Below are 113425 nucleotides of genomic sequence, written 5' to 3'. Positions count from 1 at the left end.
TGCTGCTACCGGTCCGTTGACAAGGGTCCGTCGCCACCGGCTGGTCGCCCCCGGCCTGTTGTCACCGGCTGGTCGCCACCGGCCTGTTGTCACCGGCTGGTCGCCCCCGGCCTGTTGTTCACCGGCCCGTCGCCATCCGTCCGCCGTAGCCGGCCTGCCGTCACCCGCCCGGTCCTACCATCCCGCCGGGTCCCGTCCGTCCACCGCGAAGACGGTTCCGTCCGGGGCGCCGGCGTAGACGTGGCCGTCGACCGCCTCGGGCGCGGGCAGCGTGGCCACCACCTCGTCCGAGTTGGCGCCGAGCCGCAGCTCCGTCTGCCCGACGAGCTTGCCCTTCCCGGCGTCCACGGCGAGGAGCCGTCCGTCGGCGGCGCTGAAGTAGACGTGCTCGCCGTCGGCGGCCGGCACCGAACCCCGGCTCACCGACGTCTGCAGGGACCACACCTGCTTGTCCAGGACCGTGTCGACGGCGACGAGCGATCCGTCGAAGGCCAGGAGGTAGACCCGGTCGCCCTGCACGGTCGCCTGCGCCTCCTGGAGCGCGACGCGCAGCTTCACCCGCAGCGACCCCTTGTCCTGCGGGGAGTAGCGGACCACGGCGTCGACCGTGCCGTAATCGGCGCCCTGGGACAGCAGGACGAGGCTGCCGTCCGTGGTGCCCACGAGGCGCAGCGTGCCGCTGAGCCGCTCGTCCCAGCGCACCTTTCCGGTCGCGGGATCCACGGCCGTGATCCGGGTGTGCCCGTCGTCCGAGGTGGTCGACGCGTACGCCAGCGGATCCTTCGGGAACGCCGTGAAGTACGGCTCGCTCAGCCCCGGAATGCGCCGGCTCCACACCGACTTCCCCGTCGCGGCGTCCACCCCGGTCACCGTGTTGTCGGCCGCGGTCAGCAACAGGGTGCCGCCGACGCTCCGGACACCCGGGTAGTCCGACAGGTCGCGCTGCCAGCGGGTGGCGCCCGACGCCGGGTCGAGCGCCTCCATCCGCTTGCCCGAGTGCGTGATCACCTGAGCCAGCCCGCCCGAGAGCACCGGGGCCTGGCTCGGCCCGTCGTCGTCGGTGAGGACGTGCCGCCACAGCACCCGCCCGTCGGACGCGTCCAACGCCGACACCAGCCCCTTCTGGACGCAGAGCAGCCGCCGCGCGTCGTAGGTGCACCGGGGCATACCGCCCGTGCCCGTACCGGCACCCGCGCCGGTGCTGCCCTTCGCCGGCCGCGCGCTCCAGGGGGTGAAGGCCGGTGACGCGGACTGCGAGCCGCCCGCCGTTCCCCGCGCGTCCCGGCCCGGGCCGTCCTCGCCGGGCAGTTGCGTGGCGAGGACCGCGCCGCCCGAGAGGACGACGACCAGCGCGCCGACCGCGAGGGCCGGCCGCCGGCGCCGGCGGCGCGGCCGCGCCGCCGCCCGGTCCGGTGCCGCCGCGGGCTCCTCCGCACCCTCCGGCTGCCCGGCCGCGCCCGCCGATTCGGCCTCGGCCTCCGCCGGCGGCCGCTGCGACGGTATGAACGCCTGCGTGTCGTACGAGGCCGCCACCGACCGCAGTTCCCGCATCAACTCGTCCGGCGTGGGCCGGTCCTCGGGCTCCTTGGCCAGACAACGCACCACCAGCGGCGCGAGGTTCCCCGGCACGCCGGTCAGATCCGGCTCGTCGTGCACGACCTGGTAGGCGACGACGTACGGGCTGTCGGAGTCGAACGGCCCGCGTCCCGTCGCCGCGTGCACCATCACCGACCCGAGCGCGAAGATGTCGGCGGCCGGCCCCACCTCCCGCGGCCGCCGGAACTGCTCCGGCGCCATGAAGGGCGGCGTACCGATCAACTTGCCGGTCTCGGTGCGCAGTTCGCTGTCCTTCGGCCGGGAGATGCCGAAGTCGATGACTTTCGGCCCGTCCTCGGCCAGCAGGACGTTGCTCGGCTTCAGATCCCGGTGCACGACCCCGACCCGGTGGATGTCCCGCAGCGCCTCCGCGAGCCCGGCCATCAGCCGCCGCAACTCGCCCGAACGCATGGGGCCGTTCTGCTTCACCTGCTCGGCGAGCGTCGAACCGGGAATGAACAGGGTGGCCATCCAAGGCCGTTCGGCCTCCGGATCGGCGTCGACGACGGGCGCGGTGAACGCCCCGCTCACCCGCCGAGCGGCGGCCACCTCCTGCCGGAAACGACCCCTGAACTCGGGATCCCGGGCGAACTGGGCATGGACGACCTTCACCGCGACCTTCATCCCGGAGGTGCTCCGGGCCAGGTGCACCACGCCCATGCCACCGGAGCCCAGACGTTCGTCCAGGCGGTAGTGGCCGGCGTACTCCGGAAGTTCCGCTTCCGCGCCCGCCCCGGTGTTGCGCTGTGGCGTCATGGACCAACCACCCCCGTGCTGTTCAACCGCGCGCGCGACGCACGGAGCCTAGTCGATGACTCGTACGGGACAGAGGCGGCTTGCTAGCCTCCGTGTGCGAATCCTGTACATGTGTTTCATTGCGTGTTTTAGGGGAATCAACGTGACCCCATGGCAGTCATGGGGTTCGACGGGGGAGGTTTTTCCATGTCTGTTGACCGTGTGGAAGTGGAAGAGGTCGCGAGCGGCGGGACGGCGGAGGCCGTCGCGACGGCCACGGCGGCCCTCACGTACTACCCGATCGCCCCGGGCGTCCGACTGAACGTCCGCAGCGGCCCCGGCACGAGCTACCCGGTCGTCAGGGTCCTGGCCGAGGGCACCAAGGTCCCGATCTTCTGCCAGACCCCGGGCACCTCGGTGTCCGGCCCGTACGGCACGACGAACATCTGGGACAACATCGCCGACAGCCAGTTCGTCTCGGACGCGTACGTGCGGACGGGCAGCGACGGCTACGTCGCCGCCCACTGCGCCTGACACGACCCGGCCCTCGGGCCCGGTCCAGGACCCCGGTCCCGGATCGGCATCCGGGCTCGGTTCCGGATCAGAACCCGGAACCGGACCCGGATCAGGACCGGAGTCGAGCACTGATCCGAACCCTGGTCCGAGGTTGCTCCTCGGACCAGGGTTCGGACTGGCTTTCCGTGGGCTTCCGACGGGTCTCGGCCCGGCTTTCGGCGGGCCCCGGACGGGCATTCCGGTCTCGGGCAAGCCTTCGACCGGTTTCGACCGGTCTCGGACGGCCTCGGACGGCCTCGGACCGGCTCTCGACGGTTCTCGGACCGGTCTACGAGCAACCCACCCGGGAGCTCGCCTCCGCCCGGAGCCATAATCGTCCCGTGAGCGACGAAAACGGCACCCCGGACACTTCGGCCGGCTCCCGGGACACCTCGACCGGCGCGGCGGGCACTCCCACCGGTACCCCCGCCGACCGGCCGGGAAGCCCCGCCGGCTCCGGGCCCCGCCCGGAGCCCCTCCGCTTCTTCGGCACCACCTGGGTGGACCACGACCGCGGCCACCGGGGCTACGCGGCCCGCCGCATCGCCGTGGCCGTCGGCTCCCTGGCCGCCGCCATCGTCTCCTGCCTCGTCCTGCGCTTCGCCTACGAGGGCATCGCGATCGCCGACCTGGGCGGCTTCGTGACGCTCCTGGTCGTCGTGATGTTCGCGGTCTGCACCGCACTCGCCTTCCGCCACACCTGGGAAAGCTTCACCAAGCGCCCCGACCCCGACCGCCAGGCCTCCCTGCGCGGTCTGCTCGCCGTCGGTTTCGTCGGCTCGCTGCTCGCGTACTTCTTCCGCACCCTCACCGAGGCACCCGGCGAGAGGCTCCACCGCGAGGAGTACGACACGGCTCGCGAACAGTACGAACGCCGCTCCACCCGCCGCACGGGCAACCCGTCGAAGAAGCGCCGCAGCGGCTGACCCGTCCGCGTGCCGGTGCCGCCGGGCAGCAGGACGTGGGGGAAGGACCGTGCCGCCGCCGACCCGACCCACGGCCCCGGCCCGTATGCCCGACCCACAGACCCGGCCCGCCGCCCCGACCCACAGCCCCGGACTGTTCCCCTTCCCGCCCGCCTCCGGCCACCATGACCCCATGACGTCCTCCTCCGACACTCCCGGTCACACCACCCGAGCCCATTCCTTCAACTCCGCCGCGGCCCAGTACGCGGCCAACCGCCCCTCCTACCCGGCCGCCCTCCTCGACACGATCGAGGAGCTCGCCGGCCGCCCCCTCGCCGGGGCGCGGGTCGCGGACGTCGGGGCGGGCACCGGCATAGCGACCGCCCTCCTGCACGCTCGCGGCGCCGACGTCATCGCCGTCGAGCCCGGGGACGGCATGACCGCGCAGTTCCGCCACGCCCTCCCCGACGTGCCGATCGTCCGGGGCGACGGCAACCACCTACCCCTGGCCACCGCCTCCCTCGACTTCCTCACCTACGCCCAGTCCTGGCACTGGACCGACCCGGCCCACTCGGTTCCGGAGGCTCTGCGCGTCCTGCGTCCGGGCGGCGCGCTGGCGCTGTGGTGGAACACCGGCGCCCTCGACGTGCCCTGGCTCGCGGAGGCGGCCCAGCGCATCGACCGGTACTTCGGGGAGAGCATCCCCGCGAACACCAAGAACGTGGACGCCCACGTCGTCGACCCCACCGGCCGCCTCGGACTGACCCGTCGTGAGGTCCGCTGGAGCCGCCGAGTCCCCGTCGACACGCACCTCGCCAACATCGGCAGCCACTCGCTGTTCCTGGTCCACGGCGAGGAGGCGAGCACAGCCTTCCTCGCCGAGGAGCGCGACCACCTGACGCGGGCCTTCCCCGACGGACTCGTCGAAGAGGTCTACGACGTCGTCCTGCTGCTCGCGACGAGAGCCTGACCGCGCGCGGTGGCCCACCCCGCCAGGGCCGCCGCACACGCGTGATCCACATGCCGCAGACCGCCCAGCTCCAGCCGCACCGCGCGGTCGTGCGGCAGCGCGTCCAACGCGTCCAGCAGCTTCGGCAGCCGCAGGAACGTCGCGTGCCCCCGTACCCGTACGACGAGGCCGGCGTCTCCCTGGTCCTCCGTCTCGACGTGCACATGGCTGATCTCCCACGCCGTCTTCGCCACGGCCAGCGCCAGCCCGACCAACACCCCCTCGAACAGGTTCCCCGCCAGGATCGTCACCGCCGTGACCCCGAGCACGAGGGCCTCCGCCCGGTGTCCGCGCCACAGCTTCCGCGCCTCCCGCCAGGGCACCAGCTTGCAGCCGACGTACACCAGCAGCCCGGCCGGTGCCGCGACCGGAACGGCCCCCAGCACTCCGGGCAGCGCTGCGGCGAACAGCAGCAGCCACACTCCGTGCAGCACCCGCGACGCCTTGGTCCGCGCGCCCGCCCGCTCCCCCTCGGAGACGGCGCCCCCGGCTCCCGCGACGGCGCTCCGCACGATGAAGGTCGTCATCGGCAGCGCACCCAGCACCCCGCACACTGCATTGCCCGCGCCCTGTGTCATCAACTCCCGGTCGTAGTCCGTCCCCCGTCCGTCGGGCAGCCGGTCCACCGCCGCGGCGCCGAACAGCGACTCCGCCGACGCGATCAACGCGAACGCCACTACGGTCCCGATCACCCCCACTTCCGTCAGCCGTCCGAGATCTGCCGCCTCCGGCACCCGCACGGCATTCCACAGCCCCTGCACCTGGACCCGCCGCACCTCCAGGTCGAACACCCACGTCACGCCCGCCGCCGAAGCCACCGCTACCAACGGCGCCGGAACCAGCCGCGCCCCGCGCCGCCAGCGCCCCCACAACAGCAACACGACCATCGTGGCACCCCCCACCGACAACGCCACCGGATCCACCCGCCCGGGCAGCGACACCAACCCGGTGAGCCGGTCGAGCCCGCCCGCCGGCGCGGTCGCGTCCCCGAGGGCGTACACCTGTCCGGCGACCAGCAGCAGTCCGATCCCGGCGAGCATGCCGTGCACGACGGCCACCGACACGGCCCGGAACCACCGCCCCAGCCGCAGCGCGCCGAGCCCCAGCTGCACCAGCCCGGCGGCGAGGACGAGCACGCCGAGCGCCGCCACGCCGTACCGCTGGACGGCCTCGTGGACAAGCACGGTCAGCCCCGCCGCCGGCCCGCTCACCTGGAGGCTGCCGCCGGGCAGTGCCCCGACCACCAGCCCGCCGACGATGCCGGTGATCAGCCCCAGCTCGGCGGGCACGCCGGAGGCCACGGCGATGCCCACACAGAGGGGGAGCGCGACGAGAAACACGACGAAGGAAGCGAACAGGTCGGCCTTACGGACACCACGGAGCAACACGGCGGCACCTCCAGGAGGAAACGGGAGATGCGTGGGCGCGCCGCACCGGGGGAGGGCACGGCGACGAAGCTGCGCGGAACGGGACGAGGGCGAGCCCGACGCCCCGGAAGCGCATGAATTCCATTGTCGGTTGAAACGACCGGCCGACCGGGAGGTTCCTGTGGTGACCTGGTGAACACGGAAGCGAACGAATCGGAACACCCCCTTCCAACACCACCTCACGCGCCTGCATCACCCTCACGCGCCCGCGCCTCTCTCACGCGCCTGCATGCGCCCGCGCCTCTCTCACGCGCCCCCACCACCCCCACGCGACTTGACGCCCCAGCGCGCCACGGAGCATTATTCATCGCATGATGAATTTTGATCCGGATTCCCGCCCACCCGGTGAGGACACGACCCAGGCTCCACCCGCCCCACCCGCCGTGCAGGCCGAGAACCTGACCGTCGTCCGCGGCCCCCGCACGGTCCTGCGCACCCTCGACTTCACCGTCCCCCGCGGCCAGATCACCGGCCTGCTGGGCCCCTCCGGCTGCGGCAAGTCGACCCTCATGCGCTCGATCGTCGGCACCCAGGACAAGGTCACCGGCACCCTCGACGTCCTCGGCCGGCCCGCGGGTCACCCCGCCCTCCGCACCCGCATCGGCTACGTCACCCAGGCCCCCTCCGTCTACAACGACCTGACGATCCGCCAGAACCTCGACTACTTCGCCGCGATCCTCGACCCGGGCCGAGCGGCAGCGGACCGCCGTCACGAGAACGTCACCCGGGCCATCGCCGACGTCGACCTCACCACCCACGCCGACGCCCTCGCCGGCAACCTCTCCGGCGGCCAACGCAACCGCGTCTCACTGGCCGTGGCACTCCTGGGCACCCCGGAACTCCTGGTCCTCGACGAACCGACCGTCGGCCTGGACCCGGTCCTGCGCCGCGACCTGTGGAACCTCTTCCACCACATCGCAGCCACCCGGGGCGCGACCCTGCTGATCTCCTCCCACGTGATGGACGAGGCCGAGCGCTGCCACCGCCTGCTCCTCATGCGCGAGGGCGAGATCCTCGCCGACGCCACCCCCGAGGCCCTGCGCAGCCGCACCGGCGCCGACACGGTCGAGTCGGCCTTCCTGCACCTGGTGGACGCGGCGACAGAGGCAGCCCGCACCGAGCAGGCCGCCGCGAAGGAGACCAGCACGAAGGAGACCAGCAAAAAGGAGACGACCCGATGACCACGACCACAAGCACGACGACGCCCACCACCCCGGCTCCCGCCCCCACCACCAGCGCCCTGAGCCTCTCCCGCACCACCGCCACCGCGGCCAGGGTGCTGCGCCAACTGCGCCACGACCCCCGCACCATCGCGCTGATGGTCCTCATCCCCTGCGTGATGCTGTTCCTGCTCCGCTACGTCTTCGACGGCAGCCCGCGCACCTTCGACAACATCGGCGCGTCCCTCCTGGGCATCTTCCCGCTGATCACGATGTTCCTGGTCACCTCGATCGCCACCCTGCGCGAACGCACCTCGGGCACCCTCGAACGCCTCCTCGCCATGCCCCTCGGCAAAGGCGACCTGATCGCCGGTTACGCCCTCGCCTTCGGAACTATCGCGATCATCCAGTCGGCCCTGGCCACCGGCCTGGCGGTCTGGTTCCTCGACCTGGACGTCACGGGCAGCCCCTGGCTCCTCCTCCTGGTCGCCCTCCTCGACGCCCTCCTCGGCACCGCCCTGGGCCTCTTCGTCTCGGCCTTCGCGGCCTCGGAGTTCCAGGCGGTCCAGTTCATGCCGGCGGTGATCTTCCCCCAACTCCTCCTCTGCGGCCTCTTCGCCCCCCGCGACACCATGCACCCCGCCCTGGAAGCCGTCTCCGACGCCCTCCCCATGTCCTACGCGGTCGACGGCATGAACGAGGTCCTCACCCACACCGACATGACGGCCACCTTCGTACGAGACATCCTCATCGTCGGCGGCTGCGCCCTTCTGGTCCTGTGCCTGGGAGCGGCCACCCTCCGACGCCGCACAGCGTGACCCGCCGGCCCGTCCGGCGCTCGAGGACGAGGCCGTCCAGCCGAAGGGAGGGAAAGGGGGCTGGGGGCACAGCCCCCGGGGACGGGAAGGGCAGGGGCGGCGGGGGCGAGAAAACGACGTCCGCCCACCGGACAGGCAAGCCGGACGAGCACCCCCGGTGCGACGATGAACCCCGGACGACGCAACCCCCGGAGGACCCCGCACCATGACCCAGAAAGTCGCAGTCCTCGGCACCGGCAAGATCGGCGAAGCCCTCCTCAGCGGCATGATCCGAGGCGGCTGGCCCCCCGCCGACCTCCTCGTCACCGCCCGCCGCCCGGAACGGGCCGAAGAACTCCGCACCCGCTACGGAGTCACCCCGGTCACCAACGCCGAGGCCGCCAAGACCGCGGACACCCTGATCCTCACGGTGAAACCGCAGGACATGGGCACCCTCCTCGACGAGCTCGCCCCGCACGTCCCCGCCGACCGCCTGATCATCAGCGGAGCCGCCGGCATCACCACCGCCTCCATCGAGGAGCGCCTCGCCGCCGGCACCCCGGTCGTCCGCGTCATGACGAACACCCCCGCCCTCGTCGACGAGGCGATGTCCGTCATCTCCGCCGGCACCCACGCCACCGCCGCCCACCTCGCCCACACCGAGGAGATCTTCGGCGCCGTAGGCAAGACCCTCCGCGTCCCCGAGTCCCAGCAGGACGCCTGCACCGCCCTCTCCGGCTCCGGCCCGGCGTACTTCTTCTACCTGGTCGAAGCCATGACGGACGCCGGCATCCTGCTCGGCCTGCCCCGCGACAAGGCCCACGACCTCATCGTCCAGTCCGCGATCGGCGCCGCGACGATGCTCCGTGACAGCGGCGAACACCCGGTCAAGCTCCGCGAGAACGTCACGTCCCCCGCCGGCACCACCATCAACGCCATCCGCGAACTCGAGAACCACGGCGTACGGGCCGCCCTGATCGCCGCCCTCGAGGCCGCCCGCGACCGCAGCCGCGAACTGGCCTCGGGCAAGAAGGACTGACGCCGCCGGGGCGGTCAGGCACCGGCCGCCCCCACGAGCTCCTCGGTCGTCACCACCCGCGCGAACCCGCCCCCGTGCAGGGACACCGCCGACGCCTGCGCGATCTCCTCCGCACTCCGCCGCCAGCCGAACGGACCCTCCAGGTCGAACGTGTACGTCGCGTCGTACGCGAACAGCACGTCGTACCCGAGGTTCCCGCCCATCCGCGCCGTCGTCTCCGCGCACATGTTCGTCTGGATCCCGGCCACCACGATCTGCGAGATCCCCGCCGCGGTCAGCCAGGCGCCCAGATCCGGCGTCCCGAGAAACGCCGAGTTCACCGTCTTGGTCAGGAACAGCTCGGCCCCGGAGCCCTTCCCGCGCCGCCCCTCCACGTACTCCTTGAAGTCGTTCCCCTCATACCCCAGCCGCAACGGCGACCCCGGCTTCACCGAGTCGTGCCGCACGAACACGACCGGCCGCCCCGTCCCCTGCCATACGTCGATGAGCGCGGCGATGTTGTCATCGGCCCCGGCATTGTTCCGCGCCCCCCAGAAGTCCAGCTCCTCGAAGCCCTTCTGCACATCGACGACCACCAGCGCTGCGTTCTCCGCGATATCCATGCCGTCGATCCTGCCGCCGGGACCGCCCCCGCCCCAGCAGGTCGGAAGACAGCGATCGATGGTTTACTGCCACACATGAAGCCTGCGTACCGGGTCGCCCTCGTCGCCTTCCCCGGCATCCGCGCCTTCGACGTCTCCGTCATCACCGAGGTCTGGGGCACCGACCGCACCGACCGTGGCGCCCCCACCTTCGACCTGCGCCGAGTCGCCACCGACAGCGCGTCGGTCCCGATGCGCGGCGGCCTGGCCCTCGCCCCCGACCGCACCCTCACCTGGCTCTCCCGAGCCGACCTGATCCTGGTCCCGGGCCTGGACGACCACGTCACCCCCGCACCCGCCCCCGTCCTGGACGCCCTCCGCCGCGCCCACGCCCGCGGCACCACCCTCGCGGCCCTGTGCGGCGGCGCCTTCACCCTCGCCCAGGCCGGCCTCCTCGACGGCCGCCGAGCGATCACCCACTGGGGCCTGATCGACCTCCTCCGCACACACCACCCCCGAGTGAACGTCGTCCCCGACGCCCTCTTCATCGAGGACGACAACATCTGGACCGCCGCCGGCACGGCAGCCGGCATCGACCTCTGCCTCCACCTGGTCCGCCGCTCCCACGGCGCCGAAGCGGCCGCCACCATCGCCCGCTCGATGGTCACCGCCCCCTTCCGCACCGGCACCCAGGCCCAGTTCATCGAACACCCCACCCCCCGCGCCGACCGGGACGCCGACACCCTCGCCGCCGTACGCGACCACGCCCTGCGCCACCTGCACGAACCACTCACCGTCGCGGCCCTGGCGGCGCGGGCCGGCATGTCCTCCCGCAGCTTCGCCCGCCACTTCACGGCCGAGACCGGCGCCACCCCCCTGCGCTGGCTCCTCGACCAGCGCATCGCCGCGGCCCAGAAGCTCCTCGAACGCACCGACCTCCCCATGCCCGAGGTGGCCCGGCGGGCCGGCTTCGGCAGCGAGGTCACGATGCGCCAGCACTTCGCATCGCGCCTCGCCACCAGCCCACGCGCCTACCGGACCGCGTTCAGCACCCGATCGGCGACCGGCTCCGGCGCGGGCGGAAGCAACCCGATCGCGCGATAGGCGCTGTCCACGACAGGCCGCGCCATCGCCCGGGCCTTCGCCGCCCCGTCCCGCAGCACCGCCTCCACATGGACGGGATCCGCGCACAGCTCCCTGTGTCTGGCCTGCACCGGCCGCAGAACCTCGACCACCGCGTCGGCCGTGTCCTTCTTCAACGCGCCGTACGACCCATAGGCGCCGGCCAATGCCTCCGGCTCCCCACCCGTACACGCGGCGAGGATCTCCAGCAGATTGGCGAGCCCCGGCCGCTCCTCCCGGTCGTACACGACCTCCCGCCCGCTGTCGGTGACGGCCCGCATGACCTTCTTGCGCACCACGTCGGGCTCGTCCAGCAGATAGACGATCCCCGGCCCGAAGTCGTCGCTCTTGCCCATCTTCGTCGTCGGTTCCTGGAGGTTCATCACCCGCGCCGCCACCGCCGGATGCGTGGCCTTCGGTACGACGAACGTGTGCCCGTACCGCTGGTTGAACCGCACGGCCAGATCGCGCGTCAGCTCGACATGCTGGGCCTGGTCGTCGCCGACCGGCACCTCGTCGGCCCCGTAGGCGAGGATGTCGGCCGCCATCAGCACGGGATAGGTCAGCAACGACAGCCGCACACTGCCCCCGCGCTCCCGCTCCCGCCCGGACTTCTCCTTGTACTGGATCATCCGCCGCATCTCACCGTCCGTGGCCACGCACTCGAGCAGATACGACAACCGCGCGTGTTCGTCCACATGACTCTGTACGAAGACGGTGCACAGCTGTGGATCCAGTCCCGTCGCCAGCAACAGCGTCGCCGCCTGTCGGCTGAGCCGACGCACCCGCGCCGGATCGTGCTCCACGGTCAGCGCGTGCAGATCGACGACGCAGAACAGGGAGTCCGCCCGGTGCTGGTCGACCTCGGCCCACTGCCGCAGAGCGCCCAGGTAGTTCCCCAGCGTCAGATGCCCGGTCGGCTTGACCCCGCTGAAAACCCGTTTCATCTCTCCACCTCCTGGTCGAGACCGCCACTCCGGCCGGCCGACCCTCGGGAACCCTGGAGGGACAAACGAGAACGGCCGCCGAAGCGGCGGCCGTTGAGTGCATACGTGAGCACGGCCGCCGTCAGGCGGCCCACCACAGCTGGGTGCACGTACGCGTAGTCATGCCCGTCAGAGTACGCCTCAGGGGTGCCCGCGGGGCATGAGTTGACACACCCCGACCCGATACGTAGTGTTCTCCGAGTTGTTCGACGTGAGCGCCGACCCCGGTCGGTCCCCGGACAGCCATTCCGCAAGTACCAACCACTTCTCGACGCGCAGTCGATTCGTCTGCCGTCGTGTTGTTGTCATGTGTATTCGCGAAATGAGGAATCCGCGTTCGAAAGGACGCAGGACCCCGATTGGCTTCGGGGGCCGGGAATCCGCTAAAGTCTCACTCGTCGGAACGGCCCAACAGCCGGGAAGGCAAGCCCCCTCTGACTGGGAATCAGGCCCGAAAGGATCTGATAGAGTCGGAACCGCCGGAAAGGGAAACGCGAGAGCAAGAACCTGGAAAGCACCGAGGAAATCGGGTCGAGAAAAGATCTGATAGAGTCGGAAACGCAAGACCGAAGGGAAGCGCCCGGAGGAAAGCCTGAGAGAGTCTCTCGGGTGAGTACAAAGGAAGCGTCCGTTCCTTGAGAACTCAACAGCGTGCCAAAAATCAACGCCAGATATGTTGATACCCCGTCCCCGGCAGTGATAGCCGAGGATGAGGTTCCTTTGAAATAAAACACAGCGAGGACGCTGTGAACGGCCGGGCTTATTCCGCCTGGCTGTTCCGCTCTCGTGGTGTCGACCGGATTACCGGTAAACATTCACGGAGAGTTTGATCCTGGCTCAGGACGAACGCTGGCGGCGTGCTTAACACATGCAAGTCGAACGATGAACCACTTCGGTGGGGATTAGTGGCGAACGGGTGAGTAACACGTGGGCAATCTGCCCTTCACTCTGGGACAAGCCCTGGAAACGGGGTCTAATACCGGATAATACTTCCACTCGCATGGGTGGGGGTTAAAAGCTCCGGCGGTGAAGGATGAGCCCGCGGCCTATCAGCTTGTTGGTGAGGTAATGGCTCACCAAGGCGACGACGGGTAGCCGGCCTGAGAGGGCGACCGGCCACACTGGGACTGAGACACGGCCCAGACTCCTACGGGAGGCAGCAGTGGGGAATATTGCACAATGGGCGAAAGCCTGATGCAGCGACGCCGCGTGAGGGATGACGGCCTTCGGGTTGTAAACCTCTTTCAGCAGGGAAGAAGCGAAAGTGACGGTACCTGCAGAAGAAGCGCCGGCTAACTACGTGCCAGCAGCCGCGGTAATACGTAGGGCGCAAGCGTTGTCCGGAATTATTGGGCGTAAAGAGCTCGTAGGCGGTCTGTCGCGTCGGATGTGAAAGCCCGGGGCTTAACCCCGGGTCTGCATTCGATACGGGCAGACTAGAGTGTGGTAGGGGAGATCGGAATTCCTGGTGTAGCGGTGAAATGCGCAGATATCAGGAGGAACACCGGTGGCGAAGGCGGATCTCTGGGCCATTACTGACGCTGAGGAGCGAAAGCGTGGGGAGCGAACAGGATTAGATACCCTGGTAGTCCACGCCGTAAACGGTGGGAACTAGGTGTTGGCGACATTCCACGTCGTCGGTGCCGCAGCTAACGCATTAAGTTCCCCGCCTGGGGAGTACGGCCGCAAGGCTAAAACTCAAAGGAATTGACGGGGGCCCGCACAAGCAGCGGAGCATGTGGCTTAATTCGACGCAACGCGAAGAACCTTACCAAGGCTTGACATACACCGGAAACGTCTGGAGACAGGCGCCCCCTTGTGGTCGGTGTACAGGTGGTGCATGGCTGTCGTCAGCTCGTGTCGTGAGATGTTGGGTTAAGTCCCGCAACGAGCGCAACCCTTGTTCTGTGTTGCCAGCATGCCCTTCGGGGTGATGGGGACTCACAGGAGACTGCCGGGGTCAACTCGGAGGAAGGTGGGGACGACGTCAAGTCATCATGCCCCTTATGTCTTGGGCTGCACACGTGCTACAATGGCCGGTACAAAGAGCTGCGAAACCGTGAGGTGGAGCGAATCTCAAAAAGCCGGTCTCAGTTCGGATTGGGGTCTGCAACTCGACCCCATGAAGTCGGAGTTGCTAGTAATCGCAGATCAGCATTGCTGCGGTGAATACGTTCCCGGGCCTTGTACACACCGCCCGTCACGTCACGAAAGTCGGTAACACCCGAAGCCGGTGGCCCAACCCCTTGTGGGAGGGAGCTGTCGAAGGTGGGACTGGCGATTGGGACGAAGTCGTAACAAGGTAGCCGTACCGGAAGGTGCGGCTGGATCACCTCCTTTCTAAGGAGCACTTCTTACCGGGCTTGCCCGGTCAGAGGCCAGTACATCGGCGTACGTCCGATGCTGGTTGCTCATGGGTGGAACGTTGATTATTCGGTCCGGTTCACGGGTCGGAGGCTGCAAGTACTGTCCGCAAGGGCGTGGAAAGCATGATCTCCGGACGGGACCGGGTCGGGCACGCTGTTGGGTATCTGAGGGTGCGAGCGTTTGCTCGTCCTTCTGATGCCGGCCCCAGTGCACTCGGACCTGTTAAGGGTTCGGGGTGATGGGTGGCTGGTCGTTGTTTGAGAACTGCACAGTGGACGCGAGCATCTGTGGCCAAGTTTTTAAGGGCGCACGGTGGATGCCTTGGCACCAGGAACCGATGAAGGACGTGGGAGGCCACGATAGTCCCCGGGGAGTCGTCAACCAGGCTTTGATCCGGGGGTTTCCGAATGGGGAAACCCGGCAGTCGTCATGGGCTGTCACCCGCTGCTGAACACATAGGCAGTGTGGAGGGAACGCGGGGAAGTGAAACATCTCAGTACCCGCAGGAAGAGAAAACAACCGTGATTCCGGGAGTAGTGGCGAGCGAAACCGGATGAGGCCAAACCGTATACGTGTGAGACCCGGCAGGGGTTGCGTGTACGGGGTTGTGGGATCTCTCTTTCACAGTCTGCCGGCTGTGAGACGAGTCAGAAACCGTTGATGTAGGCGAAGGACATGCGAAAGGTCCGGCGTAGAGGGTAAGACCCCCGTAGTCGAAACGTCAACGGCTCGTTTGAGAGACACCCAAGTAGCACGGGGCCCGAGAAATCCCGTGTGAATCTGGCGGGACCACCCGCTAAGCCTAAATATTCCCTGGTGACCGATAGCGGATAGTACCGTGAGGGAATGGTGAAAAGTACCGCGGGAGCGGAGTGAAATAGTACCTGAAACCGTGTGCCTACAAGCCGTGGGAGCGTCGCGCATTGAGTTTACTCAATGCGTCGTGACTGCGTGCCTTTTGAAGAATGAGCCTGCGAGTTTGCGGTGTGTTGCGAGGTTAACCCGAGTGGGGAAGCCGTAGCGAAAGCGAGTCCGAATAGGGCGTTTCAGTAGCACGCTCAAGACCCGAAGCGGAGTGATCTAGCCATGGGCAGGTTGAAGCGGAGGTAAGACTTCGTGGAGGACCGAACCCACCAGGGTTGAAAACCTGGGGGATGACCTGTGGTTAGGGGTGAAAGGCCAATCAAACTCCGTGATAGCTGGTTCTCCCCGAAATGCATTTAGGTGCAGCGTCGTGTGTTTCTTGCCGGAGGTAGAGCACTGGATAGGCGATGGGCCCTACCGGGTTACTGACCTTAGCCAAACTCCGAATGCCGGTAAGTGAGAGCGCGGCAGTGAGACTGTGGGGGATAAGCTCCATGGTCGAGAGGGAAACAGCCCAGAGCATCGACTAAGGCCCCTAAGCGTACGCTAAGTGGGAAAGGATGTGGAGTCGCACAGACAACCAGGAGGTTGGCTTAGAAGCAGCCACCCTTGAAAGAGTGCGTAATAGCTCACTGGTCTAGTGATTCCGCGCCGACAATGTAGCGGGGCTCAAGCGTACCGCCGAAGTCGTGTCATTCATACAATAGGGCCAACGCCTGTATGGATGGGTAGGGGAGCGTCGTGTGCCGGGTGAAGCAGCCGCGGAAGCGAGTTGTGGACGGTTCACGAGTGAGAATGCAGGCATGAGTAGCGATACACACGTGAGAAACGTGTGCGCCGATTGACTAAGGGTTCCTGGGTCAAGCTGATCTGCCCAGGGTAAGTCGGGGCCTAAGGCGAGGCCGACAGGCGTAGTCGATGGATAACCGGTTGATATTCCGGTACCCGCTGTGAAGCGTCAAACATCGAACCAGGCGATGCTAAGTCCGTGAAGCCGTTCCGGACCCTTCGGGGAAAGGAAAGTGGTGGAGCCGACGAACCAGACTTGCAGTAGGTGAGTGATGGGGTGACGCAGGAAGGTAGTCCATCCCGGGCGGTGGTTGTCCCGGGGTAAGGGTGTAGGACGGTGTGTAGGCAAATCCGCACGCCATATAGTCTGAGACCTGATGCCGAGCCGATTGTGGCGAAGTGGATGATCCTATGCTGTCGAGAAAAGCCTCTAGCGAGTTTCATGGCGGCCCGTACCCTAAACCGACTCAGGTGGTCAGGTAGAGAATACCGAGGCGTTCGGGTGAACTATGGTTAAGGAACTCGGCAAAATGCCCCCGTAACTTCGGGAGAAGGGGGGCCACGTCTGGTGAGAGCACTTGCTGCTCGAGCTGGGGGTGGCCGCAGAGACCAGCGAGAAGCGACTGTTTACTAAAAACACAGGTCCGTGCGAAGCCGTAAGGCGATGTATACGGACTGACGCCTGCCCGGTGCTGGAACGTTAAGGGGACCGGTTAGTCACAATTCGTTGTGGCGAAGCTGAGAACTTAAGCGCCAGTAAACGGCGGTGGTAACTATAACCATCCTAAGGTAGCGAAATTCCTTGTCGGGTAAGTTCCGACCTGCACGAATGGCGTAACGACTTCTCGACTGTCTCAACCATAGGCCCGGTGAAATTGCACTACGAGTAAAGATGCTCGTTTCGCGCAGCAGGACGGAAAGACCCCGGGACCTTTACTACAGTTTGATATTGGTGTTCGGTTCGGCTTGTGTAGGATAGGTGGGAGACTTTGAAACGTGGACGCCAGTTCACGGTGAGTCGTCGTTGAAATACCACTCTGGTCGTGCTGGATGTCTAACCTGGGTCCGTGATCCGGATCAGGGACAGTGTCTGATGGGTAGTTTAACTGGGGCGGTTGCCTCCTAAAGAGTAACGGAGGCGCCCAAAGGTTCCCTCAGCCTGGTTGGCAATCAGGTGTTGAGTGTAAGTGCACAAGGGAGCTTGACTGTGAGACCGACGGGTCGAGCAGGGACGAAAGTCGGGACTAGTGATCCGGCGGTGGCTTGTGGAAGCGCCGTCGCTCAACGGATAAAAGGTACCCCGGGGATAACAGGCTGATCTTCCCCAAGAGTCCATATCGACGGGATGGTTTGGCACCTCGATGTCGGCTCGTCGCATCCTGGGGCTGGAGTCGGTCCCAAGGGTTGGGCTGTTCGCCCATTAAAGCGGTACGCGAGCTGGGTTTAGAACGTCGTGAGACAGTTCGGTCCCTATCCGCTGCGCGCGCAGGAATATTGAGAAGGGCTGTCCCTAGTACGAGAGGACCGGGACGGACGAACCTCTGGTGTGCCAGTTGTTCTGCCAAGGGCATGGCTGGTTGGCTACGTTCGGGAGGGATAACCGCTGAAAGCATCTAAGCGGGAAGCCTGCTTCGAGATGAGTATTCCCACCCCCTTGAGGGGTTAAGGCTCCCAGTAGACGACTGGGTTGATAGGCCGGATGTGGAAGCCCAGTAATGGGTGAAGCTGACTGGTACTAATAGGCCGAGGGCTTGTCCTCAGTTGCTCGCGTCCACTGTGTTGGTTCTGAAACCACGAACAGCCCCATGCCATGGTCACGGTGTGGTGCGGCTGGACAGTTTCATAGTGTTTCGGTGGTCATAGCGTGAGGGAAACGCCCGGTTACATTCCGAACCCGGAAGCTAAGCCTTACAGCGCCGATGGTACTGCAGGGGGGACCCTGTGGGAGAGTAGGACACCGCCGAACAAATATTACGGGAAACCCCCGCACCTCACGGTGCGGGGGTTTTCTGCGTTTGGGCTCGTTTAGGGTTTGGTCATGCGCTACGACCTGGTGATTTTCGACAACGACGGTGTCCTGGTGGACAGTGAGCCGATCTCCAATCGGCTGCTCGCCGCCTATCTGACCGAGATCGGGCATCCCACCTCGTACGAGGACTCCATTCGTGACTACATGGGGTCCGCGATGCATCGCATTCACGACCTGGTCCAGGAGCGCACCGGGCAGCTGTTGCCGGCGGAGTTCGACGAGACGTTTCACCGCCGGGTGTTCGCGGCCTTCGAGCGGGAGCTGGAGCCGGTGGCGGGCGCCGAGGACGTCCTCGCGAAGCTGGCCGCGGCCGGGGTGCCGTACTGCGTGGCGTCGTCCGGGAGTCATGAGCGGATTCGGGTGGGGCATCGGAAGACCGGGCTGGACCGGTGGTTCGAGGACGCGCGGATCTTCAGCTCGCAGGATGTAGGGAAGGGGAAGCCGGCGCCGGATCTCTTCCTGCACGCGGCCCGGCGGATGGGGGTGGCGCCGGAGCGGTGTGTGGTCGTCGAGGACAGTCCGCTGGGGGTGCGGGCGGCGGTGGCGGCCGGGATGGACGTGTACGGGTTCACCGCCATGACGCCGGCCGCCAAGCTCGCGGGCGCCACTCAACTCTTCGCCGATCTCGGGCAGTTGCCTGACCTGCTGATCTGACGGACGTTCCGGTGTCGGGCTGACATTTGTCATGCGTAGCTCCGGACGATCGTTTCTACTGGGGGACCCCTCCCGGGGGCGAAGCTATGGGCATGACGACGAACCAGCACAAGAAGCAGAACGCCTTCGCCCCGCTCCTCGTGGACGTGGCGGTGCCGCTCGGGTCGTACTACCTCTTCAAGGGCGCGTTCGGGATGAGCACCTTCGCCGCTCTCGCCTGGAGCAGCCTGGTTCCGGCCGGGCGGACGCTGTGGAGCGCGGTCAGCCGGCGGACGGTCAACGGGCTCGCCGGGCTCATCCTCGTCGTCAACATCGTCGGGCTGGTGCTGAGCCTGGTCTCCGGTGATCCGCGGCTGATGCTGGCCAAGGACAGCGGGGTCAGCAGCACGATCGGGATCGGCATCCTGATCTCCGTGGCGCTGGGGAGGCCGATGATGACGGCCGCGGTCAAGCCGTTCCTGGTGAAGGGCGACACGGTCAGGGAGGCGGCCTGGGCGCGGCTGGAGAGCGGCGCGTCGGTCGCGTCGGCGGACTTCCGCAAGCGGGAGCGGGCCTTCTCGATCGTCTGGGGTGTGGTGCTGCTCGTCGAGTGCGTCGTGCGGGTCGTGGGGGCGTACACGGTGCCGGTGGACACCATGGTGTGGCTCGGTTCCGTGGTCATGGTGGTGGCGATGGGGATCGGTTTCGTGGTCGGCGGGGCGCTCGGTGCGGGGCCGATGGCGGCGATGGTCGCCTTCGAGACGAGGGCCGGGGAGGCCGTGGAGGCCGAGGTCGAGGTGCCCGAGGTGGCCCTCGCCCGGTGAAGTCCGGCAAAGCTGAGGAGAATTCATCTTTGGCTGGATCTACCCACGAGTACGCAGGGGCCCTACGCTCGCCGCCATGACAGAAGTGCTGCGGCGCGGTAGGGCCTCTTTGGCGTTCAGCTTTTTCGCGCAGGGCGCGGCCTTCGCGCTGCTGGTGACCAGGATCCCGGCAATCCAGAACAGGTACGAGGTCTCGGACGCGCTGCTGCCCGTCTTCCTGGCCGCCGTACCCATCCTGGCCGGGGTCGGAAGCGTGTCGACAGAGCAGTTGGTGAAGCGGATACCGCCCAGCCGGGTGCTGCGGTGGTCCCAGCCGGTGGTGCTGCTGGCGCTGCTCGGGGTCGGAGCGGGGCGGGGAATGGCCGAGCTGGGTGTCGCCCTGGCCGTCTTCGGCCTCGCCGTGGGGGCGCTGGACGCCTCGATGAACATGCTCGGGGTAAGTCTTCAGCGGACGTACGGGCGCAGCATCATGCTCAGCTTCCATGCCGTCTACAGCCTGGGCGGGATCGTGGGGGCCTCGCTGGCGTGGGTGGGGGCGCACTGGCATCTCGCGCTGTGGGTGTCGTATCTGCCGGTCGTGGCCGTGCTGTTGCCGGCCGTCCTGGTGGGGAGCCGCTGGTATGTGGACAGGGGCGCGGAGGAGGGCAACGAGGAGGACGGCAAGGCGGCGGACGCCGGGTCGGGAGACGGCGGTACGGGTGTCGTCTTCAAGGTGTTGCTGCCGCTGTGTCTGGTGATGACTTTCGCCTATATCGGGGACTCGACGGTCTCCAACTGGAGCGCGAAGTACCTCCAGGACGTGCTGGGCAGCAGCGAGCAGCTGGCCACCGTTCCGTACAACGTCTACATGGTGACCACGCTGCTCGGTCGGGCCATCGGGGACTTCGGGGTGCGGCGGTTCGGGGCCGCGGCGGTGGTGCGGCTGGGGGCTCTGGTGGCGGCTGCGGGGTTCGCGGTGGTGGCCGTCGCGCCCGGGGCGTGGGTCGGGATGCTCGGGTTCACGCTCGTGGGGCTGGGGTTGTGTGTGCTGGTGCCGCAGACGTTCGCGGCGGCGGGGCGGTTGTTCCCGGGGGCTTCGGACGCGGCGATCGCCCGTCTCAACATCTTCAATTACGTCGGGTTCCTGATCGGTTCGCCGTTGGTGGGGGCGCTGGGGGACGCCTGGACCTATCGGGGAGCGATGGTGGTGCCGATGGTGTTGGTGCTGGTGACGTTGGTGTACGCCCGGTCGTTCGCCGCTCAACCGGACCGATACGGTGGCGGGCATGAGCGGCCGCGCACAGCTGATGTGGGACGAGGCAGTAACGGGCTATGACTTCGGGCCCGAGCATCCGATGGATCCGGTTCGGCTGGATCTGACCCGGAGGCTGGTCGGTGCCCTGGGGCTCGACCGGGAGGTCGACGTCGTCGCGGCGAAGCCCGCCGGGGAGTCCACGTTGCGGCTCGTGCACCGGGAGGACTACGTCCGGGCCGTCAAGGCGGCGTCGGTGGAGCCGGGGTCGGCGGACCAGTCGTACGGGCTGGGGACGATGGACGATCCGGCCTTCGCGGGGATGCACGAGGTGTCCGCTCTCATCGCCGGGCTGTCGGTCGGGGCCGCGGAGGCCGTCTGGCGGGGGGAGGCGCTGCACGCGGTGAACTTCGCGGGTGGGTTGCATCATGCGATGCCGGGTGGGGCGTCGGGGTTCTGTATCTACAACGACGCTTCGCTGGCGATCGCCCGGTTGCTGGAGCTGGGGGCCGAGCGGGTCGCGTATGTGGACGTGGACGTGCATCACGGGGACGGGGTGCAGGCGGCGTTCTGGGACGACCCGCGGGTGCTGACGATCTCCCTGCACGAGCATCCTCGTACCTTGTTCCCGCAGACCGGGTGGCCGGAGGAGACCGGTGGGGAGCGGGCGGAGGGGTCGGCGGTGAACGTGGCGCTGCCGGCCGGGACCGGGGACGCGGGGTGGCTGCGGGCGTTCCACTCGGTGGTGCCGGAGCTGATCGCCGACTTCCGGCCGGATGTGCTCGTGACCCAGCACGGGGCCGATACGCACTTCGAGGACCCGTTGGCTCATCTCGCGGTGTCTCTCGACGCGCAGCGGGCTGTGCAGGTGGCGTGTCACGAGTTGGCGCACGAGTACGCCGGGGGCAGGTGGGTCGCGCTCGGTGGGGGCGGGTACGCGGTGGTGGATGTGGTGCCGCGGTCGTGGACGCATCTGGTGGGGGTGGCGGCGGGGGTGCCGGTGGCGCCGGAGACGGTGATTCCGGAGGGGTGGCGGCAGGAGGTCTTCGCTCGTACTCGGCAGTTGGGGCCGGTGCGGATGACCGACGGGCGGTGGCCGGTGGAGTGGGCCGGGTGGGAGTCGGGGTACGACCCGGCCGATCGGTTGGACCAGGCGGTGTTGGCCACGCGGCGGGCGGTGTTTCCGTTGCGGGGGTTGTTGCCGTAGAGGGTGTGAAGAGTGTGGCGGGTGGGCGTCGTGGGGTTCGCCCCCGCCGCCCTTCCCGTTCCCGTCCTTGCCGGGGGCTCTGCCCCTTCGGCCCCGCCAGGGGCTCTTCCCCTGGACCCCGTATCGGCCTGAACGGCCTCGTCCTCGATCTCCCCCAGAGGGGGTACCCCCGGACGGGCGGAAGGACACTGGCCGGTGTTCGAACTCCCCGGCCAGGGTCGGAGGGGCTTACGCCAACCGTGCGGTGTTGGTGGGGTTCTGCCGCGGGGCGGGGCTTCGTCCGGCAGCATCGCTTGTGTGTTGAGTGCCGGGGCGCTTCGGGCGCATCTGCTTGCCGCGCGGTTGGCCGGGGCGGTGGCCACCTCCCGGGAGGAGAGCCTGCGGAGCTATCGGCTCTTCGCCGCTCGTGATCCACGGGTGCTGATCGGGCTTGATCCCGAGTGGAGTTGGGGGCAGCGGGATCTGATCGCGCTGATGGCAGACAAGTGTGGAGTTTCGGCCGATCCCGGCTGCGTTTCCGGGCATGATGTGATCGATCCCGAGCGCACGCTGGCCGCGCTGGACGCTTTCGCGAAGCGGCTCGCCTCCGTCGCCCAGCGTGGTGCCCCCGTGCTGCTGGGAACCGGGCATCCGCATCGGCTGCTGGGGTTCTACGCCGCCGTTGCGGACGCTTTGTCGGCGGCGGGATGTGATGTTCTCACCCCGGCGCAGGGTCACTGTGTCGACATAACGACCCGGTTCGGTCTACGTACGCACAACCTCGACTACGTACGGGGAGTCGCGGTCGTCCGGGAGGAGGGTGTCGAACGCGCCGGTTGTGCGACCGGAGCGCACAGCCATTCGCCGCTCCCGGTTCGGGTCGCGCTGGCGGCGGCGGCCGAGGGCGGGGGGCCGCTGCCCGAGCTGGTCATCGGGGACCACGGATGGGTCTGCGGGGCAGGTCAGCTGGGGTTCGAGGCCATGGGGCTGGCGGACACCGACGACCCCGCGTTGTTCGTGGGGGAGGCCGAGGGGGTCGTCTCCGTCGTCGTTCCACTTGATGACGCCGTGCGGTCCGCTTACTACAGGCCGCTGACCCGCTACGTACTCAATCGAGCGTGTCTGTCACAGTAGGCCGCTGATGGGTGCACCTCTTCCCCACTCGCATCACCCGCCCCTACATTGGGGAGTGAGCACGCAGCGACGAAGAGTCACCGGAAGGGGAAGCCGGTGGCCGTCGAGTCGAGTGCGGAAGGTTCAGGTGTGTCATGGGTGCAGCTGGCGAGAGGCCTCTGAACGAGGTTCAGTTCCTTACCGTGGCGGAAGTCGCCTCGGTGATGCGAGTGTCGAAGATGACCGTGTACCGACTGGTGCACAGCGGTCATCTGCCCGCGATCCGGGTGGGGCGGTCCTTCCGCGTCCCCGAACAAGCGGTGCACGAGTACCTCCGCGAGAGCTACGTGGGGGTGGAAACCGCCTGACGGCCAGGGCCTGTCCGGCAGGGCAGGCCCGGGGTGGGGCCCGGCCTCAGGGTCGTCTCGGGCCCCTCCCGCCCCTCGATTACGACCTCAGCGCTCAGGCGGGTAGGCTAGGCCCTCGTAGGTCGTATGGGCCCATGGCGCCCAGCACCGAGTGATGAGAAGTGAGCGAGGGTAGTCGTGGGCTCTGTTATCAAGAAGCGGCGCAAGCGGATGGCCAAGAAGAAGCACCGCAAGCTGCTCAAGCGCACGCGCGTTCAGCGTCGCAACAAGAAGTAAGCGCTAGCAGAAGTAAGCGCAAGCACTTACTTCGCGCGACGCGAGCCGCGTAGGCGTGGTGTGGCCCCCCATCGTGTTATCGGTGGGGGGCCACACGCATATCCGGGTGCTCGTACGGTCGGCTGAACGCCGTGCGTATGCCTGGACGTGCACCATGGCTGATCTGGTCGTATGACCGAAGAGATCTCGTCACTTCGTGCATCGGGCGGTCATCACAGCGCAACATCGACCCGCTAGGTTGGCCGCAGACGGGAACTCGGCAGGGCGGCCGGCGGTTCCAGGACGGAAGGAAGGCGCTGATCTTGGGAAAGGTCGTGCTCGTTACCGGAGTGGCCCGTCAGCTGGGGGGCCGGTTCGTACGACGGATCCAGCGTGATCCACAGGTCGACCGGGTGGTCGCCGTGGACGCGGTGCGGCCCGAGCACCATCTCGGCGGCGCCGACTTCATCGAGGCCGACATCCGGCAGCCCACCATCGCGCGAGTGCTCGCCGAGACCGGTGCCGACACCGTCGTCCATCTGGACGTGACGGCGACCGCGCTGGGCAGGGGCAGCCGGACCACGGTCAAGGAGACCAACGTCATCGGGACCATGCAGCTGCTCGGCGCCTGCCAGAAATCGCCGAATGTGAAGCGGCTGGTGGTCAAGTCCTCCACCAACGTCTACGGGTCCGCGCCGCGTGATCCCGCCGTGTTCACCGAGACGACCCCGCCCAAGTCGCTGCCAAGCGGCGGCTTCGCCAAGGACGCCGTCGAGGTCGAGGGGTATGTGCGCGGGTTCGCCCGGCGGCGGCCCGATGTCGCCGTCTGCGTGCTGCGGTTCGCCAACATCCTGGGGCCGACCGCCGAGACGCCGCTCGCCGCGTACTTCTCGCTGCCGGTGCTGCCCACCGTGCTCGGCTACGACCCCCGGCTCCAGTTCGTGCACGAGGACGACGTGATCGAGGTGCTGCGGATCGCCTCGCACGAACCGCGGCGCGGCACGCTCAACAGTGGCACGTTCAACATCGCCGGGGACGGGGCGCTGTTGCTGTCGCAGTGTTCGCGGCGGCTCGGGCGGCCCACCGTGCCCCTGTTGCTGCCCGCTGTCACCTGGGCGGGGTCGCTGGTGCGTACGCTGGGCATGACGGACTTCTCGCCCGAGCAGATCCGGCTGCTCACCCACGGCCGGGTCGTGTCCACGGACCAGATGCGCGAGACGTTGGGGTTCACGCCGCGGTACACCACGGCGGAGACCTTCGCGGACTTCGCGCGCAGTCACGGACCCGGACTCCTGCCGCCCGAGGCCGTTGCCGGGGCCGTCGACCGGATCGCCGCGCTGTCCCTGCCGGGCGGCGCCCACCCCCCGGTCAACCTCCCGACGCAGAGCGCCAACTGAGGAGCGCATCAACGATGGCGGATGCCAAGGTCATTCCGTTCGACGACGACCGGTCCCGGGGGAGCGCCGTAGCGCGGCCGCCCCGGCGCCGGGGTGCGGTCAGCCGGCGCCGGAACGGCGAGCCCGCGCCGGTCCGGGAGATCGGTGAGGTCGGTGAGGTCGGTGAGGTCCAGCCCCTGCCCACCAGGACGGCTGGGCAGGATGATGTTCCTGTGACGGGTGAGGAACGGCTGGACAAGGACGCGGGCGGCCTGGAGCGGCGGATCGCCGGTGGGCTGTCCTTCCTGCGCCGGCGCCTCACGGGCGACTACGAGGTCGACGACTTCGGCTACGACGAGGAGCTGACCGACCAGGTCCTGATGTCCTTGCTGCGGCCGCTGTACGAGAAGTACTTCCGGGTCGAGGTGAAGGGTGTCGAGAACATCCCGGCGGAGGGTGGCGCGCTGATCGTCGCCAACCACTCCGGGACGCTGCCGTTGGACGGCCTGATGATGCAGGTCGCCGTCCACGACCACCACCCGGCGGGCCGGCACCTGCGACTGCTGGCGGCCGACCTCGTCTTCGTGCTGCCGGTCGTCAACGAGCTGGCCCGCAAGCTCGGGCACACCCTCGCCTGCGCGGAGGACGCCGAACGGCTGCTCGGCCAGGGCGAGCTGGTCGGGGTGATGCCGGAGGGCTTCAAGGGCATCGGGAAGCCCTTCAGCGAGCGCTACAAGCTCCAGCGGTTCGGTCGGGGCGGCTTCGTCTCCACGGCACTGCGTCAGGGCGCTCCGATCATCCCCTGCTCGATCGTCGGGGCCGAGGAGATCTACCCGATGATCGGCAACGCGAAGACGTTGGCACGGGTGCTCGGATTCCCGTACTTCCCGCTGACGCCGACCTTCCCGTGGCTGGGACCGTTGGGCGGCATCCCCCTCCCGACGAAGTGGACGATCCAGTTCGGCGAGCCCATCCCGACGGACGGCTACCCGCCGGAGGCGGCGGAGGACCCGATGCTGATGTTCAACCTGACGGACCAGGTACGGGAGCAGATCCAGCACACGCTCTACAAGCTGCTGGTGCAGCGGCGGTCGGTGTTCTTCTGACGGCGCGATGAGCCGGCGGACGGAGTCCGGCGCAGCCGGGTGAAGCCCGCGTAGCGGTGCGAGTCGGCGGACAGGAGGGGCCAAGCTGCTGGTGCAGCGGCGGTCGGTGTTCTTCTGACGGCGCGATGAGCCGGCGGACGGAGTCCGGCGCAGCCGGGTGAAGCCCGCGTAGCGGTGCGAGTCGGCGGGCGGGAGGGGCCAAGCTGCTGGTGCAGCGGCGGTCGGTGTTCTTCCCGGTGGGGTTTCGGGTACGGCTGTGGGGGCGCTCCTCTTTATGAGAGGGGCGCCCCCACAGCCGTACGGGCTGGGTTGTTCGGGTTACTCCGCGTCCTCGCTGTCGATGCCCAGGCCTGGCAGCAGGCCGGGGAGGAGGGGCGGGAGGGTGACGTCCGGCTGGGTGCTGGGGACGAGGGGGGTCGGGGCGGTGGTTCCGGCGTCCTTCGGGGGGTCCAGGAGGCCGCCGGTGTTGCCGCCGAGCAGGCCGTCGTCGGTGGTGCCGGAGGTGGACGACTTGCTGGGGCTTCCGGTGTCGGCGCCGGTCCCGTCGGACGGGGCGTGGCCGGGGCCCGGGGTGCTCGCGTGGCGGCCGGTGTCCGAGGTGCCGGTGGACGCCGGGCCGGTGCCCTCGCGGGTGCCGCCGCCCGGGGCCGGGGGCCGCGGGAGGAGGGACTGGAGCGGGGCGACCTCTTCGTCTATGGCCTCGAAGACCGACGAGACCTGTTGACTGACGTCGCCGAGCTGGACCGGCAAGCGATCACGCAGGGCGCCCCAGACCTCGCGGTGCGAGCGGGAGAACGCGTCGAGGGCCTGGATGGGGCCCAGGGAGTTCGGGTCGCGTTCATACGCCTCGTGAAGGAGCCGGTGGCCTTCCGACGCGTCGTGCTGCATGCCGTTCAGGGCGCGTCGGATCTCACCGAGGGACTCGTGGTCGAGGTCGCCGCTGCGGCCCCGTTCCATGAGCCGACGGGCCTCGCTGAGCCGGGTGGAGGCCTGGTCGAGATAGGTCCGACCGCGCTCGTCGTCGCCGTCGGCCAGATAGTTGAGCTTGAAGTCCTCGATGCCGCGCTTCAGCCCGTAGAGCCCGTCGCCCGGGAGGGCGTCGGAACTCGCGGCCGCGACTCCACCGAAGGCGCCCGCCGCGACGCCGACGCTGAGGCCGCCCGCGGTGAGGCCCTTGGCGAGGCGGGAACGCGGTCGGAACTTGCCCAGGGGACTGGCCCGGTGAGTGCCCCTGGCCCGGTGGGAGCGTTGCTCCGGCACCGAAGGGTCCGCCGTTTCGCCTCCCGCGGTGCCCGCTTGCAGCATGGCCTCCATTGCGGCGACCAACTGGGCCCGCTGGACGACCTTGACCTCGGGATCGAACTCCGGTTTGGGCAGCTCGGCGAGACTCGTGGCGAGGGCCAGAAGATGGCCCTGCCCGGTCTGGTCCGCAGCGGCCGACGCCGGCGGTGATCCTTCGGTCTGCTCGGCCGCCGTGCCCTGGACGGAGCAGTCGGACTGCTCCTCCAAGGCCTGGGCGAAGGCGCTCGCCCGCCGGTGCGCCGATACGTTCGCGATCACTGGCGGCACCTCCTCTCGTCATGACGGTCGACTCCCCTGGGGTCCTGACGGTTGCACGCCCTGAACCGGATCCACACGATCGAGTGATCGGGGTCGGCCAGGACGTGACCACAGGGAGCCTGTATCCCGCACAACGACTGGCGCGGCACTTGGGTTACGGACTGCGGATGATCGGATCGGGAAGACAACGGACTTTCACTGAAGGTGAGTTGGCGTCACGGAGTGTGTGGCGTCGGTCGTGGGCGGGGGGACGGGTTCAGCGGGCGTCTTCCGGCAGCAGGCGGGCGAGGGTCCGGACGGCCCGGTACTGGAGCGTCTTGATGGCGCCCTCGTTCTTGCCCATGACGCGCGCGGTCTCGGCGACGGAGAGCCCCTGCAGGAACCGGAGCGTCACGCACTCCTGCTGCTGGGGATTGAGTCGGCGTACGGCGTCCAGAAGCGCCGCGTTGGAGAGGGACTCCAGGACGGAGTCCTCGGGTGAGCGCTCGACCTCGTTGGCGTCGAGCATCTCGCCGGTCGTCACCTCGAGCCGGAAGCGGCTCGACTTGAAGTGGTCGGCGACGAGGTTGCGGGCGATGGTGACGAGCCAGGCGCCGAAGTCGCGGCCCTGCCAGGTGAACGTCCCGATGCGGCGCAGGGCGCGCAGGAATGTCTCGCTGGTCAGGTCCTCGGCGGTCGCCTTGCCGCCCACCCGGTAGTAGATGTAGCGGTAGACCGTGTCGCTGTACTGGTCGTACAGGCGCCCGAACGCATCGGCCTCGCCGGCCTGGGCGCGTTCGACGAGGTCCATCATGCGGGCGCTGTCACTGTCGGCGGCCGGCCGACGGGCGGTGGCCGCGCCGGCCGAGCGTCCTCGTCTGCCCACCGCGGCGCTGCCGTCGGCCAGTGCGTAGCACGGGCCGAGCGGAGCGGTGGTGGCGAAGGCGGGGACGGCGTACGCGGTGGGGACGACGCCGCGCAAGAGGTCATGGACCGTAGCGACCGTTGCGCGCAGCGTAGCCAGGCCCGAGGTGTCAACCCCGACGTGTGGGTACACGGGACTCCCAGAGGCAGAGCTTGCATCACGTGCAGTACGGAACCATTCACCCGTCGTAGCGACGGAAGGGGTACCGGATTGCGTCTGAGGAGAATAACGCTTCGTGCAGGCCCTGCTACACCGAGTTGCTCAAATCATCGATTACGTCGCTTCTGTGGCCTATTGACGCTCGATCAAGTTGCATAGGCTGAACGATTGTTGATCGAAATAGTTCGAGTTTCGGGTCGGTCCAGGGCGTGTTGTGGCTGTGCGCGGACAACAGGACTGGACGGAGGGATACCGGGGTAAGACCGTCGGATTGGCCGGGTTCGGTGCCCGGTGTGGGGTGTTGTCCGGTAACGCGAAGGAGCGGCCGGGCTGTTGCGCCTCGGCCGCTCGGTCGTGACGGCCGCGCACGCGTCGCGGCCGTCGTCGTCATCGCCCTCGTTGTCGCCCGCGTTATCGCCGTCGTCGGTGCAGCGCGATCGCCGCCGCCGTGCCGCCCGCCACCGCGCCCACGCCCGCCGCGGCCGGGATGCCGACCTTCGCGGCCTTGCGGCCGGTGCGGTAGTCGCGCAGCCGCCAGTCGAGGTTGCGCGCGTGCTTGCGGAGCTTGGCGTCGGGGTTGATGGCGTAGGGGTGGCCGACGAGGGAGAGCATCGGGATGTCGTTGTGGGAGTCGCTGTAGGCGGCGCAGCGGGAGAGGTCCAGGTTCTCCGCCGCCGCCAGCGCGCGGACCGCCTCCGCCTTCGCGGGGCCGTGCAGCGGCTCGCCGACCAGCTTTCCCGTGTAGACGCCCTCGACGGATTCCGCGACCGTGCCCAGCGCGCCGGTCAGGCCGAGGCGGCGGGCGATCACCTGGGCGATCTCCACCGGGGCCGCCGTGACGAGCCACACCTTCTGGCCCGCGTCCAGGTGCGCCTGGGCGAGGGCCCGGGTGCCCGGCCAGATGCGCTCGGCCATGTACTCGTCGTAGATCTCCTCGCCGATCGACATCAGTTCGGAGACCCGGTGGCCCTGCACGATGGAGAGCGCCGAGTCGCGGGCCTCCTGCATGTGTTCGGGGTCCTCGACGCCGGCCAGCCGGAACCATGCCTGCTGCCAGGCGAAGCGGGCCAGGTCGCGGGTCTCGAAGAACTTGCGTTTGTACAGGCCGCGGCCGAAGTGGAAGAGCGCGGCGCCCTGCATCACGGTGTTGTCGAGGTCGAAGAAGGCGGCGGCCATCGCGTCGCCGTGCACCGGGAACTGCGGTTCCCGGTCGGAAGTGTCCAGGGGCGCCAGGGTCTCCTGGGAGTCCAGGGCTTCCTGGGTGGACTTGCGGGCTGCCTCCGCCGAGGCCTCGCCTGCCAACACGCTCCGCGCCGTGGCGGAGCGCCTACGGGGGGTGAGCCATCCTAGAGCGGCCATGGCGTGAGCATAGCCAGTCCGTTCGGTGGTTCCGGAGCCGAGAGGTTCGAAGGGTGTGAACTCTCCGCGACCGCGTCGTTAAAGAAGCGCGAGAATGGCGGTATGACTCCCCTCTTTCGACGTAAGGCCGCCACGGGCGAGCGGTCGGTCACCCTCATTCGTAAGTCCGGTTGTCATCTGTGCGACGACGCCGAGCGCGTGATCGAGAAGGTCTGCGGGGAACTCGGTGTGTCCTGGGAGCAGAAGGACATCGCCGACGACCCGGAGCTGTACGACCAGTACTGGGAGCAGATTCCGGTGGTGCTGGTCGACGGCAGGCAGCACACCTTCTGGCGGGTGGACGAGAGTCGCCTGCGCAAAGAACTGGCCGGGTGAGGAACTGACCGAGCAGTACAAGGCTGTACCGAACGTCGCTTAGGATCGATGGCGGTTTTGTCTCGGGGGCGGGATTCACGAGGAGAGTGGCGGTTTTGCCCCCTGGAATGTTGCGCGTGACCCCGGTCACGTTGGCCGGGCAAATCGGACACCATCTTTGTGCACGCGTTCACAAAGACATAGCCTGCTGTCGACGGGGCGGTCTGGGTACGTGTGACCGCCTACAGCCCCGCTCTACCCGCAGGAGCACCGTGGCAACTGGCCGAACTCACCGACCGGCGACCCGTAGCCGAGGGATTCCCGAGGCCACCGTCGCCCGGCTTCCGCTGTACCTCCGCGCGCTGACCGCACTGTCGGAGCGCTCGGTACCCACGGTCTCCTCCGAGGAGCTCGCGGCCGCGGCCGGGGTCAACTCCGCCAAGCTGCGCAAGGACTTCTCCTACCTGGGTTCCTACGGGACCCGGGGGGTCGGCTACGACGTCGAGTACCTCGTCTACCAGATCTCCCGCGAGCTCGGCCTCACCCAGGACTGGCCCGTCGTGATCGTCGGTATCGGTAACCTCGGCGCGGCTCTCGCCAACTACGGCGGCTTCGCCTCGCGCGGTTTCCGGGTCGCGGCGCTCATCGACGCCGACCCCGCGATGGCCGGGAAGCAGGTCGCCGGGATCTCCGTCCAGCACAGCGACGGCCTGGAGAAGATCATCTCCGACAACGGCGTCTCCATCGGCGTGATCACCACCCCGCCGGGCGTCGCCCAGGCGGTCTGCGACCGGCTCGTGGCCGCCGGCGTCACGTCCATCCTGAACTTCGCGCCGACCGTGCTGACCGTCCCGGACGGCGTCGACGTGCGCAAGGTCGACCTCTCCATCGAGCTCCAGATCCTCGCCTTCCACGAGCAGCGCAAGGCCGGCGAGGAGGCCGCGGCGAACGAGAACGCCGTACCGGCCCCGGCCGGCCGCGCCGACTCCACCGACCAGGGACCCGACGGGGACGTACCCGCCGTGATGCCGGCATGAGTCTCCTCGTCGTCGGGCTGAGTCACCGCAGCGCTCCGGTCAGCGTGCTGGAGCGGGCCTCGCTGTCCACGGACGCCCAGTTCAAGCTGCTCCAGGACACGGTCGCCGCCGAACCGGCCGCCGAGGCCGCGGTCCTCGCCACCTGCAACCGGATCGAGCTGTACGCCGACGTGGACAAGTTCCACGCCGGTGTCGCCGAGCTCTCCACGCTGCTCGCCCAGCACAGCGGGGTCGGGCTCGAGGAGCTCACCCCCTACCTGTACGTGCACTACGAGGACCGTGCCGTCCACCACTTCTTCTCGGTGGCCTGCGGGCTGGACTCCATGGTCGTCGGCGAGGGGCAGATCCTCGGACAGATCAAGGACGCCCTGGCCCGGGCGCAGGAGCTGCACACCGCCGGACGGCTGCTGAACGACCTGTTCCAGCAGGCCCTGCGGGTCGGCAAGCGCGCCCACTCCGAGACCGGCATCGACCGCGCCGGGCAGTCCCTGGTCACCTTCGGCCTGGAGCAGCTGGCCGCGGGCGGGGACGTGACCGCGTGGGCGCGGGGCAAGAAGGCGCTGGTCATCGGCGCCGGTTCGATGTCCTCGCTGGCCGCCGCCACGCTCGCGCGCGCCGGGGTCGCCGAGATCGTCGTCGCCAACCGCACGCCCGACCGGGCCGAGCGGCTCGCCCAGATACTGACCGAGGGCGGCGACACGGACGTGTCGGCCCGCGCGGTACCGATGGAGTCGGTGCCGGCCGAGCTGACACGTGCCGACGTGGCCGTCTCCTGTACCGGGGCGACGGGCCTGGTCCTGACGGCGGAGGCGGTCGCCGATGCCGTCGAGGGCCGCACCGGGGCACCCGTCGCCCTCGGTGAAGAGGCCGCGGCGACGGACGTACGGCCGCTGCCGCCCACCTCGGTCGGCACCGACGAGAACTGCCCCCTCGACCTGGCCGCCGTACAGCAGGCCCCCGTGCAGCAGTCCGGGTTCTCCGTGCTGGGCGAGGCCGCCGTCGCCGGCATGGACGCGGCGACGCTGGAGCAGCACGCCGCCTGGGTCGACAACGCGACCGTCGACCGCAGGCCGACCGCCCGCCGCACCCCCGAGGCCGACGCCGAGCTGATCACCGCGCTCGCCGCGACCGCCGCCACCCTCGGCCGGATCCCCGAGCGCCGCGGACCCGAGCCGGTCGCCGCGCTCGTCCGGCCGGAGCCGGTGCTCTTCCTGCTCGACCTCGCGATGCCGCGGGACGTCGACCCGGCCGCCCACCGGCTGGCCGGCGTGCGGCTGGTGGACATCGAGTCGCTGGCGGAGGCCTCGGCCGACGCGCCGATGGCCGCCGACGTCGACCAGGTGCGGCGGATCGTCGCCGACGAGGTCGCCGCCTTCGGCGCCGCACAGCGGGCCGCGCACATCACGCCGACCGTCGTCGCCCTGCGCACCATGGCCGCCGAGGTCGTGGCCACGGAGATCGCCCGGCTCGACGGGCGGCTGCCCGGCCTGGACGACAAGCACCGCGCCGAGATCACCCAGACCGTGAAGCGGGTCGTCGACAAGCTGCTGCACGCACCGACCGTACGGGTCAAGCAGCTCGCGGCCGAGCCCGGCGGCGCCGGGTACGCGGACGCACTGCGGACCCTGTTCGACCTCGACCCGGAGGCGGTGGCCGCCGTGTCACGGGCCGAGGAAAGCACCGAGAAGAACGCAGAGAGCCGAGGGCCGGCATGAGCGGCATGAGTACGAAGGCACTGAGACTGGGGACGAGGCGAAGCAGACTCGCCATGGCCCAGTCCGGGCAGGTCGCGGACGCCGTGAGCCAGGTGACCGGACGGCCCGTGGAACTCGTCGAGATCACCACCTACGGTGATGTCTCCCGCGAGCACCTCGCGCAGATCGGCGGCACGGGCGTCTTCGTGACCGCACTGCGCGACGCGCTGGCCAAGGGCGAGGTCGACTTCGCGGTTCACTCGCTGAAGGACCTGCCGACCACGCAGCCCGAGGACCTGGTCCTGGCCGCCATACCGGTGCGCGAGGACCCCCGCGACGTGATCGTCGCCCGGGACGCGCTGAAGTTCACCGACCTGCCGCGCGGAGCGCGCATCGGTACGGGTTCGCCGCGCCGGATGGCGCAGCTGAACGCGTACGCGCGCGGCCACGGGCTGGACATCGAGACCGTCCCGATCCGCGGGAACGTCGACACGCGGATCGGGTACGTGCACGACGGCGAGCTGGACGCGGTGGTGCTGGCGGCGGCCGGCCTCAGCCGCATCGGCCGCATCGACGAGGTCACCGACTTCCTGTCGATAGACACGGTTCTGCCCGCTCCCGGCCAGGGAGCACTGGCGATCGAGTGTGCCGCGGACAACGCGTCACTGATCGCCGCGCTAGGTGAGCTCGACGACCCGTTCACCCGGATCGCCGTGACCGCCGAACGGTCCCTGCTCGCCGCCCTGGAGGCCGGCTGCTCCGCCCCTGTGGGCGCGCTTGCCGACCTGCTGGCCGACGGGCAGATTGTCAACGAAATGCGCCTGCGTGGCGTCGTCGGCACCACCGACGGCACGCGCATGGTGCAGCTGTCCACCACCGGTCCCGTGCCCGAGACGCACGACGGGGCAATGGCGCTCGGTCGCGAACTCGCAGCCGAGATGCTCGCCCAGGGCGCGGCCGGTCTGATGGGGGAGCGAGCACTGTGAGCCCCACCGCCCTTCCAGCCGCTGGTCCTGAACACGGGCACGTCACCTTCCTGGGTGCCGGACCCGGGGATCCGGGACTACTGACTCTGCGCGCCGTGGAGGCGCTTGCGCACGCGGACGTCCTCGTCGCCGAGCACGAGGTGCTCGACGTCGTACGGACGCACGCGAGGCCGGGCGTCGCCGTCGTGAACGCGGAAGCGGGTCCATCGGACCCTCTTCCGGGCACGGGCGCGCCCCTCCCGACGATCGTTGACGGCACGTCAACAACCGCTGAGGTACCCGCTGTGCGCGATGCCGCACATCTTGTCATGGAGGCCGCGCGGGGCGGCAGGCGGGTCGTCCGTGCGGTGACCGGGGACCCCGGACTTGATACGTACGCGGCGGCGGAAATGCTCGCGTGCGCGGCGGCCGGTGTTCCCTTCGAGGTCGTACCCGGTGTCGCGGCCGCCGTCGGCGTGCCCGCGTACGCCGGTGTGCCGCTGCGGGACGCGCAGGGCGCCGACGTCCGGTTCGTCGACGCGCGTACGGCTTCGGACCGCTGCTGGACCGAGGTCGGGGCCTCCGACGGCACGGTCGTCGTGTCGACGACCCTCGACTCCGTGGCCTCGGCGGCCGGCGAGCTGGTGTCGGCGGGGCGCAAGCCCGATACGCCGATGACGGTCACGGTGGCCGGTACGACGACGCGGCAGCGGACGTGGACGGCGACCCTGGGCACGATCGCGCAGACGCTGAAGCAGGCGAAGGTGCTGCCCTCGCCCGAGGGCGGCCGACCGGTGATAGTCGTGGTCGGTGAGCGTTCCGCCCCCGCCCAGCGTGACCAGTTGTCGTGGTTCGAGTCCAAGCCGCTGTTCGGCTGGAAGGTGCTCGTGCCGCGTACGAAGGAGCAGGCGGTGTCGCTCTCCGACCGGCTGCGGTCGTACGGGGCCGTGCCGCACGAGGTGCCGACGATCGCCGTCGAACCGCCGCGCACCCCCCAGCAGATGGAGCGGGCGGTCAAGGGCCTGGTGACGGGCCGCTACGAGTGGATCGCCTTCACCTCGGTGAACGCCGTCAAGGCGGTACGCGAGAAGTTCGAGGAGTACGGGCTCGACGCGCGTGCCTTCGCGGGCATCAAGGTCGCGGCGGTGGGCGAGCAGACGGCGAAGGCGCTGGTCGCGTTCGGTGTGAAGCCCGACCTCGTACCGAGCGGCGAGCAGTCGGCCGCCGGGCTCCTCGAGGACTGGCCGCCCTACGACCCGGTCTTCGACCCGATCGACCGGGTGTTCCTGCCGCGCGCCGACATCGCCACCGAGACCCTGGTCGCCGGGCTCATCGAGCTGGGCTGGGAGGTCGACGACGTCACCGCCTACCGGACGGTGCGGGCCTCGCCGCCGCCGGCGGAGACGCGGGAGGCCATCAAGGGCGGCGGGTTCGACGCCGTGCTCTTCACGTCGTCGTCCACCGTGCGGAACCTGGTGGGCATCGCGGGCAAGCCGCACAACGTGACGGTCATCGCCTGCATCGGCCCGGCCACGGCCAAGACGGCCGAGGAGCACGGGCTCCGGGTGGACGTCATGGCACCCGAGCCGTCCGCGCTCAAGCTGGCCGAGGCACTGGCCGACTTCGGACTGCGCCGACGGGCCGCGGCCCAGGAGGCCGGCGACCCGGTCAGCCGGCCGAGCGAGCGGCGTCCGGGTGCGCGGCGTAGGCGGGCTACCTGAGCGCTGAGGTGGAGGGTCCCGGGGCTGCCGCCCCCGGACCCCCGCTTCGGCGCTGCACGTGCCTCGTCCCGGGGCTTCCTCGGACGGGGCACCCCCGGACGGGATGAGACGGTCTGCCCTCACCCGGTCGGCGCCGACGGGAGGGGCAGTCGGGTCGACAGGTCGTCGGCAAATGCTTGCCCGGGCCGGGCGTAGCGTAGAGGCCATGACGAAGTACGGATCCTTTCCCGGTACGCGTCCCCGGCGGCTGCGTACCACCCCCGTCATGCGGCGCATGGTCGCGGAGACCCGGCTGCACCCGGCCGACTTCATCCTGCCCGCGTTCGTGCGGGAGGGCGTGAGCGAGCCGGTGCCGATCCAGGCCATGCCCGGTGTCGTGCAGCACACGCGCGACAGCCTGAAGAAGGCCGCGCTGGAGGCCGTACAGGCCGGGATCTCCGGGATCATGCTCTTCGGCGTGCCGGAGGAGTCCAAGAAGGACGCGCTCGGCACGCCCGGGACCGACCCGGACGGCATCCTCCAGGTCGCCATCCGGGACGTGCGGGCCGAGGTCGGGGACGACCTGCTCGTCATGTCCGACGTGTGCCTGGACGAGACGATCGATCACGGCCACTGCGGGGTGCTGGACGAGCAGGGGCGGGTCGACAACGACGCCACCCTGGAGCGGTACGCCGAGATGGCGCAGGTCCAGGCCGACGCGGGTGCCCATGTCCTGGGGCCCAGCGGGATGATGGACGGCCAGATCGGGGTCATCCGCGATGCGCTCGACCAGATCGGCCGGGAGGACGTCTCGATCCTCGCCTACACCGCCAAGTACTCGTCGGCCTTCTACGGCCCGTTCCGGGAGGCCGTCGGCTCGTCGCTGAAGGGCGACCGCAAGACCTACCAGCAGGACCCGGCGAACCTCCGTGAGTCGCTGCGCGAGCTGGCGCTGGACCTGGAGGAGGGCGCCGACATGGTCATGGTGAAGCCGGCCGGCCCCTACCTCGACGTCCTGGCCCGGGTCGCCGACGCCGTGGACGTGCCGGTCGTCGCCTACCAGATCTCCGGCGAGTACTCGATGGTCGAGGCCGCCGCGGAGAAGGGCTGGGTCGACCGTGACCGGGCGATCTTCGAGACGCTGACCGGCATCAAGCGGGCCGGAGCGCGGAACATCCTCACCTACTGGGCCACCGAAGTGGCCCAGAAGCTGCGGTAGTTCGCCCGTTCTCACCAGGACAGCGCGTCGTCCATGTCCTGCTGCCAGTACGTCACCGTCAGGGAGCTGTCGTAGTAGACGCCCTCGGCGGGCAGGGTCGGCGTCGCGGAGGCGCCGCCGTCGCTGTTCGGGGTGTAGCCCTGGAAGGCGACCGTCAGCTTCTTGGCCGTCTGGCCGCCGTCGCCGCTGCCGTCGGCGGCGGACAGCAGCACGCCCGCGTAGCCCGACTCGCCGGGCGCGAGGGTCGTCACCGCCTGCGGCTGCGTCTCCTTGGCGGCCTGCGGCACCCACTGCATCTCGTCGAAGCGCAGCACCGGGTTGTAGGTCAGGTCGCAGGTCCTGCTGCCGGTGTTGGTCACCGTGAGCAGCATGTGGTTGAGCGGGCGGGCGACGGTCTGCGCGGTGACCCTGGTGTTCGATCCGTTGCACAGGACGCGGCTGTCGGAGGCGGTGTCGGCGGCCTTGTCGCCCGTATCGCCGCCCGTTCCGGCCCCCGTGCCGGCGCCGGTGGTGCCGCCCGACTTGCCGCCCGCCGTGCCACCCGACTTGCCGGACGAGCCGGCCGAGCCCGTCGTGTCCTTCGTCGGGGCCGTGCCGGTGCCCTTGTCCGTGCCGGGTGTGGGCTGCGCCGCCGTGGCCGTCGACGACGCCGGACGCGAGGCGCCCTCGTCCTTGACGCCCGTCCCGTCCTCGCACGCCGTGAGCGCGAGGGCGGCCAGGGCGGTGAGGGCGAGCAGGTGGCTGTTGCGGCGGATACGCATCGTGAGGTCCTCTTCCGGAATGCCGTGTTGAAGCGGCGTGCTTGGATGGCCAAAGCTTGTGCGGGGACCCGTCCCGGCCGCCACGGTCGGCGGACGATCAGGGACGCTGGAATGCCCGCAATGGGTCTGACCTGGGGAAACGGACCATGCCTGGAATGCGGGGATGGGACATGGGGAGTGGAGGAACGGTGTCTGCGACCGAGTTCGCCGAGCTGCTGCGAGATTTGAAGGAGCGGTCCGGGCTGAGCTACGGGATGCTCGCGAAGCGGCTCCACATGAGTACGTCGACGCTGCACCGCTACTGCAACGGGGACGCCGTCCCCACCGACTACGCGCCCGTGGAGCGGCTGGCGCGGCTCTGCAAGGCGTCACCTCAGGAGCTCGTCGAACTGCATCGGCGGTGGGTGCTGGCGGACGCGGTGCGCGGGAGGAAGGGGAGTACGGCCGAGGCGGACGCCGTCGCGGGCGCGGTAGCGGGCGGGGTCGCGGACGCCGCCGTCGGCGATGCCCTCGCGGGGGCGCCGGTCGCGGACGCCGGGGTGGTGGACGCCGCAGTGGTGGACGGCGGGCCCGGGGAAGCGGTTGTCGAGGTAGTGGGGGACGAGCGGACCCGCCCCACCCGCCGCTCCTTGGCCCTCGCCGGGGTCGGTGCCGTGGCCGCCCTCGGCTCGGTCGCCCTGGCGCTCGCCCTGACCCTGCCGTCCGGCGGGTCCGGCGACGGGGACAGCGTCGGTGCGGCGGCCACACCGTCCGTGCAGGGGCGGGGAACGGGGAACACGTCCTCGCCGTCCGCGTCCGCGTCGCCGTCCGTGTCCGCGTCGCCGTCGGCCTCGGCCTCCGCCTCGGGATCCGTCTTCCCGTCGGGCTCAGCCACCGCGGGTTCCTCGCCGGCGCCGGGCGCGGGGGCCGGCGACCGCGTCCCGCTGACGGTCACCACCCGCCCGTACGCCTGGGAGAGCCCCTGCAGCCAGCGCTATCTGATCGAGCGGGGGCCGGGGCAGGTCGGGCCGCCGCCGGTCGAGCAGGACGCGCCCGCGTGGGTGGCCCGGCACGGGGCCGTGTCGGCGGGGGAGCAGTATCTGGAGCTCACCGTGCAGGGGACCGGCGAGGAGACCGTCGTCGTGGACAGCCTGACGGTCCGGACCGTCGGCAAGGCCGCGCCGCTCGCCTGGAACGACTACGCCATGGGCTACCCGGGCGTCGGCTGCGGTGGCGGTGTGCCGACGCGCGCCTTCTCCGTCGCCCTCGACGCGGCGCGGCCGGCGCTGGTGCCCGAGGCGGGGCACAAGAACTTCCCGTTCAAGGTGAGCGAGTCGGACCCGGAGGTCTACTACGTCACCGCCGACGCCTCCGCGTACGACGTGCGCTGGTACCTGGAGCTGTCCTGGTCCAGCGGCGCACGGCACGGCAAGCTGAAGATCGACGACAAGGGGAGGCCGTTCCGCACGAGCGGCGAGAACGGGCGCCCCGACTACGAGTTCCCGCTCGGCGGCTCAGCGTGGGAACGGGCGGGAGCCTCTCCCACGCCGTAGGCGCTGTAACCGGTCGGGGCGCTCGACCCGGTCAAGGGGCCCGGCCCGGTGGGCCCGGTCCTGTCGGGGTGCCGGTCCCTGTCGGGGTGCCGGCGCCCGACGGGCCCTCGTCGCGCAGGCCCTCGCCGTCGTGGCACGCGGTGAGAGTGAGCGCCGCGGCGGCGGTCAGCGCGGCGGCGAGCAGACGGACGCGGCGGCGCGTGGGGGGAGTGGGGCGTGTGGGCATGGGGCAAGCCTGGGTCGTACGGCCTCCGCCCTTCCACATCCACCGCGCAAGTCGGGACGCCGGTCCGGTCCCATAGCCTCTGACCTGCGCAGACAGAGCCCCTCCGGGACGGGATGTGGGACGCCCGACTGCCCAGGGAGAGCCCCTTTGTCCGCAGAGTCCGCAGGGATCGACACCACCAGGGCGCATCCCGCCCGCGTCTACGACGTGTTCCTCGGTGGCCGGGGCAACTACCCGGTGGACCGTGCCGCCGCGGCGGCCGCCCTCGCCGCCAACCCGCGCGGCCACCTCGACGTACGGCACAACCGCGATACGCCAGTTCCTCGACCTCGGCACCGGGCTGCCCACCGGGGAGAACGTGCACCAGATCGCCCAACGTCCGGTCCCCGAGGCGCGGGTGGTGTACGTCGACCATGACCCGGTCGTGCTGCGGGAGCTGGTGGCGGGGCTGCCCGCCGGGAGCAGGGTCGTCCTCACCCACCTGACCGACGAACCGCATCCCGAGCCGACCCGGGCCGTCCAACGGACCTACACGGAGCGCGGGTTCACCTTCGTCTTCCGGTCGAGGGCCGAGGTGGAGCGGTTGTTCGGCGACACTCCGGGCCTCGTCCTGGCCGCGCCCGGGGTGGTGCCCGTGCACCGGTGGAACCCGGGGCCGGCGCCCGCCCCGCCCGCCATCGCGCCGGACGCGTTCGCCGCCCTCGACGACATCGAGAAGATCCGCTGTCGCGGGATCGACGACGTGACGGACGAGGACGTCAACGTGTACGGGGCGACGGGCACGAAGGTGTGAACGCGTGCCGCTGTCCACATGGCAGAAACCCGTGTGTAGGCGGCATGTATCTCCCTAGGGTGCGGGCATGACTGTCGCAGCCGAGTCGCCCAGTGCGCCCGCCCTCGCCTCCGCCTTCGTCCCCGGCCCCGCTTCCGGTCCGGCCTCCGTGCCTTCACTGGCCGCCAGGGTCCGGTCGATCGGCGGCTCGCCCGTGCGGGACATCCTCGCCGTCACCGGCCGCCCCGAGGTGATCAACTTCGCGGGCGGGCTGCCCGCGCCGGAGCTGTTCGACCGCGAGGGCGTGGCCGCCGCGTTCCGGTACGTGCTGGAGGAGGCCCCGGCCCAGGCCCTCCAGTACGCCACGACCGAGGGCGAGCCGAGCCTGCGTGAGGGGCTCGCGGCGCGGACGACGGCCCGTGGTCTGCCCACGACCGCCGACGACCTCCTCGTCACCACGGGTTCCCAGCAGGCCCTGTCCCTGCTGGCGACCGCTCTTCTCGACCCCGGCGACACGGTGCTCGTCGAGGAGCCCTGCTATCTGGCCGCCCTTCAGGTCTTCGGGCTGGCCGGAGCGAGGATCGTGGCCGTGCCCGGGGACGAGGACGGCCTGGACCCCGAGGCGCTCGCCGACCTGGTGGTCCGCGAACGGCCGAAGCTCCTCTACACCGTCCCCACCTTCCAGAACCCCACCGGCCGCACCCTCCCCGCCGAGCGCCGTGCCGCGGTCGCCGCCGTCGCCGCCCGGCACGGTCTGTGGATCGTCGAGGACGACCCCTACGGCGAACTCCGCTACGACGGTGAGCGCGTCCCCTGGATCGCAGCCCACCCCGACGCCCGCGACCGTACGGTCCTGCTCGGCTCCTTCTCCAAGGTCATGGCACCCGGGATCCGGCTGGGGTGGCTGCGCGCGCCGGCCGAGCTGCGCCGGGCCTGCGTCGTCGTCAAGCAGGCCGCCGACCTGCACACCCCGACCGTCAACCAGCTCGCCGCGGCACGGTACCTGACCGCCTTCGACCTGGACGCGCACGTGGCCGGGGTCGCCGCCGTGTACCGGGAGCGCCGGGACGCCATGCTCGCGGGCCTCGCGGACGCCCTCCCGGCAGGGTCGGTGTGGGCCCGTCCCGAGGGCGGGATGTTCCTCTGGGCCCGCCTCCCCGAGTCGTACGACACCACGGACCTCCTCCCGCGGGTCGTGGCCCAGGACGTGGCGTACGTCCCCGGCGCCCCCTTCTACGCCGGTGAACCCGACCGCTCGACCCTGCGCCTGTGCTTCGTGACGCAGGCCCCGGACGAGATCGGGGAGGGGCTGCGCAGGCTGGGGCGGGGGCTCACCGGGTAGCGCGGATCAGTCCCACCAGAAGGTCCAGGTGGGCTCGCCGACGAGCTGCTGGGCGTAGGCCTTCAGGGTGCCCGGGCCCTGGAGGACGTTGTCCGGGCAGAACGCGAAGTGCTCGGCGGCGATCGGCTCCGCCTCCGCGAGGGTGCCGGGCGGGGCCGCGACGGACACGGCCAGGACGTCGAAACCGAGGCCGACGACCCGTATGCCGAAGCGGTCCTCCCAGGAGCGCAGGACGGCGCACAGACGCGCGGTGTCGTTCTCGTGGTTGGCCGGGCCCGACCAGCCGACGGCCGCCGGGACGTCCGCGCTGCGGCGGGCGGGGACCAGGGCGACATGCGGCGACCTGAACCAGGTGGGCCCCTGCTCCGCGAGGGTGTCGGCGATCCGCGCGGCGCGTGCGTCGGGATCCGCCGTCAGGGTGCCGGGCGCGGCGAGACCGGGCCACTCCTCGCCGTCCGCCGCGCACTCCTGCCAGTACTGCGCGAGGACCTCCTCCGCGTCGTGGTCCCCGGGGTAGGACACCTCGGCGGGCATCAACTCCCATTCCGACGGGCCGCCTTGGGAGCCGCCGAGGTCGACCAGGACCGGAAGCAGCCCGGCCCGTCCCGCCGTCCCGCCCAGGGCCGTCCAGTTGCCGGAGGAGGCGGACTGCTCCGCGTGCCACAGCAGCGGCTCGTGCCAGACCCCCTCGTCCGTCGTGTCGATCAGCCGGCCGGGCGGGAGCTGCAGGCCGAGGGAGCGGCCGCTGGGATCGGAGGCCAGCTTGGGGAGCGGGTTGGGAAGAGTCGCCATGCCGGTGACTGTAAGGGCAGGCACTGACACCGGCCCGGGTCGGTGTGTTCCGTCCGGTCCGCGACGGCCGTCAGGCGGAGTGTCTCGCGCGCCGGCGGCGCCAGACGTGCGTCAGCCAGATGCCCAGGCCGACGAGCGGGAGGACGACGACGGCCGGGATGACCACACCCGCGCCTCCGACCAGCAGGAAGGTGATCAGGGCGTCGACGATCGACAGGTCGTCCGCGCCGCCCAACCGCCGCTCCTTGCACTGGTGTTCTCAGGTCGTCGAAGGGTGGGACGCGCGAGGGCGAGAAGTTGGTTCCGGGGCCCGGTCGACCCGATACCGCTCCCACGACTTCTCGCTGCCCCCGTCTCCGCGGCCGGCTGACGTACCCGGACATGGCCGCGGCCCGCCCTCCCCGGAAATCGGAAGGAGGACGGGCCGCGGTACGTCGAGCGTCCCTGGGTGCCGCCGGTCGGTCAGAGCTTGTCCGGCGTCCTGATGCCCAGCAGGGCCATGCCCAGGTGGAGGGTGCGGGCCGTGAGGTCCACCAGGAACAGGCGGTTCTCGACGACCTCCGGCGAGTTGTCGGGGGACAGCACATGGCACTGGTCGTAGAACGTCGTCAGGTGTGAGGCCAGCTGGTACAGGTACGCCGCCAGCTTGTGCGGCTCGTACGCCGCCGCGACCTCGTGCACCGTCTCGCCGAACTGGTCCAGGTGCAGGCCCAACGCGCGCTCCGCCGGGGCCAGTTCCAGCTCCGGGTGAGCGAGCGGGCGGGCCTCGCCGGCCTTGCGCAGGATCGACTGGATCCGGGCGTACGCGTACTGGAGGTAGACGGACGTGTCGCCGTTCAGCGAGACCATCTGGTCCAGGTCGAACTTGTAGTCCCGCACGGCGGACGTCGACAGGTCGGCGTACTTCACCGCGCCGACACCCACGTACCGGCCGTTCTCCACGATCTCCGGCTCGGACAGGCCGACCTTCACGGCCTTCTCCCGGACCACGGTGGTGGCCCGCTCGACGGCCTCGTCGAGGAGGTCGACCAGCTTGACCGTCTCGCCCTCACGGGTCTTGAACGGCTTGCCGTCCTTGCCGAGGACCGTGCCGAACGCCAACTGGTGCGCCTTGACGTCCTCGTTCAGCCAGCCCGCCCTGCGCGCCGTCTCGAAGACCATCTTGAAGTGCAGCGACTGACGGGCGTCCACCACGTACAGCAGCGTGCTCGCCTTGAGGTTGAAGACACGGTCACGGATCGCCGACAGGTCGGTCGCCGCGTAGCCGTAGCCGCCGTCCGACTTCTGGACGATCAGCGGGACCGGGTTGCCGTCCGGGCCCTTGACGTCGTCGAAGAAGACACAGAGGGCGCCCTCGGAGCGGACCGCGACCCCGGACTCCTCCAGGAGACGGCAGGTCTCCGCCAGCATGTCGTTGTAACCCGACTCGCCGACGATGTCCTCGTCCCGGATCTCCATGTCCAGCTTCTCGAAGACCGAGAAGAAGTAGATCTTCGACTCGTCGACGAACTTCTGCCAGGTCGCGAGCGTGTGCGGGTCGCCCGCCTGGAGGTCCACCACCCGGCGCCGGGCCCGGGTCTTGAACTCCTCGTCCGCGTCGAACAGCCTGCGCGCGGCCTTGTAGAGGCGGTCGAGATTCGACATCGCCTCCTCGCCGCTCACCTGGGAATCCTTGTGGTCCAGCTCGTGCGGGTGCTCGTCCAGGTACTGGATGAGCATGCCGAACTGGGTACCCCAGTCGCCGATGTGGTGCCGGCGGACCACGCTCTCGCCGGTGAACTCCAGGATCTGCACCGTCGCGTCGCCGATGACCGCCGACCGCAGATGACCGACGTGCATCTCCTTCGCCACGTTCGGCTGGGCGTAGTCGATGACCGTCGTGCCCGGCGCGGCGGAGTGCGGCACGCCGAGGCGGTCCGCGTCCGCGTACCGGGCGGCGAGGTTCCGGGTGATCGCGCCGTCGGTGACCGTCACGTTCAGGAAGCCGGGGCCCGAGACCTCGATCTCCCCGATCAGGTCACCCGTGACGACGTGCGACACGACCTGCGTCGCCAGCTCGCGCGGGTTCGCCTTCGCCTTCTTGGCCAGCGCCAGGATGCCGTTGGCCTGGAAGTCGGCCCGGTCGCTTCGTCGCAGCAGCGGGTCCGCGCCGGCGGCCTCCGGCAGGGTGGCCGAGAGAGCGGACGTGAGGTGCTGTTCGACGGAGTGACTGAGGGACGTGACCGGGGCCATAGGAGTGGGTGCCGTTCTCCTCGTGGGGATGGATAGACGCAGTCAGTATCCCATGGGGGGTAAAGCCGTTTTCCCGGGCGCGGGGCCGTCTGGGACAATGGAACGCACTTCAAACCCGGAAGCCTTCAGAACAAGAGGACGTGCCGATCGTGGCTCTGAGCACCGAGACCACCGACTGGGTCTCCCGTTTCGCGGATGAGGTCATCGAGGAGTCGGAGCGTCGGGCCCCCGGCAAACCTGTGGTCGTCGCGTCCGGACTCTCCCCCTCCGGACCCATCCACCTGGGCAACCTCCGCGAGGTCATGACCCCGCATCTGGTCGCCGACGAGCTCCGCCGTCGCGGACACCAGGTCCGCCACCTGATCTCCTGGGACGACTACGACCGCTACCGCAAGGTGCCGCAGGGCATCGACGGGATCGACGACTCCTGGGCCGAGCACATCGGCAAGCCGCTGACCTCCGTCCCGGCGCCGCAGGGCTCGACCCACCCGAACTGGGCCGAGCACTTCAAGGCCGCGATGGTCGAGTCGCTGGCCGAGCTCGGCGTGGAGTTCGACGGCATCAGCCAGACGGCGCAGTACACCTCCGGCGTCTACCGCGAGCAGATCCTGCACGCGATCAAGCACCGCGCGGACATCGACGCGATCCTCGACCAGTACCGCACCAAGAAGGCCCCGGCGAAGAAGCAGCAGAAGCCGCTCGACGAGGCCGAGCTCGAGGCGGCGGAGGGATCGGGCGCGGCGAACGAGGACGACGGCTCGTCCGGCTCGGCCGGCTACTTCCCGTACAAGCCCTACTGCGGCAACTGCGAGAAGGACCTCACCACGGTCACCTCGTACGTCGACGACACCACCGAGTTGTCCTACACCTGCGCCGCCTGCGGATTCGCCGAGACCGTCCGGCTGAACGAGTTCAACCGCGGCAAGCTGGTCTGGAAGGTCGACTGGCCGATGCGCTGGGCGTACGAGGGCGTCGTGTTCGAGCCGAGCGGCGTCGACCACTCGTCCCCCGGGTCCAGCTTCCAGGTGGGCGGCCAGATCGTCGGCATCTTCGGAGGCGAGCAGCCCATCGGGCCCATGTACGCCTTCGTCGGCATCAGCGGCATGGCGAAGATGTCGTCCTCGAAGGGCGGTGTCCCCACCGCCGCCGACGCGCTGAAGATCATGGAGCCGCAGCTGCTGCGCTGGCTCTACGCCCGCCGCCGTCCCAACCAGTCGTTCAAGATCGCCTTCGACCAGGAGATCCAGCGGCTCTACGACGAGTGGGACAAGCTGGACGCCAAGGTCGCCGAGGGTTCGGCGCTCCCGGCCGACATCGCCGCGCACTCCCGCGCGGTGGGCACCGCCGCCGGTGAGCTGCCGCGCACCGTCCGGCCGCTGCCGTACCGCACGCTGGCCTCCGTCGCCGACATCACCGCCGGCCACCGGGACCAGGCCCTGCGGATCCTCTCCGACCTCGACCCGGAGAACCCGCTCGGCTCCCTCGACGAGGCCCGGCCCCGGTACGACAAGGCCGAGGCCTGGATCAACACCCATGTCCCCGCCGACCAGCGCACCATCGTCCGCGCCGAAGCCGACGCCGAACTGCTGAAGTCCCTCGACGAGGCCTCCCGGCAGTCCCTGCGGCTCCTGCTCGACGGACTCGCCGGCCACTGGTCGCTGGACGGGCTCACCCACCTCGTCTACGGCGTTCCCAAGGTCCAGGCCGGGTTCGCCGCCGACGCCACCCCCAAGGAACTCCCGCCGGAGATCAAGACCGCCCAGCGGACGTTCTTCGCCCTGCTCTACCACCTGCTGGTGGGGCGTGACACCGGCCCGAGGCTGCCCACCCTGCTGCTCGCCGTGGGCCAGGAGCGGGTGCGGGCCCTGCTCGGGGAGTAGGCGGCGTACGACGAGGAGGGGGCGCCCGGTCCAGTACCGGGCGCCCCCTCCTCGTTCGCGCGGATCACGCGATGTGGTCCTCTTCCAGCTCCGTGTTGAAGCGGTGCTGGAAGCGCTCCGTAAGCGTTTTCAGAGCGCTGGGGCTCATGGTCGTGCCGTAGGTCGCCTGGATGTTGTCGCCGAGGACGCCGGGCGTGGGGAAGCTGCCGTCTATCGACTGACGGAACACCTGGTAGTAGGCCTCCTCGTCCGGCTCGATCACCGGGGTGCCGCCGCCCTCACCGAGCTCGCGGCTGCGGCCCGGACCCACCGGGATGGGGAACGAACCGGTCTCCTCGGGAGAGGGCTCCTGCGCCGGAGGCTCCTCCTGGTACTGGTCCTGGTACTGCTCGGCCTGCTGCTGCTCCTCGTACCACTGGGCGTACTGCTCCGAGGGGTCGTACGTGGGGTCGTAGCCCCCCTGGTACGCCACCTCGTGCGGCGCCTGGAACCACGGGCTCTGCTCCTCCTCCGTGGGCGCGGGGACGGGCGCGTGGCCGACCTGCCGGCCCTGCCGGGGCGCGGGAGCGGCCTCGACGGCACGGACGCCCGCGTCGACCGATGGGGCCGCCGTCAGCTCCTGCTGGGGCGCGGCTGCCGGGACCGGCGCCGGAGGGAGCACGGCCGGCTCGATGCCCGCCGCCGCCAGACCCGCCGGGGCGGTCTCCGCCAGCGGGACGCCGTACCGGGCCAGTCGCAGCGGCATCAGCGACTCCACCGGGGCCTTGCGGCGCCAGGCGCGGCCGAAGCGGGAACGCAGCCTCGCCTGGTAGACGAGACGTTCCTGCTCCAGCTTGATCACCTGTTCGTAGGAGCGCAGCTCCCACAGCTTCATACGGCGCCAGAGCAGGAAGGTGGGCAGCGGCGAGAGCAGCCAGCGCGTGAGGCGCACGCCCTCCATGTGCTTGTCCGCCGTGATGTCCGCGATCCGGCCGATCGCGTGCCGGGCCGCCTCGACGGACACCACGAACAGGATCGGGATCACCGCGTGCATACCCGTGCCCAGCGGGTCCGGCCAGGCCGCCGCGCCGTTGAAGGCGATCGTCGCCGCCGTCAGCAGCCACGCCGTCTGCCGCAGCAGCGGGAAGGGGATGCGGATCCAGGTCAGCAGCAGATCCAGGGCCAGCAGGACGCAGATACCCGCGTCGATACCGATCGGGAACACATACGAGAAGTTGCCGAAACCCTTCTCGAGGGCCAGTTCCCGGACGGCCGCGTACGAACCGGCGAAGCCGATTCCGGCGATGATCACGGCGCCGGTCACGACCACGCCGATGAGAACGCGGTGCGTCCGGGTCAGCTGTATTGGCGCGGACACCCGTACTCCCCTCCCCTTGCGTGTTCTTGCGCGCAACAGGGTGGCACATGTGTGCGGCGCACGTGTTGCCGGTCCGTCAGCTCTTCGCGGAAGCGGAGGCCTTCGGTGCCGCCGCGGCCGCCTTGGTGGCCGTCGCCTTCGGGGTCGCCGAGGACGACTTGGAGGGCGTCGCCTTCGGGGTGGAGGAGGCCGACTCGGACGGGGACGGGCTGGTGGTCGAGGAGTCCGAACCGCCGCCGTCACCCTCGCCGTTGGCCGACCGCACGGCGGCCACCGCCTCCTTGGCCGCCTTCTCCGCCGCCTTCGTCAGGGTCTCCGCGCTCGGCGTCTTGTCGCCCGCCAGACCGGCACCGTTGTAGTCGAGCGTGAGCACGACGTTCTCGACGCGCACCACGACCGTCTGCTGCTTGAAGGCGCCTTCCGACTTCTTCAGGTCGTAGCGCACCGAGGTCGCCTCGTCACCCGTCGCCGCCGCCGGCGCGGACTTCACGTTCTTCGCGCCCGACACCGCCTGGGCGTCCTTGACCTGCTTCGCGTAGTACGTCTTCGCCTGCGACTCGCCGTCACCGGTCGTCGCGTCCGACTCGAAGCGCAGCAGCGAAACGTTCAGCCAGCGGAACTGCGAACCCTTCACCCCGTTGTTGGCCAGGCTGGACCAGGAACAACTGGCCCGGGCCGCGGTGTCGCTGGACGTCCCCTCCTTGCCCTTGGCCGCCCCCTTCGGCACCAGCTCCGTCAGCGTCTTCTTCGACACCACCGCACACGCCTCGGGCAGCGTCTTGTACGCCGCCGCCTGCACGGTCGGCGCGGCGCTCGCCGCGGAGTCGGTGCCGGAACCGGCACCGACGGAAGCGCCGGCGTCCTTCGCGTCGCCGCCCGAGCCGGAGTCCGAGGAGCAGCCCGCGGCCATCAGCATCACCGGGACGGCGACCGCCGCGGCCAGGAGGCGGTTCAGCCCTCCGGCACGCTTCACTCGCTCGGCACGCTGCTCGCGCTGGTCAAACTGGCCGTCTCGCTGGGCTCGTCGCTGCATGGTTCCTTCACTCATGACGCTCGTGGTTCCTGCGGTCGGATCGGGTCCGAGGGGCCACCGTAGTCGGTGAAGAAGCTGTGCGGTTCCGCTTCGAGGGCTTTGCGGGTGGGGCCCGAACCGGGCCGAAGTGCCCTCAGCCGGCCAGTGAGTCGGCGAGCTGCGCGGCCAGTTTCCGGGCCTTGTCCTGCATTTCCTCGCTGTCCGGCACCGCGCCGACGGTCGCCGGCTGCTCCTCGTACTGGATGGTCACCATGACGTTGGACGTGCGGAACGCCACAGTCACCGTGCGCTGCTTGGCCGTCGAACCGGAGCCGCCGAGCGCGTCGTCGACGAACGCCTCGTCGCCCAGGTCCTCCAGGAGGCGGGGCTGGAGGTCGGCGGGGGTGACGGTGGAGGAGGCCGAGGGCGAGGCCGACGCGGAGGCGCCCGCGGAGGGGGAGGTCGTCGTCGAGGGGGAGGTGCTCGGACTCGCGGAAGCGGAGCCCGTCGCCGCGCCGGTGGCGGAGGCGGCGGGTGCGGGAAGGTCGGCCGCGGTCACCCGCTGCGCGAAGAGGGCCTCGGCCTGGTTGTCGTCGCTCACGGCGTTGTCGTACGAGACGACCCGCTCGAAGTCGACGAGGAGATGGTCGGTGGCGTCCGTCGACTCCACCTTCCAACGGCAGCCCACCTTGCGGTCGGTGTCGAACGTCTGGGTCGCCTCACCCGCGTAGGCCGTGTCGCGCTGTGCCTCGTCGGCGAGTTGCTTGATGCCGGGGAGGAGCGAGTCGAGGGTGGACCGGCTCACCACACCGCAGGCCTCGGGGAGCGTGTCGTACTTGCCGGGCTGCGCGACGGCGCTGGCCGTCCCCGCCTCGCCCGGGTTGGAGTTGTCCGTCGAGCCGCCTTCGTCCGAACCGCCGGTGCAGCCGGCCAGCAGCGCCGCGAGGAGCGCGACGACGCCGGGTACGTATGCCTTCCGCTGCACGGTCGGCTCCTCTCGACAGTTCGGGTGATGTGGGTGGCTGCCGGTGTCCCCGCTGGTTATTCGCTTGCCGGACGGGGGCGGCCCCTGGAGACAATGTGTATCGCACGTGGAGCTGTGGATGCCGGTTCGCTGTCCTTTTCGTTGACCTTGGCGCCGGTTTTGCGATCTAAGGCTTTTGTATTTAATCCGGGGGAATGAGGACGATATGTCGTACGTGGAACTGCCGGGCGCGAAGGTACCCATCCGTATGTGGGCCGACCCGGCGTCGGTCGAGGAGGGTGCGCTCCAGCAGCTGCGGAACGTGGCGACCCTGCCGTGGATCAAGGGACTGGCGGTCATGCCGGACGTCCACTACGGCAAGGGCGCGACGGTCGGCTCGGTCATCGCGATGCGGGGCGCCGTCTGCCCCGCGGCGGTGGGCGTCGACATCGGGTGCGGAATGTCCGCCGTCCGGACCTCGCTCACGGCGAACGACCTGCCCGGCGACCTCTCCCCGCTCCGTTCGAAGATCGAGCAGGCGATCCCGGTGGGCCGGGGGATGCACGACACGGCGGTCGACCCCGGCAGCCTCCACGGATTCGCCACCGCGGGGTGGGACGACTTCTGGGGACGGTTCGACGGGGTCGCGGAGGCGGTGAAGTTCCGTCAGGAGCGGGCCGTGAAGCAGATGGGGACCCTTGGGTCCGGGAATCATTTCTGTGAGGTCTGCGTCGACACATCCGGTTCTGTCTGGCTGATGCTGCACTCCGGTTCCCGGAACATCGGCAAGGAACTCGCCGATTTCCACATCGGGGTGGCGCAGAAGCTCCCGCACAACCAGGGCCTGGTCGACCGCGATCTCGCCGTCTTCGTAGCGGACACCCCGCAGATGGCGGCGTACCGCAACGACCTGTTCTGGGCCCAGGAGTACGCGAAGTACAACCGCACGCTCATGATGGCGCTCCTGAAGGACGTGATCCGCAAGGAGTTCAGGAAGGCGAAGCCGGCCTTCGAGCAGGAGATCAGCGCGCACCACAACTACGTCGCCGAGGAGCGCTACGACGGGATGGACCTGCTGGTGACCCGCAAGGGGGCGATCCGGGCCGGTTCCGGCGAGTACGGCATCATCCCGGGTTCGATGGGCACCGGTTCGTACATCGTGAAGGGTCTCGGCAACGAGAAGGCCTTCAACTCGGCCTCGCACGGCGCGGGTCGGCGGATGAGCCGCAACGCGGCCAAGCGCCGCTTCTCGACCCGGGACCTGGAGGAGCAGACGCGGGGCGTGGAGTGCCGTAAGGACTCCGGCGTCGTGGACGAGATCCCGGCCGCCTACAAGCCGATCGAGCAGGTCATCGATCAGCAGCGGGACCTGGTCGAGGTCGTGGCGAAGCTGAAGCAGGTCGTGTGCGTGAAGGGCTGACACCGCGGATCCGCGTCGACGCCAGCAGATGGGGGCCCGGGCCGGTCACGGCTCGGGCCCCCCACCTGTCTCTGCCTCAGCCGAGCCGCTTCTCCAGCAGGGTCACCGCGTACGGGCTTCCCGTGCCGCCCTCCTTGGCGCGCTGTTCGCCGACGACCGTGTAGCCCGCGGACTCGTAGTAGGCGCGCAGGCGGGGGTTGGTGGAGAGGCAGTCGAGGCGGGCGTAGGGGCGGCCGGCCGCGGTGATGCGGGATTCGGCCTGGGCCAGCATCCTGCGGCCCGTACCCGGTGGGGCGGTGTGCGGCGTCGTCATCAGGCGGTGGATGTAGCCGGCCTCGGGCGGGCGGGGGCCCCAGGCGGCCGGATCGTCCCACCAGAGCTCGAAGCCGCCCGCGAGCGCGCCGTCCGCGTACGTCAGCCAGACCTCTCCCTCGCGCATGCGGTCGACGAAGTGGGCCGCGGTCTTCTCGCCGGGCTGCCACTGATCGATGCCCCGGGCCAGTTGCCACAGGGCCGCCGTGTCGCGCAGGCGGACCAGGACAGGGGCGTCGAGCGGCTCCGCCCTGCGGTGGATCAACTCCGGCCGGACGGTGGGGGCAGGTTCCAGGAGGCGGGCGCGCAGGGTGGCCGACAAGGCCTCGGCGTCCATGCCGAGAGCTCCCGACACATACGCCTCCACCGAGCCGTAACGGGCCCGCAGCGCCTCCAGGAAGAGGCGCATCACCGACTCGGGGGCCCGGCCGAAGGCCGGCCACGCCGGGGAGCGGCCGTCGTTTCGCGCGCGCCAGTCGGCGAGCAGGGCCGGGGTCGCCAGTTCCGTCAGGGTGAAGTCCTCGATGATCACCTCGTCCGGCACGCCCAGCAGACTCAGGACCACGGCCGCCAGCTGCCCGGTGCGGTCCTTGCCCGAAGCGCAGTGGAAGACCAGTCCCTCCCGCGCCTCGGCCACCAGCTCCAGAGCCGCCGCGATCTCCTTCGTGCCGTCCTCCGCCACTTCCATGAAGCGGGCGGAGAGGTACGGGCCCGGATCCACGTCCGGGGCCAACGCGGCCTGGTCGTAAGGGCGGTGCTCGATGCTGAGATTGAGGTAGGTGAAGGAGTCGTCCTCCGGTACCCGTCCCCGCGCCTCGATCTCCCAGGGGTGACGCAGGTCGATCACCGTGCGGACGCCGAGGGCGAGGAAGCGGTCCCAGTCCGGGGTGCCCGGTCGCAGCTTGCCGAGGGAGTCCGCGCGGAACAGCCGGCCCGCACGGACCCGTTGGCCGCTGCTGGTCGGATATCCGCCCAGGTCACGGAAGTTGTGCAGCGTCTCGAACGGTATGTGTCTGTCCACGTGGAAACCCTATGGCGCGGCGGCCGTCACTTCGCGTGGCGCACCGCGTAGATCATCACGAACGCCACGATGTGGATGCCGAAGAGGAAGTAGGCCAGGAAGACCCACATGTGGCGCTCGTCCTTCGTCTCCTGGGCGAGGCGTCGCTGCTCCAGTGAGCGCTGCTCCGGGGATAGCTGTTCCGGGGAGAGCTGTTCCCGGGCGTCCGGATCCTGGCCCGCGGTCCCCTCCTCGGCCGTCACAGCTCCCGGTGGACCTTCGTGTTGGAGGCCTGGGCGCGGGGGCGCAGGACGAGGAGGTCGACGTTGACGTGACCGGGGCGGGTGACCGCCCAGGTGATCGTCTCGGCCACGTCGGAGGCGGTGAGGGGTTCGGCGACGCCCTCGTAGACCTTGGCGGCCCGGTCCGCGTCGCCGCCGAAGCGGGTGAGGGCGAACTCGTCGGTCCTCACCATGCCGGGGGCGATCTCGATGACGCGGACCGGCAGGCCGACGATCTCCAGGCGGAGGGTCTCGGCGAGGACGTGGGCGCCGTGCTTGGCGGCGACATAGCCGCCGCCGCCCTCGTACGTCCCGTGGCCGGCGGTCGAGGACACCACCACGACCGTTCCGTCGCCGCTCGCCACCAGCTTGGGGAGCAGGGCCTGGGTGACGTTGAGGGTGCCGAGGACGTTCGTCTCGTACATCGTGCGCCAGTCGGCCGGGTCGCCGGTGGCGACGGGGTCGGCGCCGAGCGCGCCGCCCGCGTTGTTGACGAGGACGCCGATCGTCTTGAACGCGCCGGCGAACTCGTCGACCGCCGCGCGGTCCGTGACGTCCAGCGGGTAGGCCGTCGCGGAGCCGCCCGTCCCCGTGATCTCCTCGGCCAGCGCCTCGATGCGGTCCTTGCGGCGGGCGGTCAGGACGACCCGGTAACCGGCCGCGGCGAGCTGCCGGGCGGTGGCGGCGCCGATTCCGCTGCTCGCACCGGTGACGACGGCGATGCGGGAGGCGGCGGACGGTGCGGCGGTGGCCATGGGCTGCTCCTCGTACACGGGGGTGTTCGTTCATACGACCGGCTGCCGCCCAGGGTATCGGGGTCAGCCGCCGTTCCTCGGGGCCCACATGATCACGGCCATCCCGGCGAGGCAGACCAGGGCACCGGTCACGTCCCAGCGGTCGGGGCGGTAGCCGTCGGCGACCGCGCCCCAGAGCAGGGAGCCGGCCACGAAGATGCCGCCGTACGCGGCGAGGATGCGGCCGAAGTGGGCGTCGGGCTGGAAGGTGGCGACGAAGCCGTACGCGCCGAGGGCGAGGACACCGCCGGCCGCCCACAGCCAGCCCCGGTGCTCGCGTACGCCCTGCCAGACCAGCCAGGCGCCGCCGATCTCGAAGAGCGCGGCGACGACGAACAGGGCGGCGGACCGGAGGACGAACATGCCGGCAGCTTGACACGGCCGGGTGCTGTCACCTGTTGGAGGGCGCCTGCCGGGCGCCGGGCGTGGGATACATCCCCTTCGTACCCGGCCCTTCGTACCCGGGCGGTTTCCGATCGAGGAATCGAGGAGTGGTGGCATGCGCTGGATGCGAGGTCTCGCGGTGTGGGCTGCGGTGCTGGCGGTGGGGGTGGGGGTCGCGCCCGCGCGGGCGGCCGGGACGGCGGGGGAGGCGACCGAGGCGGACCTGTCGTACCACGGCTCCGCCGTCATGCACGGCGGCCGGGTCGACGTCCGGCTGACCCCGCGCAACCACGGTCCGGCGGACGTCTCCGACTCGACCGTGCGGCTGCGCTGGTCGGTGCCGTTGGCGGCCGGGGCGCAGCGGCTGCCGACCGGTTGCGCGCGGACGGGCCGCCAGGAGGTGGTGTGCCGGACGGGGGCGCTGGCCGCGGACGGACTGGGGGAGCGGATCGCGTTGCGGGTGTGGCTGCGGGGGCGGCCGACGGAGGTGACGATGGCCGTCGACACCCTGTGGGGCGGCGGGGCGGTGGACCGCAACCGCTCCAACGACCGGCAGCAGGTGCTGGTCCTGGACACCGGGGACGCCTACTTCTTCTGACGGTCGAGGTTGCGGAGCGTCGTACGATCTGCGGACGGCGCCGACGGCGGTGCCGACGAAGGGGTGCGATGTCCGGGAACGTGCGCTCGCGGCTGCTGGACGAGCTGTCCGTGGTGTCGCGTCGGTACGTGGCCGCGTACGCGCTGTTCAACCAGGCTCTCGCCGACCGTCTCGGGCTGCATCCCACGGATCTTCAGTGTCTGAACCTGCTGATGCTGGAGCGGGAGCCGGTCACGACGGGCCGGGTCGCCGAGCTGACGGGGCTGACCACCGGGTCGGCGACGCGGCTGGTGGACCGCTTGGAGAAGACGGGTTACGTCGTCCGGGAGCGGGACGCGGCCGACCGGCGGCGGGTCCTCGTGGTGACGGTGCCGGAGCGGATCGCGGAGTTCACCCGGATGTGGGAGCGGCTGGGCGGCGACTGGATGCCGCTCTTCGAGGACCTGGAGGACGGCGAACTCGCGGTGATCGTGCGGCACATGAGGCGCACGGTGGAGTTCGGCGCGGTCCAGGTCGCACGGTTGCGGGAAGGTCGGGTCTAGGGCGGGATGCAGGAGACGGACATACGGCCGTCCGCGGCGGCGGCCGAGGGAGTGCGGGCGGCGGACGCCCGCCCGACGGGTGCGCTGCCGCGGCACTGGCCGCTGTTGCTGCTGGGCGCGGCGGTGGTGCCGGGTGTGCTGCTGGTGCTCGTCGGGCGGTCGCTGGACGAGCCGGCAACGCAGGCGTGGCGGACGGTGTGTCTGGCCGTGACCGTGCAGGCGCTGCCGTTCCTGCTGCTGGGCACGGCTCTGTCGGGGGCGATCAACGCGTTCGTGCCGGCCCGGTTCTTCAGCCGGCTGCTGCCGAAGCGGGCCGCGCTGGCGGTGCCGGTCGCGGGGATGGCGGGTGTGGTGCTGCCGGGGTGCGAGTGCGCTTCGGTGCCGGTGGCGAACAGTCTGATCGGGCGGGGGGTCACCCCGGCCGCCGCGTTCGCGTTCCTGCTGTCGGCGCCCGCCGTGAACCCGGTGGTGCTGACCGCCACGGCCGTCGCCTTCCCGGGCAGCCCGGAGATGGTGCTGGCCCGGCTGCTCGCCTCGCTGCTCACCGCCGCCGCGATGGGCTGGCTGTGGCTCTGGCTGGGGCGCGAGGAGTGGTTGAAGCCCACCGTCGTCCGGCACACCGGGCATGTTCCGGGGCGCAGCCGGTTCACGGAGTTCCGGCGTGGTTTCCAGCACGACTTCCTGCACGCGGGGGGTTTCCTGGTGGTGGGGGCGATGGCGGCGGCGACCTTCAACGTGGCGGTGCCGCGCACGCTGCTCGACACCTTCGCGGGTTCACCGTGGCTGTCGGTGCTGTTCCTGGCGGCGCTGGCGATCGTGCTGGCGGTGTGCAGCGAGGCGGACGCGTTCGTGGCGGCCTCGCTGAGCGGGTTCTCGCCGGTCGCGCGGCTGGCGTTCATGGTGGTGGGGCCGATGGTCGACCTGAAGCTGATCGCGCTGCAGGCGGGCACGTTCGGGCGGGCCTTCGCGGTGCGGTTCTCGGCGGCCACGGCGGTGGTGGCCGTGGTGTGCAGCGCGGTGATCGGAGGGGTGCTGCTGTGAGGCGGTTCGTGCAGGTGGGGCTGCTGGTACTGGGTGGGCTGGGGTTGTTGCACACCTCGCTGTTCACGGACGAGTACCTGCGGTACGTCAAGGAGGGGATGCGGCCGCTGCTGGTCGCCTCCGGGGTGCTGCTGCTGGTACTGGGAGTGGCGGAGGCATGGGCCACCCCGCCGACGGAGGAGGACGGCGAGTCGGGGCACGGGCACGTGAGCCCCGCCCGCGAGGGGCACGGGCACGAGGGGCACGGGCACGATCACTCCCGTGTTCCGCGGGTCGCCTGGCTGCTGTTCCTGCCCGTTCTGAGCCTGCTCTTCTACGCGCCTCCCGCGCTCGGCTCCTACACGGCATCGCGGGAGCCGGCGAAGGCCGTCGCCGTGCAGGACGACGCCTTCGATCCGCTGCCCGCGACCTCCCCGCTGCCGATCACGCTCACCGACTTCACCCAGCGGGTGCAGCAGGACCGGTCGCGGGCCATCCGGGGCCGCGCGGTCGTGATGACCGGGTTCGTCACCCCGGCCCCGGGGAAGCAGGACGGCTGGTATCTGACCCGGATCATCGTCAACTGCTGTGCGGCGGACGCGTCGTCCGTGAAGGTGCTGGTCCGGGGGATCGCGGCGCCGAAGGCCGACACCTGGGTGAACGTCACCGGGAACTGGCGGGGGAGCGGCACGCTGGGCACCTCGTCGGCTGCGGTCGTGTTGGACGCCCGGGGCGTGCAGAAGGTGCGCAAGCCGTCGAACGCGTACATGGACGCGCTGCCGCTCACCTCCTGAACGGCACGGACCTGGGCACGGAGCGGCACGAGCGGCACCGAGCGGCGCCGCTCAGACGTCGGTGCCGTCCGCGTCGTAGCGTCGGCGGGCCGCCTGGACCTCGTCGAAGTGGATCTCCGCCCAGTCCTTCACGGCCGTGAGCAGCAGCGCGAGGTTGCTGCCGAGCGGGGTCAGCTCGTAGTCGACGCGGACGGGGACGGACGGGGTGACCGTGCGGGTCAGGATGCCGTCGCGTTCCAGGGTGCGCAGGGTCTGGGTGAGCATCTTGGGGCTCACGCCGGCGATCCTGCGGGCCAGGTCGCTGTAGCGCTGGGGGCCGGGGGCGAGGGCCGAGACGACCAGGCTGACCCACTTGTCGCTGAGGCGGTCCAGGAGCTGGTTGGTCGGGCAGCTGCGGAGGAAGGCGTCGTACTCGCCGCGTGCCTGTTCGCGCCGCTGGGCGGCGGTCGTGGTGGCCATGGTGACTCTCCTCCTGGTGACGTAGGCACCTTCAGGTAACTACTTCCCCCTGGATAGTAACTCTTCCTAGGGTTGTGACAGCAGGAGGGAAGCGGGAGATGCCCGCAAGTGCCCGCCTGTCCAGGGGAGTTGTCATGCGTGCAGCAGTGGTGCGGACGTTCGGCGGGCCCGAGGCCGTCGAGCTCGTGGACGCGGAGCTGCCGGAGCCGACCGCCCGGCAGGTGCGGATCAAGGTGGCGGCGGCCGCGCTGAACCCGGTGGACGCCGGGGTGCGCTCCGGGGTCTTCGGTGGCGCGGGCAAGCAGATCGGACTCGGCTGGGACGTCGCCGGGACCGTGGACGCGGTGGGGGTTGCCGCCGCGTGGAACGTGGGGGAGGAGGTTGTGGCGCTCGACTACGGGATGGTCAAGCCGCTCGGTACCCACGCGGAGTACGTCGTCGTCGACGCGGACGCGGTGGCGGTCGCGCCGGCTTCCGTGGACGCGGCGCACGCGGCGACGCTGCCGCTGAACGCGCTGACCGCTGCGCAGGCGCTGGATCTGCTGGCCCTGTCGCCGGGGGATTCGTTGCTGGTCACGGGCGGTGCGGGAGCGGTCGGCGGCTATGCCGTCCAGCTGGCCGCGCGGCGCGGCGTGACAGTCGCCGTGCTGGCGCGGGCGCAGGACGAGGAGTTCGTCCGGTCGCTGGGGGCCACGCGCTTCCCGGGCGGCGAGGGGAGTTTCGACGCGGTGCTGGACGCGGCGGTGCTCGGCGCCGAGGTGCTGGCCCTGGTGCGGGACGGGGGCGCGTACGTGGGGGTGATTCCGCAGGCCCAGCCCGCGTCGGAGCGGGGGGTGCGGACCGAGGCCGTCGAGGTGAGCGCGGACGGGGCCCGGCTGGCGGAGCTGGTGCGGGCGGTGGACGCGGGCGAGCTGACCCTCCGGGTGGCCGACACCTTCGCACTGGAGGACGCCGCGAAGGCACACGCACGACTCGCGGAGGGCGGGGTCCGGGGACGACTGGTGCTGGTTCCTTAGGCGGGGGCCCGAGGCCGGGGGTGGTGGAGGGCAGGGGGGCAGAGGGGAGGAGCAGGACCGCCGCGGGCCCGAGGGGCCGCGGGACCTGGCGCGTCCGGGTCGTCCACGAAGCCGCGGGTGGCTCGGTTCGGGCCGGTCATGGGCCGCGATGCCTCGCGTAGGTGGCAGGGGGGACCCCGACCGTCGTGGTGAAGTCGCGGACCAGGTGGGCCTGGTCCGCGTAGCCCAGGTCCGCGGCCAGGGCCGCCCAGTCCACCGTCCTCTCGGCCTCCGCCCGTTCCAGGGCCTCGTGGATGCGGTAGCGCAGGATCACCCATTTGGGGCCCACGCCGACGTACGCGGCGAACAGGCGCTGGAGCAGGCGTACCGACAGTCCCTCGTCGCTCGCGAGGTCCGCGACCCGGCGGACCGCGCGGTCGGTGCGGATGCGGTCGACGAGGGTCATCGCGAGGTCGGCCTGGGGGTCCGGGCGGGGGACACGGGCCGCCAGGAGGTGTGCGTCGAGGGCGGCCACCCGGGCCTCCTCGTCGGTCGGGTCCAGGACCGGGGCCGGGTCGATGCCGGTGAGGTGGACCCGGCGGCCCGTCCAGTGGGAGACCGGGTGCTCGGGGGCGAACGGGCGGAAGCCGCCCGGGCGGAACTTGACGCCGCACACCCGCCCCCGGCCCTCCAGTTTCTGGCTGAAGAGGCCCTGCTGGACGCCGGCGATCTCGACGAAGGGCTCCTGCCCCTCGAACCGCTGGAAGACGAGGTGGACCGCGGGGTGCGGGACCACATGGGAGACGTACGGCTCGGTCAGGTCCCAGTCGATCAGCCAGTAGTGCTCGACGTAGGGCCGCAGGGGCGGGGCCGGCTCGGGGCGGCGGAAGCGCACGCGTGCGAGGAAGTCCGCCGCGTCGACGATGCCTCGGGTGTCACGGCGTGGGGTGGCCATCTCCGGATCGTAGGACGGCCCACTGACAGCGCCACGGCAGTGCCGCCGACAGCGCGATCGGCGGCGCCGCCGACAACGCCACGGCAGCGGTACGGACAGCGCGACGGCCACTCGTGCCGGTGGCGGAATAGTGGGGACGAGGGAGGTGTTTGGCCGGTATAGTTTAACGGTCAACAACTTTGGAGGTTGAGCGACCATGCAGTTCGGGATCTTCAGCGTCGGCGATGTCACGCCGGACCCCACCACGGGCCGTACGCCGACCGAGCGCGAGCGGATCAAGGCCATGGTCGCCATCGCGCAGAAGGCCGAGGAGGTCGGCCTCGACGTCTTCGCCACCGGTGAGCACCACAACCCGCCGTTCGTGCCCTCGTCGCCGACGACGATGCTCGGCTACATAGCCGCGCGGACGGAGAAGCTGGTCCTCTCCACCTCCACCACCCTCATCACCACCAACGACCCGGTGAAGATCGCCGAGGACTTCGCGATGCTCCAGCATCTGGCCGACGGGCGCGTCGACCTCATGATGGGGCGCGGCAACACCGGCCCGGTCTACCCCTGGTTCGGCCAGGACATCCGGCAGGGCATCAACCTCGCCATCGAGAACTACGCCCTGCTGCGCCGGCTGTGGCGCGAGGACGTCGTCGACTGGGAGGGCAAGTTCCGCACCGCCCTCCAGGGCTTCACCTCGACGCCCCGTCCGCTGGACGACGTGCCGCCGTTCGTCTGGCACGGCTCCATCCGCTCGCCCGAGATCGCCGAGCAGGCCGCGTTCTACGGCGACGGCTTCTTCCACAACAACATCTTCTGGCCGGCCGACCACACCAAGCAGATGGTCGAGCTGTACCGCGCCCGGTACGCGCACTACGGACACGGCACGCCCGAGCAGGCCATCGTGGGGCTCGGCGGGCAGGTCTTCATGCGGAAGAACTCGCAGGACGCGGTGCGCGAGTTCCGGCCGTACTTCGACAACGCGCCGGTCTACGGTCACGGACCGTCCCTGGAGGACTTCACCGACCAGACCCCGCTGACCGTCGGCACGCCGGAGCAGGTCATCGAGAAGACGCTCAAGTTCCGCGAGTACGCCGGCGACTACCAGCGCCAGCTGTTCCTGCTGGACCACGCGGGGCTGCCGCTGAAGACCGTGCTCGAGCAGCTCGACCTGCTCGGCGAGGAGGTCGTGCCGGTGCTGCGCAAGGAGTTCGCCGTCGGACGGCCGGCCGAGGTGCCGGACGCGCCGACCCACGAGTCGCTGCTCAAGGCCACCCAGGCCACCCAGGCCACCCAGGAAGGGGTGAACGTCGCATGAGGCTCGTCGTCGTCTCGGCGGGGCTGAGCGTCCCGTCGTCGACCCGGCTGCTGGCGGACCGGCTGTCGGCCGCGACCGTCGGGCGGACCACGGCGGGAGCGGACGTCGACGTGGAGGTCGTGGAGCTGCGCGACCTCGCCGTCGAGATCGCCCACAACTTCACCAACGGCTTCCCCGGACGGAAACTGGCGGCCGCGCTGGCGGCGGTGACGGCGGCGGACGGGCTGATCGTCGTCACGCCGGTGTTCTCCGCGTCCTACAGCGGCCTGTTCAAGTCGTTCTTCGACGTGATCGACCCGGACGCGCTGGCGGGCAAGCCGGTGCTGATCGCCGCCACGGGCGGCTCCGCGCGGCACTCGCTGGTACTCGAACACGCCCTGCGGCCGCTGTTCTCGTACCTGCGCGCCGTGGTCGTCCCGACCGCCGTCTACGCCGCCTCGGAGGACTGGGGCGCGGAGGGCCTGCCCGAGCGGATCGAGCGAGCGGCGGCCGAGCTGGCGACGCTGATGAAGGGCCTGTCCACACCGTCGACGCCGTCCGCACCGGCGAAGGACGACAGGGACGAGAAGACCGGGAAGAGCGAGCTCACGGTGGTCCCCTTCGCCGACCAGCTGGCAGCCCTGGCCGCCCGGTAACCACTGACCGGTGCCCTCCTGAGCGCCGGACGGGCCGATCCGCCCTGTCCGGCGCTGCCTTCGTGGGCGCCGGGAAGGGAAATCCTCCTGTCCGGCGCTGCCCTCCTGAGTGCCGGGCGGGACAAGCCGGCCGGTCCGGCGATCGAGGACGAGGCCGTTCAGGCCGATGCGGGGGTCCGGGGGCGGCAGCCCCCGGGCACGCCCACCCGGTCGGACGGTGAGAGCCCAGTAAGAAGGGTGATCGTAGGACCGTCCCCACCGCCCAACCGCCGGAGGCCTTGGCAGACTGGCCTGGTGCCTCCCACCGTGCTGCTCGCCGAAGACGACCGTGCCATCCGCAACGCCCTGGAACGCGCCCTGGCCCTGGAGGGCTACCGGGTGACCGCGGTCGCCGACGGGGTCGAAGCGCTGGCGCACGCCCACAAGAACCCGCCGGACGTGCTCGTCCTCGACGTCATGATGCCCGGCATCGACGGCCTCCAGGTCTGCCGGGTGCTGCGCGCCGAGGGCGACCGCACGCCCATCCTGATGCTGACCGCGCTGGTGGAGACCGCCGACCGGATCGCCGGCCTGGACGCGGGTGCCGACGACTACGTCGTGAAGCCGTTCGACGTGGAGGAGGTCTTCGCCCGGCTGCGGGCGCTGCTGCGCCGCACCAACCCCGACGCCGCCCCCGAGGCCGCCGCGCCGGTACCCGAAGCACCGAAGCGGGGCACGGAGCGGCACGTGGAGGCGGCCGGGCTGCGGATGGACCCGCAGGCGCGGCGTGCGTGGCGGGGCGGGCGCGAGCTGGAGCTGACCCGGACCGAGTTCGAGCTGCTGGAACTGCTGGCGCGCAACGCCGGGATCGTCCTGGACCACTCCACGATCTACGACCGTATCTGGGGCTACGACTTCGGTCCCGGCTCCAAGAACCTGGCCGTCTACGTCGGCTATCTGCGCCGCAAGCTCGACCAGCCCGGCGCCCCGCAGCTGATCCACACCGTGCGCGGGGTGGGTTACGTGCTGCGGGAAGACTGAGTGAAGCGGTCGAGCGTGAGACGAGGTCGACGGTGAGACGAGGACGCGAGTGAGTCGTCTGCGTCGGTTGCTGTCCCGGCCGCGGCCGAAGCTGGTGTCGTTGCGGACCACTTTCGCGGTGTCCTTCGCGGCCGTGACGGCCGCGGTCACCGTGCTCGTCGGCGTCCTGTCGTACTCGGCGGCCGCCCGGCTGGTCCGGGTGGACCAGGAGTCGGTGTTCGACGAGGTCGTGCAGGACCTGCGCGACGAGGTGCGCGACCACCGGATGGCGCCGGAGGACTTCTCCTCGTCCGCGCCGGGACACGACATCGTCCGACCGGCCCGTACGGACGTACAGGTGCTGGGCGCGGACGGCTCGGTCGTGGACAGCGGCAGCCCCGGACTGCCCGTCCGGACCGCCGATCGCGCGATCGCGGCGGCCGCGGCGGCCGGGCGGATCACCGAGCACAAGGACGTCGACGTCGGCAGTGACGTCTACCGCATCGCGACCGTCTCCCTGGGCGGCAGCCGGGGCGCGGTGCAGGTGGCGCAGGAGTTCAGCGACACCGAGGACCTGCTGCGCGCCCTCCAGCAGCGCACCCTGATCCTGATGATCGCGGTGGTCACGGCCGCGGGGCTGTTCGGCTGGTGGCTGGCCCGGCGCATCACCCACCGACTGGTGATCCTCACCACCGCCGCCGAGGACGTCGCCCGCACCCGCCGGCTCGGCGTGCAGGTGCCGGTCACCGGCCACGACGAGGTGGGCCGGCTGGGCCGCGCCTTCGACCGCATGCTCGGCCGGCTCGCCCAGTCGGAGGAGGACCAGCGGCGGCTGGTCCAGGACGCGGGCCACGAACTGCGCACGCCGCTGACGTCACTGCGTACGAACATCTCGCTGCTGCGCCGCATCGACGAGCTGCCGCCGGACACCCGTGACGAACTGGTGGCGGATCTGACCCAGGAGGCCCGGGAACTGACCGACCTGGTCAACGAGCTGGTCGACCTCGCGGCCGGCCAGTCCGACACCGAGCCGCCGCGGCGGCTGGACCTCGCCGACATCGCGGAGGAGGTCGCGGGCCTCGTCCGGCGCCGCACCGGGCGGCCGGTCCTGGTCCGGACGAGCGGGGACACGACCCTCTACGGGCGGCCGGGCATGCTCCAGCGGGCGGTGTCCAACCTGGTGGAGAACGCGACCAAGTTCGACCGCGAGGGCGGGACGCCCGTCGAGATCGCCGTCACCGGGCCGTCCCGGCCGGGAGTCGTCCGCGTCGAGGTCCTCGACCGCGGCCCCGGTATCGCCGAGGCCGACCTGACCCGCGTCTTCGACCGCTTCTACCGCGCCGCCGACGCCCGCTCACTGCCGGGCTCGGGTCTCGGCCTGTCGATCGTGCGCGAGGTGGCCCTGACACACGGGGGCGCGCCGTTCGCGCACCGGCGGGCGGGGGGCGGATCGGTGATCGGGTTCACGGTGGGCGGCGGGGTGTGACGGGGCGGAGCATGCCGACGGGCCGGGCGTCGCCGTGGCGAGACCCGGCCCGATCGGAGGCGGTTACGGCTCGAGATTCTGCTTGCGCTTCACCGGGTCCGTGGAGGGTGAGCCCTTGAGGGGGAAGTTCTGCTTGTACGTTTCCTCGCTCTCGCAGCTCACGGTCGCCTTCGCTGTCACCGTGGCATTCTTGGCAATCTTCTTGAACGTGACGGAATACGAATTGCTGTTGCCGGCGAGTGAATTATCCGTCTTCGATTCGGCGCCCGCCTTGATCGTCACAGAGTCGGGGGAAGATCCGTCGTTGCAGTCTTCGACAGTTCCGCTGACCGTGACAGGCCCGATGGTGACGGCTTGCGCCTGACCTGCGACGGCGACCGACGCCGCCACCCCTGACAGGGGCAGCAGCGCTGCGACAGTGAGAATTGCGAGACGATTGCGCATGAGCTTCTCCCAGCTGATTACGGCGTGGGTGAGTGGTCCTCTGCCAAGGTCTCGCTTTTGCCGTGTGCGGGTCAAGGGTGATCATTACCCATGGTCAGCGGGGTAGAACTACCCACACGGGGGGCTCATTCCGGGTCGGTGAGGCCGTTTTCCAGAGCGATCCGGGTCAGATCGGGGCGGCGTCGCGAACCTGTTTTCTCGCCGATTCGGTCGAGGTGCGAATGGACCGTGTGTTTACTGATGCCCAATGCGGCGGCGATTTCGTGGTCCGTTGAACCATTGGCGAGGAGCCGCAGGATGTCCTGCTCCCGGTCCGTGAAATGGGGAGAGTTCCCCATCAGATGGCTGGCGGGTGCGGAGACATAGCTGTTGCCCGAGCCCACGGTCCGGATCGCCGTCAGCATTTCGTGTGCCTCCGCCTGCCGGCTCAGATAACCGCTCGCGCCCGCCCGGAGCGCCTGGACCGCGTCCAGCTGCGGTGAGGACGACAGCACGAGGACGGCGTGCCCCCTCCTCCGCAGCTTCGTCACGGTCGCGGCGAGTCTCGGGGCGGGCTGCTGGAGGTCCATCAGGACGACGTGCGCGCCTCGCAGGCTGCCGTCCGCGCTCTCGATCGACGGCGCGGCCGCGACCAGGTGGAGGTCGGGAGCGGCGCTGATCAGGTTCGAGATGCCGTGCCGGAAGACGGGGCAGTCCCCGATGACCGCGATCCGCACGCGTTCGGCGCAACCGCTCACCGGCACCTCCGCTGCTCGATGGACAGGGCACGACCGGCACGCCCCGTCCCAGAGTCGGCGGGGCGGGCGCCTCCTGCGCGGTGGACTAGACCCTTCGGGGGAACCATGCGCCGTGGCCGACAGGGCGAGGTGACGGGAGTGACGGGAGGTGAGGTGAGGCAGGTCATATGCGGCGGATTGAGTTCCGTACGGGGGTGAATTCCGTACCCCCGTACGACGGCGGTGTCCGAGTGCGAGGATGAGGCGCCATGACTGCTGGGTGGTGTACTCGCACGCTACGGGCCGCGCTGTTCGCGGCGGTCTGCGTGCTGCTCGCCGCCCTGGGTCACGTGATGATGTCCGGGGCCGAGGTGCCCGCGTGGGCGCTGGCCGCGGCCGTGGCCGTCACCGGGATCGCGGGCTGGTGCCTTGCGGGCCGGGAGCGCGGGCTGCCGCTGATCGTGACGGTCGTGGTCGCCGCCCAGACGGCCCTGCACTCGGCGTTCTCGCTGGCCGCGCCGGAGTCCGGTGCCGCGGCGTCCGCGGGCATGGGCGCCATGGACATGGGCTCGACGCACATGGACTCCATGGACATGGGCCACATGGATCACGTGAGTCATGTCGGCCACATGAGCCACGTGGGCCACATGAGTCACATGGGGGAGGGTGCCGGAGGGGTCGGTTCCTCCTCGTTCGGCATGCTCGCCGCCCACCTGCTCGCCGCGCTGCTGTGCGGGCTGTGGCTGGCGCACGGCGAGAAGGCCGCGTTCCGGATTCTGCGGGCGGTGGCCGGACGGCTGGCCGCGCCGCTGCGGCTGCTGCTCGCCGTGCCCGTCACCCCGGACCGGCCACGGGTCCGCTTCCGCCGCCGCCGCTCGGCACGAGCGCCCCGGCTGCTCCTTCTCACCCACGCGATCGCCACTCGGGGTCCGCCCCTGGGGGCCGCTGCCGCCGTCTGACATCCGACGTCCGACATCCGACTTTCGACGTCCGACGACAGACCGGCAGCAGGCGACCCGGGGCTGCCCCTGTGCGCCCCGGGCCACGGCCGTACGCCCGTGCAGACGGGTGTGGGGCCATAACACCCTCATGCCCTCGTGGATGATCCGAGAAGGACACCAGGTGATCACGTCTGCCGTGAAGGCACCTCAGGCACCTCAGGCAACCCAGGTACCTCAGGCAACCCAGGTACCTCAGACACCCCATGCCTCCCCTGCGTCACAGGCCGCGCTCGACGAGTCGATCACCGCATGGGCGCTCGCCGCCCGGGCCGGTGACGCGGACGCGGTCGAGCGCTTCGTACGCGCTCTGCACCGCGACGTCCTGCGTTACGTCTCGCATCTGTGCGCCGATCCCCAGGCGGTCGACGACCTCGCCCAGGACACCTTCCTGCGCGCCCTCGGCAGCCTGCACCGTTTCGAGGGTCGCTCCTCGGCCCGTTCCTGGCTGCTGTCCATCGCCCGCCGGGCGGTGATCGACAGCTATCGGTACGCCGCCACCCGGCCCCGGCTGTCCGACGTACCGGACTGGCAACTGGCCGCCGAGCGCGCCCAGCCGCGCGACCTGCCGGGCTTCGACGACGGCGTCGTCCTGCTGGACCTGCTGGCCGCGCTCCCGGCGGAGCGGCGGGAGGCGTTCGTGCTCACGCAACTGGCCGGACTGCCCTACGCGGAGGCGGCGGAGGCGAGCGGCTGTCCGGTGGGCACCGTGCGGTCGCGCGTGGCGCGGGCCCGGGCGACCCTGGCGGACCTGCTGGAGGAGGAGCCGGCGGACGAACCCGCCACCCTCGCGGCCTGACCCGCACGGTCTGTGCGACTCGTGCGGTCTGTGCGACTCGTGCGGCCCGTAGGACCCGTACAAGCTCCGACATGACCCGGGCGGGTCACCGGCTCTGCTGGAGGCGGTGGCCCGCACCATGGGTCAATGTTGTGCACTTTATTGACGGCGGTTACTTCAAGGCCTAACTTCACGGTGTCCTTCCCCCGGTCTAGGGAGACCGCGATGCCCCCGTCCCCCGTCGCATCACCGTCACCGTCCCCGTCCCCGTCCAAGTCCACGACCGCCGAACGAACCCGGCAGCTGCGCGTGGTCGCCGCCTCCGGACTGCTCGGCACCGCCGTGGAGTTCTACGACTTCCTCGTCTACGGAACCGTCGCCGCCCTCGTCTTCGGCGAGCTGTTCTTCCCCGGAGCCGACCCCGCCGTCGGCACCATCGCCGCGTTCGGCACCTTCGCCGCCGGCTATGTCGCCCGCCCGCTCGGCGGCATCCTCTTCGGGCACTTCGGCGACCGGCTCGGCCGCAAGTCGATGCTGCTGCTCACGATGGGCCTGATGGGCGGCGCGAGTTTCCTCGTCGGACTGCTGCCCACGTACGACACGATCGGCGTGTGGGCGCCGGTGCTGCTGATCACCCTGCGGGTCGTGCAGGGCCTCGCCATCGGCGGTGAGTGGGGCGGCGCCACGCTCATGGTCGTCGAGCACGCGGGCGAGCGGCGGCGCGGACTGTGGTCCAGCTTCACGCAGATGGGGGCCCCGCTCGGCTCCCTGCTCTCCACCGCCGTCGTCGCACTCGTCGTCACCCTCCCCAAGGACGAGTTCGCGGCCTGGGGCTGGCGGGTGCCGTTCCTGCTGAGCGTGGTGCTGCTCGGCGTCGGGCTCTTCGTCCGTCTCAAGGTCGTCGAGAGCCCGCTGTTCGCCGAGGTGAAGAAGGACCGCGCCGAGTCACGGCTGCCCATCCTCGACGTGCTGCGGCGACCGCGCCCGGTCCTGCTGGCCTGCTGCGTCGGCATCGGCGCCTTCACCGCCCAGTCGCTGCTCACCAGCTATCTGATCGCGTACGCCACCGGCATCGGCTACGCCCGTCCGCAGGTGCTCACCGCGCTCACGGTGTCCGCCGCCGTCGCCCTCGTCGTGCTGCCCTGTGCTTCCGCGCTCTCCGACCGGGTCGGCCGCCGTCCGGTCGTCCTCGCCGGAGCGCTCGCCTCGGCGGCGCTGGCCTTCCCCGTCCTCGCGCTGGTCGACTCCGGGTCGCCCGGACTGCTGATCCTCGCCGTCGTCCTCGGCCACGGCATCGCCCAGTCCACGATGTACGGCCCGCTGGGCGCCCTGCTCACCGAGATGTTCGGCACCCGGGTCCGCTATACCGGCGCCTCCCTCGGCTACCAGGGCGCCACCCTCATCGGCGCCGGCTTCTCCCCGATGATCGCCGGCAGTCTGGTGGCGGGAAGCGGCAACAGCACCCCCGTCTCCCTGCTGCTCTGCGGCGGCGCCGCGGTCACCGCCGTGACCGTCCTCTTCGTGCGCGAGACCAGTCGGACGTCCCTCTCCGACACCGCGGACCCCGCCGAAGGCTCCGACGCCCCCCACACGCAGGAGATCTCCGCATGACGCCCCCCGACCACACCCGTACCCCCGTCCCCACCCGGGGCCGTACGCGCACCGCCTGGGCGGCTGCCGTCCTGCTCGCCGTCGCCGCCCTTCCGGCCTCGACGGCGGTGGCCGCGCCGGACACGAGCCATGTCGAGGGCCGACTCCCCTCCGGCGCCGCGTACATGATGGACGTGCCCGCCGCCTGGAACGGCACCGTGCTGCTCTTCAGCCACGGTTACACGTCCGGTCCCGCCAACCCCGCGCAGGACGCCCCGGACGACGCCACGAAGACCCTCCTCCTGGAGAGGGGTTACGCGCTCGTCGGCTCCTCGTACGCCACGACGGGCTGGGCGGTGACGGACGCGGTGCCCGACCAGCTCGCCGCGCTCGCCGCCTTCACCGACCGCTTCGGCGCGGCCGGCCGGACGATCGCCTGGGGACGGTCGTACGGCGGGCTCGTCACCACGGCCATCGCCGAACGCCACCCGGACCGCATCGACGGCTCCGTCGCGCTGTGCGGCCTGGTCCAGGGCGGTGTCGCCAACTGGAACAACACCCTCGACCCGGCCTTCGCCGTCAAGACCCTCCTCGCGCCCGGCTCCGACGTCCCGCTGGTGGACCTCGCGGACCAGACGGCCGCCACCGAGGCGGCGAACGCCCTGACGGCCGCGGTCGACTCGGCGCAGACGACGGCCGCCGGCCGGGCCCGGATCGCCCTCGCCGCCGCCCTGCACAACATCCCGGTCTGGAACCAGCCGACGCAGCCCCGGCCCGCCGCGACCGACTGGGACGCGCAGCAGGCCAACCAGTACGACGCCGTCAAGGGGCTGCTGAAGATCGCCGCCTTCAACCGGCGGCAGGAGGCCGAGGTCCGGGCCGGCGGCAACATGTCCTGGAACACCGGCGTCGACTACGCGAAGCTGCTCGGCCGGTCCTCCGTCCGCAAGGAGGTCACCGAGCTGTACAGGAAGGCCGGACTGTCCCTGACGGCCGACCTGACCGCCCTGAACCGGGCCCCGCGCATCGCCGCCGACCCGGCCGCGGCGGCATGGATGAGCGGCACCAGCTCCTTCACCGGGAAGCTCACCAAGCCGCAGCTCTCCGTCCACACCACCGGTGACGCCCTCGTCCCGGTCCAGACCGAGAGCGCCCTGCGCCGGGCCGTGACCGCCGCCGGGTCCTCGGCCCTGTTGCGGCAGGCGTACGTCGACAACGCGGGCCACTGCACCTTCAGCCCCGCCGAGCAGCTCGCCGCCCTGCACGCCCTGGAGGACCGCCTCTCCACCGGGCACTGGCGGGGCACCGACCCGGCAGCCCTCAACTCCCGTGCCACGGCGGCCGATCCGACGACCCCCACCCGCTACGTCGCCTATCGCCCCACGCCCTACCTGCGCCCGTACGACCTCGCCCACCCTGCCGACCGCCGATAGCCCCGACGACCGTCCGCCGCACCCTCCGGCGGGCGGTCGTACCCTTTCCCCCGTGGAGGACGACGACATCCCGGACACCATGCGGCACGACATGCCACACGACATGCCAAGCGAGGTGCCGGACACCTCGGACGGCGGTGCTCCGCAGCTGCGCCCGCAGTCGCTCATGCTCGCCTTCTTCGGCAACCACGTCCTGGAAGAAGGCGACCTGTGCGTCTACTCGGGCAGCATCATCGACGTGCTCGGCCGGGTCGGCGTCGGTGAACAGGCCGTACGGTCCACGCTGACCCGCATGGTCAGCCGGGGCCTGCTGCGACGGCAGCGGGAGGGCCGCAAGATGTACTTCGGCCTCACCGAGCAGGCGACCCGCGTACTGCGGGACGGCCGTACCCGCATCTGGCGCGAGGGCGCGGTCAACGACGACTGGGACGGCGACTGGACGCTGCTCGGCTTCTCGCTCCCCGAGTCCCGCCAGCGCGAGCGCCACGACCTGCGCTCACGGCTCGCCTGGTCCGGGTTCGGCGCGCTGTACAGCGGGCTGTGGATCGCGCCGGGGAAGGTCGACGTCGCCCCCGTCGTGGCCGAACTCGGCCTCACCGCCCACGTCAAGATCTTCCACGCCTCCGCCGACGAGGCCACCGACATCGGCCTCATGATCCGCGACACCTGGGACCTGGAGAGCGTCGCCGCCCGCTATGTCTCCTTCGACAAGCGCTGGACGGCCCACCTGAACGCGGGACCGGGCGAGGATCCGATCGGCACCCGCCTGCGCCTGGTCAGCGAGTGGCTCTGGACGATCCGCGCGGACCCCCGGCTCCCGTCCCGGCATCTCCCCCCGGACTGGCCGGCCCGCCCCGCCCAGGACAGCTTCCGCCAAGTGGCCCGACAAACCGAGACCCCGGCCCACCACGAGGCCCGCCACCTCCTCCAGACAACAGCTCTACGCTGACCGGCCGTTCCGCCGGTCCATCGCCCCCGCCCGCCGGTCAGGTGTCCTTGCGGGCCACTCCGCCGTAGATGCCGATCGGTGGGGCGTTGTGCTTCGGGGGCTCTTCGGGGCGCCAGTCGGGGACCGGGACCAGGCCCGGGTCGAGGAGCGTGAAGTCGCCGAAGAGGTCCAGGACGCGGGCGTGGGGGCGCAGGTTCAGGGAGGCGCTGGCCTTGTTGTAGACGGAGGCAGCGTTCTCGCGCCGGTCCTCGTGGACGTCGCCCGTGGCGTGCGACAGGACGAGGTAGGAACCGGTGGGCAGCGCGTCACGGAGCGTCGCGACGACGGCGTCCGGGTCGTCCGCGTCGGCGAGGAAGTGCACGACCGCCACCAGCAGCAGTGCCACGGGCTCGTCGAAGTCGATGATCTTGCGGACGTCGGGATGGTCGAGGACGGCGCGCGGATCCCGCAGGTCGGCCAGGACGACCGAGGTGTGGGCGTTGGTGCCGGAATCGGTGTCGGCGTCGGCCATGAGGGCCATCGAGTGGGTGCTGACGATCGGATCGTTGTCGACGTACGCGACCCGGGTGCCGGGGGCTATGGAGTGCGCGACCTGGTGCACGTTGGGCTCGGTGGGCAGGCCCGTACCGATGTCGAGGATCTGCCGGACACCGCCCTCCGCGACGACGTGCCGGACGGCGCGGTGCATGAAGTACCGGTTGGCGCGGACCCCGTCCCGCACCTCGGGTGCCACCTTGATGAACTGCTCGGCGGCATCCCGGTCGACCTCGTAGTTGTCCTTCCCGCCGAGGAAGTAGTCGTACATCCGGGCGGGGTGGGGCTTGCTCGTGTCTATCTTCAAGAAGGGGCTGCCGGTGCCGCCGCTACCGGCGTCGCTGCTGCCGCTGAGGGGAGAGGTCATGCTGCCTGGCTCCGTCCTGGACTCGCGTCCCACCACCGGATGAACCGCCGTGAGTGACTGTCGGATCATCATTCACCATGCGGGGTCGCTCGAAGACCAGCCCGTCCCCGTGGCGGTCGACGCCTTCCGTGAACCCGAACGACCGGACCCACAGCGGGAGTTCCCGTCACGAGGGCGAGCCGCCGACGACGGTCGCCGCTGCCGCCCGGACGGCCGCGGCTCGACGCTGGTGAGGCCCGGCGGAGGCGCTGACACCGTCGCGCCAGAAAGGCGTGCCCGCGTGGAGCACCGACCGTGAGGCGCCGCCGTCCGACGGGTACGGCTGTATGCGGCCACGGTCACGACGGCTTCCAGCGCGAGGTCGTCGTGATCCCGAAGTCGGTCCGCGCCGAGCGCACGGCGGAGAACATCGACGTCTTCGACTTCCGGCTCACCGACGAACCAGATGGCCGCCGTCGCCGCCCTGGGCACGGGGGAGTCCCTGTTCTTCGATCACCGGGATCCGGCCATGGTCAGCCGCCTCGGCCATGTCGGCCTCGACGCCCGACGGCATCGAGCGCGCGCCGCACCCACCGAAAAGGGCGAGGTCCGAAGACCTCGCCCGCCACCGTGGAGACCTCGGCTCACGGCCACACCAAGCAGTACGGCTGATGCCCCGCCTCGTGCAGACGGTGGCTGAAGTCCTGCCACTCGTGCAGCAGCTGGTAGACGTTGAACGCGTCCCGGGGGCCGCCTCGGTCCGGGACCGTCGACCAGATGAAGGCCGCCGCGCCCACCGCTTCCTCGCCTATGTCCCGCAGCGGATCCACGACCGTCATGGGGAGCTTCACCACGGCGTAGTCGGGATGGAGGACGACCAGTTCCAGCGGGGGCACCTTGCTGAGGGGGACGCCTTCGATGCCGGTCAGCACCATCGCGGCCATCGTCTCCGGCTTGATCTTGGTGAACATGCCGTTCATGCCGAGCTCGTCGCCGCCGAGCTCCTCGGGGCGCATCGAGATCGGGACGCGGGCCGCGGTCGCGCCGTCGGGCGCGCCGAAGTACTTGTACGTCACCCCCACCCGACCACCATTCCTGCTCCCCGCCCGGAGGGGATCGATCCGCTGGTCGACTCGCCGCTCGACCTGCTCGAACCGTTCGACCTGGTCCAATCGCTCGATCTGGTCGATTCGGTCGATCTGATCGATCCGGTCGATCCGCTCGGGCTCACTCGGTACACCTTGTGCCTGCGTCTGACGTGCTTCGTTGGCTTCCTCAGCGTCGCGCCGGTGCCTTCCCCGCCGGGCACGTCGAGGACCCAGGTCGTCAGTCCCCTCGCCCAGTCCACCACCGCGATGCATATCTCCACCCGACTGCTTTTCTAGGACGCGTGGCCCCCGCCGCGCAACCCGATCATCGTGTCAGTGACCTCCCCCACGGCCGCCCGCCGAAACGTGCGTTGAAACACCTGTCCGCAGGATCTTCGCAGCCACTGGACACACGGTCGGTGTGAGCTACGTCTATCAGGCCCGTTCCGACTCAGTTTCGCAGATGGTGAAGCGGATGACGGCCCCGCCGGCCCCGACCGCCGCTGGCCTACCCTGGGAGGTCACTGACAACCGGAGTCCAGCAAGTCGGAGAAGGTCGGAGAAGTCGCAGGTCATGAGCGAACTGCCCTATTCATACGATGCGCCTGTATCGCAGGCGCTGTTCGACCGTGCGTCCGCCGTCACGCCGGGGGGTGTGAACTCGCCGGTGCGCGCGTTCCGTGCCGTGGGCGGCACGCCCCGGTTCATGGTGTCCGGCACCGGCCCGTACCTGACGGACGCCGACGGCCGGGAGTACGTCGACCTGGTCTGTTCCTGGGGGCCCATGATCCTCGGGCACGCGCACCCCGAGGTGATCGCCGCCGTTCAGGAGGCCGTCTCGCGCGGTACCTCCTTCGGTACGCCCGGTGAGGGCGAGGTCGCGCTCGCCGAGGAGATGGTCGCCCGCATCGAGCCCCTGGAGGCGGTGCGGCTCGTCTCCAGCGGCACCGAGGCCACCATGTCGGCGATCCGGCTGGCCCGCGGCTTCACCCGGCGCACCAAGGTGATCAAGTTCGCCGGCTGCTACCACGGGCACGTCGACTCGCTCCTCGCGGCGGCCGGCTCCGGGGTCGCGACCTTCGCGCTTCCCGACACCCCCGGCGTCACCGGCGCCCAGGCCGGCGACACCATCGTCCTGCCGTACAACGACATCGAGGCCGTGCAGGAGGCCTTCCACCGGCACCCCGGCGAGATCGCCTGTGTGATCACCGAGGCCTCGCCGGGCAACATGGGAGTCGTGCCGCCCCTTCCCGGCTTCAACCAGGGGCTCAAGGACGCCTGCCAGAACAACGGCGCGCTCTTCATCTCCGACGAGGTCATGACCGGGTTCCGTACCAGCCGGGCCGGCTGGTACGGGATCGACGGTGTGCGGCCCGACCTCATGACCTTCGGGAAGGTCATGGGCGGCGGCTTCCCCGCCGCGGCCTTCGGCGGGCGGGCGGACATCATGGCGCACCTCGCCCCCGCCGGGCCCGTCTACCAGGCCGGCACCCTCTCCGGGAACCCCGTGGCGACGGCCGCCGGGCTCGCCCAGCTGCGGCTCCTCGACGACGCCGCCTACGCCAGGATCGACGACGTCTCCACCCGGATCCAGACGCTGGTGTCGGAGGCGCTGGCCAAGGAGGGGGTCGCGCACACGCTCCAGAGCGCCTCCAACATGTTCTCCGTCTTCTTCACGGACCGGCCGGTCCGTGACTACGAGGACGCCAAGGCGCAGGAGTCCTTCCGCTACACCGCCTTCTTCCACTCGCTGCTGGCGAACGGCGTGTATCTGCCGCCGTCGTCCTTCGAGTCCTGGTTCGTGTCCACGGCCCACGACGACCGGGCCGTCCAGAGAATCGCCGACGCCCTCCCGGCGGCGGCCCGAGCGGCTGCGGAGGCCACAGCGGCATGACCACCCCGGAAAACGCCCCCGAGAACGCGCCCGACAAGGCCTTCGAGGACGACCTCGAAGACGCCCTCGCGAACACCTCGGGCAACAAGGACCTCACCGTCGTCCACCTCATGCGGCACGGTGAGGTCCACAACCCCGACGGGGTGCTCTACGGCCGTCTCGACGGCTACCACCTCTCCGAGCTGGGCCGGCAGATGGCCGACCGGGTCGCCGAGCACCTCGCCTCCCGCGATGTCACCCATGTCGTGGCCTCCCCGCTGGAGCGGGCGCAGGAGACGGCGACGCCGATCGCCAAGGCGCACGGGCTCGACCTGGCCACCGACGGGCGACTCCTGGAGGCGGAGAACGTCTTCCAGGGCAAGACCTTCGGTGTCGGGGACGGGGCGCTGCGCCGGCCCGAGAACTGGAAGCACCTCGTCAACCCTTTCAAGCCGTCCTGGGGCGAGCCGTACGTCGACCAGGTCGTCCGGATGATGGGTGCGCTGGACGCGGCGAAGGACGCGGCCCGCGGGCGGGAGGCGGTGCTCGTCAGCCACCAGCTGCCGATCTGGATCGTGCGGTCCTACGTCGAGCGGCGGCGGCTGTGGCACGACCCGCGCAAGCGGCAGTGCACGCTCGCCTCGCTGACGACCTTCACGTACCAGGGCGACAGGATCGTGTCCGTCGGCTACAGCGAGCCCGCCATCGACCTGGTGCCCGCCCATCTCCGGGCCGGCGCCAAGCCGGTGCAGGGGAAGAGCAAGGCCTTCGGGGCGTAGGCCCACCGCCCGGCCGGATCCGCCCTCCGGGTCCGGCCCTCCGGTTTGCCCTCCATGTCCGGCCACCGGCTCCGACCCCGGAACACGTGGCCGGGTGCTGTGGCTGAAACAAGCCCTTCTGTTACGGAATCCGGAACTATCGGCGGAACCTCCTCGTTCGTCACGTCCTCTGAATGGGTGACCATCGGAAAATGTGACGAACGGGGTTGCCATGCGCGCCATCACCCGAAGGGGAGCACTCGGACTCGGCGCCGGGGCCGCCGCCGCTGCCGGACTCGTGGGCTGCGGCAGCCTCACGAACTCGGACGGGCCGAGCACCCCCGGCGGTTCCAGTGGCTCCGGCAAGCCCTCCGGCAGCCCCAGCCCGAAGGTCACCGCCCGCCCCATCGGCGACGGCTCCACCTCCTTCACCGGCAAGCAGCTCCACCAGCCGGCCAAGCCCGTGCCGCTCCAGCCCGGCGAGGAACCGCCGCAGTTCGTCGTCTTCTCCTGGGACGGGGCCGGCGAGGTCGGCAACGGACTCTTCACGCGCTTCCTCGACCTCGCCAAGGAACACGGCGCGAGCATGACCTTCTTCCTCTCCGGGCTCTATCTGCTGCCCGAGTCGAAGAAGCGGCTCTACGACCCGCCGAACAACCCGCGCGGCGCCTCCGACATCGGCTACCTCACCGACGAGCACGTCAGGATGACGCTCGACGGCGTCCGCCGCGCCTGGCTCGAGGGGCACGAGATAGGCACCCACTTCAACGGGCACTTCTGCTCCGGGAACGGGACCGTCGGCAACTGGACGTCCAAGCAGTGGCGCAGCGAGATAGACCAGGCGAAGTCGTTCGTGAAGGAGTGGCGGACCAACACCGGCTGGAGCGACCTGCCCGCGCTGCCCTTCGACTACGACAAGGAACTCGTCGGCGGCCGGACGCCCTGTCTACTCGGCCAGGACAATCTGCTGCCCACCGCCCGCGCCCTCGGCTGGCGTTACGACGCCTCCTCGCCGGGCGGGCGTCAGGTGTGGCCGCAGAAGAAGGACGGGCTCTGGGATCTGCCGTTGCAGCAGATACCTTTCCCCGGCCGCGGTTTCGAGGTCCTCTCGATGGACTACAACATGCTCGCCAACCAGTCGATCAACTCGACCAAGGCGCCCAGCCACAACTATCCGGGCTGGCGGCAGCAGTCCTCGCAGGCGTACATACAGGGATTCAAGCGGGCATTCGAGACGAACCGCGCACCCTTCTTCGTCGGCAACCACTTCGAGCAGTGGAACGGCGGCATCTACATGGACGCCGTCGAGGAGGCCTTCAAGCACATCGCGCGCGAGAAGGAGAAGGGCGCCGACGTACGGCTGGTCTCCTTCCGGCAGTTCGTGGACTGGATCGACGTCCAGAAGCCGGAGGTCCTCGAGAAGCTGCGCACCCTCGACGTCGGGCAGCAGCCCGCCGGGGGCTGGAAGACGTTCCTGGGCGCGAGCGCGCCCTCCGCGTCCACCTCCGCCTCGACCTCGGCGGGTACCGCCGCCAACGCTGCCTGAAATGGGGTTTTCTCCCCGCAAGGGGGGTGGGCAAGATCCCCGGAACGGGCATGCGAAACTTTTCACATGAGTGCCGCCAGCCGCACCCCCCTGTGCTCGACCAGCCGGAACCGTTCGCGCCGTGCCGCCCTGACCGCGGCCGCCGGCGGAGCCGTCGCCGCACTGCTGCTGTCCGCCTGCACCTCCGGAGGAACCGCCGGAGGAGGCGGTGACACCAACTTCGTGATGGGCAAGGACGGCATCTCCACCGCGAAGAAGGGGACCCGCGCCGCGGCCCCCGACCTGTCCGGCAAGAGCGTCGCCGGAGGACAGCTCGACATCGCCGCCTACAAGGGCAAGGTCGTCGTCCTCAACGTGTGGGGCTCCTGGTGCGCTCCGTGCCGTGCCGAGGCGCCGGGCTTCCAGAAGGTCTACACGGACCTCAAGGGCCAGGGTGTGCAGTTCGTCGGCATCAACACCCTCGACACCAGCAACGACAACGCCCTCGCCTTCGAGAAGCGGCAGGGCATCACCTACCCCAGCCTGTCCGACCCGAAGGGCAAGCTGCTGCTGCGCTTCAAGAAGGGCACGCTCAGCCTCCAGGCCATCCCCTCCACGCTGGTCATCGACCGGGAGGGCAAGATCGCGGCCCGGTCGCTGGCCGCGCTCAGCGAGGACAGGCTGCGCAAGATGATCGCGCCCGTCCTCGCGGAGAAGTGACGTGAGCGCGGTCACCACGCTCGCCGCGACGGGTTACAACGACACCGTGCTCAACGGCGCGTTGCTGGTCGCGCTGCCGATCGCGCTGCTCGGCGGGCTCGTCTCCTTCTTCTCGCCGTGCGTCCTGCCGCTCGTCCCCGGCTATCTGTCGTACGTCACCGGCGTCGCCGGCACCGACCTGGCCGAGGCCCGCCGCGGGCGGATGGTCGCCGGTGCCTCGCTCTTCGTCCTCGGCTTCACCGCCGTGTTCGTCTCCAGCGGGGCCCTGTTCGGCTACTTCGGCGAGAACCTCCAGGCCAACCAGGATGTCCTGTCCAAGGTGCTGGGGGTGCTCATGATCCTCATGGGCGTCTTCTTCATGGGGCTGATGCCCTGGATGACCCAGCGGGAGTTCCGCTTCCACAAGCGGCCCGTCGCCGGGCTGGCCGGCGCCCCGCTGCTCGGCGCGCTGTTCGGCATCGGCTGGACCCCGTGCATCGGCCCGACCCTCGCCTCCGTGATCGCCCTCTCCTCCCAGCAGGGAAGCGCGGGCCGCGGTGCCATACTGACCGTCGCCTACTGCCTCGGCCTCGGTGTGCCCTTCGTGCTCGCCGCGGTCGCCTTCCGCAAGGCGCTCGGTGCCTTCGGCTGGGTCAAGCGTCACTACGCCTGGGTGATGCGGATCGGCGGCACGATGATGATCGTGACCGGTCTGCTGCTGCTGACCGGTGCCTGGGACCGCCTTGTGCAGGACATCCAGTCCTGGTCCGTCGGCTTCACCGTAGGGATCTGATTCATGAGCAAGAGCACCGTCGGCCCCGCCCCGGGCGAGACCCCGGCCGCCTCCGACGAGCAGGATCTCGGCGCCGCCGGCTCCCAGCTGTCCACCGCGCCCGTGGACACGCTGGCCAGTGGACCCGCCCTGGGGATCATCGGCTGGGCCCGCTGGTTCTGGCGGCAGCTCACCTCCATGCGGGTCGCGCTGCTGCTGCTCCTGCTGCTGGCGCTCGGCGCGATCCCCGGTTCGCTGATCCCGCAGTCCGGCACCGACGAGACGAAGGTCGCCGAGTTCCGTCAGGCCCACGGGACCCTCGCGCCCATCTACGACAGGCTCGGCCTCTTCCACGTCTACAGCTCGGTGTGGTTCTCCGCGATCTACATCCTGCTGTTCGTCTCCCTCATCGGCTGCATCGTGCCCCGCACCTGGCAGTTCGTCGGTCAGCTGCGCAGCCGCCCGCCGGGCGCGCCGAAGCGGCTGACCCGGCTGCCCGCGTACACGACCTGGCGCACCGACGCCGAGCCGGAACAGGTCCGTGCGGCCGCGCTCACCCTGCTGCGCAAGCGCCGCTTCCGCGCCCACCTGGCCGGGGACGCCGTCGCAGCGGAGAAGGGCTACCTCCGTGAGGTCGGCAACCTCTCCTTCCACATCGCGCTGATCGTGATGCTGGTCTCCTTCGCCTGCGGCCAGCTCTACAAGTCCGAGGGGAACAAGCTGGTCGTGGAGGGCGACGGCTTCTCCAACACCCTCACCCAGTACAACGACTTCAAGTCCGGCAACCTCTTCAGCACCGACGACCTGAACCCGTTCAGCTTCACCCTGGACAAGTTCACCGGCACGTACGAGACCTCGGGTCCCAACACGGGCACCGCGCGCACCTTCCAGTCCGCCATCACCTACAGCGTGGGCGCCTACGGCAAGGACAAGAAGGCCGTCGTCAAGGTCAACCACCCGCTGGAGATCGACGACTCGAAGATCTACCTCACCGCCCACGGCTACGCGCCCGTCATCACCGTCCGCGACGGCAAGGGCGACGTCGTCTACCGCGACGCGGTGCCGCTGCTGCCGCTCGACTCCAACATCACCTCCAGCGGTGTGATCAAGGTCCTCGACGGTTACCGGGACGCCAAGGGCGTCGGTGAGCAGCTGGGCATCTCGGCCTTCTTCCTGCCGACGTACACCAAGGGCAGCGAGGCGGCCTCGACGTTCCCGGCGCTGCGCAACCCGGTGCTGAACCTGACGCCGTACCACGGCGACCTCGGCGTCGACTCGGGCATCCCGCAGAGCGTGTACCAGCTCGACAAGTCGCACATGAAGGAGTTCAAGGACTCCAAGGGCGCTCAGCTGCGGGACAACCTCAAGCCCGGCGAGACCATGACCCTCCCGAACGGCGCCGGCTCGGTGACCTACGAGGGCACCAAGGAGTGGGCGAACTTCCAGATCACCCAGCAGCCCGCGAGCGGCTGGGCGCTGGGCGGGGCCATCGCCGCGATCTTCGGTCTCGCGGGTTCCCTGTTCCTCCAGCGCCGCCGGGTCTGGGTGCGCGCGGTGAAGGGCGACGACGGGGTGACGGTCGTCGAGATGGGCGGACTCGGCCGCAGCGAGTCGGCCAAGGTGCCCGAGGAACTCGGCGACCTCGCCGGAATCCTGTACGACCAGGCTCCCTCGACCCCGGACCCCGACACCCCCGGGCCGTCCGCATCCTCCGCATCCCCCGAACCCGAAGTCGTACCTGCCGAAGGGGCTGAGAAGTGACTCTCGCCGCCACCACGGAGCTTGCCGCCGCCACCAACGAGAACCTCGCGAGCATCAGCAACACGCTGATCTACTCCGCGATGGCCGTCTACACCCTGGCCTTCTTCGCGTACATCGCCGAATGGCTCCTCGGCAGTCGCAGCAAGGTCGGCCGTACCGCCGCCGCGCTCACCGCCACGACCACGGCCAAGGGCCCGGCCGTCACCGCCGAGAAGAAGGGCGGCACGGCCGTCCTGGAGCGGCCGCAGGTCGTCGTGCGCTCCGCGGCCGGCGCGCGTGACGTGCCCGACGGGCCCGGCGCGCACGGCGGTGACGAGCAGGGCGACATGTACGGCCGGATCGCCATCTCCCTCACGGTGCTCGCGTTCCTGGTCGAGCTGGGCGGCGTGATCGCCCGCGCGGCCTCGGTGGAGCGGGCGCCGTGGGGCAACATGTACGAGTTCAACCTCACCTTCTCCACGGTGGCCGTCGGCGTGTACCTCGGGCTGCTGGCGCTGAAGAAGAACGTGCGCTGGCTCGGCCTGTTCCTGATCACCTCGGTCCTGCTGGACCTGGGTCTCGCGGTCACCGTCCTCTACACGGCGAGCGACCAGCTGGTCCCGGCGCTGCACTCGTACTGGCTGTACATCCACGTCTCCACCGCGATCTTCTGCGGCGCGGTGTTCTACGTCGGCGCGGTCGCCACGATCCTGTACCTGTTCAAGGACGCCTACGAGAACAAGCTGGCGACCGGCGGCAAGCCCGGCAGGTTCGCCAACTCGGTCCTGGACCGGCTGCCCGCCTCGGCGTCGCTCGACAAGTTCGCCTACCGCGTCAACGCGGCCGTCTTCCCGCTGTGGACGTTCACGATCATCGCGGGCGCCATCTGGGCGGGCGACGCCTGGGGCCGCTACTGGGGCTGGGACCCCAAGGAGACCTGGTCGTTCATCACCTGGGTCGCCTACGCCTGCTACCTGCACGCTCGGGCCACGGCCGGCTGGAAGGGCCGCAAGGCCGCCTACCTGGCCCTGATCGCGTTCGGCTGCTGGCTGTTCAACTACTACGGCGTCAACATCTTCGTCTCCGGAAAGCACTCGTACGCGGGCGTGTAGCCGCCCCACGGCGAAGGCCGGTTCCCGTGACCCCGGGTCACGGGAACCGGCCTTTTTCCGTCGAGCCGTCAGGACGGCGGCAGGCACTCCGTGGTCGGGGGCTTGCCCTCCGGCCAGGCGATGCGGACGAAGCGGGAGCCGCCGTCGGGGTGGAGTTCCACGATCGGTACGGCCTTGTCGTACGGATTGCCGTGCACGTCCAGGCAGATCCAGCCGCTCGCCCCGCTCACCCGCAGCGAGCCCTTGACCTGCGGCCACTGGAGGCCGACGTCCGCGAGGGGCGGGACGGTCGCGCCGTCGGGCGTGGCCTCGCGGATGCCGTGCACGGCCAGCGTCATCGCGTCGAATCCGATGATCAGCTGGCCGTCCTCCAGGGCGATGTCGCCGATCGGGCCGACCGGCTCGCGGGCGCTGCGGGCGAGGAGGTCGGTGAGGACCTTCGCGTCCGCCGCCGAACCGCCCCGCAGGGTCACGGGGGCGTTCACCCAGGCGTCCGGGTGGGCGAGCGAGGTGTAGCGGACGGAGAGGTTGTGGGTGAGGGCCGTGCGGTCCAGCTTCTTGTCGCCGGACAGGTACGAGCCCTCGTCGCCCGTCAGCACCGTGAACTTCCGGTTCTGGCAGCCGCGCGTGCCGAGCGCGTTGACGAACTGCCGCAACTGCGTGTGCCGGCCCGCGAACAGGATCGTGTCGGTCTCCGCGGAGGTGTCGCACACCAGGTGGGTGATCTGCCGGAAGGTGTTCGCCGTCGTCCCCTCCTGGGTGCGGTCGGCGGGCGGGGTGAACGGCTGCGGCTCGTAGGGCGAACCCTTCAGCAACGCGGCGAACGACGTCTGGAGCGTCCGCGTGTACGGGTCGCCCGGCTTGTCGTACACCAGCAGGGCCCGGCCGGCGTCGACCTCGGCGAACGAGGCCAGGGCGCGTGCCTCGTCCGTGTTGGTGGGGGAGACCCGGGCCAGGCCGGGGAAGGGGTCCTTGCCGTGCTGCCCGTTGGCGAGGTTGTCGGCGGTGATGGAGGCGCCGACCACCGGGATGCCCCGCCGGGTCAGTTCCGCCACGGCCTTCTTGTTGTTGTCGGTGCTCTGCCCGACCCCGGCGACCGCGCGCAGCCGGTCGGGGCCCTTCGCCATCCGCTCCAGTCGGTCGACCATGGTCTCCCAGTGGTCGCTGGTGGCACCCGGGTTGGCGAGCACCAGGCGGATCGCCGGAGCCTGGCCGTTGGAGGTGTGGTTGGCCTGCCACTGGGCCAGGTAGGCGCCCTGCACCTCGTGCTGGATGTCGCTGAGCGTCGAGGGGGTGGAGGCGGTGTACGGCAGCATCAGCGCGACCGTGACGTAACCGCCCGCCTTGAGCCGGTCGTTCTCCCGGTCGATCGCCCGCACCGCGTCCCGCAGCTGGGGATGCCCGAAGTCGTACGCGCCCGTGGCCACGCCCACGCACTCGTCGCTGCCGGCCGGACGGGCCACCCCGGGCGCGCAGGACCGGTCCTCGTCGGTGACCGCCCGCACGGCGAAGAACAGCCCGGTCAGCACGGCGGCCGTGATCAGCAGTGCCAGATAGCGGTAGAGGCGGATCTCCCAGATCTCCCGCAGCCACCGCACCAGCGGGCTTCCGACTCCGTCGGCCATCACGCCACCCCGTCCCCGTCGTCCGGTCCGTGCCCGTCGCCGTCCGTGTCGCCGTCGTCGTCCTCGGCCGGGATGCGCAGCGGGCGGCCCGCGAGGGCGTCCCGGGGCCAGGTCTGGGAGGTCGCGAACAGCAGCGCGCCCCCGGCCGGCCGTTGGTCGGACAGCTGGAGCAGCTCGAACTCCAGCCGCCCGCAGACCTTCGGGTCCGGCAGCACCAGCGGGTCGGTCACCTGCCAGACGGCGTGCAGCAGCCGCCGTATCCGCAGGTGGAGGGCGGCGTTCACGCCCTCCGGCGGCTCCTGCCCGGCGTCCGTGCGGCCCAGTGCGATCGCCGACCGGTGGTCGCCTCGGCCGTCGAAGTCGCGGCCTGCCGCGTCGTGCGCGTGGAAGTAGGGCGCGGACGCCAGGAACCGGAGGGTGTCCAGCCAGGTGCGGGTGCGCAGGCCGGTGAACGTGTCGCGCAGGTAGGCCACCGCGCCGGCCGTGTCGCCGAGCGCCAGCTCGTGGTAGAGCCGGTACCGGGCGTGGGCGGGGTCCTGGCCGTCCGGCTCCCGGCCGTCGGCGTGGGTGTAGTGCCGGATCAGGGTCTCGTGCACCTCGCGCCACTTGGCGTGGTCGGCGGGCCGGTGGTGCAGCCGGAGCAGCAGCAGGGTGCGGGTGAAGGGGTCGCCGACGAAGTGCCCCGGCGCGGCCGGCATCCCCTCCGCGGCGAGCCGCGCCCGCAGCGACCGGACGCCCGACGAACCGAAGTCGTCGGGGAGCTGTGCGTCGGCGAGGGCCACGGCGGAGTCGTGGTCGTGGGCGGCCGCGAGGACCGTCAGCTCGTCGAGCCGGTCGGCGGGCACCAGGCGGCCCAGCAACTCGGCGTACGCGGGCCTGCCGTCGTCGGCCTGCCCCTCCTCCAGCCGGACCTTCGCGGTGAGCAGCCACCCCAACGAGGCGGCCCGCCCGGGGTGTTGCCGGGCGGCGGTCGCGAGCAGCACGATCCCGAGCGGGTTGCCGCCCGTCAGCCGGTGGGTGGCGTGCGGGAATCGGGGCGGCAGCTCGGTGTCGTCGCAGACCGCGCCGACCATGTGCAGGGTGTCGTCGGGGGACAGCGGCGGCAGCGGTACGAGCAGTGCCCGCGAGGAGGGCGAACCGGCCGGCTCCCAGTTCGTGGCCCGGGCCACCTCGGGCAGCTCACGGCGTACGGCGTCGCCGAGCGCCGGATGGCTCGCGCCGCGTACCGTCGCCACCCACACCACCTGGTCGGCGACCCCGTCGGCCCGGTCCCGCAGGACGGCGTCCAGCAGCCCGGGGCCCGGTCCGCTCCGCGCGTTGTCGAGCAGCACGAGCGGCCGGCCCAGCCGGGTCAGATGCGAGCCGAGCCCCGAGTAGGCCTCGGCCAGGTCGGCGAGCAGCGCCCGTACCAGCCAGCGCTCGGCGTGTTCGCGCGAGGTGCCGCCGGCCCGGAAGTTCCCGGCGAGCAGCAGCAGTCCCCGCTTGGCGTTGCCGCCCGCGTTCGGATAGGAGCGGTACCAGGTGGCCGGCTTCTGCTCCTTGCGGTGCGTGACGCCCTCGGAGAGTGCCTCCAGGGTGGCCTCGACGGTCGCCGCGACGAACGGGCCCCCGCCGCTCGCCGCCGCGATCACCTTCGACGCGACCTTGGCCGCCCACCGCCCGGCCAGGCTGAACCGGGAAGCGCGCTCGTTCAGCAGCAGGATCCGCACCAGCTCCCGCCGGATGCGGTCGGAGTCGGTCCGGCCGCTCCAGTCGCTGGCCCGGACCGCCACCAGCCCGGCCGTCAGCCGCGGAAAGGTGAGCTGCCCGGCCGCCCGCACCGGCTCCGTCAGCTGCTCGGCGACGACCAGCAGCGCCTGCCAGACCGGCGACCAGGACTCGGGGCTCTCCTCGTGCGGCGGCCGCGCGAACTGCTCGTCCTCGCAGTCGATCAACGCGACGGGGGTACGTCTGCGGGCCTCGCCCCTGCGGGTGTGTTCCGTGTAGGCGTCCCACAACTCGGCGAGCACCGCGCTCTTGCCCAGACCCCGGCCGCCCGCCAGCACCAGCAGGGGCGGTCCTGCGGGGTGTTCGGGTTTCTCCGCGTGGAGCTCGTACGGACGGATCCCCACGAGTCGCGGTACGAGACCGGCCGGCTCGACGTCGAACAGCGCGCCACGCCCGTACAACCGTCTGTGCACCGCGCTCCTCCCCCAGGGCTCGGTTCCCAACGCAAGGGTAAGGAGAGGGAGTTGGTAAGTGCCAGATCGCCTGGTGTCCGTTGGGTCACGAAACTTCCGGACGTGAGCGGAATGAGGCCGTCATTCCACCGTGATCGAGTCCAGTTTCTCCCGCAGATACACATGCGAGTCGACCGCCTCGTACGCCACCCGGCCGACGGGCGCCGGGACGGACTCCACGAGCGTCCCCGGGGTGCACTCGCCGAAGTAGACGAGGGACATCAGCTCCTCGGCGGGCGCGTCGGCCGGGGGCGGCAGTACGCGGTGCCTGCCCGAGCGCCACCGGTCACCGGTCCAGCGGGCCATCAGGTCGCCGATGTTGATGGTGAAGGCGTCCGGGTCGAAGGGCGCGTCCTCCCAGCCGCCCTCGTCCGTCCAGACCTGGAGCCCGCCCCTGCCGGCCTGCCGGTCGAGGATGGTGACGGTGCCGAAGTCGGTGTGCGGGCCGATCCGGAACTGGCCCGGCCGCGGCTCCCCGACGACCTCCGTACCCGGATACCAGTTGATGTTGAATCCGTAGGTCGGGTGGTCCATGTGCCGGGAGAAGAAGTCCGCCCCGAGGCCGAGGGCCTCCCCGAGCAGGGAGAGCAGCTGCTTCTCCAGTTCACCCATCCGGGTCAGGTACTCCTCGCACAGGCCCCGGAGCTCCGGTACCTCCGCGGGCCACACGTTCGGGGCGTACCACTCCGCGTTGACCACCGGGTCGTCGAAGGGCTCGTGCGTGGCGAAGGTCAGGGACTCCTTCAGGTCCGGCGGGGTCTTCGTCCCCTCCGAGTACCCGTTTGCCTCCGCGCCCGGCCCCAGCCAGCCGCGGCCCCCGACCTTCGCGCCGTAGGCCTGTTTGACGTCGGCGGGCAGCACGAAGAACGACCGGGCGGCCTCCCGGATGCGGTCGCGCAGGGCGGGGTCGACCCCGTGCCCGGTGACCAGCAGGAACCCGGCGGTCCGCAGGGCGTCGTCGACGGTACGGGCGATCGCGGCGCGGGCGCCGGCGTCGCCGGAGAGCCACGGCCCGAGGTCGATGGCCGGGATGCGGGAGGTGCGGGCAGGGGGGTTACTCACCGATGTCCTCGTTCCAGAGAGCCGGGTTCTTCGCGATGAAGTCGCGCATCAGGGCGATGCACTCCCAGTCGTCGAGGAGCACGATCTCGACGCCGTGCTCCGCCAGCCAGTCGTGGCCGCCGTGGAAGGTGCTCGCCTCGCCGACGACCACCCGGGAGATGCCGAACTGGCGGACCAGCCCGGAGCAGTACCAGCAGGGGGACAGGGTGGTCACCATCGTCGTGCCGCGGTACGAGCGCTGCCGTCCCGCCGCGCGGAAGGCGGCCGTCTCCGCGTGCATCGAGGGGTCGTCGTCCTGGACGCGCCGGTTGTGGCCGCGGCCCAGCAGGGTGCCGTCCGGGCCGTAGAGCGCGGCGCCGATCGGGATGCCGCCCTCGGCGAGACCGGCCCGCGCCTCTGCGACGGCGGTGGCGAGCCACGACCGTGCCGTCGCCCGATCCATACGGTCCATACGGTCCTCCTCGACGGGGTGCGTGTCTTCACCTCGATCCGTTCCCGGAGGGGTCCGCGCCGACGCGGGCGCTCACGCGATCGTGTGGCCGGGAGGGGCGGGACACCGCACCCGACCGGGCCGAAGTCCCCCGGGAAATGTCCGGGAGCGGGTCAAGTAACCTGTGCCGATCACCGCCGCAGGCGCGGCAGTTGAGCCCCTGGCGGAAGGAAAGTTCATGGTTGCTGCTCCTGTTCTGGAGGAGCTGCGGGAGGTCTGCCAGCCGCAGGCCAAGCTCGCCAGCCGCAACGGCGAGCACTGGGCGGGACGCCTCTACATGCGGCGCGTCTCGCTGCGGTTCACCCGCCAGCTGGTGCGCACCCGGGTCACCCCGGACCAGCTGACCTGGACGATGGTGGTGTGCGGGGTGCTGTCCGGTGCCGCGCTGCTCGTCCCCGGTCTCGCGGGGGCCGTGCTCGCCGCGCTCCTGATGCAGTTGTTCCTGCTCTTCGACTGCGTGGACGGCGAGGTCGCCCGCTGGAAGGGACAGAACAGCGCGACCGGCATCTACGTCGACCGGCTCGGCGCCTATCTGGCCGACGCGGCACTCATGATCGGCTTCGGCTTCCGGGCCGCCGAGTCCGGCCTCGGCGGCTGGGCGGGCTTCAACGGCTGGGTGTCGCTGGGTCTGGCGACCGCGCTCGGTGTGGTGCTGCTGAAGGCCTCGACCGACCTGGTGGACGTGGCCCGGGCCCGGCGCGGCCTCGCCGTCGCCGACGACGAGGCCACCGCGCCCCGCTCCCAGGGCGTCGCCTCACTGCGCCGGCTCGCCGCCGCCTTCAAGATCCACCGGGTCACCAACGGCATCGAGGCCTCCCTGGTCCTGCTGGCCGTGGCCGCCCTGGACGCGGCGACCGGCGGTGTCGGACCCACCCGCTGGGCGCTGGCTGCCATCGCCGCGATCACCTGGGTGATGGTCCCGGCCCACCTGCTGTCGATCCTGTCGTCGTCCCGGCTGCGGTGACCCGGGCGAGGTAGCCGTGGAGGGCGCCCGCGCCCGCCAGCATCGCGTGGGTGCGGGCCGTCAGCGCCTCCCCGCGGGCCTGGAGCGCCGCCCGCAGGGGCTCGCCGCCGCCCTCCCGGCGCAGGCCATCGAGAACCGGGCGGATCTGCCGGAACAGGTAGTGGCCGCGTCGCAGGGAGTCGACCACCCGGGCGTCGCGCACGTCGGCGGGGCTGAACACGCGGTATCCGGTGCCCCGTTGGCGCGCCGGGCTGAGCAGCCCGGCCGCCTCCCACACCCGCAGCGCCGACGTCCGTACGCCCAGCAGCGCGGCGACCTCGCCGATACGCAGGCCGGAGCGGGGCGCCGCCGGGGGCGTTGCCCCGGCCGCCTCCCGCCGCGCCCGCGCCGTGCCCGGGGGTGCCGGGCCCAGCGCTTCCAGGGCCTCGCCGGTGGCCCGCAGCGCGCCGCGCTCCTCGTGCAGCGCGGCATGCGCGGCGTCCACGAGGGCGAGGGCGGCCGGGACGTCGCCGGCGTGCAGGGTCCGCATGATCCGGGCCGCCACCACGGGTCCGTACCCCTTCACCAGCGTCCGGTAGGTCGTGAGCGCCTGCCGGTGGACGTCCGTGAAGGTGCGGTAGCCGGACGTCGTGCGCTCGGCCGGCGGCAGGACGCCCGCCTCCTCGTAGTTGCGGATCTGCTGGGTCGAGAGCCCGGCGAGTCGGGCGAGGTCGACGGAGCGCAGCGGCCGGCCGGCCGCCGGGCCGGACCTCATGGGCTCGGTGACCGTCGCGTCCTGCGTCAACTCGGCGGTGGCCTGGCCGCTTTGCTGCTCGGGGCTCATCGAACGGCTGTCCTCGGTCGCGCTGCTGTCGGCGTCAGCGTAGCCCGCGCGGCCGATCAGGTGATTCGACGATCGGTCCGGGTGATCCCGAGTGAGTCTCCTCCGGGGAACATCCGGCCGCTCCTATTGTCCTACCTTGTCGATCTTCGGTGTGCAGGGTGTGGAGGATTTGGTGCGAAGACTCGGAAAGATTCCGCTCCGTAATGGTTTGGTCGCCTGTGCCGCGCTGTCGGCCCTCACGGCCGCCGCGGTCGTGCCCGGCTCCGCGCAGGCCGCCGAGCCCGTTCCGGCGGAGCGGTGGATCGTGCAGCTGAAGGACACGGTCGCCGATCCGGGCAAGGTCGCCGAGGAACAGGCGAAGGGACAGGCGTCGGACGGCGGGAGCCGGCTGCGCCATGTCTTCGACGCCACCGTGGACGGGGCGGCCCTCAAGGGGTACGCCCTGGAGGCGACCGCGGACCAGATCGAGGCCATTCGCGCCGACCCGCAGGTCGCCTCGGTCGAACCCGACCACACGGTGTCCCTGCCCGAACCGGTCGCCGGTTCCTCGCTCCAGGCGCCGCGGCAGCGGACGGGCAAGCCGGACGGGGGCGGTGTCGCGTACAAGGGCGACCCGCTGCTCGCCGGGCAGTGGGGCCTGTTCCGGATCGGCGCCGTGGCGGGCTCCGAGCACGGATTCCGGGTGCCGGCGGCCGCCCGGGTCGGGGTGGCGGTGCTGGACACCGGCGTGGACGCCGGTCACCCCGACCTGCGGGTGGCCGGTAACGCCAACTTCAGTACCTCGCCCGGCGCGAACGACCTCCACGGCCACGGGACGCACGTCGCGGGCATCATCCAGGCGCTCAACAACGGCATCGGCGCGGAGGGCACCGCCCCCGGCACCCGGTTGTGGAACGTCAAGGTCCTGGGTGACGGCGGCTCAGGGCTCTTCTCCGACCTCATCGCGGGCCTGAACTGGGTCGCCCAGAACGCGAAGGCGAAGAACATCCGGGTCGCCAACCTGAGTCTGGGAACCTCGGTGGACAGTCCGCTGGTGCATCAGGCCGTCCGGCTGGCCACCCAGGCGGGCGTCGCCGTGGTGGCCTCAGCGGGCAACGCCGGTACGACCGCGCTGAACTACCCGGCGGCCTACCCGGAGGCGATCAGCGTCGCCGCCACCACGGTGTTCGACCAGCGGGCGCCCTTCTCCAACTACGGAGCGTCGTGGGTGGACATCGCCGCCCCGGGCGCCGACATCCTCTCCACTCTCCCCACCCGCGCCACGCCGCTGGGCGAGGACTACGGGTTCCTCTCCGGCACGAGCATGGCCGCGCCCTTCGTCACCGGCTCCGCCGCGCTGTGCCTGACCTCCGGTCACTGCAAGGGCAACGCCCGCGACATCCTGCGCACGCTCGGCCGGGACGCCCGGCCCGTCGCCGGCACCGGCTCGGACTACCGGTACGGACTCGTCCAGGTCGGCTGCTACTGGCAGCACGCTCCCCAGTGCTCGCCCAGGTCCGTCGAACACGACGCCGCCTAGGATCCGCCCCCGCTCCGGGGTCACCCGTTCCGGCTGTGGCCCCCCGCGTCCACGCCCCGGCGCCCGCGTCTCACCGAGACCGCAGGGCGCCGTCGGCGTGTCTCAGGCCTGCGGAGGCTGGGGGTCCTCACCGGACTCGCGGCGCTTCAGCTCGTCCTCGCGGCGGCGCAGGTCGGCCTCCCAGTCCTTGAGGAGAGCCTCGTCGTCCTTCTTGTCCTCGCCCTTGTTCTCCTTGAGGGACTTGAGGAACTCGGGGTTGTCGTCGGGCGCGACCCACTCGGCGCGTCGGCCGCGGGACGACTCGGCCGGAGCGCCACCGCCCACGGGCGCGCGGCGCGCCTTTCCTGCCACCAGCCACGCGACCGGACCGACGAGCACCTCGCCGAAGAGCAGGATGATGATGACCCAGACCACCTTCGGCAGCCCCCGCACCTCCTCCTCGGGGGTGTTGAGGCAGTCGATGAAGGCGTAGATCCACAGCGCCAGTACCAGCAGGAACGGCAGATACCTGAGCATGGTGGCGGGTTCCCCCAGGAGACGGTGACGGCGACGGGGGTGCGGGAGCGCCCCGGTGACCGGGCCAGGGTAGCGGGTGGCGGAAAACGTTCCCGCGAGGCGGTGCGGGCTCGTAGTGCGGGGCGCGCGTCGGCGCCGGACGGGCCTCGGCGATACTGGGACACATGGCTTACGACGATCTTCGTTCCCTGCTCAGGGCACTGGAACGCGAAGGCGACCTCAAGCGCGTCAAGGCTGAGGTCGATCCGTATCTGGAAATCGGGGAGATCGTCGACCGGGTCCAGAAGTCCGGTGGCCCCGCGCTGCTCTTCGAGAACGTGAAGGGGTCGAGCATGCCCCTCGCGATGAACGTGTTCGGCACCGACCGACGGCTCCTGAAGGCCCTCGGCCTCAAGTCCTACGCCGAGATCAGCGAGAAGATCGGCGGACTGCTGCGGCCCGAGCTGCCGCACGGGTTCGTCGGCGTCCGCGAGGCGTTCGGCAAGCTCGGCGCGATGACGCACGTCCCTCCGAAGAAGGTGAAGCCCCAGGACGCACCCGTCCAGGAGGTGGTCCTGCACGGTGACGACGTCGACCTCGACGCCCTCCCCGCCCTCTTCACCTGGCCGCAGGACGGCGGCTCCTTCTTCAACCTGGGCCTGACGCACACCAAGGACCCGGAGAGCGGGATCCGCAACCTCGGCCTGTACCGCCTCCAGCGTCACGACAAGCGCACGATCGGCATGCACTGGCAGATCCACAAGGACAGCCGCAACCACTACCAGGTCGCCGCCCGCAAGGGCGAGAAGCTCCCCGTCGCGATCGCCTTCGGTTGCCCGCCCGCCGTGACGTACGCCTCCACCGCCCCGCTCCCCGGCGACATCGACGAGTACCTCTTCGCCGGCTTCATCGCGGGCAAGCGGATCGAGATGGTCGACTGCAAGACCGTCCCGCTCCAGGTGCCGGCGCAGGCGGAGGTCGTGATCGAGGGCTGGCTGGAGCCGGGCGAGATGCTGCCGGAGGGCCCGTTCGGCGACCACACCGGCTTCTACACCCCGCAGGAGCCGTTCCCCGCGCTGAAGATCGACTGCGTGACGATGCGCAAGCGTCCGCTGCTCCAGTCGATCGTGGTCGGCCGGCCGCCGACGGAGGACGGCCCGCTGGGCCGCGCCACGGAACGCTTCTTCCTCCCGCTGCTGAAGATCATCGTCCCGGACATCGTGGACTACCACCTGCCCGAGGCCGGCGGTTTCCACAACTGCGCGATCGTCTCGATCGACAAGAAGTACCCCAAGCACGCGCAGAAGGTCATGCACGCGGTCTGGGGCGCCCACATGATGTCCCTGACCAAGCTGATCGTGGTCGTCGACGCGGACTGCGACGTCCACGATCTGCACGAGGTCGCGTGGCGGGCGCTCGGCAACACCGACTACGCCCGCGACCTGTCCGTCGTCGAAGGCCCGGTCGACCATCTCGACCACGCCTCCTACCAGCAGTTCTGGGGCGGCAAGGCGGGCATCGACGCGACGCGGAAGTGGCCCGAGGAGGGGTACACGCGAGACGGGGGCTGGCCGGAGATGGTGCTGTCCGACCCGGATACGGCGGCGAAGGTCGACCGCCGCTGGAAGGAGTACGGCCTGTGAGTTCCGCTTCCGCGGCGCTGCCGCAGCCAGGACGCACCAAGGCCTTCCTGCGGCTGGTGATGATCGAGCACTCGGTCTTCGCGCTGCCCTTCGCCTACATCGCCGCGCTGACGGCGATGTTCCAGACCGACGAGAACATCCACTGGGGCAGGCTGCTGCTGGTCACCGTCTGCATGGTGGGCCTGCGCACCTTCGCCATGGCGGTCAACCGGATCATCGACCGCGAGATCGACGCCCGTAACCCCCGCACGGCGCACCGCGAGCTGGTGACGGGCGCGATGTCGGTGCGGCATGCCTGGACCGGCGCCCTGATCGCCCTGGTGATCTTCCTGGGCGCGGCGGCGCTGCTGAACCCGCTCTGCCTGGCCCTGGCTCCCATCGCGGTGATCCCGATGGTGGTCTACCCGTACGGCAAACGCTTCACGAACTTCCCGCAGGCCATCCTCGGCCTGGCGCAGGCGATGGGCCCGATCGGCGGCTGGCTGGCGATCACCGGCGAGTGGTCCTGGGACGCGGTGATCCTGGGCCTGGCGGTGGGCATCTGGATCGGCGGCTTCGACCTGATCTACGCCTGCCAGGACGTGGAGACGGACCGCGAGGTCGGCGTCCTGTCGGTCCCGGCCCGCTTCGGCATCCCGGCGGCGGTCTGGGGGGCGCGGGTCTGTCACGCGATCACGACGGCCCTGTTCGTCTGGTACGCCCTGGCCACCGACGCCGGCGCCTTCTTCTGGCTCGGCCTGGTGATCGTCGCGGGTGCCTTCGGCTACGAGCACACGATCGTGCGGCCCCACGACCTGACCCGCCTGAACAGGGCGTTCTTCTCGACGAACGGGTTCATCGGCATCAGCCTGTTCGGGTGTGCGCTGATCGACCTGCTGGTGCGGGGGCTCACGCTCTAGGGCCGGGCGGTCCGTGCGATCCGGCCATGTACTCCGTCCGGGTGAACGGGCGGGCGGAGGGAGCGAAGGGGGCACGCGGGCTCCAGGGCCGACCGGTCCTGAAGACCACTCCGCCCACCGGTACGCTCAAGGTGTGAACGCAGGAGAAACGCAGCGCGTGCCTTGGATCGTGGGGGTGTCCGGGGCGTCCGGTACGCCCTATGCCGCCGCTGTGCTGCGCGCGCTGCTCGCCGCGGGGGAGAGCGTCGACCTGGTGGTCAGCCGGGCCTCGCGGCTCACCCTGCTCGACGAGACGGGGATCTCCTTCCGGGACGCGCACTGGCGCGACGACCTGCGGGAATGGCTCGCGCGGGGGGCCGACGGGAAGCCGGGCACCTTCGACGTGGATCTCGGCGGTGGCGGGGGCGAGGGCGAGAGCGACCGGGTGCGGTACTGGGCGGCCGGGGACCTGGCCGCCGGACCCTCCTCCGGGTCGTATGCCACGAAGGGCATGCTGATCGTGCCCGCCTCCACCGCCTGTGTGGCCGGGGTCGCCCTCGGGCTCTCCAAGGACCTCCTCCAGCGGGCGGCGAGCGTGACGCTCAAGGAACGGCGCCCGCTGGTCGTGGCCGTACGGGAGACCCCGCTGAACGGGCAGACCCTGCGTCATCTGGTCGCCCTGGACGAGGCGGGCGCGAGCGTCGTGCCGGCCTCCCCGGCCTTCTACGCGGGCGCCACCCACATCCAGGACCTGGTGGACTTCGTCGCCGGGCGGGTCCTCGACGTGGCGGGCGTCGGGCACGGGCTGTACCGCCGCTGGAAGGGCGAGATCGGCGGCGGCTCCCGCCCTCCCGCCTGAGCATCGGACGCGGACGGCGCGGGCGGCACGCACCACCGCTTCGGGAAACCCGCTTCAGAAACACCCGCTTCAGAAAAACCCGCTTCAGAAAAACCCGTTTCAGGAACTCCCCCCACACTCCTCATCTCTCCTCATCGGAAGGCTTCGATCGCATGGACGCGGTGGACAGGCAGCTCATCCAGGCCCTGAGGGAGAACGGCCGGGCCTCCTACGCGGAGCTGGGACGCCTCGTCGGTCTGTCGGGACCCAGCGTCACCGACCGCATCAACCGGCTGGAGGCGGCCGGTGTCATCACCGGCTACCGCGCCACGGTGAACGCCGCCCAGCTCGGCCTCGGCGTCACCGCCCTCATCGGCATCTCCCTCTCCGACGCCGCCGACCACGAGGACGTGGCGAACCGGATGAAGGACCTCAGCGAGATCGAGGACTGCTGGTTCATCGCCGGCGACGACTCGTTCATGCTCAAGGTGCGGGCGAACGACGTGGACGGTCTCGAACGGATCATCCGGCGCCTCAGCGGGACCAAGGGCGTGTCCCGGACCCGTACCACCATCGTGCTCTCCACCAAGTGGGAGAACCGGGTCGGGGAGCTTCCGGAAGAGGTATAGCCGTACGGTGGGTTGTCGGTTGTCGGTTGGTCATCGCAGAAAGTCGTAGAGAGGTGTGGGCATGGATGTCGGACTCAAGCGCGAGCTGGAGGAGAAGGTCAGGGCCGGTGAGCGGCTGACCCGTGAGGACGGCATCGCGCTGTACGAGTCGGACGACCTGGCGTGGCTGGGCGGACTGGCGCACGAGGTGCGGACCCGCAAGAACGGCGACGTCGTGCACTTCAACGTCAACCGGCACCTCAACATGACGAACGTGTGCACGGCCTCCTGCGCCTACTGCTCCTTCCAGCGCAAGCCGGGCGAGAAGGACGCGTACACGATGCGCATCGAGGAGGCGGTGAAGCTCGCCAAGGCGATGGAGGGCGAGAACCTCACCGAGCTGCACATCGTCAACGGCCTGCACCCGAACCTGCCGTGGCGCTACTACCCGCGCTCGCTGCGGGAGTTGAAGGCCGCGCTCCCGGACGTCTCCCTGAAGGCGTTCACGGCGACGGAGATCCACCACTTCGAGACGATCAGCGGGCTGTCCGCCTCCGAGATCCTCGACGAGCTGATCGACGCCGGTCTGGAGTCGCTGACCGGCGGCGGCGCCGAGATCTTCGACTGGGAGGTCCGGCAGCACATCGTCGACCACCGCACGCACTGGGAGGACTGGTCGCGCATCCACCGGCTGGCGCACGAGAAGGGGCTCAAGACCCCGTGCACCATGCTGTACGGACACATCGAGGAGCCCCGCCACCGCGTCGACCACGTCCTGCGCCTGCGTGAGCTCCAGGACGAGACGAACGGCTTCCAGGTCTTCATCCCCCTGCGCTACCAGCACGACTTCGTGGACATGCAGGACGGCAAGGTCCGCAACCGGCTCCAGGCCCGCACCCAGATGGCGACCGGCGCGGAGGCCCTCAAGACCTTCGCGGTCTCCCGGCTGCTCTTCGACAACGTCCCGCACGTCAAGGTCTTCTGGGTCATGCACGGCGTCCAGACCGCGCAGCTCGCGCTCCAGCACGGCGCCGACGACATGGACGGCTCGGTCGTCGAGTACAAGATCACGCACGACGCCGACAACTACGGCACCCCGAACAAGCTGACCCGCGACGACCTGCTGGACCTCATCCGGGACGCCGGCTTCCGCCCGGTGGAGCGCAACACCCGGTACGAGATCATCCGCGAGTACGACGGCCCGGACCCGGAGCTCCGCGAGTCGCCGCAGCCGATGCGGGTCTGAGGCGGTAGGAGCAGGTACTTGGAAGTCGGGGCCGCGTAAGGATTACCATCCTTTCGTGGCCCTTACTTTCGCTCTCGACCCCGCCGTCACCCCCGCCCTGCGTGACGGCATCCTCGACCTGTGGACGGACGCCTCCAACGCGGGCGGAGCCGTCGGCTTCGTGGCGCCGGTGGAGCGCGAGACGGTCCGGCCGGAACTGGTCCGCCACCTCGTCCAGATGGCCGAGGGCCGTACCCGGCTGCTCGTCGGACACGACGCGGCCGGCGAGGTGGCGGCGACGGCGTTCTTCAGCTTCAACACCCACCGGCTCCAGACCCACTGGGTGATGCTCTACACGGTGATGGTGCACCCCCGGCACCAGGGCAAGGGCTACGGCCGTGACCTGCTGGCGGCCGCCGCCGAGGAGGCCCGCGCCTTCGACGGCATCGACGCGATCCGGCTCACCTGCCGCGGCGGACTCGGCCTGGAGCACTTCTACGGCTCCTGCGGCTACAAGGAGGTCGGCCGGGTGCCCGGCGCCATCCGGGTCGCGCCGGGCGACGACCGCGACGACATCATCATGCTGCTGCCCCTGACGTGACCGCTGCGGCCGCCGCGACCGCTCGCACCCCGATGCAAGATCGGCACCCCGACGTGCTTCACTGGACGACGGCCCCTTTTGGAATCGGAAGAGTGGATTGACATGCTCCGCTACACACTGATGCGCCTCGGTGTCTTCGCCGGCTGCCTCGTGGTCGTCTGGGGCCTCGTCTACTCGGGCGTCGTGCCCCGCGGGCTCGGCGACTCCAACATCATGTGGATCCTGCTGCTCTCGCTGGTGATCTCCGCGCCGATCAGCTTCGTGGTGCTGCGCAAGGAGCGCGACCGTGCCTCGGTGCACGTCGTGCAGCGGGTGGACCGCATGAAGGCCAACCTGGAGGCCAACAAGTCCCAGGAGGACGCCTCGATCGACGAGGCGGCGCGCCCGCAGGGCCAGACGCAGACCTCGTAGTCGCCTCGCGCGGCGGGACGGCCGGGCAGGGACCCGAGCGGGCCCAACTACGCTGTGTCCATGGGGACCGTGAAGACCAAGCGGATGCCGCGTGCGGTCCGTGAGCAGCAGATGCTGGACGCCGCCGTGGAGACCTTCGGACGCCGGGGGTACATGGCCGCGTCCATGGACGAGATCGCCGAACTCGCGGGCGTGTCGAAGCCGTTGGTGTACCTGTACCTGAACTCCAAGGAAGACCTCTTCACCGCCTGCATCCGGCGCGAGGCCAAGGCGCTCGTCGCGGCGGTGCGCACCGGCGTCCGCACCGACCTGCCCGCCGACCGCCAACTCTGGGACGGTCTGCGGGCGTTCTTCGCGCACACCGCCGAGCATCCGCACGCCTGGTCCGTCCTGCATCTTCAGGCCCGCACGCACGGCGAGCCCTTCGCCGCCGAGGTCACGGCGATGCGCGAGGAGATCGTCGCGTTCGTCACGCACCTGATCGTGGTCGCGGCCAGGGAAGCGCACCGGGACCCCGACCTGCCCGAACGAGAGGTCGCCGGACTCGCCGAGGCGCTGGTCGGCGCCGCCGAGTCCCTCGCCGCCTGGGCCAACACCGCCGAAGGCACCACGGCCCGGCAGGCGGCGGCGACCCTGATGAACTTCGCCTGGGCAGGCCTGGGCAACCTCATGGAGGGGCGGCCCTGGACCCCACCGGAGGCCTGAGGACCTCCGGCAGGGCCAGGCGGTCGCCTCAGCTCAGGTCCATGGCTTCCGCCGGCACCAGCATCGGGGCCTGCTCGCTGTCCGAGGCCGAGGAGTCGGATTCGGAACCGTACCCGGTGTCCACCCGCTCCTGGCCCTCGCAGTCGACGCGGAGGCTGACATGGGTGCCGCCGCCCGTCACCGCCGCCGTGTGGATGCGCAGCGCGAGCATGTCGGCGTTCGCGATGGTGTAGTCGGATTCCCCGATGTTGGAGGCCTTGCTCGGCCAGTAGGGGCCGGGACGCTTGGAGTCGTCGCCGACGAAGAGTTCCATGTAGCAGACCATGCAGGGCCGCTTGACCCCGGCGATCGCGGAGACGCTTCCCGCCGGCGCGCTCTCCACGATGCGGCGCTCGGCGTGCAGGCCGTCCGTGGCGGCGTCCTCCCGCTTCGCGGGCACGCTCACCGAGCCACCGAGAGCCTGGAGGACGGCGCTGTACGCCTCCCTGCCCTGCCCGTCGCCCAGCAGACGCGAGGCCAGCTTCTGGGCGTGCCGTTGTTCGAGCGCCGTGCGGGTGGAGAGGTTCGGCTCGCCGGCCTTCAGGATCGCGGTGAGGAACTCCGCGGCGCTGGCCTTGCCCTCGTACAGGTCGGTGAGTGCCTTGTTGGCGCCGTCCTTGTTCGACGAGATGTACAGCTGGAACCGCGTGGCCGCGCCTTCCGGCCCCTCCTGCTGGACGGCGCTCACGCCCGCCTGTACTTCCTCGGGCTGCTTGCGCAGGTCGTTGAGGTAGTTGAAGGTGACGGTGGAGATCCAGCGCAGGGCCTGCTCCGGGCGTTCCGCCGAGAAGGAGCGTTCCTTCCGGATGTTGCTGGTGCCGTGGTACATCGCGCTCAGCGCGGCGCCCTTGAGCCCCTCGCTCTTCGCGTGCTCGGGGGCGTTGTCGGAGGCGACCGGGAAGTGCACGGTCTTGTTCTGCTGCCCGCCGTACTCCTTCCAGCCGTGGTTCTGCACGAGCGCCTTGGTGATCGCCTGCGCCACGGTCGCCTTCTTGCCGCCCCTGCCGGCCTTGGACTTGGTCGCCTCCTTGGGCATCCGCTGCACGCTCTGCCGCTCGCCGGTGCCGGTCGCCGCCCGCTGCACCGGAGCCCCGTGGCCCGCCGAGCCGGGCAGCGAGAGATCGGGGGTCGAACCCTGCGCGACGAGACGGCCGTTGGCGGCCGACTGGCGCTCGAAGGCGTCGCCCGGGTCGGACACCTTCACGCCCGAGCCGTTGTCGGTGCCCGCCACCGGGCCCTGCGACTGCTGCCGGACGTGGTCGAGTTCGTGGAACATCGTCTCGTCGTCCACCCGTGACGAGCCGAGCACGATGTGATGGCCGACGGTCATGGCGTGGGCCTGGAAGTCGGCGCTCGCGCGCTGGGCGGTCGCGTCGTTGTGCACGCGCACGTGACCGAGCGGCATTCCGTACGCCTGCTCGGCCTTGGCCCGGATGCGCGGGTCCAGAGAACTGCCGCCGGATCCGGTCACCTCGGCCAGCGACGCCTCGCGCTGCACCGTCGCCTGCTGTGCCTCGTCGGTCTCCGCGACCCGCTGGACCGACCGGTCCGCGTGGCCGCAGCCGGGGCCGTGCTCGTGCCGCTGCTCCTCGATGGCACGCGTCACCGCCGCGTTGCCCGCCGAGCGCTGGAGGGCGAGCAGTCCCGCCGCCGGTCCCGGGAGCGACGACCGTGCGGAGCCTCTCCCGGCCTTGGACCGGCGGTTGCCACCCAGGTCGTTCTCCTGGTCCTGCGCGCGCATGAACGCTCCCTTCAGCGACAGAGCCATCTGAACCCACCACTGTGCTCGACCGGACGCGACCGGAGTAAGGACCTCAAGGGCAGTGTCGGGGGCCGATCGCGCAGGACCACCGGGCGATCCGGCAGAGCCGCGCCGCGACGAACAGGGCAATCGGCGCCCTGCCGCCGAAGCGGCGCACCGGTCCCGGGGTCGGTTGCTCGGGGTCGGTCACCCAGGGCCGGTCACCCGCCCCGGTCACCCGGGGCCCGTCACCGTGTCAGCGGGTCCACCCGGCCGTTCACATGTACGCGTCCCGACTCTCCCGTCCCGCGCAGCTCGAAGCGTTCGCCGTCCGCCGCGAAGGTCACCGTTCCCGGCAGCAGGACCGGTGCCCGGAACTCCGCGCGCACCCGTACGGCCTGGGGGGTGCCGTGTGCGGCGAGGCAGCGGGCCACGGTCCACATGCCGTGCGCGATGGCCCGGGGGAAGCCGAAGAGACGGGCGGTGAGCGGGTGGAGATGGATGGGGTTGCGGTCGCCCGACGCGGCGCCGTAGCGCCGTCCGACGTCGGCGGCGAGCCGCCATTCGTCGAGAACGGGGAGCGGGTCGGGCTCCGGTTCCCGCGCAGCGGGCGCGGCCTCGGTGCGGTGCCGGGCCAGATACGTGCTCGTCGACTCCCACACGACCGTGCCGTCGTCCCGCAGCTCCGTGACGACGACCGCCTCGGTCCCGCGCCGGTGCGCGGCCAACCGCTCGACGTGCACGGTGAGTTCGTAGCTGCCGGTGGCCGCGAGGGTGGTGTGGCGGGTGATCTCGATCGACGTGTGGACGAGGCCGAGCAGCGGCAGCGGGAAGCCGCGGCCACTCATGATCCGCATGGCCAGCGGGAAGCCCAGGACGTGGGGATAGGTGAGCGGCAGGGAGTCCTCGCCGGTCGGGAAGCCGCACACCCGCTCGTAGGCGGCCAGCCGGGCCAGGTCCACCCGCAGGTCGGGCAGGACGAGCCGGTCGCCGGTGCCGGGGAACGCGAGGCCCGGCCGGGGCCGCTTGAACGGCGAGCGCAGCGCGCCGACGGCGAGCAGGGGACCGAGCGACGGAGGCCCGGACAGGATGGTCACCACGCCGGTCACTACGCCCCCAGCAGACTCTGGCCGCACACGCGCACGACCTGACCGTTCACCGAGCCGGACGCGGGGTGGGCGAGCCAGGCGGTCGTCTCGGCCACGTCGACGGGCAGGCCCCCCTGGGCGAGGGAGTTCATCCGGCGTCCCGCCTCGCGGATGAACAGCGGCACCGCGGCCGTCATCCTCGTCTCGATGAAGCCGGGCGCCACCGCGTTGACCGTGACCCCGTGCTCGGCGAGCGCGCGCGGCGCGAGGGACCGGACCAGACCGGCGACGCCCGCCTTGCTCGCGCCGTAGTTCGTCTGCCCCGCGTTGCCCGCGAGTCCGGCGATGGAGGCGGTGGCCACGATCCGCCCGCCCGTCCGCAGGGCGCCCTTGGCGAGCAGGGCGTCCGTGGTGCGCAGCACGCTCGCCAGATTGACGTCGAGCACCGAACTCCAGCGCTCGGCGGACATGTTGACCAGTCGCCGGTCCCGGGTGATCCCCGCGTTGTGGATCAGTACGTCCAGCCCGTCGGGCAGCTCGGCGGCGATCCGCTCGCCCGCGTCGGCGGCCGTGATGTCGAGCGTGAGGGCGCTGCCGCCCAGCCGCGCGGCGACCCGGCGGGCGTCCTCCGCGGCCTGCGGTACGTCGAGTACGACGACATGGGCGCCGTACCGGGCCAGCGTCTCCGCGACGGCCTCGCCGATGCCGCGGGCGGCGCCGGTGACGAGCGCCGTGCGCCCGGTGAGGGGGAGATCCCAGTCGACCGGGCCGGCGGGACCCTCGGCGGCCCCCACCCCGATCACCTGGCCGCTGACGTAGGCCGACCTGGGGGAGAGCAGGAAGCGCAGGGTGGACTCGGCGGCGGACGCGTCGGTCAGCCGGACGAGGTTGACGGTCCTGCCCCGTCCGATCTCCTTGCCCAGGGACCGTACGAAGCCCTCCAGGGCCTGCTGCACGGCCGCCTGGTGGTGGTCCCGGGCGTCCAGGGGAGCGCCCAGCACGACGACCCGCCCGCTCGCCGCGACCGACCGTACGACCGGGTGCAGGGCCGCGTGGACCTCGGCGAGCGCGTCGACGTCCCGGACACCGGTCGCGTCCAGGACGACGGCGGCGGGGCCCGTGGACCCGCCGGCGGCTCCGGCGGTGGATCCGGTGGTGGCTCCGGCTGCGACGCTGGCCGTGGGCGGTCCGGTGCGGGCCAGGACCGGCGCGAGGTCGAGCCCGGACGGTCCGCCGGCCGTGAGGTGCAGCAAGTGGCCGTTCAGGGAGGGACGTTCGGCCGTCCAGCGGCTGAGCGCGGCCGGCTGTGGAAGCCCGAGCCGCGCGGTGAGGAACCGGCCGGGGGCCGTGGCGGTGAAGCTCAGATAGCGGTCGGCCATGATGATCTCCCACGGGCTCGGCGCACACCTCGTACCGGGTGCTTACTCTGGAGTAAGGTTACCGTGGGTAAGTCTAGGTCACGGGTGAGGAGCAGGTCGAGATGAGTACCTCGGAACCGTCACGGGCGAGCCGGCGAGTGAGCCATCTGAAGGTCGCGGAGAGCGGTGCGCCCGTGCCCCGGCCGGAACTGCCGCGGATCCGCCGCGTGGCGATCGTCGGCGGCACCCGCACCCCCTTCGCCCGTTCCGACGGCCCCTACGCCACCGCCTCCAACCAGGAGATGCTGACGGCTGCCGTGAACGGTCTGGCGAACCGCTACGCGCTCGATGTGCCCGGCGTGGTGGGCGAGTTGGTCGCCGGGGCGGTGCTCAAGCACAGCCGCGACTTCAACCTCGCCCGCGAGACCGTCCTCGGCTCGAAGCTCGACGCCCGCACCCCCGCCTACGACATCCAGCAGGCCTGCGGCACCGGCCTGCAGGCCGTGATCGCCGCCGCCAACAAGATCGCCCTCGGCCAGACCGAGTCCGCGATCGCCGGCGGCGCCGACACCGCCAGCGACGCCCCGCTCGGCGTCAACGACCGGCTGCGCCGCATCCTCCTGGAGGCCCGCCGGGCGAAATCGACGGGTGATCGCGTCAAGGCCCTCGCGCAGATCCGCCCCTCCCATCTGATCCCCGACATCCCGCGCAACGCCGAACCGCGCACCGGTCTCTCCATGGGCGAGCACGCGGCGGTCACCGCCCGCGCCTGGGGCGTCGAGCGCGAGGCCCAGGACGAACTGGCGGCCACCAGCCACCAGCGGCTCGCGGCCGCCTACGAACGCGGTTTCTTCGGCGACCTGGTGGTCCCGTTCCGCGACCTGGCCCGCGACCAGAACCTGCGCCCGGACTCCACGGTCGGGAAACTGGCCGCGCTGAAGCCGGTGTTCGGCACCGACGGGCCCGACCCGACCATGACGGCGGGCAATTCGACGCCGCTGACGGACGGAGCGGCGGTCGTACTCCTCGCCTCCGAGGAGTGGGCCGAGGCGCGGGGCCTGGAACCGCTCGCCTACCTGACGGCGTACGAGACGGCGGCCGTGGACTTCGTACGCGGCGATGTCGCGGGCGGCGAGGACGGGTTGCTGATGGCGCCCGCGTACGCTGTCCCGCGCATGCTGGAGCGGACCGGTCTGGGCATCGAGGACTTCGACCTGTTCGAGATCCACGAGGCCTTCGCCTCCCAGGTGCTGGCGACGCTCGCGGCCTGGGAGAAGCAGGGGCTGGCGCCGGTGGACCGCGACCGTCTGAACGTGGCCGGCTCCTCCCTCGCCACCGGTCACCCCTTCGCGGCGACCGGCGCCCGCATCGTGGCGACCCTGGCCAAGCTGCTCGCCGAACGGGAGGGCCCCGCAAGGGGGTTGATCTCGATCTGCGCGGCGGGCGGACAGGGAGTCACCGCGATTCTGGAACGAACGTGAAGATTCCTCATATAACCCCCGAGATTGCACATCCCCAGCCCCGGAACATCCCGGAACACGCACAAGCCCCACACGTGCGCGCCGTACGATCCCCTACCTAACTGGCGGTAACCCCTTTCTTAGGGGGCATCCCGGTTGAACGCCTCGGTACTTGAGGCACGTACGTCATGCAGCAAGCAGTTTCGTCGCTGCACGCCCAGGGAGTCGCCCGTGTCCACCCCGTATCCAGCCGACGGCTCGGCCTTCGCCGATCCCGACGCTCCCCCCACCCTGGTGGAACCCGAGACACGACGACTGGACGGCGTGGTCCGGGAGGCGTCCGTACCGGCGCTCGCCCGCCCGGTGACGTACGGTTCGCTCGCCGACCTGCCCTACGACAACGCGGCCGCCGTCCCCGAGACGGTGGTGCTCAGCCGCAAGGGCCAGGACGGCGAGTGGACGGACATCACGGCCGAACGCTTCGCCGCCCAGGTCCACGCGGTGGCCAAAGGGCTGATCGCCGAGGGTCTCGTGCCCGGCGACCGGCTCGCCATCATGGCCCGCACCACCTACGAGTGGACGCTGCTCGACTTCGCGGCCTGGGCGGCCGGCCTGGTCACCGTCCCCGTCTACCCGACCTCCTCCGTCTTCCAGACCCGCTGGATCCTGCACGACTCCGGCGCGGTCGCCCTGGTCACCGAGAGCACCGCCCAGGCGGCCGCCCTCGGCCCCGAACTCGACCGGCTGCCCGACCTGCACCACCTGTGGGTGATGGACAAGGGACATGTGGACAGGCTGATCGAGGCGGGCGAGCACGTACCGGACGCCGAGGTCGAGATCCGCCGGGGGATGCTGGTCCCCGACACCCTCGCCACCCTCATCTACACCTCCGGCACCACGGGCCGCCCCAAGGGCTGCGCGCTCACCCACGGCAACTTCTTCGCCGAGGTCGACAACGCGATCGAACTGCTCTACCCGGTCTTCAAGTCGAGCGGCGAAGACCTCTCCGTCCTGCTCTTCCTCCCCATGTCCCACGTCTTCGGCCGCATGGTCGCCATCGCCTGTGTCCGCGCCCGGGTCCGCCTCGGCCACGCACCGAGCCTGAAGGCCGACGAACTCCTCCCGGATCTGGCGGCCTTCAGACCCACCTGTCTGCTGGCCATCCCGTACATGCTGGAGAAGATCTTCAACACCGCCCGCGCGAAGGCCGAGGCCGGCGGCAAGCTGTCCTCCTTCGACCGGGCGGCCGGCGTGGCCCGCCGCTACGGCGAGGCCGTCGAAGCACAGAAGACCGGCACCGGATCCGGCCCCGCGGCCACCCTCCGCGCCGCCCGCACCTTCTACGACCCGCTCGTCTACCGCCGTATCCGCAACGCCATGGGCGGCCGCGTCCGCCACGCCATCTGCGGCGGCTCGCCGCTCGGCCAACGCCTCTCCGCCTTCTACCTCGGCGCGGGCATCGAGATCTACGAGGGCTACGGCCTGACGGAGACGACCGGAGCGTCCACGGTCACCCCGCCGCTCAAGCCCCGTCTGGGCACGGTCGGCTGGCCACTGCCGGGGACGAAGATCCGCATCGCGGCGGACGGCGAGATCCTGATCGCCGGCGAACACGTCCTGCGGGGCTACTGGGACCCGTCTGCCGGGGGAGTGGTCCCCGCCACGCCCGACGGCTGGCTGCCCACCGGCGACATCGGCGAACTGGACGACGAGGGCTATCTGACGATCACCGGCCGCAAGAAGGAAATGATCATCACGGCGGGCGGCAAGAGCGTCGCCCCCGCGCCCCTGGAGAACTGGCTGCGCTCCCACCCCCTGGTCTCCCAGGCCATGGTCCTCGGCGACGGCCGCCCCTATGTCTCCGTCCTCCTCACCCTCGACCCGGACGGCCTCACCCACTGGCGCCAGATGAACGGCAAGCACCCGGTCCCGGTGGAACTGCTGATGGACGACCCGGACCTGCACGCCGTACTCCAGCGAGCGATCGACGAGGCCAACAAGCTGGTCTCCCGCCCCGAGTCGATCCGCCGCTTCGCCATCCTCCCGACCGACTTCTCGGAGCACGCCGGCCACCTCACGCCCTCGATGAAACTCCGCCGCGAGGCGGTCCTGGCGGACTTCGCCGACCAGGTGGAGGGGCTGTACGCGCACTAAAGGGTTCGCGGGAGGGGCCTCGGGCCCGGGAGTATGCGGCGGGTGAACGGCATCGAGTTCTTCCACTGTCCCTGGGACGAGCGCCCCGCCGCCCCGGTCTGGGGTGCCCGCGTCGACGGTGTCGATCTGCGGGCGCTGACCGCCTGGGCGACGCGGGAGCTGTGGCGGCCGGAGCTGGAGGGTCAGTTCGATGACCAGGAGCGGGAGTCGGCCGAGCTGATCTGGCGGCAGCACGGAGGGCTGGGTGTCCTCGACTTCACCGAGAACCCGTTTCTGCGTACGGCCGACCGGACCCCGCTCCTCGGCTGCCCCTGTGGCATCTGGCAGTGCTGGCCCCTCATGGCCCGCGTCGCCATGACGCCCACGACGGTCACCTGGTCCGGCTTCCGCTACCCGGAGCGCGATGAGTGGGGCGAACTGCCCCTGGGTCCGTTCGTCTTCGAGCGGCAGGTCTACGAGGAGGCGCTGAGCGCCCCGGTGGTGCTGGCGGAGGACCCGCTGGGCCCGGCTCCGGAGTCCTTGGGCTGCGTTCCCTGACCCTTCTCGGTGGCGACGGCGGCGACGGCCGCGGACAGCAGCGTCGCACCGGCGAGGCCGCCCCAGAGCGCGGCGGGCCGTGGGGTGCGAGAGCGGTGATGACCGCCGGGGAGACGGCGAGGCCGAAGCCCGAGGAGCACGTCAAACCCTCGATCTGCCCGCGCTGACGGCACTGGGGTCCGACCTGCTGGGGGCGGTGCTGCGCTGAGGCGACTACTTCACGGCATGGGCGAGGAACTCGGCCCAGGCCCCGGTCGCGAGGGAGAGACGGGGGCCGTCGGGGTTCTTGGAATCACGGACGTGGATGATCCGGGGGCAGACGGCTACTTCGAGGCAATCGCCGCCTTCGCCGTCGCTGTACGTCGACTTGCGCCAGGTGTAGGCGACTTCGATCCATTCGCCGCCCCCACCGTCGCTGTAGCTGGACTTGAACCAGTTGAGGTCCTCGCTGTTCACAGCTCCTCCAGCTTTTTCTCGATCAGCGTGCGGGTTTCCCTGGGCGGGAGAGCCATTGCCCGCATGCTCCCATAGCAGTCGGCGATCTTCCGGACCTCTTCCGGGTCGGTGATCAGCCTTGGATAGCCCTGCGCCCCTGTATAGGCGACCTGTGAATGCTTCTTGGGCGTCAGAAGGTTGAACGCACTGCCCAGGTTGGGGTGTTCTTCCACGCTGGTCGGCATTACCTGGATTTCGACGTTCCGCATGCGGCTGACCGTCAGCAAACGCCGCAACTGCTCCGCATGGACGTCCCGTCCGCCGATCGGCCGGTCCAGGACGGTCTACTCGATCACGTAACTCACAATCGGCACAGGCCAACGGTCGAAGACCTGCTGCCGCGAGAGCCTGTCGGCCACCCGCCTTTCGATGGTCTCCTCGTTCAGGAAGGGACGCCGGTTCGCGAACACGGCGTGGGCGTGATCCTTGGTCTGGAGCAGCCCGTGCACCGCGTTGATGGAGTATTGGTGCAGCTCAACGGCCTCGGCCTCCATCGCCGCGTACCCGCGATACCACTCGGGGTGCCGCGTCCGTACCCGACTCATCGCCTCCCTGACCTCGGGAATCGCCTCTTTGAACAGGCCCCCGGAGTCGAGCAGTTCATCCGCCTTCTCCAGCACCTCGGGCCGGATGGTCCGCACGCCCCGCTCCATCGCGGAGATCGCGTCCGGCCCGTACCCGACCAGCTCCCCGAACTCCTTCTGGGTGAGTCCCTTGCGCTCCCGCAGCAGTTTCAGCATCTTGCCCAGGGCCGTGAACAGCCCTGTCGTGCCGTCGGCCTCCGCCGGCGTCTCCGGCCTGCGGTCGTCCGTCACGTACGCCACCACCCTCCCGCCTCCGTGGTCACGGCCGACGACCCGTACGCCTGCCCCACCGCAGCCGTACAACTACACAGAGTCGCCGAGCCGCTCCTGGTCAGGGTAGGGACAACCGGCCACGCTCAGTCAGGTGAACTCCGAAATCTCCACCCAGATCTCCACCCAGGGATGCGCCCAGGGATCCACCCGGGACGTCTCTCTCGGTGAACTGACCCTGCGTCTCAGCGCGACGCCGCGCGGTGCCCGGCTGGCCCGGCGCCTCACGGGTCACCAGCTCACCGCCTGGGGGCATCCGCACGGCAGCGACGCCAACCACACCGCGCAGCAGGTGGTCGCGGAGCTGGCCGCCAACGCCGTCACGCACGGCCGGGTCCCGGGCCGGGACTTCGAGCTGCGGCTGCGGCTGCTCCCGGAGGACACGCTGCGTGTCGAGGTGAGCGACGCCCGGGCGGACCGGCGACTGCGGATCGTCACGAACCCGGAGGAGGAGGGCGGCCGGGGTCTGATCCTCGTCTGGGTGCTGGCCCGCACGTGGGGTGTCGCTGAGCGGGACGTCGGCAAGACGGTCCGGGCGGAACTACCGCTCAGCCCTTGACTTCACAAGACCGTCGCGCGACCTTCGGCTACATCGCGGCCCTCGACCTCGCCGGGGCACTCTAGGGGTGGGACGGGTGCCGGTACGGGGTGAGCGTCTCCGCCAGCCGGTCCACGAACTCGGTGACGAGGTCGAGACGCGGCCCCTCACGGGCGACCCGGAACCCGTGGTGTCGCCCGTGGAAGGCGGCCTGGACGAGGTGGAACTGCGCCCAGCGGCGGGTGCGTTCGCGGTCCAGTCCGGCGGCCTCCGCGAAGCGGTCCAGGATGCGGTGGGCGACCCGGCGCAGGTCCGAGTCGCTTCCCGGGCCGTGCCGCATGACGTGCCCGAAGATCAGCGGCTTGAGCAGGGTGCCGCCGTCGTACGCGGGATCCCCGGCCCACCCCTTGGGATCGACGGCGAGCCACGGCTCACGTTCGGCGCGCAGGATGTTACGGGCGTGCAGGTCACCGTGCACGAGCAGCTCGGGCTGGCTGCGCCCGAGTTCTCGTACGGTGTCCAGGGCCGCGTCGACGGTACGGGCGGGCAGGGCCCGGTCGAACTCCGCCTGGTCGAGCAGCAGTTGCCGCTTCCATCCGTCGGCCATGTCGCTCAGCCGGGGCAGGCGGTCCGGCGCGGGAACGGCGAGCCGCCGGCTGATCCGCCCGGCGACGACGGCGACCTCCTCGGTGTCCTCGACCTCGGCGAGGGACGATGTCCGCACCCGCTCCAGCAGCATCGCGAAGCGCGCGTCGTCCCGCTCGTACAGCCGTACGGCACCCGATCCGCTCCAGGCGGCGAAGGCGTCGGGCTCGTGGACGTTGCCCGGGTGCGGGAAGGACGCCTTGATGACGGCGGGGGTCCGGTCGGACCGTCGCAGCACGGGTACGACGATCCCGACGCCGCCGTGCACGATCTCGCCGTCGGGCGCGCAGTCCCAGCGGTCGAGCAACTCGGCCACCAGCGCGGGGAGTCCCTCGACCCAGCCCGCCCCGCGCTTCCCCTCCCGCTGGACGGTGGTGCTCGCGAAGGCCTGCGGTACCTCGATCATGGCCCCATTGTGCCGGGACAGCCGCCTCTCGATCAGCGGCTCGGGCGGGTGCTTCGGGTGGCGCTCTCGGTGTCGGGGTGGAGGGGGAAGATCTGGTCGAGACCGACGATGCGCAGGATGCGCAGGGTGTTGGCCGGAACGGCGGCCAGCGCGATGTCCGCGTGGGCGGCCTGGGCGTGGTGGTGGGCCGCGATCAACGCGGTGATGCCGCTGGAGTCGCAGAAGTCCATGCCGGCCAGGTCCAGGACGAGGCGTTGGCCCGGCCGGAGGGGCAGCGTGGTGAGCAGGTCACGCAGCTCGCCGGCGTGGGCGTAGTCGAGGTCGCCGAGGATCGCCAGGACGGGACCGGTCGTCGTGTCGCGGGTGGTGATCTTCAGCGGGCTCATCGGGTGCTCTTCGTCGCCGGGTCGGGGTCGGGGGTGGGGTCGGGATCGGAGGCCGGGACGCCGAGCGCGAGCAGGGCGGTGTCGTCGTCGAGGCCGTCGCCGAACTCGTCCAGCAGGCCGGTCAGGGCCTGGACGACGGCCTGCGGGCGCCGGCAGGCGTGCTCGGCGGCGAAGGCGCGCAGGGCCTCGTCCCCGTACAGGGTGTCGCGGTCCTCGCCGGTACGCGCCTCGGTGAGTCCGTCGGTGTAGAGCAGGAGGGTGTCGCCGGGGGCGAGGACCGTGGTGGCGGCGACGAAGCGCGCGTCGGGCAGGACGCCGACGAGGAGACCGCCCGGCGTGGGCAGGAAGTCGGCCGTGCCGTCGGCACGCAGGACGAGGGCCGGCGGATGCCCGCCCGAGGCGATGCGGACGGTGACCTGTCCGGTCGCGGGGTCGGGTTCGAGAACCCCGAAGACGGCGGTGCAGTAGCGCGGATCACCGTCGGCGGAGTACCGCTCGTGCAGCACCTTGTTGAGGGTCGACAGGGCCGCGACCGGCTCGGAGTCGTGCAGCGCGGCGGCCCGCAGGGTGTAGCGGGTCAGCGAGGTGACGGCGGCGGCCTGGGGGCCCTTGCCGCACACGTCGCCGAGGAAGAACGCGAAGCGTTTGCCGTCGAGCGGGAAGACGTCGTAGAAGTCCCCGCCGAGCCGGTCGGGGGAGGCCGTGTAGTAGTGGGCGGCCGTCTCCATCCCGGGCACCGGCGGCAGGGTGGCGGGCAGCAGCGACTGCTGGAGCACCGCGAGGGCCTCCTGCAATCTGGCGCGGTCGGCCTCCGCCTGCCTGCGCGCCTCTTCGGCCGCCTTCCGGCCGCGCAGGAGTTCCTCCTCGTAGGCGCGGCGGTCCCGGGCGTCGAAGACGGTGGTGCGGATCAGCAGCGGCTCGCCGCCACCGCCGCACTTCACCACGGAGGAGACCAGCACCGGCATCCGGGCGCCGTCGGCCTGCTTCATCTCGAGCGCGATGCCGCCGATCCGGCCCTGCATGCGCAGCAGCGGCGCGAAATGGGTCTCGTGGTACAGCTTGCCGCCGACGGTCAGCAGGTCGGTGAACCGCATCCGGCCCACCACCGCCTCCCGGTCGAGGCCGAGCCAGTCCAGCAGGGTGGTATTGATCTTCGCGATGGTGCCGTCCATCAGCATGGACAGGTATCCGCACGGCGCGCTCTCGTACAGGTCCTCGGCGCTGTCCTCCAGCAGTGCGGCGAACGCCGCGTCCGAGGTCTTCCCGTTGTCGGCCTCGACATCGGTACCGGCGTCGGCAGCGGGGTCGGTACCGGCAGCGGGGTCCGCACCGGCAGCGGGGTCGGTACCGGTACGGGTATCGGGATGTGGATCGGCCGGGTCGGTCTGCCGGCCGGTCCGGCACATCACCGCAGCCCGGCCAGGAAGCCGGTGATCGCCTCGTTGGTGGCCTCGGGCGCGGACAGGTGCGGGCAGTGCCCGATGGCGTCGAGGGTGATCAGCGTCGAGCCGGGGATCGACCGGTGGACGAAGGCGCCGACCTCCCGGGGCGCGATGGCGTCCTGGGTGCACTCCAGCACCAGCGTCGGCACCCGCACGCTCTTCAGGTCGTCCCGCGAGTCCGACAGGAACGTGGTCCGGGCGAAGACGCGCGCCATGTCCGGGTCGGTGGCGCAGAAGCTGTTCTTCAGCTCGTCACCGAGCTCGGGCCGCTCCGGGTTCCCCATGATCACCGGGGCCATCGTCGCCGACCAGCCCAGATAGTTCGACTCCAGTGACGTCAGCAGCTCGTCGATGTCCGGCGCGCTGAACCCGCCCCGGTAGTCCGTGTCGTCGATGTAGCGCGGCGACGGGGCGACCATCACCAGCGCCCCGATGCGCTCCGGAGCCAGGTCGGCGGCCAGCACGCCGATCATCGCGCTGACCGAGTGCCCCACGAACACCGCGTCGCGCAGGTCGAGTGCCTCGCACACCTCCACCACGTCTCGCGCGTAACCGTCGAGGGAGGAGTAGCGGGCCTCCGAGAACGCGGACAGATCCGAGCGGCCCGACCCCACGTAGTCGAACATCACCACCCGGTACTTCTCGGCCAGGGCGGGCACGGTGAGCCGCCACATGTTCTGATCACAGCCGAATCCATGCGCCAGAACCACCGTCGGCCCCTGCGGGTTGCCGGTGACCGTGACGTTGTTCCTGCGATCGATGTCCATACCCACCAGTTTCCCAAACCTCGCTGACCACTCCCGTACCCGGTTTGTGTCACCCCATACCCAAAGCTCAGGAGCCCGGCGCGGCAGGCCTGCGCGCGATCAGGAAGGCATGCGGGGTCGACTCGGCGAGGACCGGCTCCCGCACCGTGCGCCACAGCACCGCGAATCCGGCCGCCGTCAGCAGCTCGGCCATCCGTTCCGGGCGGCGCCGTTCGAAGTCGAGGGTGACCGGGTGGCCCCACGGGCGGTCGAAGTGACGCGGTTCGTCGCCGACCTGGAAAGCGAGGAGGAGATGGCCACCGGGGGCGAGCACGCGGTGGAACTCGGTGAAGAGGGTCGGGAGGTTCTCCACAGGGGTGTGGATGGAGGAGTAGAAGGAGACGACCCCCGCGAGACTCCCGTCGGCGAAGTCCAGCTCCAGCATCGAGCCCCGCTCGAACCGGATCGCCGGGTTCTCGCGCCGCGCGACCGCCAGCATCGACTCCGACAGGTCGAGCCCGGAGATGTCGAGCCCACGCGCACCGAGGAACCCCGTCACCCGGCCGGGACCACACCCCAGGTCCGCCACCCGGCCACCGGCGCCGACCAGCTCGGCATACGCGCCGAGCACGGCCCGCTCCAGCGGCTTCGCCGCCAGCTCGTCACGGTAGCGCTCGGCGTAGTCCTCGGCGATGGCGTCGTAGAAGGCACGGGTGGCGGAGACGGGGTCCGGGGTGGCGGTCATGGGCGGAGAGCCTAGGAGTCGGCACCGACAGTGGGGGCGGTTCTACGCCACACCCATCGCACGCAGCACCCCCGTCACCGTCGCCGCCCCCAGCACCACCACCGCGAAGGGCGCCCCCTTTCCCCACTTCCGGCCGCGTCCGAGCGGGGGAACCCCCATCGCCAGGACCCCACCGGTCAGCACCCCGGCCGGCCGTGCCCACCCGGCGAAGCCGCCGCCCTCGGTCAGCGCGCCCGTCGCCAGCAGCGCGACCAGCAGGACCACCGCCCCGGCCGACAGCAGCTCCTGGACCCGGGCGGGGAGCTCCACCCGTCCGTGCAGCGCGGGGCCCACCAGCCGGAGGACGTACGTGCCCACCGCCAGCATCAGGATCAGGGCGACCGTCGCGTTCATCCGGCGGCCCCCTTACGGCCGTACCCGTACAGCCCCAGCCCGGCCAGGGCGAGCAGCACGGGCACCCCGGCCGGTGCGAAGGGTGTGGCCGCCAGAGCCAGGACGACGCCGAGTGCCGCCGGCCCGCGCAGGCGGGCGTTCTCACGGAGGGCGGGCAGGACCAGGGCGACGAGGACGGCGGGGAACGCCGCGTCCAGGCCGTAGTCCGCCGTGTCCCCGAGGGCGCTGCCGGCCAGGGCGCCCACCAGCACGCCCGTGTTCCACGCGGCGAACAGGCCGATCCCGGAGATCCAGAACGCGGCGCGGCGGCGGGCGGGATCCGGCTGGGCGAGCGCGAAGGCGACCGTTTCGTCGGTCACCAGGTGCGCGCCGAGGAGCCGGGTCGCGAGGCCGGGGCCGAGGAGGTCGGCGACCGCGAGGCCGAAGGCGGCGTTGCGGGTGTTGAGCAGGAGCCCGGTCGCGGCGGCGGCGAGCGGACCGCCCCCGGCGAGCAGCACACCGACCGCGCTGAACTGGGCGGATCCCGCGTAGACCACGACGGACATCACCACCGGCACCCAGACCGGCAGCCCGCCCGCCACGGCGATCGCGCCGAAGGAGACCCCCACCACACCACCGGCCAGCCAGACGAGTGAACTGTCGCGGAGCAGGGATCGCGTCGTTCGAGCCGGAGCCGGAGCCGGAGCCGGAATCGGGTTCGGGTTCGGAGGAGGGGATGTTCGTTGTGGCGAACGCATGTTTTCTACAATGAACAGACCGGCCGCTGTTCGTCAAGGCGAACGCACGTACCGATGGAGCGAACGACATGCCCGAAGCCGCGCCCCCGCCCCGGCCCCCGTCCCGCCTGCCCCTCGACTGGATCGCCGCCGCCCTGCGCCGCGAACGCACCCGGGCCGGGCTGTCCCTCTCCGAGCTGGCCAAACGGGCCGGTATCGCGAAGTCCACGCTGTCCCAGCTGGAGGCGGCGAGCGGCAATCCGAGCATGGAGACGATCTGGGCGCTGGGCGTGGCGCTGGGCGTGCCGTTCGCCGCGCTCGTCGAGCCGCCGGTGTCGGCGGTCCGGGTGATCCGGGCCGGGGAGGG

Annotated in this window: 104 protein-coding genes, 3 rRNA genes and 3 pseudogenes (1 of these 110 only partly in view); 66 read left to right on the top strand and 44 right to left on the bottom strand. The window is 70.6% G+C overall.

The annotated features are described in order from the left end of the window. Positions 1-174: 174 nt before the first annotated feature. Complete coding sequence (locus OHU34_RS18500; RefSeq protein WP_405767303.1) at positions 175-2352, bottom strand: serine/threonine-protein kinase; 2178 nt, start codon at positions 2350-2352, stop codon at positions 175-177. A 186-nt stretch (positions 2353-2538) separates the two neighbouring features. Here OHU34_RS18500 and OHU34_RS18495 point away from each other — a divergent pair, with 186 nt between their 5' ends. From OHU34_RS18495 to OHU34_RS18485, 3 genes are all read left to right on the top strand, one after another. Beyond that, positions 2539-2865: an SH3 domain-containing protein gene (locus OHU34_RS18495; RefSeq protein ID WP_028807274.1), complete on the top strand. Its 327-nt coding sequence runs from the start codon at positions 2539-2541 to the stop codon at positions 2863-2865. Positions 2866-3227: 362 nt separating this feature from the next. Then, positions 3228-3812 carry an EamA/RhaT family transporter gene (locus OHU34_RS18490; protein WP_405767301.1) on the top strand — a complete coding sequence of 195 codons (585 nt, stop codon included), beginning with the start codon at positions 3228-3230 and terminating at the stop codon, positions 3810-3812. A gap of 172 nt (positions 3813-3984) precedes the next feature. Continuing rightward, on the top strand, positions 3985-4761 hold the full coding sequence (locus tag OHU34_RS18485; protein WP_142265577.1) for a class I SAM-dependent methyltransferase: 777 nt from the start codon (positions 3985-3987) through the stop codon (positions 4759-4761). Here OHU34_RS18485 and OHU34_RS18480 read toward each other — a convergent pair. Further along, the gene (locus tag OHU34_RS18480; protein ID WP_405767298.1) at positions 4725-6188 is read right to left on the bottom strand and encodes a SulP family inorganic anion transporter; all 1464 of its coding nucleotides are present in this window, start codon (positions 6186-6188) and stop codon (positions 4725-4727) included. The genes OHU34_RS18485 and OHU34_RS18480 overlap by 37 nt on opposite strands. 350 nt (positions 6189-6538) lie before the next feature. On the opposite strand from OHU34_RS18480, the gene OHU34_RS18475 reads away from it, so the two are divergent. The 3 genes from OHU34_RS18475 to proC all read left to right on the top strand — a co-directional run bounded on the left by OHU34_RS18475 (position 6539) and on the right by proC (position 9223). After that, positions 6539-7408, top strand: a complete 870-nt coding sequence (locus OHU34_RS18475; protein ID WP_405767295.1) for an ABC transporter ATP-binding protein — start codon at positions 6539-6541, stop codon at positions 7406-7408. Beyond that, positions 7405-8205 (top strand): ABC transporter permease, encoded by an 801-nt coding sequence (locus OHU34_RS18470; RefSeq protein ID WP_142265580.1) that lies wholly within the window; start codon positions 7405-7407, stop codon positions 8203-8205. The genes OHU34_RS18475 and OHU34_RS18470 overlap by 4 nt, the downstream gene beginning before the upstream one ends. A gap of 205 nt (positions 8206-8410) precedes the next feature. Further along, positions 8411-9223 carry a pyrroline-5-carboxylate reductase gene (gene proC, locus OHU34_RS18465; RefSeq protein WP_020132448.1) on the top strand — a complete coding sequence of 271 codons (813 nt, stop codon included), beginning with the start codon at positions 8411-8413 and terminating at the stop codon, positions 9221-9223. Between the two features lie 14 nt (positions 9224-9237). Here proC and OHU34_RS18460 read toward each other — a convergent pair whose 3' ends face one another. Then, on the bottom strand, positions 9238-9825 hold the full coding sequence (locus tag OHU34_RS18460; RefSeq protein WP_142265582.1) for a cysteine hydrolase family protein: 588 nt from the start codon (positions 9823-9825) through the stop codon (positions 9238-9240). A gap of 75 nt (positions 9826-9900) precedes the next feature. Here OHU34_RS18460 and OHU34_RS18455 point away from each other — a divergent pair, with 75 nt between their 5' ends. Beyond that, positions 9901-10908, top strand: a complete 1008-nt coding sequence (locus OHU34_RS18455) for a GlxA family transcriptional regulator (RefSeq protein WP_230194968.1) — start codon at positions 9901-9903, stop codon at positions 10906-10908. On the opposite strand, the gene trpS is transcribed toward OHU34_RS18455, so the two are convergent. Next, the gene (gene trpS / locus OHU34_RS18450; RefSeq protein WP_405767291.1) at positions 10836-11873 is read right to left on the bottom strand and encodes a tryptophan--tRNA ligase; all 1038 of its coding nucleotides are present in this window, start codon (positions 11871-11873) and stop codon (positions 10836-10838) included. The genes OHU34_RS18455 and trpS overlap by 73 nt on opposite strands. 853 nt (positions 11874-12726) lie before the next feature. Between trpS and OHU34_RS18445 the strand changes: the two genes are divergently transcribed. From OHU34_RS18445 to OHU34_RS18390, 12 genes are all read left to right on the top strand, one after another. Further along, positions 12727-14252: ribosomal RNA gene (locus OHU34_RS18445) — 16S ribosomal RNA — on the top strand. 316 nt (positions 14253-14568) lie between these two features. Beyond that, a 23S ribosomal RNA gene (locus tag OHU34_RS18440) occupies positions 14569-17691 on the top strand. A gap of 90 nt (positions 17692-17781) precedes the next feature. Further along, positions 17782-17898, top strand: a 5S ribosomal RNA gene (rrf, locus tag OHU34_RS18435). The 16S, 23S and 5S rRNA genes sit together here, the layout of an rRNA operon. Positions 17899-17970: 72 nt before the next feature. Continuing rightward, positions 17971-18615, top strand: coding sequence for an HAD family phosphatase (locus OHU34_RS18430; protein ID WP_142265585.1), 645 nt, complete (start codon positions 17971-17973; stop codon positions 18613-18615). A gap of 92 nt (positions 18616-18707) precedes the next feature. Then, positions 18708-19418, top strand: a complete 711-nt coding sequence (locus tag OHU34_RS18425) for a VC0807 family protein (protein ID WP_405767289.1) — start codon at positions 18708-18710, stop codon at positions 19416-19418. A 76-nt stretch (positions 19419-19494) separates the two neighbouring features. Then, the gene (locus tag OHU34_RS18420) at positions 19495-20733 is read left to right on the top strand and encodes an MFS transporter (protein WP_405767286.1); all 1239 of its coding nucleotides are present in this window, start codon (positions 19495-19497) and stop codon (positions 20731-20733) included. Next, entirely contained in the window at positions 20684-21856 is a 1173-nt protein-coding gene (locus OHU34_RS18415; protein WP_142265588.1) for an acetoin utilization protein AcuC, read from the top strand. Before OHU34_RS18420 ends, OHU34_RS18415 begins: the two co-directional genes overlap by 50 nt. 297 nt (positions 21857-22153) lie before the next feature. Further along, a complete protein-coding gene (locus OHU34_RS18410) occupies positions 22154-22969 on the top strand; it encodes a phosphatase (protein ID WP_405767283.1) in 816 nt (271 codons plus the stop codon). A gap of 134 nt (positions 22970-23103) precedes the next feature. Continuing rightward, positions 23104-23316, top strand: coding sequence for a helix-turn-helix domain-containing protein (locus OHU34_RS18405; RefSeq protein WP_015658719.1), 213 nt, complete (start codon positions 23104-23106; stop codon positions 23314-23316). Between the two features lie 177 nt (positions 23317-23493). Continuing rightward, positions 23494-23592 carry a 30S ribosomal protein bS22 gene (locus OHU34_RS18400; protein WP_003948845.1) on the top strand — a complete coding sequence of 33 codons (99 nt, stop codon included), beginning with the start codon at positions 23494-23496 and terminating at the stop codon, positions 23590-23592. Positions 23593-23894: 302 nt separating this feature from the next. Further along, a complete protein-coding gene (locus OHU34_RS18395; RefSeq protein WP_054238613.1) occupies positions 23895-24968 on the top strand; it encodes an NAD-dependent epimerase/dehydratase family protein in 1074 nt (357 codons plus the stop codon). 14 nt (positions 24969-24982) lie between these two features. Then, positions 24983-26053, top strand: a complete 1071-nt coding sequence (locus tag OHU34_RS18390) for a lysophospholipid acyltransferase family protein (protein WP_230196958.1) — start codon at positions 24983-24985, stop codon at positions 26051-26053. A gap of 318 nt (positions 26054-26371) precedes the next feature. Here the strand turns inward: OHU34_RS18390 and OHU34_RS18385 are convergent, their stop codons facing one another. The 3 genes from OHU34_RS18385 to OHU34_RS18375 form a co-directional block, all read right to left on the bottom strand. Next, entirely contained in the window at positions 26372-27613 is a 1242-nt protein-coding gene (locus OHU34_RS18385; protein ID WP_405767280.1) for a DUF5667 domain-containing protein, read from the bottom strand. 256 nt (positions 27614-27869) lie between these two features. Beyond that, on the bottom strand, positions 27870-28649 hold the full coding sequence (locus OHU34_RS18380) for an ECF subfamily RNA polymerase sigma factor, BldN family (protein WP_054238616.1): 780 nt from the start codon (positions 28647-28649) through the stop codon (positions 27870-27872). A gap of 438 nt (positions 28650-29087) precedes the next feature. Next, the gene (locus tag OHU34_RS18375) at positions 29088-30035 is read right to left on the bottom strand and encodes an HAD family phosphatase (RefSeq protein ID WP_142265592.1); all 948 of its coding nucleotides are present in this window, start codon (positions 30033-30035) and stop codon (positions 29088-29090) included. 102 nt (positions 30036-30137) lie between these two features. On the opposite strand from OHU34_RS18375, the gene OHU34_RS18370 reads away from it, so the two are divergent. The 6 genes from OHU34_RS18370 to hemB all read left to right on the top strand — a co-directional run bounded on the left by OHU34_RS18370 (position 30138) and on the right by hemB (position 37004). After that, the gene (locus OHU34_RS18370) at positions 30138-30410 is read left to right on the top strand and encodes a glutaredoxin family protein (protein ID WP_054238618.1); all 273 of its coding nucleotides are present in this window, start codon (positions 30138-30140) and stop codon (positions 30408-30410) included. Between the two features lie 251 nt (positions 30411-30661). Continuing rightward, on the top strand, positions 30662-31426 hold the full coding sequence (locus OHU34_RS18365; protein ID WP_020130037.1) for a redox-sensing transcriptional repressor Rex: 765 nt from the start codon (positions 30662-30664) through the stop codon (positions 31424-31426). Beyond that, positions 31423-33141, top strand: a complete 1719-nt coding sequence (locus OHU34_RS18360) for a glutamyl-tRNA reductase (RefSeq protein WP_230196956.1) — start codon at positions 31423-31425, stop codon at positions 33139-33141. The genes OHU34_RS18365 and OHU34_RS18360 overlap by 4 nt, the downstream gene beginning before the upstream one ends. A gap of 5 nt (positions 33142-33146) precedes the next feature. Beyond that, entirely contained in the window at positions 33147-34106 is a 960-nt protein-coding gene (gene hemC, locus OHU34_RS18355; RefSeq protein ID WP_142265594.1) for a hydroxymethylbilane synthase, read from the top strand. Beyond that, a complete protein-coding gene (locus OHU34_RS18350; RefSeq protein WP_142265595.1) occupies positions 34103-35806 on the top strand; it encodes a uroporphyrinogen-III synthase in 1704 nt (567 codons plus the stop codon). The genes hemC and OHU34_RS18350 overlap by 4 nt, the downstream gene beginning before the upstream one ends. 205 nt (positions 35807-36011) lie before the next feature. Further along, the gene (gene hemB / locus OHU34_RS18345) at positions 36012-37004 is read left to right on the top strand and encodes a porphobilinogen synthase (RefSeq protein ID WP_142265596.1); all 993 of its coding nucleotides are present in this window, start codon (positions 36012-36014) and stop codon (positions 37002-37004) included. 11 nt (positions 37005-37015) lie between these two features. On the opposite strand, the gene OHU34_RS18340 is transcribed toward hemB, so the two are convergent. Continuing rightward, positions 37016-37765 (bottom strand): DUF4232 domain-containing protein, encoded by a 750-nt coding sequence (locus tag OHU34_RS18340; RefSeq protein ID WP_405767264.1) that lies wholly within the window; start codon positions 37763-37765, stop codon positions 37016-37018. Between the two features lie 188 nt (positions 37766-37953). Here OHU34_RS18340 and OHU34_RS18335 point away from each other — a divergent pair, with 188 nt between their 5' ends. Next, positions 37954-39297, top strand: coding sequence for a helix-turn-helix domain-containing protein (locus OHU34_RS18335; RefSeq protein ID WP_405767261.1), 1344 nt, complete (start codon positions 37954-37956; stop codon positions 39295-39297). Between the two features lie 31 nt (positions 39298-39328). On the opposite strand, the gene OHU34_RS18330 is transcribed toward OHU34_RS18335, so the two are convergent. Beyond that, positions 39329-39523 (bottom strand): hypothetical protein, encoded by a 195-nt coding sequence (locus OHU34_RS18330; RefSeq protein WP_142265599.1) that lies wholly within the window; start codon positions 39521-39523, stop codon positions 39329-39331. Between the two features lie 147 nt (positions 39524-39670). Here OHU34_RS18330 and OHU34_RS18325 point away from each other — a divergent pair. Together OHU34_RS18325 and OHU34_RS18320 are read left to right on the top strand one after the other, a co-directional pair. Further along, a pseudogene (locus OHU34_RS18325) lies at positions 39671-40316 on the top strand (SAM-dependent methyltransferase). A 67-nt stretch (positions 40317-40383) separates the two neighbouring features. Next, on the top strand, positions 40384-41637 hold the full coding sequence (locus OHU34_RS18320; RefSeq protein WP_405767259.1) for a PLP-dependent aminotransferase family protein: 1254 nt from the start codon (positions 40384-40386) through the stop codon (positions 41635-41637). A gap of 6 nt (positions 41638-41643) precedes the next feature. Here OHU34_RS18320 and OHU34_RS18315 read toward each other — a convergent pair whose 3' ends face one another. The 3 genes from OHU34_RS18315 to argS form a co-directional block, all read right to left on the bottom strand. Next, positions 41644-42429 carry a DUF4253 domain-containing protein gene (locus OHU34_RS18315; protein WP_020130046.1) on the bottom strand — a complete coding sequence of 262 codons (786 nt, stop codon included), beginning with the start codon at positions 42427-42429 and terminating at the stop codon, positions 41644-41646. A gap of 70 nt (positions 42430-42499) precedes the next feature. Further along, positions 42500-42664 carry a hypothetical protein gene (locus tag OHU34_RS18310; RefSeq protein WP_160159994.1) on the bottom strand — a complete coding sequence of 55 codons (165 nt, stop codon included), beginning with the start codon at positions 42662-42664 and terminating at the stop codon, positions 42500-42502. Positions 42665-42891: 227 nt separating this feature from the next. Next, entirely contained in the window at positions 42892-44661 is a 1770-nt protein-coding gene (gene argS / locus OHU34_RS18305) for an arginine--tRNA ligase (RefSeq protein ID WP_230196952.1), read from the bottom strand. A 140-nt stretch (positions 44662-44801) separates the two neighbouring features. Here argS and lysS point away from each other — a divergent pair, with 140 nt between their 5' ends. Next, positions 44802-46541: a lysine--tRNA ligase gene (lysS, locus tag OHU34_RS18300; RefSeq protein ID WP_142265602.1), complete on the top strand. Its 1740-nt coding sequence runs from the start codon at positions 44802-44804 to the stop codon at positions 46539-46541. Positions 46542-46605: 64 nt separating this feature from the next. Here the strand turns inward: lysS and OHU34_RS18295 are convergent, their stop codons facing one another. From OHU34_RS18295 to OHU34_RS18285, 3 genes are all read right to left on the bottom strand, one after another. After that, positions 46606-47898 (bottom strand): DUF2637 domain-containing protein, encoded by a 1293-nt coding sequence (locus OHU34_RS18295; protein ID WP_142265603.1) that lies wholly within the window; start codon positions 47896-47898, stop codon positions 46606-46608. Between the two features lie 76 nt (positions 47899-47974). Further along, positions 47975-48946, bottom strand: a complete 972-nt coding sequence (locus OHU34_RS18290) for a DUF3558 domain-containing protein (protein WP_200839762.1) — start codon at positions 48944-48946, stop codon at positions 47975-47977. A gap of 118 nt (positions 48947-49064) precedes the next feature. Then, on the bottom strand, positions 49065-49895 hold the full coding sequence (locus OHU34_RS18285; protein WP_405767254.1) for a DUF3558 domain-containing protein: 831 nt from the start codon (positions 49893-49895) through the stop codon (positions 49065-49067). A 205-nt stretch (positions 49896-50100) separates the two neighbouring features. Here OHU34_RS18285 and OHU34_RS18280 point away from each other — a divergent pair, with 205 nt between their 5' ends. Beyond that, the gene (locus OHU34_RS18280) at positions 50101-51294 is read left to right on the top strand and encodes an RtcB family protein (RefSeq protein ID WP_142265604.1); all 1194 of its coding nucleotides are present in this window, start codon (positions 50101-50103) and stop codon (positions 51292-51294) included. Positions 51295-51370: 76 nt separating this feature from the next. On the opposite strand, the gene OHU34_RS18275 is transcribed toward OHU34_RS18280, so the two are convergent. The 4 genes from OHU34_RS18275 to OHU34_RS18260 form a co-directional block, all read right to left on the bottom strand. Beyond that, the gene (locus tag OHU34_RS18275; protein ID WP_142265605.1) at positions 51371-52627 is read right to left on the bottom strand and encodes a tyrosine-protein phosphatase; all 1257 of its coding nucleotides are present in this window, start codon (positions 52625-52627) and stop codon (positions 51371-51373) included. A 26-nt stretch (positions 52628-52653) separates the two neighbouring features. After that, on the bottom strand, positions 52654-52869 hold the full coding sequence (locus OHU34_RS18270; protein WP_230196949.1) for a hypothetical protein: 216 nt from the start codon (positions 52867-52869) through the stop codon (positions 52654-52656). Further along, entirely contained in the window at positions 52866-53642 is a 777-nt protein-coding gene (locus OHU34_RS18265) for an SDR family NAD(P)-dependent oxidoreductase (RefSeq protein WP_142265607.1), read from the bottom strand. The genes OHU34_RS18270 and OHU34_RS18265 overlap by 4 nt, the downstream gene beginning before the upstream one ends. A 63-nt stretch (positions 53643-53705) precedes the next feature. Next, entirely contained in the window at positions 53706-54044 is a 339-nt protein-coding gene (locus tag OHU34_RS18260; RefSeq protein ID WP_020130058.1) for a YnfA family protein, read from the bottom strand. A gap of 136 nt (positions 54045-54180) precedes the next feature. On the opposite strand from OHU34_RS18260, the gene OHU34_RS18255 reads away from it, so the two are divergent. From OHU34_RS18255 to OHU34_RS18240, 4 genes are all read left to right on the top strand, one after another. Further along, positions 54181-54663: a hypothetical protein gene (locus tag OHU34_RS18255; protein ID WP_230196948.1), complete on the top strand. Its 483-nt coding sequence runs from the start codon at positions 54181-54183 to the stop codon at positions 54661-54663. A 68-nt stretch (positions 54664-54731) separates the two neighbouring features. Beyond that, a complete protein-coding gene (locus OHU34_RS18250) occupies positions 54732-55205 on the top strand; it encodes a MarR family winged helix-turn-helix transcriptional regulator (RefSeq protein WP_054238641.1) in 474 nt (157 codons plus the stop codon). A gap of 6 nt (positions 55206-55211) precedes the next feature. Continuing rightward, complete coding sequence (locus OHU34_RS18245; protein ID WP_142265609.1) at positions 55212-56246, top strand: permease; 1035 nt, start codon at positions 55212-55214, stop codon at positions 56244-56246. Further along, the gene (locus OHU34_RS18240; protein ID WP_405767247.1) at positions 56243-57019 is read left to right on the top strand and encodes a TIGR03943 family putative permease subunit; all 777 of its coding nucleotides are present in this window, start codon (positions 56243-56245) and stop codon (positions 57017-57019) included. The genes OHU34_RS18245 and OHU34_RS18240 overlap by 4 nt, the downstream gene beginning before the upstream one ends. 51 nt (positions 57020-57070) lie before the next feature. Here OHU34_RS18240 and OHU34_RS18235 read toward each other — a convergent pair whose 3' ends face one another. Next, on the bottom strand, positions 57071-57478 hold the full coding sequence (locus OHU34_RS18235; protein WP_142265611.1) for a helix-turn-helix domain-containing protein: 408 nt from the start codon (positions 57476-57478) through the stop codon (positions 57071-57073). Between the two features lie 134 nt (positions 57479-57612). On the opposite strand from OHU34_RS18235, the gene OHU34_RS18230 reads away from it, so the two are divergent. Next, positions 57613-58494 (top strand): zinc-binding dehydrogenase, encoded by an 882-nt coding sequence (locus tag OHU34_RS18230; protein WP_405767244.1) that lies wholly within the window; start codon positions 57613-57615, stop codon positions 58492-58494. A gap of 136 nt (positions 58495-58630) precedes the next feature. On the opposite strand, the gene OHU34_RS18225 is transcribed toward OHU34_RS18230, so the two are convergent. Then, complete coding sequence (locus OHU34_RS18225) at positions 58631-59428, bottom strand: DUF6597 domain-containing transcriptional factor (protein WP_405767242.1); 798 nt, start codon at positions 59426-59428, stop codon at positions 58631-58633. Between the two features lie 196 nt (positions 59429-59624). Between OHU34_RS18225 and OHU34_RS18220 the strand changes: the two genes are divergently transcribed. From OHU34_RS18220 to OHU34_RS18205, 4 genes are all read left to right on the top strand, one after another. Continuing rightward, positions 59625-60734 (top strand): LLM class flavin-dependent oxidoreductase, encoded by a 1110-nt coding sequence (locus OHU34_RS18220; RefSeq protein WP_405767240.1) that lies wholly within the window; start codon positions 59625-59627, stop codon positions 60732-60734. Further along, a complete protein-coding gene (locus tag OHU34_RS18215; RefSeq protein ID WP_405767238.1) occupies positions 60731-61369 on the top strand; it encodes an FMN reductase in 639 nt (212 codons plus the stop codon). The genes OHU34_RS18220 and OHU34_RS18215 overlap by 4 nt, the downstream gene beginning before the upstream one ends. A gap of 294 nt (positions 61370-61663) precedes the next feature. Then, positions 61664-62389 (top strand): response regulator transcription factor, encoded by a 726-nt coding sequence (locus tag OHU34_RS18210; protein WP_200839763.1) that lies wholly within the window; start codon positions 61664-61666, stop codon positions 62387-62389. A gap of 49 nt (positions 62390-62438) precedes the next feature. Beyond that, on the top strand, positions 62439-63854 hold the full coding sequence (locus tag OHU34_RS18205; protein WP_142265616.1) for a HAMP domain-containing sensor histidine kinase: 1416 nt from the start codon (positions 62439-62441) through the stop codon (positions 63852-63854). Positions 63855-63917: 63 nt separating this feature from the next. On the opposite strand, the gene OHU34_RS18200 is transcribed toward OHU34_RS18205, so the two are convergent. Beyond that, positions 63918-64298 (bottom strand): hypothetical protein, encoded by a 381-nt coding sequence (locus tag OHU34_RS18200; RefSeq protein WP_142265617.1) that lies wholly within the window; start codon positions 64296-64298, stop codon positions 63918-63920. A 125-nt stretch (positions 64299-64423) separates the two neighbouring features. Further along, positions 64424-65014, bottom strand: a complete 591-nt coding sequence (locus tag OHU34_RS18195) for a response regulator transcription factor (protein ID WP_405767234.1) — start codon at positions 65012-65014, stop codon at positions 64424-64426. 269 nt (positions 65015-65283) lie between these two features. On the opposite strand from OHU34_RS18195, the gene OHU34_RS18190 reads away from it, so the two are divergent. From OHU34_RS18190 to OHU34_RS18170, 5 genes are all read left to right on the top strand, one after another. Next, entirely contained in the window at positions 65284-65973 is a 690-nt protein-coding gene (locus tag OHU34_RS18190; RefSeq protein WP_405767232.1) for a hypothetical protein, read from the top strand. A 142-nt stretch (positions 65974-66115) separates the two neighbouring features. After that, positions 66116-66811, top strand: a complete 696-nt coding sequence (locus tag OHU34_RS18185) for a sigma-70 family RNA polymerase sigma factor (protein ID WP_405767229.1) — start codon at positions 66116-66118, stop codon at positions 66809-66811. Positions 66812-67015: 204 nt separating this feature from the next. Next, positions 67016-68401: an MFS transporter gene (locus OHU34_RS18180; RefSeq protein ID WP_142265619.1), complete on the top strand. Its 1386-nt coding sequence runs from the start codon at positions 67016-67018 to the stop codon at positions 68399-68401. Continuing rightward, entirely contained in the window at positions 68398-69813 is a 1416-nt protein-coding gene (locus OHU34_RS18175) for a S9 family peptidase (RefSeq protein ID WP_142265620.1), read from the top strand. Before OHU34_RS18180 ends, OHU34_RS18175 begins: the two co-directional genes overlap by 4 nt. A gap of 103 nt (positions 69814-69916) precedes the next feature. Beyond that, positions 69917-70762 carry a PaaX family transcriptional regulator C-terminal domain-containing protein gene (locus tag OHU34_RS18170; protein ID WP_405772291.1) on the top strand — a complete coding sequence of 282 codons (846 nt, stop codon included), beginning with the start codon at positions 69917-69919 and terminating at the stop codon, positions 70760-70762. 37 nt (positions 70763-70799) lie between these two features. Here the strand turns inward: OHU34_RS18170 and OHU34_RS18165 are convergent, their stop codons facing one another. Both OHU34_RS18165 and OHU34_RS18160 read right to left on the bottom strand, forming a co-directional pair. Next, positions 70800-71663, bottom strand: coding sequence for an SAM-dependent methyltransferase (locus tag OHU34_RS18165; RefSeq protein WP_405767226.1), 864 nt, complete (start codon positions 71661-71663; stop codon positions 70800-70802). 623 nt (positions 71664-72286) lie between these two features. Then, complete coding sequence (locus OHU34_RS18160; protein WP_020130078.1) at positions 72287-72724, bottom strand: hypothetical protein; 438 nt, start codon at positions 72722-72724, stop codon at positions 72287-72289. Between the two features lie 580 nt (positions 72725-73304). Here OHU34_RS18160 and hemL point away from each other — a divergent pair. From hemL to ccsB, 7 genes are all read left to right on the top strand, one after another. Then, a complete protein-coding gene (gene hemL / locus OHU34_RS18155; protein ID WP_142265622.1) occupies positions 73305-74624 on the top strand; it encodes a glutamate-1-semialdehyde 2,1-aminomutase in 1320 nt (439 codons plus the stop codon). Between the two features lie 110 nt (positions 74625-74734). Further along, complete coding sequence (locus tag OHU34_RS18150) at positions 74735-75382, top strand: histidine phosphatase family protein (protein WP_142267988.1); 648 nt, start codon at positions 74735-74737, stop codon at positions 75380-75382. A 211-nt stretch (positions 75383-75593) separates the two neighbouring features. Further along, complete coding sequence (locus OHU34_RS18145; protein WP_142267989.1) at positions 75594-76907, top strand: hypothetical protein; 1314 nt, start codon at positions 75594-75596, stop codon at positions 76905-76907. 66 nt (positions 76908-76973) lie between these two features. Continuing rightward, positions 76974-77606, top strand: coding sequence for a TlpA disulfide reductase family protein (locus OHU34_RS18140; RefSeq protein ID WP_142265623.1), 633 nt, complete (start codon positions 76974-76976; stop codon positions 77604-77606). Position 77607: 1 nt separating this feature from the next. After that, on the top strand, positions 77608-78378 hold the full coding sequence (locus tag OHU34_RS18135) for a cytochrome c biogenesis CcdA family protein (protein WP_020130083.1): 771 nt from the start codon (positions 77608-77610) through the stop codon (positions 78376-78378). Between the two features lie 3 nt (positions 78379-78381). Continuing rightward, positions 78382-80118, top strand: coding sequence for a cytochrome c biogenesis protein ResB (locus OHU34_RS18130; protein ID WP_142265624.1), 1737 nt, complete (start codon positions 78382-78384; stop codon positions 80116-80118). After that, entirely contained in the window at positions 80115-81209 is a 1095-nt protein-coding gene (gene ccsB, locus OHU34_RS18125; protein ID WP_142265625.1) for a c-type cytochrome biogenesis protein CcsB, read from the top strand. The genes OHU34_RS18130 and ccsB overlap by 4 nt, the downstream gene beginning before the upstream one ends. A 68-nt stretch (positions 81210-81277) precedes the next feature. Here the strand turns inward: ccsB and OHU34_RS18120 are convergent, their stop codons facing one another. From OHU34_RS18120 to OHU34_RS18105, 4 genes are all read right to left on the bottom strand, one after another. Then, the gene (locus OHU34_RS18120) at positions 81278-82834 is read right to left on the bottom strand and encodes a hypothetical protein (protein WP_142265626.1); all 1557 of its coding nucleotides are present in this window, start codon (positions 82832-82834) and stop codon (positions 81278-81280) included. Next, on the bottom strand, positions 82834-85014 hold the full coding sequence (locus OHU34_RS18115; protein ID WP_405767221.1) for a hypothetical protein: 2181 nt from the start codon (positions 85012-85014) through the stop codon (positions 82834-82836). Before OHU34_RS18115 ends, OHU34_RS18120 begins: the two co-directional genes overlap by 1 nt. Before the next feature lie 120 nt (positions 85015-85134). After that, positions 85135-86115 (bottom strand): isopenicillin N synthase family oxygenase, encoded by a 981-nt coding sequence (locus tag OHU34_RS18110; protein WP_142265627.1) that lies wholly within the window; start codon positions 86113-86115, stop codon positions 85135-85137. Then, positions 86108-86557 carry a nucleoside deaminase gene (locus OHU34_RS18105; RefSeq protein ID WP_405772288.1) on the bottom strand — a complete coding sequence of 150 codons (450 nt, stop codon included), beginning with the start codon at positions 86555-86557 and terminating at the stop codon, positions 86108-86110. The genes OHU34_RS18110 and OHU34_RS18105 overlap by 8 nt, the downstream gene beginning before the upstream one ends. Positions 86558-86783: 226 nt before the next feature. Here OHU34_RS18105 and OHU34_RS18100 point away from each other — a divergent pair, with 226 nt between their 5' ends. Continuing rightward, positions 86784-87569, top strand: a complete 786-nt coding sequence (locus tag OHU34_RS18100) for a CDP-alcohol phosphatidyltransferase family protein (RefSeq protein WP_020130090.1) — start codon at positions 86784-86786, stop codon at positions 87567-87569. Here OHU34_RS18100 and OHU34_RS18095 read toward each other — a convergent pair. Further along, on the bottom strand, positions 87508-88323 hold the full coding sequence (locus tag OHU34_RS18095) for a MerR family transcriptional regulator (protein WP_142267991.1): 816 nt from the start codon (positions 88321-88323) through the stop codon (positions 87508-87510). The two genes, OHU34_RS18100 and OHU34_RS18095, sit on opposite strands and share 62 nt — an antisense overlap. A 241-nt stretch (positions 88324-88564) precedes the next feature. Between OHU34_RS18095 and OHU34_RS18090 the strand changes: the two genes are divergently transcribed. Beyond that, on the top strand, positions 88565-89911 hold the full coding sequence (locus OHU34_RS18090; RefSeq protein ID WP_160159996.1) for a S8 family peptidase: 1347 nt from the start codon (positions 88565-88567) through the stop codon (positions 89909-89911). A 102-nt stretch (positions 89912-90013) separates the two neighbouring features. Here the strand turns inward: OHU34_RS18090 and OHU34_RS18085 are convergent, their stop codons facing one another. Continuing rightward, positions 90014-90427: a PLD nuclease N-terminal domain-containing protein gene (locus tag OHU34_RS18085; RefSeq protein ID WP_142265630.1), complete on the bottom strand. Its 414-nt coding sequence runs from the start codon at positions 90425-90427 to the stop codon at positions 90014-90016. 164 nt (positions 90428-90591) lie between these two features. Here OHU34_RS18085 and OHU34_RS18080 point away from each other — a divergent pair, with 164 nt between their 5' ends. The 8 genes from OHU34_RS18080 (at position 90592) to OHU34_RS18045 (ending at position 97315) form a co-directional block, all read left to right on the top strand. Continuing rightward, the gene (locus tag OHU34_RS18080) at positions 90592-92049 is read left to right on the top strand and encodes a menaquinone biosynthesis decarboxylase (protein WP_142265631.1); all 1458 of its coding nucleotides are present in this window, start codon (positions 90592-90594) and stop codon (positions 92047-92049) included. Further along, positions 92046-92948: a menaquinone biosynthesis prenyltransferase MqnP gene (gene mqnP, locus OHU34_RS18075; protein ID WP_142265632.1), complete on the top strand. Its 903-nt coding sequence runs from the start codon at positions 92046-92048 to the stop codon at positions 92946-92948. Before OHU34_RS18080 ends, mqnP begins: the two co-directional genes overlap by 4 nt. A 157-nt stretch (positions 92949-93105) precedes the next feature. After that, on the top strand, positions 93106-93786 hold the full coding sequence (locus OHU34_RS18070) for a UbiX family flavin prenyltransferase (protein WP_142267992.1): 681 nt from the start codon (positions 93106-93108) through the stop codon (positions 93784-93786). Positions 93787-93938: 152 nt separating this feature from the next. After that, positions 93939-94394, top strand: coding sequence for an Lrp/AsnC family transcriptional regulator (locus tag OHU34_RS18065; protein WP_054238669.1), 456 nt, complete (start codon positions 93939-93941; stop codon positions 94392-94394). Between the two features lie 61 nt (positions 94395-94455). Continuing rightward, positions 94456-95619 carry an aminofutalosine synthase MqnE gene (gene mqnE / locus OHU34_RS18060; RefSeq protein WP_230194956.1) on the top strand — a complete coding sequence of 388 codons (1164 nt, stop codon included), beginning with the start codon at positions 94456-94458 and terminating at the stop codon, positions 95617-95619. A gap of 55 nt (positions 95620-95674) precedes the next feature. Next, positions 95675-96199 carry a GNAT family N-acetyltransferase gene (locus tag OHU34_RS18055; RefSeq protein ID WP_142265634.1) on the top strand — a complete coding sequence of 175 codons (525 nt, stop codon included), beginning with the start codon at positions 95675-95677 and terminating at the stop codon, positions 96197-96199. A gap of 102 nt (positions 96200-96301) precedes the next feature. Beyond that, positions 96302-96610, top strand: coding sequence for a DUF4229 domain-containing protein (locus OHU34_RS18050; RefSeq protein WP_142265635.1), 309 nt, complete (start codon positions 96302-96304; stop codon positions 96608-96610). 60 nt (positions 96611-96670) lie between these two features. Beyond that, positions 96671-97315, top strand: a complete 645-nt coding sequence (locus tag OHU34_RS18045) for a TetR/AcrR family transcriptional regulator (protein WP_142265636.1) — start codon at positions 96671-96673, stop codon at positions 97313-97315. A 28-nt stretch (positions 97316-97343) separates the two neighbouring features. On the opposite strand, the gene OHU34_RS18040 is transcribed toward OHU34_RS18045, so the two are convergent. The 3 genes from OHU34_RS18040 to OHU34_RS18030 form a co-directional block, all read right to left on the bottom strand. After that, positions 97344-99095, bottom strand: coding sequence for a DUF4157 domain-containing protein (locus OHU34_RS18040; protein ID WP_142265637.1), 1752 nt, complete (start codon positions 99093-99095; stop codon positions 97344-97346). 248 nt (positions 99096-99343) lie between these two features. Next, complete coding sequence (locus OHU34_RS18035) at positions 99344-100204, bottom strand: MaoC family dehydratase (RefSeq protein ID WP_405767213.1); 861 nt, start codon at positions 100202-100204, stop codon at positions 99344-99346. Further along, positions 100204-101562: a 3-oxoacyl-ACP reductase gene (locus OHU34_RS18030; protein ID WP_405767212.1), complete on the bottom strand. Its 1359-nt coding sequence runs from the start codon at positions 101560-101562 to the stop codon at positions 100204-100206. The genes OHU34_RS18035 and OHU34_RS18030 overlap by 1 nt, the downstream gene beginning before the upstream one ends. Before the next feature lie 101 nt (positions 101563-101663). Between OHU34_RS18030 and OHU34_RS18025 the strand changes: the two genes are divergently transcribed. From OHU34_RS18025 to OHU34_RS18015, 3 genes are all read left to right on the top strand, one after another. After that, on the top strand, positions 101664-103022 hold the full coding sequence (locus OHU34_RS18025; RefSeq protein WP_235034544.1) for an acetyl-CoA C-acetyltransferase: 1359 nt from the start codon (positions 101664-101666) through the stop codon (positions 103020-103022). 210 nt (positions 103023-103232) lie between these two features. Next, positions 103233-105155, top strand: a complete 1923-nt coding sequence (locus OHU34_RS18020; protein WP_142265640.1) for a long-chain fatty acid--CoA ligase — start codon at positions 103233-103235, stop codon at positions 105153-105155. Positions 105156-105197: 42 nt separating this feature from the next. Then, positions 105198-105692 carry a hypothetical protein gene (locus OHU34_RS18015; RefSeq protein WP_230194960.1) on the top strand — a complete coding sequence of 165 codons (495 nt, stop codon included), beginning with the start codon at positions 105198-105200 and terminating at the stop codon, positions 105690-105692. Here OHU34_RS18015 and OHU34_RS18010 read toward each other — a convergent pair. The 3 genes and pseudogenes from OHU34_RS18010 to OHU34_RS18000 all read right to left on the bottom strand — a co-directional run. Then, positions 105608-105828: pseudogene (locus OHU34_RS18010) on the bottom strand (MFS transporter); the annotation flags it as partial. The gene OHU34_RS18015 and the pseudogene OHU34_RS18010 sit on opposite strands and share 85 nt — an antisense overlap. Before the next feature lie 77 nt (positions 105829-105905). After that, positions 105906-106148, bottom strand: coding sequence for a DUF397 domain-containing protein (locus tag OHU34_RS18005; RefSeq protein WP_405767208.1), 243 nt, complete (start codon positions 106146-106148; stop codon positions 105906-105908). Beyond that, positions 106145-107014 (bottom strand): annotated as a pseudogene (locus tag OHU34_RS18000) (helix-turn-helix domain-containing protein). Before OHU34_RS18000 ends, OHU34_RS18005 begins: the two are co-directional and overlap by 4 nt. Positions 107015-107135: 121 nt before the next feature. Between OHU34_RS18000 and OHU34_RS17995 the strand changes: the two are divergent. Next, positions 107136-107600 (top strand): ATP-binding protein, encoded by a 465-nt coding sequence (locus OHU34_RS17995; RefSeq protein ID WP_405767206.1) that lies wholly within the window; start codon positions 107136-107138, stop codon positions 107598-107600. A gap of 61 nt (positions 107601-107661) precedes the next feature. Here the strand turns inward: OHU34_RS17995 and OHU34_RS17990 are convergent, their stop codons facing one another. The 7 genes from OHU34_RS17990 to OHU34_RS17960 form a co-directional block, all read right to left on the bottom strand. Beyond that, positions 107662-108630: an aminoglycoside phosphotransferase family protein gene (locus OHU34_RS17990; RefSeq protein WP_142265644.1), complete on the bottom strand. Its 969-nt coding sequence runs from the start codon at positions 108628-108630 to the stop codon at positions 107662-107664. A gap of 32 nt (positions 108631-108662) precedes the next feature. After that, positions 108663-109016, bottom strand: coding sequence for an STAS domain-containing protein (locus tag OHU34_RS17985; RefSeq protein ID WP_142265645.1), 354 nt, complete (start codon positions 109014-109016; stop codon positions 108663-108665). Continuing rightward, positions 109013-110422: a PP2C family protein-serine/threonine phosphatase gene (locus tag OHU34_RS17980; protein ID WP_405767202.1), complete on the bottom strand. Its 1410-nt coding sequence runs from the start codon at positions 110420-110422 to the stop codon at positions 109013-109015. The genes OHU34_RS17985 and OHU34_RS17980 overlap by 4 nt, the downstream gene beginning before the upstream one ends. After that, positions 110422-111225 (bottom strand): alpha/beta fold hydrolase, encoded by an 804-nt coding sequence (locus OHU34_RS17975; protein ID WP_405767200.1) that lies wholly within the window; start codon positions 111223-111225, stop codon positions 110422-110424. Before OHU34_RS17975 ends, OHU34_RS17980 begins: the two co-directional genes overlap by 1 nt. A 67-nt stretch (positions 111226-111292) precedes the next feature. Further along, positions 111293-111949: a class I SAM-dependent methyltransferase gene (locus tag OHU34_RS17970; RefSeq protein ID WP_142265648.1), complete on the bottom strand. Its 657-nt coding sequence runs from the start codon at positions 111947-111949 to the stop codon at positions 111293-111295. 42 nt (positions 111950-111991) lie between these two features. Continuing rightward, the gene (locus tag OHU34_RS17965; protein ID WP_230194950.1) at positions 111992-112342 is read right to left on the bottom strand and encodes an AzlD domain-containing protein; all 351 of its coding nucleotides are present in this window, start codon (positions 112340-112342) and stop codon (positions 111992-111994) included. Next, complete coding sequence (locus OHU34_RS17960; protein ID WP_405767197.1) at positions 112339-113079, bottom strand: AzlC family ABC transporter permease; 741 nt, start codon at positions 113077-113079, stop codon at positions 112339-112341. Before OHU34_RS17960 ends, OHU34_RS17965 begins: the two co-directional genes overlap by 4 nt. 68 nt (positions 113080-113147) lie before the next feature. Between OHU34_RS17960 and OHU34_RS17955 the strand changes: the two genes are divergently transcribed. Beyond that, on the top strand, positions 113148-113425 hold the beginning of the coding sequence (locus OHU34_RS17955) for a helix-turn-helix domain-containing protein (RefSeq protein WP_142265651.1). 304 nt of this gene lie beyond the right edge of the window; the window shows 278 of its 582 coding nt (coding positions 1-278); its start codon is at positions 113148-113150; its stop codon lies beyond the right edge, outside the window.

It is taken from the genome of Streptomyces sp. NBC_00080 (assembly GCF_045041255.1).
GTDB lineage: Bacteria > Actinomycetota > Actinomycetes > Streptomycetales > Streptomycetaceae > Streptomyces > Streptomyces coriariae.
This window is presented reverse-complemented; position numbering and strand designations above follow the sequence as displayed.

Coding starts and splice junctions, on each gene's coding strand:
- OHU34_RS18500 (WP_405767303.1), bottom strand. CDS start 2,352: ATGACGCCACAGCGCAACACCGGGGCGGGCGCGGAAGCGGAACTTCCG.
- OHU34_RS18495 (WP_028807274.1), top strand. CDS start 2,539: ATGTCTGTTGACCGTGTGGAAGTGGAAGAGGTCGCGAGCGGCGGGACG.
- OHU34_RS18485 (WP_142265577.1), top strand. CDS start 3,985: ATGACGTCCTCCTCCGACACTCCCGGTCACACCACCCGAGCCCATTCC.
- OHU34_RS18475 (WP_405767295.1), top strand. CDS start 6,539: ATGATGAATTTTGATCCGGATTCCCGCCCACCCGGTGAGGACACGACC.
- OHU34_RS18470 (WP_142265580.1), top strand. CDS start 7,405: ATGACCACGACCACAAGCACGACGACGCCCACCACCCCGGCTCCCGCC.
- proC (WP_020132448.1), top strand. CDS start 8,411: ATGACCCAGAAAGTCGCAGTCCTCGGCACCGGCAAGATCGGCGAAGCC.
- OHU34_RS18460 (WP_142265582.1), bottom strand. CDS start 9,825: ATGGATATCGCGGAGAACGCAGCGCTGGTGGTCGTCGATGTGCAGAAG.
- OHU34_RS18455 (WP_230194968.1), top strand. CDS start 9,901: ATGAAGCCTGCGTACCGGGTCGCCCTCGTCGCCTTCCCCGGCATCCGC.
- trpS (WP_405767291.1), bottom strand. CDS start 11,873: ATGAAACGGGTTTTCAGCGGGGTCAAGCCGACCGGGCATCTGACGCTG.
- OHU34_RS18430 (WP_142265585.1), top strand. CDS start 17,971: ATGCGCTACGACCTGGTGATTTTCGACAACGACGGTGTCCTGGTGGAC.
- OHU34_RS18425 (WP_405767289.1), top strand. CDS start 18,708: ATGACGACGAACCAGCACAAGAAGCAGAACGCCTTCGCCCCGCTCCTC.
- OHU34_RS18420 (WP_405767286.1), top strand. CDS start 19,495: ATGACAGAAGTGCTGCGGCGCGGTAGGGCCTCTTTGGCGTTCAGCTTT.
- OHU34_RS18415 (WP_142265588.1), top strand. CDS start 20,684: ATGAGCGGCCGCGCACAGCTGATGTGGGACGAGGCAGTAACGGGCTAT.
- OHU34_RS18405 (WP_015658719.1), top strand. CDS start 23,104: ATGGGTGCAGCTGGCGAGAGGCCTCTGAACGAGGTTCAGTTCCTTACC.
- OHU34_RS18390 (WP_230196958.1), top strand. CDS start 24,983: ATGGCGGATGCCAAGGTCATTCCGTTCGACGACGACCGGTCCCGGGGG.
- OHU34_RS18375 (WP_142265592.1), bottom strand. CDS start 30,035: ATGGCCGCTCTAGGATGGCTCACCCCCCGTAGGCGCTCCGCCACGGCG.
- OHU34_RS18370 (WP_054238618.1), top strand. CDS start 30,138: ATGACTCCCCTCTTTCGACGTAAGGCCGCCACGGGCGAGCGGTCGGTC.
- OHU34_RS18360 (WP_230196956.1), top strand. CDS start 31,423: ATGAGTCTCCTCGTCGTCGGGCTGAGTCACCGCAGCGCTCCGGTCAGC.
- hemC (WP_142265594.1), top strand. CDS start 33,147: ATGAGTACGAAGGCACTGAGACTGGGGACGAGGCGAAGCAGACTCGCC.
- hemB (WP_142265596.1), top strand. CDS start 36,012: ATGACGAAGTACGGATCCTTTCCCGGTACGCGTCCCCGGCGGCTGCGT.
- OHU34_RS18340 (WP_405767264.1), bottom strand. CDS start 37,765: ATGCGTATCCGCCGCAACAGCCACCTGCTCGCCCTCACCGCCCTGGCC.
- OHU34_RS18330 (WP_142265599.1), bottom strand. CDS start 39,523: ATGCCCACACGCCCCACTCCCCCCACGCGCCGCCGCGTCCGTCTGCTC.
- OHU34_RS18320 (WP_405767259.1), top strand. CDS start 40,384: ATGACTGTCGCAGCCGAGTCGCCCAGTGCGCCCGCCCTCGCCTCCGCC.
- OHU34_RS18315 (WP_020130046.1), bottom strand. CDS start 42,429: ATGGCGACTCTTCCCAACCCGCTCCCCAAGCTGGCCTCCGATCCCAGC.
- argS (WP_230196952.1), bottom strand. CDS start 44,661: ATGGCCCCGGTCACGTCCCTCAGTCACTCCGTCGAACAGCACCTCACG.
- OHU34_RS18290 (WP_200839762.1), bottom strand. CDS start 48,946: ATGAGTGAAGGAACCATGCAGCGACGAGCCCAGCGAGACGGCCAGTTT.
- OHU34_RS18280 (WP_142265604.1), top strand. CDS start 50,101: ATGTCGTACGTGGAACTGCCGGGCGCGAAGGTACCCATCCGTATGTGG.
- OHU34_RS18265 (WP_142265607.1), bottom strand. CDS start 53,642: ATGGCCACCGCCGCACCGTCCGCCGCCTCCCGCATCGCCGTCGTCACC.
- OHU34_RS18260 (WP_020130058.1), bottom strand. CDS start 54,044: ATGTTCGTCCTCCGGTCCGCCGCCCTGTTCGTCGTCGCCGCGCTCTTC.
- OHU34_RS18255 (WP_230196948.1), top strand. CDS start 54,181: ATGCGCTGGATGCGAGGTCTCGCGGTGTGGGCTGCGGTGCTGGCGGTG.
- OHU34_RS18250 (WP_054238641.1), top strand. CDS start 54,732: ATGTCCGGGAACGTGCGCTCGCGGCTGCTGGACGAGCTGTCCGTGGTG.
- OHU34_RS18245 (WP_142265609.1), top strand. CDS start 55,212: ATGCAGGAGACGGACATACGGCCGTCCGCGGCGGCGGCCGAGGGAGTG.
- OHU34_RS18235 (WP_142265611.1), bottom strand. CDS start 57,478: ATGGCCACCACGACCGCCGCCCAGCGGCGCGAACAGGCACGCGGCGAG.
- OHU34_RS18230 (WP_405767244.1), top strand. CDS start 57,613: ATGCGTGCAGCAGTGGTGCGGACGTTCGGCGGGCCCGAGGCCGTCGAG.
- OHU34_RS18225 (WP_405767242.1), bottom strand. CDS start 59,428: ATGGCCACCCCACGCCGTGACACCCGAGGCATCGTCGACGCGGCGGAC.
- OHU34_RS18220 (WP_405767240.1), top strand. CDS start 59,625: ATGCAGTTCGGGATCTTCAGCGTCGGCGATGTCACGCCGGACCCCACC.
- OHU34_RS18215 (WP_405767238.1), top strand. CDS start 60,731: ATGAGGCTCGTCGTCGTCTCGGCGGGGCTGAGCGTCCCGTCGTCGACC.
- OHU34_RS18200 (WP_142265617.1), bottom strand. CDS start 64,298: ATGCGCAATCGTCTCGCAATTCTCACTGTCGCAGCGCTGCTGCCCCTG.
- OHU34_RS18190 (WP_405767232.1), top strand. CDS start 65,284: ATGACTGCTGGGTGGTGTACTCGCACGCTACGGGCCGCGCTGTTCGCG.
- OHU34_RS18185 (WP_405767229.1), top strand. CDS start 66,116: ATGATCCGAGAAGGACACCAGGTGATCACGTCTGCCGTGAAGGCACCT.
- OHU34_RS18180 (WP_142265619.1), top strand. CDS start 67,016: ATGCCCCCGTCCCCCGTCGCATCACCGTCACCGTCCCCGTCCCCGTCC.
- OHU34_RS18175 (WP_142265620.1), top strand. CDS start 68,398: ATGACGCCCCCCGACCACACCCGTACCCCCGTCCCCACCCGGGGCCGT.
- OHU34_RS18170 (WP_405772291.1), top strand. CDS start 69,917: ATGCCAAGCGAGGTGCCGGACACCTCGGACGGCGGTGCTCCGCAGCTG.
- OHU34_RS18165 (WP_405767226.1), bottom strand. CDS start 71,663: ATGACCTCTCCCCTCAGCGGCAGCAGCGACGCCGGTAGCGGCGGCACC.
- hemL (WP_142265622.1), top strand. CDS start 73,305: ATGAGCGAACTGCCCTATTCATACGATGCGCCTGTATCGCAGGCGCTG.
- OHU34_RS18150 (WP_142267988.1), top strand. CDS start 74,735: ATGCGGCACGGTGAGGTCCACAACCCCGACGGGGTGCTCTACGGCCGT.
- OHU34_RS18145 (WP_142267989.1), top strand. CDS start 75,594: ATGCGCGCCATCACCCGAAGGGGAGCACTCGGACTCGGCGCCGGGGCC.
- OHU34_RS18140 (WP_142265623.1), top strand. CDS start 76,974: ATGAGTGCCGCCAGCCGCACCCCCCTGTGCTCGACCAGCCGGAACCGT.
- OHU34_RS18130 (WP_142265624.1), top strand. CDS start 78,382: ATGAGCAAGAGCACCGTCGGCCCCGCCCCGGGCGAGACCCCGGCCGCC.
- OHU34_RS18120 (WP_142265626.1), bottom strand. CDS start 82,834: ATGGCCGACGGAGTCGGAAGCCCGCTGGTGCGGTGGCTGCGGGAGATC.
- OHU34_RS18105 (WP_405772288.1), bottom strand. CDS start 86,557: ATGGATCGGGCGACGGCACGGTCGTGGCTCGCCACCGCCGTCGCAGAG.
- OHU34_RS18100 (WP_020130090.1), top strand. CDS start 86,784: ATGGTTGCTGCTCCTGTTCTGGAGGAGCTGCGGGAGGTCTGCCAGCCG.
- OHU34_RS18095 (WP_142267991.1), bottom strand. CDS start 88,323: ATGAGGTCCGGCCCGGCGGCCGGCCGGCCGCTGCGCTCCGTCGACCTC.
- OHU34_RS18085 (WP_142265630.1), bottom strand. CDS start 90,427: ATGCTCAGGTATCTGCCGTTCCTGCTGGTACTGGCGCTGTGGATCTAC.
- OHU34_RS18080 (WP_142265631.1), top strand. CDS start 90,592: ATGGCTTACGACGATCTTCGTTCCCTGCTCAGGGCACTGGAACGCGAA.
- OHU34_RS18065 (WP_054238669.1), top strand. CDS start 93,939: ATGGACGCGGTGGACAGGCAGCTCATCCAGGCCCTGAGGGAGAACGGC.
- mqnE (WP_230194956.1), top strand. CDS start 94,456: ATGGATGTCGGACTCAAGCGCGAGCTGGAGGAGAAGGTCAGGGCCGGT.
- OHU34_RS18050 (WP_142265635.1), top strand. CDS start 96,302: ATGCTCCGCTACACACTGATGCGCCTCGGTGTCTTCGCCGGCTGCCTC.
- OHU34_RS18045 (WP_142265636.1), top strand. CDS start 96,671: ATGGGGACCGTGAAGACCAAGCGGATGCCGCGTGCGGTCCGTGAGCAG.
- OHU34_RS18040 (WP_142265637.1), bottom strand. CDS start 99,095: ATGCGCGCGCAGGACCAGGAGAACGACCTGGGTGGCAACCGCCGGTCC.
- OHU34_RS18030 (WP_405767212.1), bottom strand. CDS start 101,562: ATGGCCGACCGCTATCTGAGCTTCACCGCCACGGCCCCCGGCCGGTTC.
- OHU34_RS18025 (WP_235034544.1), top strand. CDS start 101,664: ATGAGTACCTCGGAACCGTCACGGGCGAGCCGGCGAGTGAGCCATCTG.
- OHU34_RS17990 (WP_142265644.1), bottom strand. CDS start 108,630: ATGATCGAGGTACCGCAGGCCTTCGCGAGCACCACCGTCCAGCGGGAG.
- OHU34_RS17985 (WP_142265645.1), bottom strand. CDS start 109,016: ATGAGCCCGCTGAAGATCACCACCCGCGACACGACGACCGGTCCCGTC.
- OHU34_RS17980 (WP_405767202.1), bottom strand. CDS start 110,422: ATGTGCCGGACCGGCCGGCAGACCGACCCGGCCGATCCACATCCCGAT.
- OHU34_RS17975 (WP_405767200.1), bottom strand. CDS start 111,225: ATGGACATCGATCGCAGGAACAACGTCACGGTCACCGGCAACCCGCAG.
- OHU34_RS17970 (WP_142265648.1), bottom strand. CDS start 111,949: ATGACCGCCACCCCGGACCCCGTCTCCGCCACCCGTGCCTTCTACGAC.
- OHU34_RS17965 (WP_230194950.1), bottom strand. CDS start 112,342: ATGAACGCGACGGTCGCCCTGATCCTGATGCTGGCGGTGGGCACGTAC.
- OHU34_RS17960 (WP_405767197.1), bottom strand. CDS start 113,079: ATGCGTTCGCCACAACGAACATCCCCTCCTCCGAACCCGAACCCGATT.